The sequence below is a fragment of the Paraburkholderia sp. FW306-02-B genome (assembly GCF_058782725.1).
In genome coordinates this window covers 115,343-229,901 of record NZ_JBYSXZ010000001.1, presented here as the reverse complement: position 1 = coordinate 229,901, position 114,559 = coordinate 115,343, and the positions used below count along the sequence as shown (strand labels likewise).

The window sequence follows — 114,559 nt, the reverse complement described above, 5'->3', positions numbered from 1 at the left end:
CCGTTGGCAAGCGCGGTGAACATCGTGTCGACCGCAGCAGCGATCGGCATCGACAGGGTTTCGAGGGCTTCGAGTTTGACTGCCGCGCTGTCGCGGAAGTGTTGTTGAATGCGTTCGACTGACATCGAGTCTCTATCTTGTACCGCGAGTGGGCCGCAGTGCGCGGCCGTGTTGTGAAGTCGGGCTGTGAAGTCGGGTGGTGCTGATGAACCATGCAGGAAACGCACTGCATACGCGCAAATACTTCGGAAAACGCGCTGCTTCCTGTGTTGCCGGCGTCGTGCATGTGCCCCGCACGCGAGCGCAAGTTTATCGCACTCACGCATGATCTCCGCGCACCGCGTCAGACTTCGTCGGCGCGAAACGCATCGCGCAGCCAGACAAGCCGGCCCGCTTCGAACGCAATCACGTCGAAACGGCACGCGGGCTCATCGCGTGAATGCCGGCTGCGGGTCGCCAGATAGTGCCGCGCGGCGCGCACGAGGCGCTGCTTCTTATGCCACCCGATGCTCGCCGCCGCGCCGCCATAGTGCCGCTGCGCACGCGCGCGAACTTCGACGAACACCAGCGCGCCGTCACGCTCGCGCATCACGAGATCAATCTCGCCGCCCCGGCACAACACATTGCGCGCAACAAGACGCAAACGCTGCCGCTGCAGAAATTCCAGCGCACGCGCCTCAAAAGCGGCGCCGACGAGATTGGACCCAGCAGGTCTCAAAAAGTTGTGCGCATTGGCCGGCGTGCTTGCCGGCGTTGCTTCGGCGCGGTGCCGCGCCGGCCGTGACTCCGGCCGTGAGTCCTGCCGTGAGTCCGGCTGTGAGTCGCCCGGCTCGCGGGCCGCTGCGTGGCACAATGGCTGCCTCGTTCTGTCTGTCTGCGTCTTCTGCCTCATGACTCCTCTCTCCGAACTCGCGCAAGGGCAGCAGTACCCCGCTGCCGCGCTGTATGTGGTGGCTACGCCGATCGGCAACATCGCCGACGTCACGCTGCGCGCGCTGCATGTGCTCGGGCTGGTGGACCGCATCGCCGCCGAAGATACCCGCAACACGGGCCAGCTGCTCGCGCGCTACGGCATCTCGAAGCCGCTTGTGGCCGTTCATCAGCACAACGAGCGGGAAGCTGCACTGCGCCTGATCGAACATCTGCAGGCGGGCGAACGCGTGGCGTACGTTTCCGACGCGGGCACGCCAGGCATCTCGGACCCCGGCGCCAAACTCGTCGACGCGGTGCGCGAAGCGGGCTTCCCGGTGATTCCGCTGCCCGGCGCAAGCGCGCTCGCGACCGCATTGAGCGCAGCCGGCGACTGGGTCGCGACGTTCTCGTTCCTCGGCTTTTTGCCGCCGAAAGCAAAACAACGCGCGGCGACGCTGCAAGGGCTCGCGACGCATCCGCACGCGATGGTGTTCTACGAAGCGCCGCACCGGATCGTCGAAACGGTGCAGGCACTGGCCGACGCGCTCGGCGGCAAACGCAAGCTGTTGATCGCACGGGAATTGACGAAGTTACATGAAGCGCTGCATCGCGGCACCCTGGCCGAAGGGCCAGCGTGGCTCGCCGCCGATCCGAACCGGCAACGCGGTGAATTTGTGCTGGTAGTCGAAGGCGCGCAGCCGGAAGCCGCCGGCGAACACGATCACGACGCGCTGCTGGGCATCCTGCTGGAAGAGTTGACGGTGAGCAGCGCGGCGAAAGTCGCGGCGGCCATCACCGGAGCGTCGCGCAACGCGCTGTACGCGCGCGCGTTGGCGCTGAAGAAGGACGAATAAAAACAAAGGGCCGCGCAAGGCGGCCCTTTGACTTGAATCTTTGCAGGACAGGCACGCAGCGTCGCGCGCTCGTCCGCTCGCTGACATGGCGGACGCGCCTGAAGCGCGCCCGCCGCCGTCAACTTACTTTTCGGCAGTCGAAACCGAGTTCGACGCCAGCATTTCGTTACGTGCGGCCCTTGCTTCCTGCTGCGTCAGACCTTCGATCTTGACCCGCGCTGTACCGGCATGGCGCATGTTGAGCGCGTTCGCAGCGGCCATCGACAGGTCGATTACCCGGCCGCGCGCGTACGGCCCGCGGTCGTTGATGCGCACGACGACCGAGCGCGAGGTGGCCGGATTGGTGACACGCACATACGAGCCGAGCGGCAACGTACGATGCGCCGCGGTCAGCGCATGCATGTCGTAACGCTCACCGTTGGCGGTACGGCGGCCATGGAAGCCACGGCCGTACCACGAGGCGCGGCCGGTTTCACGATAGTTCGAAATGCTGGGACCATCGTCCGTCAGAGGTTCCGCATCGGCTAGCGATGTGCCTTTGGCGGCCGCATCGGATGCCTGAGCGCCGCCGAAGGCTTGCGGCCCAAACGAGCCCGCCTGCGCATTCTTGTTGCTGAGCGGCATGCCGCTTGCGGCGGTGTTGCCGGCGCCCGGAGGCGTCGCACAGCCGACCAGCACAAAAAAGGCAAAAAGACTCCCTAGACCACGGGTTAACCGAGTTTTCATAAGACGTGCAATCACATTGTCGAGCCGCATCACGCGAAAGTTGAGCGTGTTGCCTGCGACTCCGGCGGCGACGGACGACAACGCGCCGCGCAGACGAGCGCAGTACGTAGAAGCCCGGATGCGGCTCACACAGCCGCTACCGCACGGTTAATTTTCACGTCTGGCGCAACCTGTCCCCGGCAGCCTGACCAGACCCCACATGCCGCCATCGAACGTGGCAAACACGTTCTTGCGCGCGGAACTCAGCGTGCAGGAACGGCGGCGTAGGCCCCACCCAGCGTCACGGCAGTTAAGTCCGTTGCAGGCGCGCGGCGCCTGGCTGGGTAAGACGTGTGCATCGAACGCATCGATACTTGATTGCCGTCGACAAAGCGCGACGGCACATACTTGAACAGCAATCCGCGTGCCCATTTTTGATGAGGACGTATTGCCTTGTGGCGGCACGGTTTCCCGTGCACTGGGGGGCATTATACCCAAAAGATATTTTCAGGATGGCAAGCGACTGAAAACCTTGATGATTTTTCACTATCGCTGCAAAAATGGGCAAGCAACAGCCCGCCGCAACCAGGCCTCGGCGCCCCCGGCGGGGGTAGGCGAGACGCCGGTACAATCAACGTTTTTCCAGCGGCGCCGTCATCCATGAAAGTCACCTTGATCCCCGTCACGCCGTTCCAGCAGAACAGCTCGCTGCTTGTTTGCGAGGCGACCGGGCGCGCAGCCGTCGTCGATCCGGGCGGTGACCTCGACGTCATTCAGGGCGAGATCGCGCGCCAGAACGTGACGGTCGAAAAAGTTTTTCTGACGCACGGGCACATCGATCACTGCGCGGGCGCGAAGACACTCGCCATGCACTACGGCGTGCCGATCGAAGGTCCGCATCCCGACGAGCGCTTCTGGCTCGACAAGCTGCCGGATCAAAGCACGCGCTTCGGCTTCCCAGCCGCCGAGGCGTTCGAGCCGGACAGTTGGCTGCAAAACGGCGACACCGTGCAGTTCGGCGACGAAACCCTCGAGGTTTATCACTGCCCGGGCCATACGCCCGGACACGTGGTGTTCTTCAGCCGCAAGCATCGGCTCGCGCTAGTGGGCGACGTGCTGTTCGCCGGCTCGATCGGCCGCACTGATTTTCCGCGCGGCAATCACGCCGATCTGGTGCGCTCGATCCGCGAGAAACTCTGGCCGCTCGGCGACGATGTCACCTTCGTCCCCGGTCACGGACCGACTTCGACGTTCGGCGCCGAGCGCCGTACCAATCCGTACGTCGCGGACGGAGTAGAAGCATGAGCAGCGAAATCTATGTGAGCACCGATGTCGAAGCGGACGGCCCGATTCCCGGCCCGCATTCGATGCTCAGTTTCGCCTCCGCCGCCTACACGGAAGACAAGCAGCTGATCGCCACTTTCTCGGTAAATCTCGAGTTGCTCGAAGGCGCCGCGCCGCATCCGGTGCAGGCTGCGTGGTGGAAGACGCAGCCCGACGCATGGGAGGCTTGCCGCAAGGATTTGCAGCAGCCGGAAACCGCGTTGACGGCTTACGTCGAATGGGTCGAGGCATTGCCGGGCAAGCCGGTGTTCGTGGCAATGCCGGCCGGCTTCGACTTCACCTATATGTTCTGGTACATGATGCGGTTTGCGGGCCGCTGCCCGTTTTCCTGGTCGGCGCTCGACATCAAGACGCTGGCCTTCGCGATGACCGGCCTGCCGTACCGCAAGAACATCAAGCCGCGTTTTCCAAAGCACTGGTTCGACGATCATCCACACACCCACGTCGCGCTCGACGACGCGATCGAACAGGGCGCGCTCTTCTGCAACATGCTCAAGGAACTGCGAGCGACTCAGGCAGCAACTGCCGCAGCCGGTAAAGATGGGGACGGCTCAGGACAAAACACCACTGAGGAACCAGCAAATTAGGGAATCTCCCTCGCTGAAGCCGTTTTACATTGCGTTTCGTTTTCGAGCCCTCTACCATGCGTTGATACGGCGACGCAAACGGAGGCGCAGTTGACACTCGATACGTTCTCTCAAAAAATCCTGCGCCTGCTGCAGCTCGACGCACGCCGCTCCGTGCAAGAGATTTCCGACCAGGTCGGCCTGTCGAGCACACCGTGCTGGCGGCGCATCAAGGACATGGAGCAATCGGGGGTGATCCAGCGCTACACGGCGTTGCTCGATCGCGAAAAGCTCGGGCTGCACGTCTGCGCGCTCGCGCATATCCATCTGACGCGTCACACCGAAGGTGGGGTCGAACAGTTCGAGCGCGAAATCTCCACCTGCCCGGAAGTCACCGAGTGTTACAGCACGACCGGCGAATCCGATTACATCCTCAAGATCGTGGCGCCGGACATCAAGGCGTACGACAGTTTTCTACACGAACGCATCTTCAAGATTCCAGCCGTTGCACAGGTGCGCACGAGCGTCGTGCTGCGCGAAATCAAATTCGACACGCAATTACCGCTATGACACCGTGAAGCTGAGCCTGGCGCGGACTTTTCGGTTCAACGCCATGGCGGTGCGTTCAGGCGGCGTTGTGCGGCTCCGCGAGGTTGGGGTGCGCGATACCATCGCCAGTCGCGGCTTCCTTCGCGGAGACGGTTTCGGCCGGCGTCGCGTTCAATGCCTGCACCACGTCGAGCTTGCGCGCGCCCAGGCGGTGTTTGAGCGCAACCAGGTCGACGCGCACCAGCCTCTGCGCGTCGCTTTCGACAGCGCGCGAATCGTCGGGCGGTAAGGTCACTTCGACATCCAACCCGGTGCTCAGGTAGTGGATATTGACCCCCGCAGCCTTGATGCCGCCCTCGGCAAACGCTGCGGCGACTTCAGCGACGACCCGCTCGCGCGTCGGCAGGTTGACCGGCGGCCGCGCGACTGCATCGTTTTCCGGGTCGACATGGATCAGTGCGTCGAGCACGCGGTTGTCGGTCAGCACACGCAAGCGCGCAGACTCCGCGATGTAATGCCCTTCCGATACCGAGATCAGCGGATCGACCAGAATGTGCGCGTCGACGAGCGCGAAATCGCCCATCTTGCGCGTGCGCAGTTCGTGCACGTCGCACACGCCGGGCGTCGATAGCAACAGCGCGCGCACGTCGGCGGCCGCGGATTCGTCGAGCGCGCGGTCCGACAGATCCTGCAGCGCGTCCCAGCCGAACGTCCAACCCATGCGCGCCACCATGAAGCCGACAATCGCCGCCGCAATCGGATCGAGTAGCCGCACACCCGCGAGGCTGCCGATAATACCGATCGCCACCACCAGCGACGACGCCGCATCCGAACGCGCGTGCCATGCGTTCGCGATCAACATCGCCGAACGCACGCGCTGCGCTTCGCGCAGCATGTAGCGAAACAGGCTCTCTTTGGAAATCAACACCAGTACGGCGACCGCGAGCGCGCTCATATGCACGGCGGGGATGTTCTGCAAATCGGCGAGACGCGTACCGGCGCGCCACAACATGCCGACGCCTACCGCGATCAGCAGCCCGCCCAGAAATAATGAAGCGACGGTTTCATAGCGGCTGTGTCCGTAATTGTGATCCGCGTCGGGCTTCGCGCCGCTGTGCCGATTGGCGAACAGTACGACAAAATCGGAAATCAGATCGGCAAGCGAATGGACACCGTCGGCGACCAGCGCCTGAGAATGCGCAAAGACGCCGATGACGATTTGCAGCGTCATCAACACCGTATTCAGCGCAATACTGACAAAGGTACTTTTGCGCGCAACGCGATGTTTCTCGGCGGACTGGGCGATGGTAGCGGAAGGCATCTGAAGCTACGAGAAAAGTTCAATGCCAGCATTCTACCCGGCGCGGATCGAAAGCGCGTCGCCATGGAATAAAATTTCCTTTTAAATCAGATGCTTATCTAAACGAAAAGCATTCGCGTTCCAGTCGTATGGAGCACGTGTGACACAAATCCATGTCAATTCGCCGGCGCAATAATAAAAAAACCGCGCCCTGAACGGTACGCGGTTTTCTCTGTCAGCAGCGGCACGGTAAAGGCGCCACTGGTGTACGGCATTACTTCTGGATCAGAAACTTCTCACGATCGAGGCCTGCGATCCAGCGCGGCGGCTTGCCACGACCCGACCACGTGCTGCCGCTGTCCGGGTCGCGATATTTCGGCGCGACACCGGCACGCGGACGACCGGCTTTAGCGCCCTTGGCTGCACGGCCGCCGCCGAGTTCGCTCAGCGTAATGCCGTAATCGGCCATTTTCTGCTTGATCTCATTCAACACTTCTGCGTATTCACGCGACTTCGCTTCTTCGATCTGCTTTTCGAGCTTCTCGCGCTGGGCGAGTAGTTCCTTGTAGGAAGACATAGGTTCCCTTGTAGTATGGATAAATGACTGCCAGTCTTAAGCCGGCTTGCCCTTTGAAGGTGTTCATGCCTCGGAATTCGCAGGCGAGATTAACACAAATTAGAAAGACTGCAAAAGTCACTTCGTAAAATTAATCATATTTCGTTTCAAAAAATTTCCTTCGAACGCGGTGTTACGCACGGTCTTTCAAATGGCTGATTTCGTCTTTTGCTGAAAACTGGTAGCGGCGTTTCCGTAATCATGGGATTAATTATCAAAACATGAAAATTAAGATGCATATTTCGCACCAACATTTCATGCCATGAAAGCTTTAACATGAATTCACGAAGCATATTGCGATAGATGCCCGCGCTGTTATTGCGATATACGTGTTTTCCCCGAACGGCAATCAAAGCCTAATTGGCGTGGCGGTGGATGCAATCTTCGAGCGCGGCGTGCAAGGTTTCGGTGTCGTGTATGGCGTCGTCGAAAATGAAACGCGTGCGCGCACCGTCGTGTTTCAGATCGACGCCATATCGATCGACGCCAAGCAACTGGAGTTTGGCGGCGCGCGCCGGATGCTTTGTGAAGTGCTCGATCAACGCGTGCTCTTCATCGAAGCCGAGCGGCGCCAGCGGATCGAGCTCAGCGCCGTCGAGCCATCCCATCGCGCCGAAGCCGCCGATGTAGCGCAGCCGTTCAAGCCTCATCACCCAGAACGTGAAGTCGCCGAGAACCAGGTAGCGTTCGGCATCCGGGTGATAGCGCAGATAGCGATCCACGACCTCGGGCGTCGAGTCGACTGGTTCGAAGGTGCCGAGCAAGGTAACGCGCTGGCCGCTCTGCACGTCGCCATCCGGCGCGTCGACGGCCAGAAAGCCGGCGCGCGGGTCGGCATGCAGGTTGTGCGTATGCTCGGCGAGCCGGCTCACGAGAATTGTCGGACGGTGCCGCGGGTCCGGTGCGAACGGCAGCACCGACGGGTAGGGAAAACCTTGCGGCTGGCGTGCATGGGTCGCAAGCGTGCCGACCGCGGCCGTATGCAGCAGATGCAATGGGGCGTGGGCAGGAATGTTCAAGTGTGCGTTCCTCGATGGATGGCCGGCAAAATAACCAACGAACGAATTGTGGGCGGGTGCCGCTTTCCTCTCACGCCGCCCCGAATAATCGTAAATACTAGATCACCGCGCGCCGAGCAGAGGACGGCACGCTTCGATAGAATCGGAAATTCGCTTTCAACGCGCTTTCTTCCGGCGTTCTCTCCCTCGACGAGATTTCAGTGTCCGACCGCTCTCCCGGCTTCGCCGCCCTCCCCGCCGCTCACCGCGATCTTTCCGGCACCGCGCGCCAGCGCGCCCGTTTTGCCACTATGGCGGTGTTTTTCATCGCCGGGATGATGTACGCATCGTGGGGGGTGCATGTGCCGACCGTGCGCGACCGCTTCCATCTGAACGCGGCGCTGCTGTCGTTCGCGCTGCTGGCGGTGGCGGGCGGCTCGATCGGCGCGATGGCGGCGAACGCTTCGTGGATCGCGCGCGTCGGGACGCGCCGCGCCTGTCTCTCGGGCGGTCTCGCGATGACGGTGTGTGCGGCGCTGATTCTGGTCGTGCCGGCTTACTGGCTGTTGCTGATCGTGCTGGCCATCTTCGGCGCGGGCATGGCCACACTCGACGTCGCGATGAACGCGGAAGCCAGCGCCGTTGAGAAGGCGCTCGGCAAGCCGATCATGTCGTCGCTGCACGGCATGTTCAGCGTCGGCGGAATGTTCGGCGCGGCGGTAGGCGGCGCGTTGCTGTCGCGCGGCATGGTGCCGGCGGTTCACCTTGCACTGGCCGCGGCGGTCAGCGCGCTGGTGCTGATCGCGGCCTGTCCATCCGTGCTGCCGCATGTGCCGCACGCCGACCACCCGGACGCCGCCACGCCGCGCGCCAACCGCTGGCGCTCGCCGGCGTTGTGGGCACTCGGCGCGATGGCGCTGGTCGCGCTGATCGCCGAGGGCGCCATGTACGACTGGGCCACCGTCTACATGCGTGACGTCGTGCTGGCGACGCCGGCACTCGCCAGCGCGGCATACGCGGCGTTCTCGGGCGGCATGGCGGCGGCGCGTTTCGCCGGCGACGCGGTGCGCGCCCGCTTCGGCGCGCCGCAACTGGTGATGGCAAGCGCGTCGCTCGCCTGCGCGGGGATGGTCGGCGCGCTGCTGCTGCCGAATGCGATTGCCGCGCTGATCGGCTTCACGCTGATGGGCCTCGGGCTCGCCAACATGATGCCGGTGCTGTTCGCGGCGGCGGCGAGCGTCAAAGGAATTCACGCGGCCGAAGGACTCGCGCACGTCGCGGGGCTGGCGTACTTCGGCCTGTTGCTCGGGCCGGTGATTATCGGCGCAGTGACGCAGTTGACCAGTTTGCCGATCGGTTTGTCGGTGGTGGCGGTGTGTTCGGCGCTGATCGCGGTTGCCGGTCCGAAGGTGCTGCGGCGTTTGAAAATCTGAGGCAAAACCGCGCCTCCGGTGTGTCGGCGAACCTAACGACATGCGAAAACCCGGCGACTTACGTTACGTTACGCGCGGCCTGCGCACGGCGGTGTTCCGGGCCACATTGGCTTCTTCGGCGCTTTTTTGCGCCGGCGTCTGAACCGCCAACCCGTTGATCCATATGCATTTCTTCGTCTGGCCGATCATGCGGATATTGGTGGCATAGGCCTTGCAGTTAGCTCCCCAGCAGTTTCCAAGTTACGGGGGAGCAGACCATGAATCACAATTTCAAACTCTCGACGATCGCTATGTGCGTGACGTCGATGATTATTCTGACGGGGTGCGGGACCACGTTGCACACGCCGAACCTGGCCACCGGCGCGGGAAGCGGTTCGGGTTCAGGCAGCGGCACGCCTACGCCGACACCAACGCCGACGCCAACACCCACGCCAACGCCCACGCCCACGCCCACGCCAACGCCAACGCCAACGCCAGCGCCCACCAGCGCCAATCCGATCGGCGTCGTCGTTCAAAACACCAGCAACGTCGTCACCGCGACCGGACAAACCGTCTCCTCGATCGGCGGTCAGATCGGCCTGACACCGATCCCGGGAGCAAACCCGGCGACCACCAGCGCGCTCGGCAGCGTGGTATCGAATCTTGGCAACGGCGTTGCCGCGCTCGGCGCGGGGGCCGCAAACGGCCTCGGCCAGCTCGGCAATTCCACCGATCCACTCGGCACGACGCTCGCGAGCAGCGGCAACCTCGTTTATAACGCCGGCCAGGCCGTCAACAGCGCGGGCCAACTTGTGACGAGTCTCGGCAGCGGCCCCACCGCGCCGCTCGGTCCGCTGACCACGCCGCTCGGCAGCACCGTCTCGACAGTCGGCAATGCGGTCAGCAGCCTCGGCACCATACTCGGTTCGCAACCGACGACGGGGCCAACCCAGCAAGTCTCGCAAACCGTGAGTACGGCGATCACACCGATCACCGCCACACTCGCGCAGACGACCCAAACCGCCGGCGATACGACCGGCCTCGGTTCACCGCTGAACGGCCTGCTGTCGACTATCGGCCAGGGACTGAATAGCGCGGGCGGCCAGATCGGCAGCGCCACCGGCAATCCGATCGGCCAGAACCTCGGCAACGTTGTGAGCAAGGTCGGCGACACGGTCACATCCGCAGGCGGCCTGCTGACGGCTGGCGGTTCGAGCAGCGGCAACCCACTGGGCGGCATCACCGGCATCCTCAATCCGGGCGGCGGCGCTTCGGGTAGTCCGCTCGCGCCGTTGACCAGCATTCTCACTGCGTTGCCCGGCACCTTGAACGACGGCCTGAGCGGCGGCAGCGGCTCCGGCAGTCCGCTTGCGCCGTTGACCAACGTACTCACCACATTGACCGGCAGCCTGGGCAGCGGCGCCGGCGGCTCGGGCGGTCCGCTTGCACCGCTGAGCGGCGTGGTGAGTTCAGTCACCGGCGCATTGAGCGGCGCGACGGGCAGCGCCGGCAATCCGCTCGCACCGGTGACCTCGGCGGTGTCGTCATTAACCGGCACGCTCGGGTCAGCCGCGGGCTCGGGCGGCACCGGCGGGACCAGCAATCCGCTCGCACCGATCACAGGTCTCCTTGCCACCGTGACCGGCGCGCTGAGCGGCACGGCGGCACCGGCGGGCGGTACATCGGGCGGCGGTTTGCTCGGCGGTCTCGGCGGACTGGCGACGAAGAGGTGACGAACACGAATAACGACAGCAAATAACGACGGCAATACAAGCGTCGAAGGGGGGTGGCGAGCCGGGCAACCGGCTCGCCGTTTTTTGATCGCCACGACATAAGCCGATGCGGCGGTGCGGGAATCCCTCCGCTTCGCCGTTTCATAGTTCGTGATACGTGTCGTAATTGCTCGAGAAGTCGTTACGCTGCAGAAAATTGGTGAAGGTCATCGTCACCGACGCGTCGAGCCCTTCGACGTAATGCCACCAGCCGATCGGCAGAAACAGTAATTCGCCCGGCGCGAGCGTGCATTCGATCAACTGCGCGTTGCGCATCGACGGGAACCGCGCGTAATCGATCGCGCTGCCGTCCACGTGCGAAAAACAATGCAGGTAGTTCGCCATATGCGGCGTATCGGACAACGGAACCAGCTTGATATGTTTGCGGCCGATCACCTGCGCCATGAAGTTATTAGTCAGATCATGGTGAAACGGCGTCCTGGTGCCCGCCGGTCCGAACCAGAAGAATCCGGTATCGGGCGAACCGGCATCGAGATATTCGCGGATGATCGGCACATCTGACCATAACGCGGCCAGTGCCGCGCGATTGTGCGAAGTGTTATTGGCCGTCATATAGAAATCGTTGGTCGAGCCGCTGCGCTCGACGAGATCGACATAATCGGCAAAGCGCATCATCCGCTTGAGCTTGGGCTGATTGATTTCATAGTTCGCATCCGACTCGCGGCCGAACTGCACTTCGACTTCGCAATCGCCGCAACGCGAGCGAAAGTAATCGAAATTCCATTGAGTACGCGCCGGCCAGAAATCGAAAGCACCGGTGATGATGACCGGCCGGTTCTGAAAGTAGTACTGCTCAAAGAATTCATCGCGCGTTAGACGTTCGCGCCGTTCGACCGTATCGCCGTAGGCACGCAAACGATTCAACGTGCCGTGCACCGACAACATCCAGTCGCGCTTACGCAAACGATTGCGCAGGCGCCCAGCACCCTGCAGATAGGGACTCGCGAGCGCGGCTTCGATTTCGCGCGCAGCTTCGGCCGCGTCGAAACCATGCCCGACCAGCGCGCCGTGCACCGCGGGCGGCGGGGCATCGAGCAGCAGATTCTCGGCAATCCAGCGGCGCCAGCCGTCATCGATCGAACGGTTCACGGAGCTCACGTCGTTCTCCCAAGCGGTATTCGTCAGACCGTCAGCGTCGCATGCGTCCGACCAAAAGAAAAGGCACGCGGGCCATGCGGCGCGCGTGCCTTCTAACCACTTGAGCGGCGACAAACAAAGTTGTCGCCGGACACGCAGTTTTACATCTTCACTACGTCGAGCAGGGTCTTCTTGCCCGACTTGTAGTTGTACAGCGAGATCACGCCGTGTTGAAGGTCGCCCTTCGAATCGAACGTGGTTTCACCGATCACACCCTTGTAGTCCGTGCTCGGCATCGATGCCAGGATCTTCGCCGGATCGGTCGAGTTCGAACGCTTCATTGCGTCGACGACGATGTACACAGCGTCATACGTGAACGGAGCGTAGATCTGGATCGGCTGACCGAAACGCTTCTGATACTTGGCGAGGAACGCTGCGCCGCCAGCCATCTTTTCGAGCGCCATACCGGCTTCCGAGCAGACGATGTTGTCGGTTGCGTCGCCTGCCAGATCCGCCAGCTTGTCGGTACAGACGCCGTCGCCTGCCAGCACCTTCGCGCGCAGGCCGAGCTGCTTGGCTTGCTTGGCGAACGGGCCGCCGGTGGCGTCCATGCCGCCGTACATGATCGCGTCCGGGTTTTCGCCCTTGATCTTCGTCAGAATTGCGCGGAAGTCGACAGCCTTGTCGTTGGTCGCGTCATGCGACATCACGTTCAGGCCCAGCGACTTGGCGGTTTTTTCGAATTCGTTGGCGAGACCTTGACCGTAAGCGGTCGAGTCGTCGACGATCGCGACGCTCTTCACTTTCAGAGTCTTGGAAGCGTAGTTCGCGAGTGCCGGACCTTGTTGGGCGTCGGTCGCCACAACGCGGTACGTCGTCTTGAAGCCCTGTTGCGTGTAAGCCGGGTTCGTTGCCGACGGCGAGATCTGCACGATGCCTGCATCGCTATAGATCTTCGAAGCCGGAATCGACGTGCCCGAATTCAAGTGACCGACCACGGCGACGACCTTATCGTCGACCAGCTTCTGGGCGACTTGAGTTGCCGTACGCGGGTCAGCTGCGTCGTCTTGTGCGTCGAGTTGCAGCGTGACTTTCTGGCCGCCGATCGTCAGGCCCTTGGCGTTGATTTCCTCAACCGCCAGACGCGCGCCGTTTTCGTTGTCCTTACCCAGGTGAGCGATACCGCCAGTCAGCGGTGCCACGTGACCGATCTTGACAACCGTGTCGGCCGCGGCCGTTGTTGCCAACGTTGCGAACAGCACCGCCGCAGCGCTGATCGGCAACAGCTTTTGAATCTTGATGTTCATGTAAGTCTCCAGTTTCGGTCCCAAAAACAACGTAATCGCCCTGTGCCCCCGCTTCCCCTACACGTGTCGCTCAGTCCCGTGGACGACCACGCCGGTTGCATCGTTCATGCACTTGGCCAGCACGTCCGCCAACCTGTTTGTGGCAGGCGGCAAACCGTACTTGCGCGCAAGTGTAGGCTATCAAATTAAATTGTGGGACTTTTTTGAGGAAGTGGGATGAACACTAATAGCGTTTATCCAACAAGCGCCGGTTCCGCTTCGACAGACAGGCTGGAAAGCACCAGCCCATGCGGGTTTCCGCTATGTGCGGCGGTCCTCTGACTGGACGGCCTAAAGGTTTTAGCGGGTTAAACCGTTAATGGTCCGAATAGGCTTTGTGCGTAAAAAAACAGGCGCATCGCGGGCAGGCGCAAGCGGCGTACGAACCGCGTACGACCTGTGCGCGAACCACGCCTGAACCGCGCTGAATCAGCGTTTGAGCGCAGCGATCCGCGCCGCCGCCGCAAGCCATTCCCGATCGAGTTGCTCGACCAGTTCGGCGGCGCCCAGACCTTCGCGGCGCTTGCGGCCAAGGGGTGCACCCTGGCCCGACCAGAGCGACAGATAGTCCGCGTTTTCCGCACGGCTCGCAGTTTGACGCAGCTCCTGTGTTAAAGCGTTTTGCATCGGATACGGCGCGATCTTTTGCGCTGATTCGGTCAAGTGCTGCATCAGCGGATTGCGTATGCCGCGCGCATGACGGCCGGTGATGGCGCGCGTCACGCTAGTCGCGGTGTCGGGCATCGAGCGCACGCGGGTTTTCCATACCTGCGGTATCGCGCTCTCCTGACAGGTGAGGAACGCCGTGCCCATCATCGCGGCTTGCGCGCCGAGCGCCAGCGCCGCGACGATGCCACGTCCATCCATGATGCCTCCGGCTGCCAGCACTGGCAGACCCGTTGCATCGACGAGTTGCGGCACGAGCGCCATCGTGCCGACCAGTGCTTCTTCGAACGAACCGATGAAGGTGCCGCGATGCGCGCCCGCTTCGGCGCCTTGTGCGGCGATGGCGTCGGCACCCGCGTCGCGCCAGGCCAAACCTTCGGCGACATGCGTCGCTGTGCCTATTACATATAGACCGTTTGCGTGCAGACGGGTGACATCGTCTTCAGAGAGCAGTCCGAACGTGAAGCTCGCCACCGGCACGCGCAATTCGATCAGCGTTTCCAGTTGCGCGCGGAAGTCCGGCGCGTAACGTTCGAGCGGCTGGCCCGGCGGCAAACCGAGATCCGCGCGCAATGGATCGATCGCTTCGAGCGCGCGACGTACGGTCGCATCGTCCGGCGCGACCGGCTCCAGCACAAACAGATTGACGCCGAACGGACGATCGGTCAGCAAGCGAATCGCCGCGACTTCGCTCGCGATCTTCTCCGGCGCCAATGCTGCGCCGGCGAGAAAGCCAAGTCCGCCGGCATTCGACACGGCCGCGACCATCGCGGGCGTGGTCGCGCCGCCGGCCATCGGCGCCTGCACGACCGGAACCCGCAGCTCGAAACGTTCGGCAAACGGCGTCACAAAACTGACTTCACTCATGATCGATTCCTTTTGCAACAAGGCGCTCGCGCCATGCGCAAGCAGATACTCTGGACTGTACCCAGCCGCGCACCGCGCGGAACAATGAATAATCGAGAATGTTTCAATCGTCTTACGAGATTGTTGCTGTGCCTTGCTCGCTGTCAGCCCCCGCGCGGCCTCGCTGCACGCCCTTTCTTTTGATGGCAAACTGACCGCCCGCTTCAGGCACTCGGGCCTTTGGCATTCATTCAGACCGGCCTCGCGCATCGATGCGCAGGTAAATGGAGAGCGACATGAGCACGACTTCCCGATGGATCGATATCCCCGCCGGCAACGACAGCTTCGGCGGCTATCTGGCGCTGCCCAAAAGCGGCAAGGGACCAGCGGTCATCATCATTCAGGAAATCTTCGGCGTGAACAGCCACATCCGCTCGGTCGCGGATCAGTATGCGCAAGACGGCTACATCGCACTCGCGCCGGACATTTTCTGGCGCACGCAGCCGCGCGTCGAACTGACCTATGAGGGCGCCGACCGCAACAAGGGCATCGAGCTGATGCAAAAGACCAATGTCGATCTTGCGGTCGCCGATATTGGCGCGGCCGCCGCGGCGCTGCGCGCGATGCCGGAAGTGACCGGCAAGATTGCCGCGATCGGCTTCTGCTTCGGCGGCCAGCTCGCCTATCTGGCGGCAGCGCAAGGCTCGCTCGACGGCGCGGTCGCCTACTACGGCGGCGGCATCCAGAACAAGCTCGAGCAGGCCGCGAAGATCAAAGTACCGATGCAATTCCACTACGGCGAACTCGACGCACATATTCCACTGTCGGCAGTCGGCCAGATTCAGGAGCGCTTCGCGGGCCGCACGGATGCGGAATTCAACATCTATCCGAACGCCGATCACGGCTTCAACTGCTCGGACCGCGCGTCTTATAACCAGCGTGCGGCAGCGCTGGCGCACGGCCGCACGCTGACCTTCCTCGGTGAGCGCCTGTAACTCGCGCCTGTATCTCGCGCCTGTATCTCGGTTACTCTCTCCAAAAGACGGCGCGCATCCGCCGCGCCGTCTTCTCCAATGCGCGTGCATGAACTGGACGCGGCGGCACGTCCGGCGCTGCGGTTCATCACGCATCGATGCAACCGGCAGATTCCAACACCCGATAGCGAGGGCTCATCCGTCGTGCAATCAGACTATCTCGCCTATGACGCCATCGGCCTCGCCGAACTGGTTCGAACCCGCAAAGCAAGCGCGCGTGAATTGCTGGATATCGCGATCTCACGTACCGAGGCCGTCAATCCCGCGATCAATGCGATTGTCCTGAAGGACTACGATGCAGCGCGTCAACGCGCATCGCGTGACGACGCGAACAGAGCGAATGGCGTGGATCGTGCGGATGGCGCGATCACGCAGGGCGCGCTGGCGGGCGTGCCTTATCTGATCAAGGATCTGGGCGCAGCGGTCGCCGGGCTGCGCATGTCGATGGGCAGCCGTCACTATCGCCACTTCATTCCCGCCGAGGACGCACCGGTTGTAGCGCTCGCCAAAGCGGCCGGGCTCAACATCTTCGCCAAGACCAGCACGTCCGAACTCGGCCAGATGCCTTATACGGAGCCCGAACTGTTCGGCGCGTGCCGCAATCCGTGGAATCTCGACCACACGCCGGGCGGCTCCAGCGGCGGCGCGGCGGCGGCGGTCGCCGCGGGCATCGTGCCGCTCGCGCATGCGTCCGACGGCGGCGGTTCGATCCGCATTCCCGCCTCGTGCTGCGGACTGTTCGGCCTCAAGCCGTCACGCGGACGTGTGCCGCGCGCCACGCCGACAGCCGCCGTCGGTGAACTCGGCATCGATCACGCGGTATCGCGCAGCGTGCGCGACAGCGCGTTGCTGCTCGATCTGCTGAGCGGTAACGCGGACCGGCCGGCCGGCGCACCGGGCACTTTCCTGAGCGCTGCGCGTGAGCCATGCAAGCCGCTGAACATCGCGTACGTCACCGAACCGATGCTCGCGCCGTCGTTATCCGCCGACGCGCGCGCCGCACTCGATGACGCCGCGCAACTCGCGAGTTCGCTGGGTCATAACATCGAACCGGTCTCGCTGGGCGTCGATTTCGCGGCAGTCCGGCATGCATTCCTGACGATCTGGTCCGTGACCGCCGAGGACCTGGTGCTGAACGCCGATCGCACCACCGGCCGCAAACCTCAGCGCACAGACTTCGAAATTTCGACGTGGGCGATGGCGCACGTCGGCCGCAAGCTGGGCGAACGCGGATTGCCTGCCGCGCTCGAAGAACAGCGTCGCATCACCGAACGGCTCACCGGCTTGCTGAGCCGTTACGACGTGATTCTGTGCGCGACGCTCGCCGCCCCGCCGATCAAGATCGGCGAAATGCAGCCCACCTCCGCGGAGCGCATGCAGATGCGCGCCGTTACCGCGATGCCGCTCGAACCTCTGATGAAGAAGTTGCTCACCGAAGCGTCGAACAAAGCGTTCGCGTGGGCCGGCTGCACGGAGGTGTTCAATCTCAGCGGCCAGCCGGCGATGTCGATGCCGCTTTACTGGAATGCGCGCGGATTGCCGGTCGGCGTGCAGTTCGCCGCGCGTGACGGCGGCGAAGCAATACTGTTGCGCCTTGCCGCGCAACTCGAAGCCGCGCGGCCATGGTTCGACAAGCGACCGCCGTTGATGCAGGCGCGCAGCTAGCGAAGCCGGCCGTTCAGGCGTGCCCTCGGGAAGGTGCTCAGGCCGCAGGTGAAGCAGCCTCGGGAAACAACTTGAGAACGGCATGAGAAGCAGCCGCTGAAGGATCCGCTCAAGCAGGCTTGCTGCGCGCGTCGAGATCCGCGTGGCGCTTGCCGGGGATGCAGGCTACCGCGACGATCGACAGCGCCAGTCCGCCCATCACGTAGTAAGTCGGTGCGAGCGGTGACCCGGTCGTGTTGATGAGCCACGTCACGACGAATGGCCCGAAGCCGCCGAACAGCATCACCGCGAAGTTGTACGCAAGCGATAAGCCAATGGAGCGCACATTCGCCGGAAACAGTTCGGCGATCAACGCACCGAACGGACCATAGTAGCCGGACAGCGTGATCGACAGAAGCGCCTGCACGAGAATCAGTTTCGACACGGTCGGCTCCGCCGCCAGCCACGTGAACAGCGGATAGATGATCACGAGCGTCAGCACCAGCGACCACAGCGAAAGCCCCTTGCGTCCGATCCTGTCCGACCACGCGCCGGTCAGCGGCGAGAGTACGGTCAGCAGGAGGTTGCCGACGATCACCGCGTAAAAGGATTGCGCGTAGGGCAGCTTCAGTTGCTTGACCGCGAAGGTCGGCAGATAGCTGATCAGCACGTAGATCGTCACAGTGAGGGCGATCACCGCGCCGAGTCCGCAGAGGATCTCGCGGCTGTGGCTGCTGAGCACTTCGCCGAGCGTCGCGCGGCGCGCGGTTTTTTGCGCATGCAGAAAGGCTTCCGAATCGGCGAGATGCCGACGGATATAAAACCCGATCGGCCCGATGATCAAGCCGAGAATGAACGGTACGCGCCAGCCCCAGGATTTCAGCGCTTCTGGCGACAAGCCGTGTGTGATCAGAGCGCCTACCACTGCGCCGAGCAGCAGCGCCGCCGCCTGGCTCGCCATCTGCCAGCTGCCGTAAAAGCCGCGTTTCGAGAACGGCGCGGCTTCGATCAGCAACGCTGTCGAACTGCCGAATTCGCCGCCGGCGGAAAAGCCTTGCAGCAACCGCCCGAGCACGATCATCAACGGTGCGCCGATGCCGATGGCCGAGTACGGCGGCGCAATGGCCAGCAGCAGAATGCCGAGCGTCATCAGCGCGATGACGAGCGACAGCGCCGCTTTGCGTCCCGCGCGATCCGCATAGAGTCCGAGTACGATGCCGCCGACCGGCCGCATGAAGAACGCGACGCCGAAGGTCGCGGTGGTGAGCAGCAACGATGAATAATCGTTGCCCGCCGGGAAGAACAACTGGGCGATCACCACCGTCATGAAACCGAACACGGTGAAGTCGTACCACTCGAGCGCATTGCCGATCACGGCCGCCGCGACGGCCCGCGTATTGAGGCTCCTTGACGCTGGTGCCATTCGAATCTCCAGCCTGCGAAAAGTGTCCCGTGGTGCGTCGCGTGTGCACGATCTTGCGTGCCCTTGCGTGACCTTGCGAGAAAACAGCGCCCGCCTCAGCAATCGCATTGGAGTGTAAAGAGCGCGCAAGCTGTTTTCAAGCAGCAAAAAGGCGTCTGACGCGGGTTACGGCAGACGCCTCGTTGATCGAACTGCAATCCGGCGCCGTCATGTTGCGGCGCATTTGCCGCGCCGCTGAACGTGTGCGCGGCGTGGACGCTATCAGGCCTTCTTGTTATATGCGCTGCACCAACCCGTACGCGCGACCTGCTTGCCCGGGAACATCGGGCAGCCGGCATAGGCGTCGGTCGGCTTGCCCTGGTAGAAGCTGCAGTTGCCGCAGTCCTGGCCGGCCGCGTACTTCGCGAACTTGGCCTTGTCGACCTTGGTGGCGTCGGCCTTGTAACCGAGCGCCTGTGCGGTCGGATCGTTTTCGGCGACCTTCGGTGCGTCGGCGAAAGCCTGGCGCGACAGTGCGAAGCTGGATGCAACACCGATGCTGGTGATCAAAAACGTACGACGGGAAGATTTCATGGGGACTCACTCCATTTATATTGAACTGATCGCCGTTCTGATGACAGCGGTACTCAAGGATAGCAATGAAGCCGTCGCTCGTGACGGCCCAAATGATAGAGATAAGCGAATTGGTACTGCGCCGCGCCCGACTGTCGGGCGCGGCGCGCGGAATGCAGATGCCTGACGAGAACGCCGGGTGAAAACGCTGGGCGAAACCTGCTTTGCGAAACCCTATTAGGCGCGGCCGCTCAGTTCGCAGACGCGCTGCGCAATCGCAAGCGACGCCGTCAACCCCGGCGACTCGATGCCGAACAGATTGACGAGTCCGCGCACACCATGCGCGGCCGGACCTTGAATCACGAAGTCGGCGGCCGGTTCACCCGGGCCGGACAGCTTCGGACGGATCCCCGCATAGGCCGGCTGCAGCGCATCGTCAGGGAGCGCCGGCCAGTACGCGCGGATCGCCGCATAGAAGGATTCCGCGCGGTGCGGATCGACGTCGTAATTGATCGTATCGACCCATTCGACGTCGGGACCGAAACGCGCCTGCCCGCCAAGGTCGATCGTCAGATGCACGCCCAGGCCGGCTTCGTTAGGCATCGGATAGATCAGGCGGCTGAACGGTGCACGGCCTGAGATGCTGAAGTAATTCCCGCGCGCGAGATAGAGCGGCGGCACATGGCGCGCGTCGAGCCCGCGAATCTTGCGGGCCAGCGCATTCGCGTACAAACCGGCGCTGTTGATGACACAGGCGGCGCTGATGGTGGTCGGCGCACCGCCGCCCACTTTGAGAATGAAGCGGCCATTGCTCGCCTCGATCGCTTCGACCGGTGCATGGAATGCGCACACCGCGCCGTCGCGTTCGGCATCGCCCTGAATCGCCAGCATCAGTTGGTGACTATCGACGATGCCGGTCTGCGGCGAAAACACCGCCTCGACACATTCGAGCGCCGGTTCGAGCGCCTGCGCCTGGTCGCCGCTGATCCGCATCAGGTCGAGCACACCGTTCTCGCGGCCCTTCGCCATGATGCTTTCGAGCTGCGGAATCTGATTGCGCGAGGTCGCGACCAGCAGCTTGCCGCACCGGGAATGCGGCACATTGCGCTCGGCGCAGTAGTCGTACAGCAGCTCGCGGCCGCGCACGCATAACGCCGCCTTCAGTGAGCCGCGCGGATAATAGATCCCCGCGTGAATCACCTCGCTATTGCGCGAGCTGGTGCCCACGCCGATCGCTTCGGCCGCTTCCAGCACGATCACTTCACGCCCGCGCGCCGCCAGTGCACGCGCCACGGCGAGGCCGATCACGCCCGCGCCGATCACTACACATTCGATTTGATCCATGTCCCTTGACGCGGCTAACTCCACCGCGCGCTGCCTCGTTCACCCGATAAAGATGAAGACGGGATGCGGCTATCGAGTGCCGCACGCCGCTCGCTGTCGAACGCACCTGCCCACACCTCAAAATTGTACGACGCTGTACAGACACAAATGCCCGCAGTCGGAGACAACTGCGGGCATTCGGTCTTGAGCGGATCTTGAATGAGTGGGCCGGACAGAATCAGTGTACGCCGTCCACGGTTGCCGCGCTCGATTCTTCATGCGAGCGATGGGCTCGCCGCGCGGCTCGCGCTGAGTTCTGCATGCTGACGCCTTGACGCGACGCGTCCACCACGTCGGTTCTGGCTTGTGCGCGGACATCATCTCGTTATTAGCAACAATTGCCGCGACATTCACCCTATTTCAAGTATGGATTCCGTGAATTGAGATAGTAAAAAGCCGCCAGAAGGCGGCTTGGAGAGGTAAAACAGGCCCAAAAACGTCAAAAACCGATCGGTTTTCGACGATTTCCGTAGTCAAGCCGAATGTCGCCGGCGCCAATCCGATCGCGCCCGGCGATGCGCGCCGCGCCGAAGCCATTGAGAATCGCGCGCCGCATTTCGCGCGGCGATGCCTGCTTTAGTACGTCGAGCGCGCCGTCGCCCAGTTCGGCGGGAAAACGCAGGCCCCAAGCGTGCGCCGAGCGGATCTCGTCGTAAATCGACTGCGCGATGCGGCGTGCGCCTTCGTGATCGGGCGGCGGAATCTCATATACGTTCATGCGGTTCAGGATCGGTTCGGGAATCGAGCGCTCGTCATTCGCGGTCGCGATCCAGATCACATGGCCTGCATTGATCGGAATCTCGGCGAATTCGTCGATGAAAGTCTGCGCCGTGTCGTGCTCGAGCAGCGCATAGAGCGCGCCGAGCGGATCGTATTGCGAATCGCCCGTGGCCTTGTCGATTTCGTCGACGGCGATCACGGGGTTCGCATAGCTGCCGTTCACCAGCGCTTCGAACACCTTGCCCGGCTTCGCGTTCTTCCATTGCGACGAAGCGCCCGACAGAATCCACCCCGCCGTCAGCGAACTCATCGCCACGTATTGATAGGCGGTGCCGAGGAGGCGCGACAACTGCTTCGCAAAATGCGTCTTGCCGATGCCGGGATCGCCGAGCAGCAGGATCGGCATCAGTTCGAGCCGGTCTTCGGTCTCGAGACACAAGGCGACCTGCTTGCGGATATCGTCGAGCGGTTCGGAGAAGTTGGGCAGCGCGTCGATCAGATCGTCGATCGAGGGCATCCGGTTCGGTTTGACGCAAAAGCGCAGGTTGCCGGTTTTCAGCATCTTTTCGTATGTGGCACGCAGCGCCTCGTTCGCGCCTTCGCCGAGGTCGTTCAGCGCGGTTTCGACCTGATCGAGGTCGTACACCTGACTGAAAGACGCCACCGCGATTTCCTGTTTGACCATAGCTGTTGTCATCGCTCACCCCGCCTGGCTGGTCTTGCTGCAGCGGCCCCCTGTTGGGCGCCGTTTCAAGATCAGTGTAACGAGGCCATATTCGCGTGCAAGCCAGCAGTCGTGCGGCTCTGCTGCTAACAACGGCTCGTTATTCGCAATTCACGACCCCAGCTGAAATTCACTATTGCCGAACCCGGCCCCCTTTGAAGTGTCAGAAAAGTGTTGCGGCCATCAGGCGTAAGATGGCCGTCTGACCACTTGGGCGGACGCCGTCCCGGACGCAGTGCCCCGGAGAATTTTTCTATGTGGAAAACCAGTATCGCGGCCGTGCTGCTCGGCACTTCGTTGCTTGCATATGCGCAACAACGGCCGGCACAGCAGGTCGTGCAATGGCAGTTGCAGGTGATGCGCGACGGCCAGCAGATCGACGCATTCGACGGCACCACGACCGTCGGCCAGGCGCGCACCGACACGCATCACAAGATCGTGCAGCACAATGTCGGTTGCAAAGACCAGCCCGCCGGCAGCCTCGATCTGGCACGCACACTGACGGTCTCGCCGCTGCGAGCCGATACGAACGAGATCACGCTGTCGATCGAAGCGCAGGAAACCTTTGAGGAAAACACCCCGCAACAAACCGACACCGGTTGCAAACTGCCGCCGCAACCGCGTCAGGTGAGCGCGAGCCATCCAGGTCTGAAGGTGCCGGCCGGCCAGTGGACCAGTTGGACGATCGTCGACAAGAACCCGAACCTGGCCTACCGCGTGCGTGCGAGCCTCGCGACTAGCGCAAATTGAAGCTGAAGCGGATCACTGCAGCGAATAACTGAAGCCCCCAATCAGAACACGTGGACAACGCGGCATGCGAAACCCCGAAGAATTGATCCGCGAGAGCGTAGCGCCCAAGGATTTCATTGCGGTGAGCTGGAACCTGCATAAAGGCCGCACACCGCTCGGCTTTCAGGCCTGGCAGGCGATGCAGCGCTGGGTTCAGTCGACCCACGCCGACGCGTACTTTTTGCAGGAAGCGATGGCGCGACGGATGCCGTCGCCGGTGCTCTCGCCCGGCTTCGGCGCGCTTCACACCGCCGATCCGTTGAGCGACGTCTGGCACTGCCAGGCCACCGAGATTGCGCGCGCGCTGGAACTGGAAATCGCGCTTGGGCCGAATGTCTTCAAGCCGTCGTGGCGGCATGGCAATGCGATTCTGTCGCCGCATCCGCTCGATCTCGGCGGACGCTGGGATATTTCCGCGCATCGCTTCGAAAAGCGCGGCTTGCTGGTGGCGCGTGCGACCTTCGGCGGTCACTCGGTCACGCTGCTGTGCGCGCATCTGGCGCTCACGCGCTCGGCGCGTTTGCGGCAGATGAACTGGATCGCCCACTGGATCGCGAAGGAAGCGCCCGAAGGTCCGCTGGTTCTCGCCGGCGACTTCAACGACTGGCGCAACGATTCGGTACCGCTATTCCGCGAGCATGGCTTGCAGGAAGTGGCGACGCTGCTCGGCGAAGCGGGCCGCACATTTCCGGCCTTCTCACCGGCGCTCGCGCTCGACAAGATGTTTGTGCGCGGCATGCAGCCAATCGAATGGATCCAGCCGACCCAGGAAACGGCGTGGCTGTCGGATCACTTGCCGTATATGGCTCGCTTGCGGGTCGAATGAGTTGCGAGGGCGGCGCTGCCGCCTTTTTAAAAATCGCCGCGCTCGCGCCGCGCATCTCGCCTTTCCATCCAGATCTCCTCGCCTTTTTCGCCGATTTCACCCGGGTTTGCCAGTTTCGTCAGCAGGGTCAATGCTGCAACGCACGGCGGGTTTCGGTATGATCTTGAAAATGTTGCCCGCGCGGCGCGCCTATCCGGCGCATGCCGGACAGCCGATGGCAGCCGCCCTGCGCGGCTTTCGCCCATCGCCGTACTCTCGCCGAAGCGCGGCTGCACCCACGCCAATGTACTTCGCGGCGCCCGACTGTATCGACAGCCGGCGCTGACGCTTCGAGGTCCGGTAACCCGCTTTACCACGTTTATCGCGCTCAACTATCGCGCCGCAGCCCTTATGCAGCGGGCGCGGTAAAATAGCAGATTGCGCGTGATTCCCGACCACGGGTTAACGCAGCATCGCCCTTGCCGTGCCGGCCGGCTAAAACGACTGGCCGCCTTTGTTTTCGCACTATCCAAGAAGCCATGAGCAACCTGAATCCACAAACCGTCCTGAGCGTCCATCACTGGACCGATACGCTTTTCAGCTTCACCTGCACGCGCGATCCGTCGTTCCGTTTTGAAAACGGGCAGTTCACGATGGTGGGCCTCGAAGTCGAAGGCAAGCCGCTGATCCGCGCCTACAGCCTCGCGAGTGCGAACTATGAAGAGCACCTCGAATTCCTGAGCATCAAGGTGCAGGACGGCCCGCTCACGTCGCGTTTGCAGCATCTGAAGGTCGGCGACGAAGTGCTGATCGGCAAGAAGCCGGTCGGCACGCTGATGGCCGACAACCTGCTGCCGGGCAAGACGCTGTGGCTGCTGTCCACCGGCACGGGCCTGGCGCCGTTCATGTCGATCATCAAGGATCCGGACATTTACGACCGTTACGAGCGCGTGATCCTGACCCACACCTGCCGTTTCGTCGACGAACTGGCGTACAAGGAATACATCACGGATCACCTGCCGGCTCACGAACATCTGGGAGAACTGGTGCAGGAAAAGCTGCTGTACTACCCGACCGTCACGCGTGAAGCGTTCCAGAACCGTGGCCGCATCACTGAACTGATCGAAACCGAAAAGCTGTTCGCCGACCTCGGCGTGCCGGGCTTCTCGCTCGAAAGCGACCGCGTGATGCTGTGCGGCAGCCCGCACATGCTGCGCGACACGCGCGAACTGCTGGACAAGCTTGGCTTCCAGGAAGGCAGCAACAATTCGCCGGGTCACTACGTGGTCGAAAAGGCGTTTGTGGGCTAAGCGTCGCTTGACCGGCAGCTCGTGCTGCGCAAGTATCGGAAAGGAGCCTTCGGGCTCCTTTTTTATTGCGTCAGACGTCAAAACTGCCGAAAACCGGCCCGGGAAAAGCGTGGCGGACCGATGTGCCGGCGCTTCGCCACGCATGGCGGCAACGTTGCGCGGCGCCTGAATAGCGGCCCGAGCCACGTGTGTTGCGTGGTTACAAATGCCACCCTGCGTTTTGACATTTGACGTCAGTATTATTCCTACAAGTACGACGCCGCAGTACATCAACCATTGCGTGAAATATAAGCGCTAACCCTTGGTGTACCTGCACTTTATCTTTTTTTGAGATATCATCGCGGCGCACGATCGGTCGTTTTGACATGCCGTCGCAGTACGATCCGTTTGTTACCGAATGTAAATTTCGTTACGCCGCGCTGTCGCGATTTGTCCGTCGCGCCATGCGCGTCGCGGACATTTCTGGAGGCCAGAGACTCGCATGCGTTCTTTCGTCTTCGCGCCGCCGACGCGCACCCGCTTCGCCGTCCACACCGCTTCCTGAGCAGGAAAGTCATGGATACGTCGACTGTCGTCCCGTTCAGCGCGCACATTCCGCCCTCTCTGGTCCGTGATGGATTCGTTGTGCCCGCAGCGGGTGCCTCCGCGGCCGAGGTCACGGCCCGGCACACCGCTTCGGCATCCGGTTCGACGCCCGCGTCGCTGCGCCGCCGCGGTGCGCAGCAGTCCGCGCCGCAATCCGCCGCCGAGCGCGAACTTGCGCGGTTGCATGCCCGCGTGCGCGAACTGTCGGCTGAGCTCGTGCAGGCGCAGGAAGCGGCCTGCCGCCACGTGGCGCGCGAACTGCACGACGGCGTGGGCGCTGAACTGACCGCCACGCGCTTTGCGCTCGCCGGCGTCGAAACCTGGCTACCCGCCGACGCGCCGCCGCAATGCGCCGCCGCGCTCGAAGTCGCGAACCGTTCGCTCGACGCTGTCTGCATCGCGAGCCGTCAGGCCGTGGCGGAGCTGCATGTGCCGTCGCTGGATGTGGGCATCGTCGGTGCGCTGGCGCAATGGACCGGCGACTTCGCCACGCGCACTCAACTGCGCACGAGTTTCCTCTGCGCCTCAGACGTGCGGCTCACACGCCTGCCCGCCGACGCGGCGCTTGCCGTGTTCCGGGTCGCCCAGGAAGCGCTGAACAATATCGCCAAACACGCGCGCGCCGAAGCCGCCGACGTGCGGCTCGAAACCAGCCGCCGTCATCTGACGCTGATCGTCAGCGACGACGGCATCGGCCTGACGCGCAACGCCCGCAGCCGTCGCGGCCATTTCGGCCTGAGCAGCATGCGGGCACGCTGCGCCGCCTTCGACGGCACACTGCGCGTCGGCGCCCGGAGCACTGGTGCCCGCCGCGGCGAGAGCGGCAATGAAATGCGCGGTACGACTGTGTATGCACGCTTTGCGTGGGATGCGATCCTGGCGAGCGCGCCGGACACTGAACGCCGCGCGCTTCAATCGTGAGTACGCCATCATGAGCCTGCGCATCCTGCTCGCCGACGACCACGCGGTGGTCCGCCAAGGCGTCCGTCAGTTGCTGCTCGACCGCGGCGTGGCGCGCGAAGTCACCGAGGCGCAAAGCGGCGCCGAAGCGCTCGACGCAGTCGGCAAACACAGCTACGACGTGGTGCTGCTCGACATTTCGCTGCCCGACATCAACGGCGTCGAAGTGCTCAAGCGTCTGAAGCGCAAAGCGCCGCGCGTGGCCGTGCTGATGTTCTCGATGTACCGCGAGGACCAGTACGCCGTGCGCGCATTGAAGGCGGGCGCCGCCGGCTACCTGTCGAAAACCGTCGACGCCGCGCAGATGATAAGCGCGATCCAGCAGGTCGCGGCGGGCCGCAAATACGTCAGCCCGGCGATGGCCGAAGCGCTGGCCGACTACGTGTCATTCGACGGCGAGCAATTGCCGCACGAAAAGCTCTCCGATCGCGAATATCAGACGCTATGCATGCTGGCGTCGGGCAAGCGCCTGACCGACATCGCCACTACGCTATCGCTGTCGGTGAAGACCGTCAGCGTGTACCGGACCCGGCTGCTCGAAAAGATGAAGCTGCGCAACAACGCGGAGCTGACCTTCTATGTGATGAGCAACCGTCTCGTCGACCTGAATCCGGCGATGGCGGGCTGAGGCCGGCCGCCTTCCACCCACCTTCCATTTACCTTCCACCCACTGCGCGACGCCTGAAAGCACTGTCCCAAAATGGTGCAAAGGCGCGCATCCGTTAAAATCGCGGGTTTTCCGACATTCGGCGCGCAAGATGCGTGCACTACTGGAGACCCCCGCCAATGTCCCTGTTTCGCAAGAAGAGCGTCGAACATATGCTCGCGGCGAGCGCTCAAAGCGCCGGCCTTAAAAAGGCGCTCGGCGCGCTCGATCTGACCTTCCTCGGCGTCGGCGCCATTATCGGCACTGGCATTTTCGTGCTGACCGGCACGGGCGCGGTCCAGGCCGGTCCGGCGCTGATGATCGCGTTCCTGATCGCGGCGGTCGCGTGCGGCTTTGCAGCACTCGCGTACGCCGAGTTCGCGTCGACGATTCCGGTCGCGGGTTCTATCTACACGTACTCGTACGCGACGCTCGGCGAACTGGCCGCGTGGATCATCGGCTGGGACTTGATGCTCGAGTATGGGCTGGCAACTTCGGCGGTGTCGGTCGGCTGGTCGGGCTATCTGCAATCGTTGCTGTCGGGCTTTGGCATTGCGCTGCCGGTGGCGCTGTCGGCGGCGCCTGGCGCTTTGCCTGGGCATGAGACGTTCTTCAACCTGCCTGCTTTCCTCGTGATGATGGCGATCACCGCGTTGTTGTCGGTCGGCGTGCGCGAATCCGCGCGGATCAACAACATCATGGTGGCGATCAAGGTTGTCGTGGTTCTGCTGGTGATCGCGGTCGGCGTATTCCACGTGACGCCTGCCAACTGGCATCCGTTCATGCCGAACGGCTGGAACGGCGTGTTCGGCGCCGCGGCGGTGATGTTCTTCGCGTTCATCGGTTTCGATTCGGTTTCTTCCGCTGCGGAAGAAGTGAAGAATCCGAAGCGCGATCTGCCGATTGGGATCATCGCCTCGCTGGGCGTGTGTGCAGTGTTGTATGTGGCCGTGGCGGCCGTTGTCACGGGGATCGTGCCGTCGGCGCAGTTCGCCAATATTTCGCACCCTGTGTCTTATGCGTTGCAGGTTGCGGGTCAGAAATGGGTCGCGGGCTTTATCGACCTTGGCGCCGTGCTTGGCATGCTGACTGTGATTCTGGTGATGGCTTACGGTCAGACGCGGGTGATCTTCGCGATGTCGCGGGATGGGTTGTTGCCTGCGCGGCTTTCTCGTGTGCATCCCCGGTTTGCTACGCCCTTCTTTACCACGTGGATGGTCGGGATTTTCTTTGGGTTGATTGGCGCTTTGGTGCCGTTGAATGTACTTGCCGAGCTGATCAATATCGGCACGTTGGCCGCGTTTTCGATGGTGTCGATTGCTGTTCTTGTTTTGCGTAGAACGCATCCTGAGTTGCCTCGGGCGTTTCGCTGCCCTGGCGTGCCGGTTGTGCCGGTGCTGGCTGTTGCCTCTTGTCTGTTTTTGATGGTCAATCTGCAGGCGGTTACCTGGATTGCGTTTGTGGTTTGGCTTCTTATCGGAATGGTGATTTATTTTGGCTATTCGCGCCGGCATTCCAAGTTGGCGCATACGCGGTAAGGGTTTGGGTTTTTTGCCTGCTCGGCGCTTCTGGTTGTACACCTGCGGCGGTGGCCTTTCCTTGATTTCTTAGTGGTCTATTAGCGTCGCCCCTGTGCGGGGCAGGCACTTACTTTCTTTGCCGCCGCAAAGAAAGTAAGCAAAGAAAGCGGCTTTACACCGCTAACTTTGAAGCGGGTCCCCTGGCTTGGAGGAGGTAGTGGAGCATCTGGAATCGGTGTTCCCGCACATTCCGCCCTGGTGACAAGGCCGTCATACTTCCGGCGGCGCTGCGCGCGCCGTGGCGGTACTTCATCAAACCGCCTGACGGTTTGGCGCAGCGGTACCTCTTAAAACCACTAGGCGTTTTGGCGCAGCGGTACCTCATAAAACCGTCAGCCGCCTTTGGTGCCTGCGCCGGGTTTGGCGCGCTGGCTCGCTCTCGTCTCCCCCATGCCTCGCCGACGCGCTAGCGTCTCACGCGGGGTGCTGGCTTGCACTCATACAACTTGAACGTCTCGCCGAGGCGAAGCCGACGGCCACCACCACACACAAACGAAGCCACGGGTTTCCCTCGCAACCCCTTCCGCGACTCACGCAGTGCGGAGCGGGAAGAATGACGCCGCAAACGCATACCCGCTATCGGTTTTGAGAAGTGCCGCTCGATGCGCGAAGCGCTGCCGGAAGCGTCAAGCGAAACGCTGACGCGAAAACGGAGGGTGGTTTTGAGAAGTACCGCGTCGGCGCGCGCAGCGCCGCCGGAAGAATGACGGCCTTGTCATCAGCGCTGAATGTGCGAGAACACTGATTCCAGATGTTCCACTACCTCCTCCAAGCCAGGGGACCCGCTTAAGCGTTAGCGGTGTGAAGCCGCTTTCTTTGCTTACTTTCTTTGCGGCGGCAAAGAAAGTAAGTGCCTGCCCCGCACAGGGGCGACGCTAATAGACCACTAACAAATCAAGGAAAGGCCAACACCGCAGGCGTACAACCAGAAGCGCCGAGCAGGCAAACAGCACAGGGGGAAAGCTAATAAACCAATAAGAACACAAGGAAAGGCCAACACCATAGGCAAACACCCACCCACGCGCTACGCGCAAAAAAACAACAACTTCCCCTCATAGCGCCATCGCCCAATTTGTGCTTTACTTTTCGGCAGAACCATAAAAAGAAAGCAACAAACACATCGGACCAGCCGAAGGCAAGAAACAAAAAAGTCCGATCTCACCCCATAAGGAGACACTCCATGGCGATCAGCATCAGTCTGACGGTGAACGGCGCGCCCATCAGCGCCTCAATCGAACCTAACACCCTGCTTGTCCAGTTCCTTCGCGATCAACTCCGCCTCACCGGCACGCACATCGGTTGCGATACCGCCCAGTGCGGCGCATGCACAGTCCACCTGAACGGCCGCTCGATCAAATCCTGCAACATCCTCGCGGTCCAGGCCGAAGGCGCAGAAGTCACCACCATCGAAGGGCTCGCCAAAGACGGTGCCCTGCATCCGATGCAAGCGGCTTTCAAACACTGCCACGGCTTGCAGTGTGGCTTCTGTACGCCAGGCATGGTGATGAGCGCCATCTCGCTCGTCCAGCGTCAACCCGATCTCACCAGCGACGACGTGCGCGCCCAGCTCGACGGCAATCTGTGCCGCTGTACGGGCTATCACAACATCGTCAAAGCCGTGCTCGAAGGCGCGGCCGGTATGAAATCCTCCGGCACGGCCCACGCCGGCGCGTCGGCCACCGCCCAAGCGACCGCCTGAGGAGCCGACGATGAACGCCCCCGAAACACATGGCCTGATCGGCGCATCCGTAGAACGTAAGGAAGACTATCGGTTCCTGACCGGCAACGGCCAATACACCGACGACGTCGTCCTGCCCCAGCAAACCTACGCGGTGTTCCTGCGCTCGCCGCACGCACACGCGAAAATCAACAGCATCGATACCGCCGCGGCCAAACAGTCGCCCGGCGTGATCGCGATCTTCACCGGCGCGGACATGGCCGCTGAAAACGTCGGCGGCCTGCCGTGCGGCTGGCTGATTCACAGCACCGACGGCAAGCCGATGAACGAACCGCCCCATCCGGTGATCGCGCATACGAAAGCGCGTCACGTCGGCGATCAGGTCGCGCTCGTGATCGCCGATTCGATCAAGGCCGCGAAAGACGCCGCCGAACTGATCGAGGTCGACTACGACGTGCTGCCCGCCGTGGTCGACACCGCGCATGCAGCGGATCCCGGTCAACCGGCGGTCCACGACGAAGTACCCGGCAATGTCTGCTACAACTGGGGGCACGGCGATAAAGCCGCGACCGACGCCGCATTCGCCAAAGCCGCGCACGTCACCACGCTCGATATCGTCAACAACCGCCTGATCCCGAATGCGATCGAACCACGCGCGGTCAACGCGAGTTATTCATCGCAAGACGACAGCTACACGGTCTACGTCGCGAATCAGAATCCGCACGTGGAACGATTGCTGATGGCCGCGTTCGTACTATCGCTGCCGGAATCGAAACTGCGCATCATCGCGCCGGACGTCGGCGGCGGCTTCGGCTCGAAAATCTTCCTGTACGCCGAAGACGTCGCGCTGACGTGGGCGTCGAAGAAGATTCGCCGTCCGGTCAAATGGACCGCCGAGCGCTCGGAAGCGTTCCTGTCGGATGCGCACGGCCGCGATCACGTGACCAAAGCTGAACTGGCGATGGATGCCGACGGCAAGTTCCTGGCCATGCGCATCCATACGACCGCCAACATGGGCGCGTATCTGTCGACGTTCGCCTCGAGCGTGCCGACCATCCTGTACGCGACGCTGCTCGCCGGACAGTACGCGACGCCCGCCATCTATGCCGAGGTGAAAGCGGTCTTCACCAACACCGTGCCCGTCGACGCGTATCGCGGCGCGGGCCGTCCTGAAGCGACATACGTTGTCGAGCGTCTGGTCGAAACCGCCGCTCGCGAGATGAAACTCGATCCCGCGGAAATCCGCCGCCGCAATTTCATCCGCACGTTTCCGTATGCGACGCCAGTCGGCCTCACCTACGACACCGGTGACTACGACACCATCCTGGCACGCTCGCTCGAACTCGCGGACGTAAAAGGCTTCGAGGCACGCAGACAGGCATCCGAAAAGAACGGCAAGCGCCGCGGCCTCGGCTACTCGTGCTACATCGAGGCCTGCGGTTTGGCGCCGTCGAACATCGCGGGCGCATTGGGCGCACGAGCGGGGCTGTTCGAAGTCGGCCAGATTCGCGTGCATCCGACCGGCTCGGTTACTGTGTTCACCGGTTCGCATAGTCACGGTCAAGGGCACGAGACGACCTTCGCGCAAGTGGTGGCGGACCGGCTCGGCATTGCGCTGGAAAGCGTCGAGATCGTCCACGGCGACACCGGCCGCATTCCGTTCGGCATGGGCACGTATGGTTCGCGCTCGATCGCGGTCGGCGGCTCGGCGATCATGAAGGCGCTCGACAAGATCGAAGCCAAGGCGAAGAAAATCGCCGCGCATCTGCTCGAAGCCGCGGCGGAAGACATCGAGTTCAAAGACGGCATATTCCGCGTCGCGGGCACCGATCGCACCAAGGCGTTCGCCGACATCTCGCTCGCCGCTTATGTGCCGCACAACTACCCGCTCGACATACTCGAACCGGGCCTCGAGGAAAGCGCGTTCTACGATCCGAGCAACTTCACCTATCCGGCGGGCGCGTATATCTGCGAGATCGAGGTCGATCCGGATACAGGCGTGTCCCGAATCCAGCAATTCACCGCGGTCGACGATTTCGGCAACGTGATCAACCCGATGATCGTCGAAGGCCAGGTGCACGGCGGGCTCGCGCAGGGCATCGGCCAGGCGATGCTGGAGCGTTGCGTGTACGACAACGAGAGCGGCCAGCTGCTGTCCGGCTCGTACATGGACTACGCGATGCCGCATGCCTCCGATCTGCCGGACTTCACCGTCGAAACCGCGAAGGGCACACCGTGCACGCACAATCCGCTCGGCGTGAAAGGCTGCGGCGAGGCGGGCGCGATCGGCTCGCCGCCGGCGGTGATCAACGCGATCATCGACGCGCTCGCGCCGCTCGGCGTGACCGATCTGCAAATGCCGGCGACGCCGCATCGCGTGTGGTCCGCGATTCAAGCCGCCAAGCAACCCAACTGAGATCCTGAGCGGGAGCATTCGACATGTATGCATTCGAGTATCAACGCGCGACGGACCCCAAAGGGGCCGCCGCGGCCATCGCAGCCGATAGCAACGCGAAATTTATCGCCGGTGGACAAAGTCTGTTGCCGACCATGCGCCTGCGTCTCGCGCAACCGTCGCAACTGATCGACATCACGCGGATTCCGGCGCTCAAATCGATCACCGTCGATGCGAAAACGGTGACGATCGGCGCCGCCGTCTGTCACGCGGACGTGGCGGAGCACGCCGCGCTTCGGCGTGTGTTGCCCGCGCTCGCGGATCTCGCCTCGCACATCGGCGATCGCCAGGTGCGCGCGCTCGGCACGATCGGCGGCTCGCTCGCGAACAACGATCCGGCGGCATGCTATCCGGCTGCGGCGATGGGTCTGGACGCGACCATCGTCACGGACCGGCGGCGGATTTCGTCGAGCGATTTCTTTGTCGGCATGTACGAGACCGCATTGGCGCCCGACGAGCTGATCACCGCCGTCGAGTTTCCGGTGCCCGAACGCGCCGCATACGAGAAATTCGACAATCCGGCCTCGCACTTTGCGCTGGTCGGCGTGTTCGTCGCGAAATTCGCGAGCGGCGTGCGCGTCGCGGTGACGGGCGCGGCGGCTTCGGTATTTCGCGTGCCGGAACTGGAAAGCGCGCTAACGGCGAATTTCACGCCCGAGACCGCGCGCGCGGTCACCGTGTCGGCGGCCGATCTGAACACCGACATGCACGCGAGCGCCGACTATCGCGCGCATCTGATTCCGGTGCTGGCGGCGCGAGCGGTGGTGACGGCGAACGGTTAGCGGTACGCGCTGTCGGCGGCTGACGCGGCGTGCCTGGCATGGCGCGTCAGCCGCGTTCGCTCACTGTTCGCTCACTCAGCAACGCAGCCGCGCAGTTTTGCTCCTCACCGTGCGGATTCAGGAACGCCATGCAGCCTGCTTCAATCGACGACACCCTCGCGCAACTCGCCGCCCAGAACTATTTCGCCAGCCGCGAGCTGGCTACCGCGTTGTATCTCGCGCTGCGCATGGAGCGGCCGTTATTCGTCGAAGGCGAGCCGGGCGTCGGCAAGACCGAACTCGCGAAGGCGGCGGCCGGCATGCTCGGCACCTCGATGCTGCGGCTGCAATGCTACGAAGGACTCGACACCGCCAGCGCGCTCTACGAGTGGGACTATCCGCGGCAGATCATGGCGCTGCGTCTGGCCGAAGCCGCCGGCGAGCGGCCTGCCAACGACACGCTGTATCGCGGCGAATTCCTGCTGAAGCGTCCGCTGCTGCAAGCGCTGATGCCCGACGAAAATCATCCGGACGCGCGGCGCGTGCTGCTGATCGACGAGATCGACCGCGCCGACGAGCCATTCGAAGCGTTCCTGCTCGAACTGCTATCGGACTTCCAGGTGTCGATTCCCGAGTACGGCACGGTGCGCGCGGCGCAGCCGCCGCTCGTCGTGATGACGTCGAACCGGACGCGCGAAGTGCACGATGCGTTGAAGCGCCGTTGTCTGTATCAATGGATCGGCTATCCCGAGCGCGATCGTGAGCTGGAGATCGTCGCCGCGCGAGCGCCGCACACGTCCGCGGAACTGCAACGGCGCGCCGTCGATTTCGTGCATCGGCTGCGCGGCATGGATCTGTTCAAGGCGCCCGGCATCGCGGAGACGATCGACTGGTGCCGCGCGCTGGAGGCGTTGTCGGTGACCGAACTCGATCCGCAATCGGTGCAGAACACCCTCGGTGTGCTGCTCAAGTATCAGGACGATCTGGCGCGCGTCGATGCCGCGCAGATCGCACAATGTCTCGCGCTGCCGGGGTAACGGCAATGACCCAGGCAACGGATGCCGCCAACGGCGCTTCGGCAAACGGCACCAATCAAACCGGCGACGCCGGCGCTCCCATCCTGGCCCGCAACGTCGTGCATTTTGTGCGCGTGCTGCGCGGCGCGGGCTTGCCGATGTCGCCCGCGCAAGCCGCCGATGCGCTCGCCGCGCTGCACTGGATCGACCTCGGCCGGCGCGACGATGTGCGCGCCGCCCTCGCCGCCCTATTGGTCTCCGCACCGGACGAACGCGATCTGTTCAACGCCGCGTTCGATCTGTTCTGGCGCGACCCGGACTGGGAAGGCAAGCTGCGTGCGCTCCTGTTGCCGAAAGTGCGCGACGGCTTGCCGCCGCCCAAGCGCAACAACCGTCTCGCCGACGCGCTGGCGGTGCGCGCGCCGCCAGCGCCGCACGGCAAGCCACCGCGGGAAACCGAGCAGCATGAACTGCACGCGCACGTCACCTTCAGCGCGGAGGAGCGGCTACGTCATCGCGATTTCGACACCCTTTCCGCCGATGAATGGCGCACGCTGCGTCATCTGATCCGCGGCCAGCGCCTGCCGCTCGCCACCGAGCCGACGCGCCGCCTGAAGGCTGCCTCGCGCGGCACGCATGCGGACTTGCGCGCGAGCGCCCGGCACGCCGTGCGTGCGGGCGGCGACTGGACGGTGTGGAAGTATCGGGCGGTGGTTGAACGCAAACCGCCGCTGGTGTTGCTGCTCGATATTTCCGGCTCGATGAGCAGCTATTCGCGCGCGGTGCTGTACTTCTGCCATGCGCTTTTGCAATCGCGCGAGCGCTTGCAGGTGTTTCTGTTCGGCACGCGCCTGACCAATGCGACGCGCGCGCTGCGCGAGCGCGATCCCGACGTGGCGATCGCCGCGCTCACCGAGCAGGTGGTCGACTGGTCGGGCGGCACACGCATTGGCGCGGCGCTCGCCGAATTCAATCGACGTTGGGCACGCCGCGTGCTGACCGGTAGAGCGACGGTACTCCTCGTGACCGACGGCCTCGATCATGAGGCAATCGACGTGCTCGACACCGAAATGGCCCGCCTGCACCGCTTCGCCCACCGCATTGTCTGGCTCAATCCACTGCTGCGTTTTAGCGGCTTTTCACCGAAGGCGCGCGGCATACAGGCGATCCTGCCGCATGTCGACGCGCATCGTCCGGTTCATAATCTAGACAGTCTGGCAGCGTTCGGCCGCGACCTCGCGCAACTCACGCGTGCGCCTCGTCTACCCGTATCCGCCACGACAACAGCGGGAGCAATGCCATGGAATTGACCGAAACCTATACGCTGCCGATTTCACAGCAGCGCGCGTGGGAAGCGCTGAACGACACCGAAATCCTGCGCGCATCGATTCCCGGCTGCGAGAGCATCGATGCGGATGGCGAGAACGCTTACGCGGTCGTGATGAGCGCCTCGGTGGGTCCGGTGAAGGCGCGCTTCAAAGGGCGTATGCTGCTGACCGATATCGATGCGCCGAACGCTTACACCATCGTCTTCGAAGGCCAGGGTGGCGCGGCAGGCTTCGGTAAGGGTAATGCGCGCGTCACGCTCGAACCTGAAGGCGACGCCGCGACAAAGCTGATGTACTCGGCGAGTGCGCAGGTCGGCGGCAAGCTGGCGCAGATCGGCTCCCGGCTCGTCGACGGCGCCGCGCGTAAAATCGCTGGCGAATTTTTCAAGCGCTTCGGCGCGCAGGTCGGCGGCGACGGCGGCAGCGCGACAGCCCCGGATGACGAGCAAAGTGCGGCCGTGGAAGCGGCGCCGCAGAATACAGATTCGACTGAGGCCGCGGACCCTGCGTCTGACGGCAAGGAACCGAAAAGGAAGAAATCATGGAGAGCGTGGATCTCGAGGTTCTGAAGTCCAGCGCCCGCTGGCTGGAAGAGGGACATCGCGCGCTACTGGTGACAGTGGTGAAAACGTGGGGCTCGTCGCCGCGTCCCGAGGGCGCGATGCTTGCGGTGCGCGACGACGGTCTGGTGGTCGGCTCGGTATCGGGCGGTTGCATCGAAGACGACCTGATCGACCGCGTGCGGCAAAAGGGTATCGAGCAGACGCGCCCGGAGGCGGTCAAGTACGGCATCACTGCCGAAGAAGCCCATCGCTTCGGCTTGCCTTGTGGCGGGACGATCCAACTGGTGCTGGAGCCGTTAACGCCGCAAAGCGGCATTGCCGAACTGTGCCGCGCGGTGGAAGACGGCCGGCTGGTGGCACGCGAAGTCGATATGACGAACGGCGAGGTGCGGCTCGATGCTGCACAGGCGACTGACGGCGTGCATTTCGACGGCGAGCGTTTGTTGACGATTCACGGCCCGCGTTACCGGATGCTGGTGATTGGCGCGGGACAGTTGTCGCGCTATCTGTGCCATATCGCGGTTGGGCTGGATTATCAGGTGACCGTGTGCGATCCGCGTGAGGAGTACACCGAGGAGTGGGATATTCCCGGCACGAAGATTGTCCGCACGATGCCGGACGATACCGTGATTGAGATGAAGCTCGACGAGCGGTGTGCGGTGATTGCTTTAACGCATGATCCGAAGCTCGATGATCTCGCTTTGATGGAGGCTTTGAAGACACCGGCTTTTTATGTCGGTGCTTTGGGGTCCAGACGGAATAATCAGGCGCGGCGCGAGCGGTTGAAGGAGTTCGATCTCAACGAGGCGGAGTTGGCCCGGCTGCATGGGCCAGTTGGGATTTATATCGGCAGCCGGACGCCGCCGGAGATCGCCGTTTCTATTCTGGCCGAGGTGACGGCGGCTAAGAATGGGGTTTCTTTGCCTACTTTACTTCAGGTTGAAGGCGCTAAGGCAGCGCGGGAGGTTGCCGCTTCTGGTAGTGCGGCTTGTGGTGTTTAAAGGTTTATTTGCCTTCGCGGCGCTATGGTTGTTGTGCCTACGGCGGTGGCCTTTCCTTGATTTGTTATTGGTTTATTAGCGTTCCCCCTGTGCGGGGGAGCACCTACTTTTCTTTGCCGCCGCAAAGAAAAGTAGGCAAAAGAAAGCGGCTTTACACCGCCAGCTCTTAAGCGGGTCCCCTGGCTTGGAGGAGGCAGTGGAGCATCTGGAATCGGTGTTCTCGCACATTCCGCCCTGGTGACAAGGCAGTCATACTTCCCGCGGCGCTGCGCGCGCCGAACGGTACTTCAAGAACCGCCGGCGCAGTTTCGCCTCTGCGGCATTTCTGTACACCGTTTCAATGGTGAATGCTCCTTCGGAATCCAAAGAATCATCGCATTCGCGCGGCGACGATAGTTCGCCCACCCAGCGCGAGGCGAAGCCGACGGCCCCCCCGAGCACAAACGAAGCCACCGGTTTCCCTGGTAGACCGTTCCGGCGAGCACGTAGTGCGAGGCGGGAAGTATGACTGCCTTGTCACCGGCGCGAAGTGTGCGAGAACACCGATTCCAGATGCTCCACTGTCTCCTCCAAGCCAGGGGACCCGCTTAAGAGCTGGCGGTGTAAAGCCGCTTTCTTTTGCCTACTTTTCTTTGCGGCAGGCAAAGAAAAGTAGGTGCTCCCCCGCACAGGGGGAACGCTAATAAACCAATAACAAATCAAGGAAAGGCCACCGCCGTAGGCACAACAACCATAGCGCCACGAAGGCAAAAAACCGAAAGCAAAGACCAACGCCGTAGGCAAACACCCAATGCCGCCGCCCAAGGCAAAAAAACCAATTACATCAATCCACAAACAATAGCGGCCACCACCGACCCACCAACCAAAACCACCCCAACCAAGCGTCGCTTATTAAGCTCAGTCCACAGCAAGACGCCAGTCAAAGAAAGCAACACCATCCCACCAGCGATCGTATCGATCAACAAAACCCACCCAACACTCAACCCGACACCCCGATGCAAATTATTCATCGTGGTAAGAAAAGAGTTTTGCGTGCGCTTCACCGCAACAAACCCATTCCCAACCCAATACTCGGCCTGCACACCCCCAGCAGGCCCCACAATCCCGACTTGCCAGAACTCTGGCTGCATCGCACTGCGATCCCCCCAGGCAACCGGATGCGCGGGCTCGCGCTTCACCCTCCCTGGTTTGCCGTCAATCTTCAACTCGCCCTTGAGCCACTTCGCCATCTCCATCGGCGAACTCAATTTCTTCTGCGGCAATGGAATCTGCATCTCCTCAACCTGCGGCTCCCCCGACGACACCTTCAACGGCCCACCCCGGTGGTTCAGCAAAAACCCAGTCGCGCCGAACATCAAGCCAAGCACCGCGCCCCACAACCCAACCCAGCCATGCACCTTGCGCAGCCACTTGATGAAATTCGCCCGCCGCGAACGCTGGCGCCGCGCGGCCTGCTCAGCATCGTCCATCAAATGACGGCCGCGCTCCGGCGCATGAGCAGCGTAATGCGTGCCGCCAGCGGCCGCGGCAGGTTTCAGATCAGTCGATTCAGGTGCGTTCAAATCAGGGCTCCAGGCGCAGCGGTTCAAACCATCGCCGGCGCACAACGGCCAAGCGCACGCTCACACCAGCGGTAAGTAAAGTATCGAAAAGAAGGGCCGGGCAACCCAGCTTGCGGACCAGGCCGCCCGGCTGAGAGGCTGGCTGGCAGTCACAGAGGAGGAGAAATGTGACAAAAGCTGGCGACGGCTTTCAATTGAGAATGGATATCATTACACAATCAAGGTGTTTTCTCAATCGCGACGCGCGGCATCCCCTTGACATCCGGGCGGCGCAAACCGACTCTAGGCAGCTATCCCGTCAACGTTGCCGTTTCGGATACCTGCCCGCCATGCGCCTCTCACCGCTTGTCTGTCTTGGCACGTTCAGCTGGCTCGTCGGCATCCACGCGGCGAGCGCCAGCGTCTCGGGCAAACCAGACGACCCCTATACGAACGAAGGCGAGACGCAGACCTTCACCGTCAATGTCGACGGCTCGTACTCGAAGCTCGATTCGATGACGCTGCACGTGAACAACGAAGCAGGCGTCGCACGCGTGGCGCAGCAATACATCTGGTTCAATCGCAACATGGCGGATGTGCAGGTCATCGAGGCCTACACGACGAGCGCCGACGGCGTGCGTCACGATGTGCAGCCGGAGCAGATTCGCGATGTGCAGGAAGTCCGCTCGTTCGACGCGCCGATGTTCCAGGACATCCAGGAAAGGGTGATCGTATTCCCCGCGGTCGAACCGGGCGCGCGTGTGCATCTCACCTATCGGAAGACGCAAAAGCTCCCGATCGTGCCGGGCGAGTTCAGCGACTTCACGCCGCCCGATCTCGCGCCGACCCACAACTTCCGCCTGATCTACGATCTGCCCGCCGACAAACCGCTCTATGCCGATGCGCGCGGCTTTACCGTTGTGCAACCGGTGACGCGCGACGGCCGCACACGCTATGAATATCGCTACGACAAGACGCATTTCAGCCGGCTTGAACGCGGCTCGATTGCGTACGTGTCGTACGGCGACCGGCTGATGGTCTCGACCTTCCCGGACTACGCCGCGTTCGCCGCAACCTACAGAGCGTCCGCTGCCGATCCGACCGCGCGCGATGCCACCGTCACCCGTCTCGCGCAAAACCTCACCGCGCATGACCGCACACCGCGCGCCAAAGCCAAGACGCTGTACGACTGGGTGCGCCGCAACGTCCGCTATGTGGCGATCAACGTCGGGCGCGGCGCAGTGGTGCCGCATGACGCGAGCGCTATCCTCGCGAACCGCTACGGCGACTGCAAGGATCACGTCGCGCTGTACGGCGCGTTGCTCGACGCAGTCGGCATCCGCAATGAGCCGGCGCTGATCAGCAGCGGCACGATCTACACGCTGCCCAGCGTGCCCGGCTACGGCGTCATCAATCACGTCATTACGTGGCTGCCCGACTTGCAGCAATACGCCGACTCGACCGCGTCGAATGTCGAATTCGATTTTCTGCCGTCGTCCGACCTGAACCGGCCGACCGTGCTGGTCGATCAAGGTGTGCTCGCGCACACACCGGCGACCGCGCTGACGACACGCATCACGGACCTGTCGATCAAGGTCGAACCGGATGGCTCAGCGAGCTTCACGTACCGGCTGGATGCGTCCGGCGCGTCCGCCGAACAGGCGCGCGCGATGTTGCGCATGCAGACGCCCGCGCAACGCGAGGAGTCGATCCAGGCGGAGTTGCGCAGCGTGAACCTGCGCGGCACGGCCACGCTCACTACCAGCGACCTCACGGCCGCCGACGGTCCGTTGACGATTACGATGAAAGGCACGATGGAAAGTCTTGTGGTGCCGGGCGCGTCGGCATCGATTCCTGCACTGACGAGTCTGGCCGGCGGCTTTGAAGCCGATACGCGCTACTGGCTCGGTGAACGCCAGCGCACGCAGCCATTCGTCTGTCACAACCTGGCGTTGCACGAACGCGCGCGCATCGCGTTGCCGGCTAATTTCCACGTGCTCGACATGCCGGAAGCGAAACGAGCGCAAGATCGCTTCGTCGATTACCAGTCGCAGTACACGTTCGATCCGCTAAGCAACGTCGTGACGATGGCGCGTGACGGTGCCACCCATTTCGACAGCGATGTCTGCACGCCCGACGACTTCGTGCAGATGCGTCCCGCGATAGAAGCGATCGGGCGCGACGTGCGCGCCGAAGTGATCGTCAAATCGACGCTGGTGGAATCGTCGAGCGTGGCGTCGCAGGCACCGTGAAGCACAGTAGAGCGGCCTTAGAACAGCCAACGTTCAAACCGGCCAGAGCGGCCCTTCCTGCATCGCGCCGAGCTGCTCGCGCAGTTCGAGGATGCGGTCTTCCCAATAGCGTTGCGTGTTGAACCACGGAAACGCCGCCGGAAACGCTGGGTCGTCCCAGCGGCGCGCGAGCCACGCCTGATAGTGAATCAGCCGCAGCGTGCGCAACGCCTCGACCAGATACAGTTCGCGCGGCTCGAAGTCGCAGAAGTCTTCGTAGCCGGCGAGCAGGTCCGTCAACGCACGCGACGCTTCCGCACGCTCGCCCGGCAGCAGCAGCCACAGATCCTGTATCGCCGGCCCCATCCGGCTATCGTCGAAATCGACGAAATGCGGGCCCGCGTCGGTCCACAACACATTACTAGGATGGCAATCGCCGTGCATTCGCAGCATGCGAATCTCGCCGGCCCGCTCGAATGCGCGCTCGACACCTTCGAGCGCGAGGTTCACCACGGTTTCCCAGGCGGTACGCACGTCGTCCGGAACGAAACGATGTGACAGCAGGAAGTCGCGCGGCTCGTAGCCGAACGTATGGATGTCGAGCGTCGGGCGCTCGGCGTAGTTTTGCGTCTGCCCAACCGCATGGATGCGGCCGATAAAACGCCCCAGCCATTCGAGCGTGTCGCGCCGGTCCAGATCCGGCGCGCGGCCGCCGCGGCGCTCGAAGATCGAGAAGCGGAAACCGTCGAAGGCGTGCAACGTGCGGCCCTCGAAGACGCGCGCCGGCACCGCCGGAATCTCGCGCACCGCGAGATCGGCGACAAAGGCGTGTTCTTCGAGAATGGCTTCGTCGGTCCAGCGCTCGGGGCGATAGAACTTCGCGACCACAGGCGGACCGTCTTCGACGCCCACCTGGTATACGCGGTTCTCGTAACTATTGAGCGGCAGCATGCGCCCGTCGGTGCGCACACCGACCGTGCTGAGCACGCTATCGAGCGCGTCGAGCACAAGTTCCGGTTTGAGCCGGGCGAAAGGGACGGCGCTGTCGGCACCGTCCAGTGGATCGAGAATGTCGTCGTTCATGCCCGCATTGTGCGCCGCGCCGCCGTCAAAGACGAGGGCGACGGCTCACCTTGCGGGTTACAGCCACCACGAATCGTGCTCAAACCGCCTTCAATGCATCTGCGCGCTCGACGGGCGCACAAGTTCGCCCGTATCGATCAGGTCTTCAAGGAAAAAGGGTTCAGTGTTCAGTTGCTGCGAAGCGCCGGGCTCACCGGCATACCACGCCACCATGGCCATGTCGCCGAGAATGCGCATGACGATCCCGCGCGCGCCTTGCGGCACGGCGATATGCACCGATCGGACAATGGAACCGATTTGCATGATGTTTCCCCGTTTCTCCCATAGCCGGCTTTATGGATTCCCTGCCGGTCAAGGTGATGATAAAAGCGCCGCTTCGCCGATAACGTTGCGTACGCACCCAATCTGCTTCGCGTGATGCAGGTGAGAGGTTCGTGTCATTGTTCCCGTTTTGCGGGGCGATGGAAAGCGCGAACAAACGACTGCTTACCCGTCGTTTCGCCTTATTCCATTACGGCACGCCGAGCCGATGATCTGAGCGCAACGCGTCGTAACGAGATCATCATAAACCCTGAAGCGGCGGGGTACCAAAATCACGCGCCCGCCTCGCCAACGAGCGATACGTCAGCACGTGATTCGCTGGCGCCTGTTTCAGCGCACGGTTCGACGTCGTGTTCGCCGTTCAGTGCAGGGCAGTTTCGTCACACTGCGCAACTACATTGGCTACCCGCTGCTCGCACCGCCTGACCCGTTGAGTCAGATGGAAATCGGCGCGATCGTCGTCGTGTATCTGACGGGAAGACATCGCGTCGCCGTGGCCGGACCACAAGTAAGGCCCGTGTAAGCAAACACTTCACACGTCGCGGCGTGTTTGCTGCGGCGCGACAATCGCTGTGTGCCTTGCCGGGCCGGCTTCAGCGGTCTGCGAATAGGCGTTGCAGCGCGACAAAGCGCCGTTATGCTGCACTAACGGTCGCCTATACTCGAATCGAGCGTTGGCAGCGCATGACTCCAGAAATAGAGCCGCTGCCCTCGCTGATACTACATAAGGAGACGGGTATGACGACCTACTTCACGATCGGCGATTTCATCCTGGTCATTCCGATGGCGCTGGCTGGCGCTTTGTTTGTCGGTGCGCTCCCCTGCAAGACGGAATTGCGGCACAACGCGCTGCGGGTGCTTGGCGCGATTATCGGCGTGGTGTTCGCGGTCGTGCTGGTCGAAGGGTTGCCGGCGCTGGTGTAGCGGGGTCTGGCGAAGACGCCCTGGCTGCTTCGCAGATGGTTCGGTGGACTGAATGCTGTGGCTGCGGTCGCGGCGTTGGAGTCGCGCGCCTCGACCGCGCCCACAAAAAAGCCGCCTCACGGCGGCTTTTCTATTTCTACGACACGAAAATCTCCGAGTTCAGATCGCCTGATCGGTCGACGGCTTTTCCCACAGGTTGATACCGCCTTCGGTCGCGTAGCGGTCGATTTCCGCCAGTTCGTCTTTCGAGAACGCGAGGTTTTTCAACGCACCGACGTTTTCGCGCACCTGCTCGGCACGGCTTGCGCCAATCAGCACGGAGGTGACGCGCTTATCGCGCAACGCCCAGGCCAGCGCCATTTGCGCGAGGCTTTGTCCGCGACGCTGCGCGATGTCATTGAGCTTGCGCACGTGTTCGATGTTTTGCGGGCTCAGATGCTCCTGCTTCAGCGAACCGCCGCCCGGCTTGTTGACACGTGCGTCTTCCGGCACGCCGTTGAGATATTTGCTCGTGAGCAGGCCTTGAGCGAGCGGCGTAAACGCGATGCTGCCCGCGCCGACCTGGTCGAGCGTGTCGAGCAGTTCGTGCTCGATCCAGCGGTTGAGCATGTTGTACGCCGGCTGATGGATCAGGAGCGGCACCTTGTATTCGGCGAGCAGCTTCGCCATTTCGAGCGTCTTGGTAGCCGAGTATGACGAAATACCGATGTACAGCGCCTTGCCCTGCTGTACGGCACTCGCCAATGCGCCGGCGGTTTCTTCGAGCGGCGTGTCAGCGTCGAAGCGATGCGAATAGAAGATGTCGACGTAGTCGAGACCCATACGTTGCAGGCTTTGATCGAGACTCGCGAGTATGTACTTACGCGAGCCGCCGCCCTGACCGTACGGACCCGGCCACATATCCCAGCCTGCCTTCGACGAGATCAGCAGTTCGTCGCGATACAGCTTGAAGTCGTCTTTGAAGAGACGGCCAAAATTGGTTTCGGCGCTGCCGTACGGGGGGCCGTAGTTGTTGGCGAGATCGAAGTGTGTGATACCCAGATCGAAGGCGGTGCGCAGGATATCGCGCTGTGTGGAGATCGGCGTCGTATCGCCGAAGTTGTGCCACAGGCCCAGCGACAGCGCCGGCAGTTTGAGACCCGACTTGCCGCAGACGCGGTATTGCATGTCCGAGTAGCGTGCTGAATCTGCTTCGTAAGCCATTGCTAAAGTCCTTGTATCGCGCGCCGCGAGGCGGCGCTTTGGTTCGATGATTCGGCGTTTGAGTCAAGCTGGTTTGCTATGGTAGCCAATCGGCGCGTTGCGTGCAGATGCCCAGTATGCGGGATGGACGGTTGCGTGTCGGTCCCCTACACTTTGGCCGATCAGATTTATCGGAGGGATTCATGACGAAGGCGATTTCAATCGCATTGATTGTTGGCGGGATTGTGATGTTGTACTTCGGTGGGCAGGCGTTCAATTCTGTTAGCAGCGATGTGTCTCGGATGTTTACCGGGTCTCCGACCAATAAGGCGATCATGCTGATTGTTGGTGGCGTTGTTGCTACTGTTGCCGGATTGACCGGCGTGGCTTTGTCTGGACGGAAGAAATAAGGGTTTATTTGCGCGTAGCGCCTGGTTGGGTTGTTTGCCTGCGGTGTTGGTTTTTTCTTGTTCTGTTTGCCTTTAGCGGCGGCATTCTTCTGTGTGCCTGCGGCGTTGGCCTTTCCTTGATTTGTTAGTGGTCTATTAGCGTCGCCCCTGTGCGGGGCAGGCACTTACTTTCTTTGCCGCCGCAAAGAAAGTAAGCAAAGAAAGCGGCTTCACACCGCTGATATGACTCCCGGTGTCAATCGGGATCGGTTTTTCGGTTTCTCAAATTCATATTTACCTGAATTTCCTGAGGGCGACGTAGCAGTACATCTCGACGGTGGATCACGCTGATATCCGCGGGTTGGGTACCGCATTACAGAGGTCCGCCCAATGAGCCTGCCGCAATCTAAAGCCGCAAGTCGGATGCAATCCGTTGCGTAGCGGTGTCGCGGGTTACTCGTGTGCCGGGCTACGCCGCCTTCAGGAAACTCCTCCAGTGCTCAGGGTGAGCGCAAGGGGTGAGGGGTGTGCTGCATCATGCCAGGCGCACCTCGCGCGGCACGGCCAGCGACATCGCCAGCTGACTGATGTCCCAGATAAAACCTGCCAGTTCGCGGGCAACCGCGACCACCGCGATGTTCTTCTGCTTGCCGCGCGCGATGAGCTTGCGATAGCGTCGGCACAGGCGCACCTGTGCGTCCCAGGCGCGATCCACGATCGGCTTGGGGATACCTTCGTGGCGGCGCTGGATGTCGGGACTGACACGGGCCGTATGCCGGTAGCTCCAGGCCGCTTCGACGAGCAGCTTTCTCGCGTAGCTGTTGCCGTTCTTCGTGATACTGCCCTGCCGGCGCTTCTCGCCTGACGAGTGTTCCGAGGGCGTCACGCCCAGCCAGGCCATCAGCTGGCGCGGATGGGCAAAACGCGACAGGTCACCCAGCTCCGCGAGCATGCCCACCGCCGTGGTGAACTGCACGCCGCGCATGGTCTGCAGGCCCAGCACGGCCGGATAGAAGCGCCAGTTGGGGACCGCTTCGCGCAACGCGGCCTCCAGTCGCGCGCATTGAGCGAGGCGGTCCTCGATGGTGCGCCGATGTTCCTCGAACGCCAGCTGCTGCCATGCACTGTCGAATGCATGCGCGCCCAGCCAGCGCCGGTGCGCCGCACCCCAGTCGGCGCGGCCTGTATAGCGCACCCCATGCGAGAGCAGAAAGGCTTTCAGCCGTTGCCGCGCACGCTTCAGATCGTCTTTGGCACTGACCCACGCACGTGAGAGATCGCGGAACGCTTCATCCTCCACGGTGGGCACGTACACGGCTGACAGGTCGCCTGCGCGCAGTGAGCGCACGAGCTTCACGGCATCACGTCGATCGGTCTTCACACGTTCACCGGGCTTTCTGGGAATCAGCGATGGCGCGCACACCATGCAGTCGAAACCCTTGTTCACGAGTTGACGGTAAAGCCCGTAGCCGCACGGGCCCGCCTCGTAGACGACGCGGATGCGGCGCGCCTTGGACTGCAGGCGCTTGCACAGGCGATCGATATCGGTCCGCGTCGTACCGGTCTTGCCGAGCAGCTGGACCTCGCCCGAGCCGAGGGCATAGGCAACCGTGATCGAGTCCTTGTGTACGTCCAGACCGACGTACAGCGTGCTATCGTCTTCCATGCTGGCCTCCGAGTGGAAATCGCCGGGTGTGGCCCTGTCCACACCGTGCGGCTCTGGCAGCAATGCTAACCCGCGTTTGATTCCTCACGGCAGGCCAGCCTTCGCCTCACGGGAGTCATACTGTCTAACGCTTAAGCGGGTCCCCTGGCTTGGAGGAGGTAGTGGAGCATCTGGAATCGGTGTCCTCGCACATTCGGCGTAAGTGACAAGGCAGTCATACTTTCCGCCTCGCACTGCGTGCTCACCGGAACGGTCTGCTGGGGAAACCAATGGCTTCGGTTTGGTTTAGTGAGAGCCATCGGCTTCGCCCCGGCGAGGCGCCGAAGTGTGGGAATGCGAGCCACTATGCCAGGCGAAACATCGGCACCAAAACCGACGGGCGGTTTTGCAAAGTAACGCCGAGCGCCAAAACCGGCGGGTGGTTTGATGAAGTACCGCCAAGCCCCAAAACCGCCAGACGGTTTTATGAAGTACCGCTGCGGCGCGCGCAGCGCCGCCGGAAGTATGACGGCTTTGTCACCAGCGCGGAGTGCGCGGGAACACCGATTCCAGATGCTCCACTACCTCCTCCAAGCCAGGGATGCCGCTTAAGAATTAGCGGTTTGAGCCGCTTTCTTTGCTTACTTTCTTTGCGGCGGCAAAGAAAGTAAGTGCCTGCCCCGCACAGGGGCGACGCTAATAGACCACTAAGAAATCAAGGAAAGGCCACCGCCCCAGGCGTACAACCCAAAGCGCCACGCAGGCAAACAGCACAGGGGCGACGCTAATAAACCACTAACAAATCAAGGAAAGGCCAACGCCGCAGGCGCACAACCAATAGCACCGCGCAGGCAAAAAAACCTAAAAAGCAATTTCAGGCTTAGCAGCCGACCGAGTCCCCGGCAACGGGACATTACTCGCCCCATGATAGGTAAACACCAAAGAAAACTTAACCTGATCGCTCAGATTCTTGCCAGCCGAATGCAACGTATTGCAATGAAAAAACACCACATCGCCGGCGCGAAGCTCAGGTGAAACGGCGGTCCGAATCAACGCTTGATTTTCTTCCAGATCGGAGCGAAAAAACTTCGCCTCATCAAACCGATCGGAAGTAAAAGAAGCACTATGCGACTTCGGCACCAACCACAACGCACCGTTATCGACAGTCTCCGCCCCGACAGCAAGCCACACAGACACCAGGTCGTCACGCTCGAACGACCAATACCTCACATCGCGATGCCAGCCCGTCAAACTGCCATAAGCAGGATGCTTGGTCATCATGCAGTTGTGATGCGCCCGCGATAACCGCGGCTCCTCACCGAAATACAACTCCATCCAGCCGCGAATTTCCGGTGCAGTCGCCCATTGGGCAAAACTCGGATGACGCGCATACGCGTCGAGCAACCGCCGAACCGTATGCCCACCCGGCGCATATTTAGACTCCGGCGCCCCCGGATAACGCAGATCCGCTTCGAACTCGATCGGCGCCGCCGCCTCCTGCAATTGCCGCTCGGCAATCTGCTTCAGTTCGCCGCAACGCTCGGGTGACACCAATCCCGGCACAACGACAAAGCCCTGCTCCCGCAACGTTTGAATCTGTTCTTTCTTCGAGTGAACTGACATGGATATTCCGTTACTTTCGACTGGCTGATGCTGGATTGTAAAACGGGCGCGATCGGGCTGTGCGCAGTTTCACCCACCAACTCGCCCACCAGCCAGCCGTCGTCTTACGCACGACTTTCATGCGCAATGAAATTGCATCGCACGTTGTAAGGGCAATCGCGCACGATAGACGGGCGCAAAGGGCACGATCCGACAGGCATGCAGGACCTTCCAACCCCGTAAAAACCCGGATTCGCAGGGTAAAAACGGACTTTCTGACGTCACGAATCACGTGTAGCCTGCACGCATGTTGATCGCCACTCCCGCACTTCGGCGACGCGCACAGGCCGCCATGGCCGATTCCGCCGTCCTCCGTGCCCTTTCCAGTCGATTCCCAGGCTTTCGCGCCGTCCATCGCGACACCGCTGTTGGCACATTTGGTGCTCCTTTCGGTACACATTCCGTCGCGCGACACGTTGCCTACTTGTGAAGCCATGCATACTCTTCTGAGCACCCGTCTTACCCGCGCCGCGTTGAAAGCGGCGCGTCCGGCGCGCCGCCATGTCGTGCGCGCACTGCGTCACCACGCCACCCGCACTCGCGCGCTAGGCGAACAATGGCGCGACGCCAAAGCGGTCGACGGTATTCGCACGTGGTTCCAAACGTTCTTTTCAGCGCTGCGCATACAAGGCGGCTCGCGCCGCTTTTCGCTGCGTACGCTGCTGCGCAAACCGACGCCGCTGCGTGCGTTGCCTGCCACACGCCGCGCACCGGTCGCCGCGCCGCAGAGCACGAGCCGCCGCCCGCGTCGGATGTCGACGAGCGGTAGCACCGGCTGGTTCGCGTTCGCGTTTGCGAGCCGTTAATCACCCGGCGAGCCGTCTGCGCGCAGTGAGGCGCGAAATTCGGCGCGCTGTTCAGCGTTAATGCCATCGCCCAACCCTGCGGCAACGCATGCAAAGGCTATAAAAAAACCCCGCCCGGCTCACGCCGGCGGGGTTTTTCGTTAAAGCGAGCGAACTGCGCGCGCTTAATCTGCGAGCGCGGCGACCGGCGCCGTGCCGGCTGCTTCAGCGAGCGCCAAAGCCTTGTCCGTGGCTTCCCACGTGAATTCCGGCTCTTCGCGGCCAAAGTGACCGTAGGCCGCACTCTTCTCGTAGATCGGACGCAGCAGATCGAGCATCTGGATGATGCCCTTCGGACGCAGATCGAAATGCTCCTGCACGAGCTTCGTGATCGTCGCATCCGACACGCGACCCGTGCCGAACGTGTTGACCATCACCGAAGTCGGCTGCGCCACGCCGATCGCATACGACACCTGAATCAGGCAGCGCGAAGCCAAACCAGCGGCAACGATGTTCTTCGCCACATAACGGCCGGCATATGCCGCCGAACGATCGACCTTCGACGGATCCTTGCCCGAGAACGCGCCGCCGCCGTGAGGCGCCGCGCCGCCGTACGTGTCGACGATGATCTTGCGGCCGGTCAAACCGCAATCGCCTTGCGGACCGCCGATCACGAACCGGCCGGTCGGGTTCACCAGGAACTTGATGTCGCCCTTGATGAGCTCGGCCGGCAGCGTCGGCTTGATCACTTCCTCGATCACGGCTTCGCGCAGCGTGTTCAGGTCGATGTCCGGCGAATGCTGCGTGGACAACACGACGGTGTCGATCGAATGCGGCTTGCCGTCGACGTAACGCACGGTGACCTGCGACTTCGCATCCGGACGCAGCCACGGCAAACGGCCGTCGCGGCGCAGATTCGCCTGACGCTCGACCAGACGGTGCGACAGGTGGATCGGCAACGGCATCAGTTCCGGCGTTTCTTCGCACGCGTAGCCGAACATCAGGCCCTGGTCGCCGGCGCCCTGGTCGAGGTTGTTGTCGTGCGCGCGATCCACGCCTTGCGCGATGTCCGGCGATTGCTTGTCGTACGCGACGAGCACCGCGCAGCCGCGGTAGTCGATGCCGTAATCGGTATTGTCGTAGCCGATGCGCTTGATCGTGTTGCGCGCGATCTGGATGTAATCGACGTTCGCGGTGGTGGTGATTTCACCAGCCAGCACGACCAGGCCTGTGTTGCACAGTGTTTCAGCAGCAACACGCGAATATTTGTCTTGCGCCAGAATGGCGTCGAGGATGGCGTCCGAAATCTGATCCGCGACTTTGTCGGGATGGCCTTCGGACACGGATTCGGAAGTGAAGAGATAATCGTTTGCCACGTTGCAGACTCCTGTTTTGTGGTTACGGTTGAGTTTCACGTAGCCAGCTTCGGGAGCCTTGAAGCGGCGACGCTTTAGCGGATTACATGACTGCCGGGCGCCCCCCATATGGGTTGCGCGCCTGGCAGCTTCGCCCCGCAAGTTGTCTATTAACTCGGCGAAGCCCTTATTATAGCGACTTCCTTTGAATGTCACAGAGTGTTCACCCGTGCCGTATTTCAACCCATTTCCAGGTTTCTTGAGCAAAGCGTCGCTCGACGCCCCACACGGAGGGGCGGCATGCTGAGTCGTATTGGTGCCTACCTGGCCATTGGGCTGCTGAAATTTTTAGCGCTGCTGCCGTACGGCCTCGTTGCAAGAATGGGCGATGGGCTTGGCTGGCTGCTCTATCAGATCCCCAGCAACCGTAAGCGCATCGTTCACATCAATCTGAGTTTGTGTTTCCCGGAATGGAGCGAGGAGCACCGCGCAGAGATCGCGCAGAAACACTTCCGCCATGCGATTCGCAGTTATTTGGAGCGCAGCGTGCAGTGGTTCGGCTCTGCGAAGAAGCTCGAAAAGCTCGTGCAGGTGGATAGCGAGATCGACCTGCTCGATCCCGACATGCCACCCACCCTTTTGCTTGGCGCGCATTTCGTCGGTATCGAAGCAGGCTCCGTGTTCATTAATCACGCACTGCGCCGGCAGTGCGGCGCGCTCTATCAGCCGATGTCCAACAAGGTGCTCGACGACGTGGCGATAGCCGCGCGCGGCCGCTTCGGCGCGGATATGGCAAGCCGCGCCGACAGCGCGCGCGTCGTGCTGCGCTGGCTGCGCGACCGCAAGCCCGTCATGCTCGGCGCCGACATGGACTACGGCATGCGCAACTCGACGTTCGTGCCGTTCTTTGGTGTGCAGACATGCACGCTGACGGCCGTCGGACGGCTCGCCAAGGTCGGGCAAGCGCAAGTGGTGCCGTTCATCGGCGAAGTGCTGCCGAACTACAAAGGCTACCGGTTGAAGGTATTCAAACCGTGGGACAACTACCCCTCCGGCGACGACGACATCGATGCACGTCGCATGAATGCCTTCCTCGAAGAGCAGATTCCGCTGATTCCCGAGCAGTATTACTGGGTGCACAAGCGCTTCAAGACGCGCCCGCCGGGCCAACCGGGCGTGTACTGAGCACCTTGCGTCGAAAAAGCGCCGGAACGCGGAAATAACGCGGTGTCCGGCTCACCTGCCGGCGCGTCACTTACAATAGCGTGATGAAACTGAAATTCACCAAAATGCACGGCGCGGGCAATGACTTCGTCGTGCTCGACGGCTACACCCAACCGGTCAACCTAACGCCGGAACGGGTGCGCGCGCTTGCGGACCGGCATTTCGGCGTCGGCGCCGACCAGTTGCTGCTGGTCGAAAAGCCCACGCTCGCCGGTGTCGACTTCCGCTATCGCATCTTCAATTGCGACGGCGGCGAGGTCGAGCATTGCGGCAACGGCGCGCGCTGCTTCGTCAAGTTCGTGCGCGATACCGCCCTGACCGACAAGCGCAGCGTGCGCGTGCAGGTCCAGAACGGCACCATCACGCTGACCATGCAGGACAATGGCGAAGTGCTGGTCGACATGGGCACACCTGTGTTCGAACCGGCGCGTGTGCCGTTCGATGCCAAGGGCCTCGAAGGCCGCAGCGAAGGCGCCGACACGCTCTGGCCGCTCGACGTGAACGGCGTGACGCGCTGGATCTCGGTGGTGTCGATGGGCAATCCACACGCGGTACAGGTGGTCGACGACGTCGAAGATTTCCCGGTGCTGACCGATGGCCCGGTGATCGAGCGGCATGCGCGTTTCCCGCAGCGAGTGAACGCGGGCTTCATGCAGATCGTCGGTCGTAGCGAAATCAAACTGCGCGTCTACGAACGCGGCGCCGGTGAAACGCTGGCGTGCGGCACGGGCGCTTGCGCGGCGGTCGCCGCCGGCATTCGCCGCGGGCTGCTGGATGCGCCGGTCCTCGTGCACACGCACGGCGGCAAGCTGACGATTTCGTGGGACAGTACGCGCGAGGACGCGCCGCTCCTGATGGCAGGTCCCGCCGCAACTGTTTTCGAAGGCGAAATCGAGCTGGCCGATTAACCGATTGAGCGGCCACACCACTCATTGACCGATGCGCCACCCGAAGGCGTCGTCCCGTAGTCCTTTAGCCGAAACCATGAACGATCGCGAAGTCTCCGAATATCTGCTCGCCAACCCCGAATTCTTCGCCGAACACGCGGAAATGCTCGCGACGATCCGGCTTGCGAACCCGCACGGCAAAGCCGCGGTGTCGTTGCAGGAGCGGCAGATGGAAATGCTGCGTGACAAGAACAAACATCTCGAACGGCGCCTCGCCGAATTGCTGCGTTACGGCCACGAGAACGACAGCATCGCGTCGAAATTCAATCGCTGGACTATCCGCGTGATGGCCGAGCGCGATCCGTATGCGCTGCCGCGCACGATCGCGACCGGCTTGCGCGACATTTTCGACGTGCCGCAAGCCGCGCTGCGCGTGTGGGATATCGCCGAACCGTACGCACACGCCGACTTCGCGCGCCATGTCGGCGAGGAAGTGCGGATCTTCGCGAACAGTCTCGCCACGCCGTATTGCGGCGCGAACACCGGCTTCGAAGCGGCGCAGTGGTTGGCGCCCGCAGTGTCGTCGGTAGCCGACGACGCGTCGTCTTCGTCGGCGGAAAACGCGAGCGAATCCGCCCACACCACCGAGTCGATCGCGCTACTCGCGCTGCGCGACCCTGAAGGCAAGGAAGAAGCGCCCACCTTCGGCCTGCTGGTGATGGGTTCAGCCGATCCGCGCCGATTTCACGACGGCATGGCCACCGATTTCCTGACGCAGATCGGCGCGTTGGCGAGCGCGGCGCTGAGCCGCCTGCTGCCGCGCTGATCCCACGTCGATCCGCCTAAACGCCCCCCCATCGTGACCGAAGCCGACCCGATCGCCGCCTATCTGTCGAATCTCGAACACGAGCGGCGGCTGTCGGCTCATACGCTGCGCGGCTATACCCACGAACTTGAAGAACTCAAGCGGCTGGCCAAAGGCCGGCCGCTCGAAAGCCTCACCGTCATCGACATCCGCGGCGCCGTCTCACGCGCACATGCGGGTGGACTGACCGCGCGCTCGATCAGCCATCGGCTTTCGGTGTGGCGAGCGTTTTATCGCTGGTTCGCGGGCCGCGTCGACTTGCCGGCCAATCCGGTCGCCACGGTGCGCGCGCCGAAACAGGCCAGGACGCTGCCCAAAGCGCTTTCGGTCGACGACGCCACGCGCCTGATGGAAAGCCCGCCAGCCGCCACGCTCGAAGGTTTGCGCGATCACGCAATGCTCGAGCTGTTCTACTCGTCGGGCCTGCGCCTGTCTGAACTGGTCGGTCTCGACGCCCGTTTCGCCGATGCCGACGGCTACCGTTCCGCAGGCTGGCTCACGCTCGATTCCGCCGAAGTCGAAGTGCTCGGCAAGGGCAATCGGCGCCGCATCGTGCCGGTCGGCAGCAAGGCGCTCGACGCCTTGCGCGCGTGGCTGGCGGTGCGCGACCAGATGGTGAGGCACGATCCGCATCCACTGTTTCTGTCGGCGCGCGGCAATCGTCTGTCGCCGAACGTGGTACGCGAACGCGTGAAACGCGCGGCGCTGGTCGCAGGCATTCCCGCCAACGTGCATCCGCACGTGTTGCGGCATTCGTTCGCCACGCACGTGCTGCAATCGAGCGGCGACCTGCGCGCGGTGCAGGAACTGCTCGGCCACGCCAGCATCACCGCCACTCAGGTCTACACCGCGCTCGATTTCCAGCATCTCGCGCACGTCTACGATCAGGCGCATCCACGCGCCAAAAAACGCGACTGACTCCGCTTGTTGCGATTTGCAGTCTCCACCTTCGCTTCACCTGCCGTGTGCGTCTCTCCATGCGGCCTATCGCTCTGCTGACACCCTGATGAATACCGTTACGCTCAAACCGTCGAAAGAAAAGTCGCTGCTGCGCCGCCATCCGTGGGTCTATGCCAACGCAATCGATCGCGTCGACGGCAATCCCGCCACCGGCGCCACGGTACTGGTGCGCGCGCACGACGGCCGCTTCCTCGCGCGCGCCGCCTACAGCCCGCATTCGCAGATCCGCGCCCGCGTATGGAGCTTCGACGAAACCGAGCCGATCGACCACGCGTTCTTCAAGCGCCGCGTGCAGCGCGCACTGGCGCATCGTCAAACGATGGTGCACGACACCGGCGCCGTGCGGCTGATTTTCGGCGAAGCGGACGGACTGCCAGGCCTGATCGTCGATCATTACGTCGCCGAGGACGAAGGCCAGCGCAGCCAGCTCGTCTGTCAGTTCATGGCGGCGGGCGTCGAAGCATGGAAGGAAGCGATCGTCGCCGCGCTGACCGACGCGACCGGTTGCCCGAACGTCTACGAACGCTCGGACGTGTCGATCCGCCAGAAGGAAGGTCTCGAGCAGATCACCGGCGTGCTGGCGGGCGAATCGCCGTCCGAAACGCTGATCGCGAGCGAAAACGGCGTGCGTTATCACGTCGACGTGCGCAACGGCCACAAGACCGGCTTCTACGTCGACCAGCGCGACAACCGCGCGCTGGTACAGCAACTCGCGCACGACCGCGACGTGTTGAACTGCTTCTGCTACACCGGCGGTTTCTCGCTGGCAGCGCTCAAAGGCGGCGCCAAACGCGTGGTGTCGATCGATTCGTCGGGCGAGGCACTGGCGCTCGCGCAGCAGAACGTCGCGGCCAACGGCTTCGACGCGGAGCGCGCCACGTGGCTCGACGCCGACGCGTTCAAAACCCTGCGCCGCCTTTACGACGACGGCGAACGCTTCGACCTGATCGTGCTCGATCCGCCAAAATTCGCGCCGTCGCGCGAACATGTGGACCGGGCGTCGCGCGCCTACAAGGACATCAACCTGACCGGGCTGAAGCTGCTGCGCCCGGGCGGCCTGCTGTTCACCTATTCGTGCTCCGGCGCGATCGACGCCGAACTGTTCCAGAAGATCGTCGCCAGCGCGGCCGCCGACGCGCGCGTCGATGCGCGGATTCTCAAGCGCCTCGGCGCGGGGGTGGACCATCCGCTGCTCACCGCATTCCCGGAAGGCGAGTACCTGAAAGGCCTATTGTTGCAAATCGCCTGATCGCCCATAGTTTCAGGGCTATTTCCCGCGTTGGCAGCGTAGGCAAACCAGGGTTCGAACCCCGCCGCCAGCGCCGGCTCGACAGATATGTTTCAATAACCGGCTAGATTGGGCTGCGCACCATCAGGCTGCCGCGCCCGGTCCGATGCATTCGATTATGCAGATTTACGCAGATTCACGTACATACAGGCGATCAATATGATTCCAGTCACCATCCTGACCGGCTTTCTCGGCAGCGGCAAAACCACCCTGCTCAAGCGCATCCTGAACGAAAAGCACGGCATGAAGATCGCCGTGATCGAAAACGAGTTCGGCGAAGAGAACATCGATAACGAAATCCTCGTGCAGGACACGAGCGAACAGATCATCCAGATGAGCAACGGCTGCATCTGCTGCACGATCCGCGGCGACCTTTCGCGCGTACTGGGCGATCTGGCGGCAAAGAAGCAGTCCGGCGAACTGGATTTCGACCGCGTCGTGATCGAAACTACCGGCCTCGCCAATCCGGGCCCGGTCGCTCAAACGTTCTTCATGGACGACCAGATCGCCAATGAATTCCTGCTCGACGCGATCATCACGCTGGTCGACGCGAAGCACGCGAACCACCAGCTCGACGAGCACGAAGTGGTGCAGCGCCAGGTCGGCTTCGCCGATCGCCTGTTCATCACGAAGGCCGATCTGGTCGACGAAAAGCACATGGAAGATCTGCGCCACCGTGTGCTGCACATGAATCCGAGGGCGGCGATCAGAGTCGTCAATTTCGGCGCAGCGGACATCAAGGAAATTTTCGACCTGCGTGGCTTCAACCTGAATTCGAAGCTCGAGATCGATCCGGACTTCCTCGCCGAAGAAGAACACGCGCACAGCCATGCTCACGCGCACGACGAGCACGGCCATACCCACGACGATCACGAAAACTGCGATCACGACCATGGCCATTGCGATCACGACGGCCACGATCACGCGAATCATCACCACGCGCACCACGACGACAAGATCAAATCGTTCGTCTACCGCAGCGACCGGCCGTTCGATCCGAACAAGCTGGAAGACTTCCTCGGCGGCATCCTGCAGATCTACGGCGAGCGTCTGTTGCGTTACAAGGGCGTGCTGTACATGAAGGGCGTCGACCGCAAGGTGGTTTTCCAGGGCGTGCATCAGATGATGGGCAGCGATCTGGCCGCGAAATGGCAGCCGATCGAGAAGAAGACCAACAAGATGGTGTTCATCGGCATCGAACTGCCGCAAGACCTGATCACCGACGGTCTGAACGCCTGTCTGGCGTAAGGCGCGAGCGACGGCTGCACGGGCCGTGTGTGCGCCCTCAAATACATGAGCGCCGCGTCAATCGTCTGCTGAATGCGCCGAAAGTGGCCGAAAGGCCGTTGACAAGTCGTGTGTATGAAAAGCGCGTGAAAACCCTGCTGCATTAAAGCGTGCACGACCATCGCTTTTTGGTCGTGCGCGCGTTATATTTTCGGGATATCGACGCGCTGCAGCGGGATTTCCACCAGTTGCGGTGCAGGATCGTGATTCAGTTACAATACGTGCCCACTGGAGAATGACAACGAATTGCCCGGTCAGCGCGTATCCCGCGCCGGGCCTGAAATGGCGCCGGAAAACCTTGTCCGGAAGCACGCCGACAATGCCGGCTGGCACAGCCTGAACGGGCGCGCTGCCGGTAAGCACTGCCTCAGGAGCATTTGAGAATCGGTTTCCAGAGGAGTTCGGCCCCGCATAGGCGTAGCGACGCCCAGCGCGTAGGCGCTCGGCGCTTCGGCGTCACGACAGTCCACCGTCCGTGTTCGCCCTGCGCTCATTGAGCGTCTTCGAGGCGCCTTTGCGGGCAACACGAAAGTGCGGGCACTAAGTTTTGCCTCACATTGAAGAAGCAAGCCAGATGACGACGAAACGACTCTTGACTGAAGCCGAAATCCTGAAGATGAGCGACAAGGATTACATGAATGAGGATCAGCTCGCTTTCTTCAAGAACAAGCTCGAACAGCTGCAGGCGGAGATTCTCCGCAATGCCGGCCAGACGACCGAAAACCTGCGCGAAACGGTAATCGTGCCGGACCCGGCCGATCGCGCAACGATCGAGGAAGAGCATGCGCTCGAACTGCGCACGCGCGACCGCGAGCGCAAGCTGCTGAAGAAGGTGCAGCAATCGCTCGCGCGCATCGATTCGGGCGATTACGGCTGGTGCGAAGAAACCGGTGAGCCGATCGGCATCCCGCGCCTGCTCGCACGGCCCACGGCCACCCTGTCGCTCGAAGCGCAGGAACGCCGCGAACTGCGCCAGAAGCTGTTCGGCGACTGAACGCCTGCGGCGCGGCTTCGGCTCCGCGCCCTTACACGCTGCTTCGTCGAGAGGCGCACGGTGATCTGTGCGCCTTTTTTCTTTTGCAAGGCACTTTTTAGCGTTCGCTGGGAACACGGCCCCGATCGTCGGCTGGCGGCGGTCCTACGCCGCGCCGGTGCTCCCACCTGTCTCTTCGCCCTCTCCCGTGCGCCGTCCTCGTCACATGTTTTTTGTCTTATGCCATTTGCCGGCTCTTGATATGACCGCGCACGCCCTAAAATAAATCGAACATGCGCTGCACGAGCGCGCGCCGGCCAGTTGATCGCAGAGTTAATCGTCTCTGCGTCGCGCGCCGTCCGCTTCCCGGATTCATGCGGTAGCGCTGCGCTGCCGCGTCCTACCCGTTTTGCAAAGAGGAACGCATATGGAGCAATTTCACGGCACGACGATCGTCTCCGTGCGCCGCGGCGACAAGGTCGCGCTCGGCGGCGACGGCCAGGTAACACTGGGCAACATCGTCATGAAGGGGGGCGCAAAGAAAGTCCGGCGCATCTATAACGGCAAAGTGCTGGTCGGCTTCGCCGGCGGCACGGCTGACGCCTTCTCGCTGCTCGACCGCTTCGAAGCGAAGCTGGAAAAACATCAGGGCAATCTGACGCGCGCGGCCGTCGAACTCGCGAAAGACTGGCGCACCGACCGCATGCTGCGCCGCCTCGAAGCGATGCTGATCGCCGCCGACGCGACCACTACCCTCGTCATCACCGGTAACGGCGACGTGCTCGACCCGGAAGGCGGTATCTGCGCAATCGGTTCGGGCGGCGCCTACGCGCAAGCCGCTGCGAAAGCGCTCGCCGACAACACCGAGTTGTCGCCGCGCGAAATCGTGGAGAAGTCGCTGGAGATTGCCGGCGACATGTGCATCTATACGAACCATAACCGCGTCATCGAGACGATCGAGTAAGGACCCACGATGAGCACCATGACCCCTGCCGAGATCGTCTCGGAACTCGACAAGCACATCATCGGCCAAGGCCGCGCGAAGAAAGCAGTGGCGGTAGCATTGCGCAACCGCTGGCGCCGTCAGCAGGTCGAGGAACCGCTGCGCCAGGAAATCACGCCGAAGAACATTCTGATGATCGGACCGACCGGCGTCGGCAAAACCGAAATCGCGCGGCGTCTGGCGAAACTGGCCGACGCGCCGTTCATCAAGATCGAAGCCACCAAGTTCACCGAAGTCGGCTATGTAGGCCGCGACGTCGACAGCATCGTGCGCGATCTGATGGAGATCTCGATCAAGCAGACGCGCGAAACGGAAATGCGCAAAGTGCGGACCAAGGCCGAAGATCAAGCCGAAGACCGCATCCTCGACATCCTGCTGCCCACCGCGCGCCCGGTCGGTTTCGGCGCGAGTTCGAGCGCCGCGGACACCGTGGATGAAAGCAGCCCCACGCGCCAAACCTTCCGCAAGCGTCTGCGTGAAGGCCTGCTCGACGACAAGGAAATCGAACTCGACGTCGAGCAGCCGCAAGTCGGCATGGACATCATGGGGCCGCCGGGCATGGAAGACATGACCGAGCAGATCCGCTCGATGTTCGCGAACATCGGCGGCGGCAAGAAAACGCGCCGCAAGATGAAGGTGAAGGAAGCACTGAAAGTCCTCACCGACGAAGAAGCCGGCAAGATGCTCAACGACGAAGAGGTGAAAACAAAGGCGGTGCAGAACGTCGAGCAGAACGGCATCGTGTTCCTCGACGAAATCGACAAGATCGCCTCGCGTAACGAGGCGGGCGGCGGCGAGGTGTCGCGCCAGGGCGTGCAGCGCGATCTATTGCCGCTCGTCGAAGGCACCACGATCAACACCAAGTACGGCATGGTGAAGACCGATCACATCCTGTTCATCGCGAGCGGCGCGTTTCATCTGGCGAAGCCGAGCGATCTGATTCCGGAACTGCAAGGTCGTTTCCCGATTCGGGTCGAACTGGATTCGCTGTCGGTAGGCGATTTCGAGTCGATCCTGGTCGCCACCGACGCGAGCCTCGTCAAGCAATACCAGGCGCTGCTCGAAACCGAGGACGTGCACCTCGAATTCGCCGACGACAGCATTCGCCGCCTCGCCGAGATCGCTTTCGCGGTGAACGAGAAAACCGAGAATATCGGCGCGCGCCGCCTGTACACGGTGATCGAAAAGCTGCTCGAAGAAGTCTCGTTCTCGGCCGGCAATCATTCGGGCACGACGGTGAAAATCGATGCGTCGTATGTCGACCGCGCGCTGAATGAAGTGGCTGAAGACGAAGACCTCTCGCGCTACGTGCTGTGATGTTGCGTATGCCGCCGCGTATGCCACATTAAAGCCGTACGCCTCGCCGGATCCACATCATGTGTGAGGCGTAAAAAACGGGCTGCCTTGTAAAAGGCAGCCCGTTTTGCTTTCTGGCCTGCGAACGAAAGACCCAGCGCTTACTGCTTGACCGGCCGCTTGGCCAACTTGCGCTGCAGCGTTCGACGATGCATGTTCAACGCGCGCGCGGTGGCCGAAATATTACCGCCGTGCTCAGCGAGCACGCGTTGGATATGCTCCCATTCGAGACGCGCGACCGACAGCGGCGTGGGATGCTCGATCGCCTCTTCGGCTTGCAACGCGCTCGCTTCGCTTTGCAGCGCCGACAAAATCGTTTCGACGTTGGCCGGCTTCGCCAGATAGTTATCGGCGCCGTCTTTCACCGCTTGCACCGCAGTCGCAATGCTCGCGTACCCGGTCAGCACCAGCATCCGCGCGTCCGGCTGCAAGTCGCGCAGCGGCGCGACGAGCGTGAGGCCCGAGTCGTTGCCGAGATGCAGGTCCACCGTGATCTGGCTGAACTTCTGCTGGTTCGCGAGCTTGATCGCCTCGTCCGCGTTGTGCGCTTCGGCCACCGTGTAGCCGCGCCGCGTCAGACCGCGGGCGAGGATGCCGGAGAACACCTCATCGTCGTCGATCACCAGAAAATTCATATCGCTCATGCCTGTTTCTCCGTGTTGGATGGCGCGGCGCCGCGACGGCCCGTGCCGGATAATTTGCGCGCCGCGAGCGGTAGCCGCAGCACTGCGCGTGTGCCACGTGGCTTGATCTCACTCACGTCGGTCAATTCGATCGAACCGCCCAGGCGCGCCGCCGCTGAAAACGCCAGATAAAGACCCACGCCGTGCCCGCCCTGCGTACTGTCGACCGGCATCGCGCCGAGTGAACCGCGCAACGCCGGTGGAATACCTGGGCCCGCGTCGCATACTTCGAATTCGATCTGGTCGCCTTGCTTCGCGAGCGTGCATGCCAGCGTCACATGATCGCGGCTCGCACGCGCCGCGTTGTCCAGCAGAATCGTGAGAATCTGACTGACGGCAACCGTGTCGTCAAGACTGACCTCCGCGGGCGGCACGCCGAGCCGCTCGAATTTCACATGCGGATGGCGCAAGCGCCATTGCTCACCGAACGACTCGAGCCACTCGGCGACCGGTTGCCGGTTGCTCGACGTCGATGCGCGGCTGCGCAGCCGCGCAAGCGCCGAGGTGCACAACGTCATTTGCTGTTCGAGCAGTTCGAGATCGGCGTTATAGGGCGCGAGGCCCTGATCCGTGCGCGCGGCGTCGCGCAATTCTTCGGACAGCATCGCAATAGTAGACAGCGGCGTGCCGATTTCGTGCGCGACGGTGGCGGCCTGCACGCCGAGTGCGACGGCGCGCTCGTCTTGCAGCAAGCGCTGCTGGGCTTCGCCAAGCGCTGCGTCACGTAGCCGCAGAGCCCGCGACATACGCGCCACGAACCATGCAATCAAACCGACGCTGACCATGAAGTTCACCCACATGCCTGCGCGATAGTAATCGAACAGGTTGGCGGGGTTATCGAGATTAAGCGGCACCGAATCGAAACCAAGCACGGCGTAGCAGGCCACCGCGAAGGCGGCAAGCCACGCCATCAAACGCCACGGCAACACCGCCGCGGCAATCGCGAGAGACGGCAGATACAGCGAGACAAAGGGATTGGTCGTGCCACCGGACAGAAACAGCAACGCCGACAACGCGCCCAGATCGACCCAGATCTGGCCGAACAATTCGAGATTGGACTCGGGCCGCTGCTGCGAGACGCGCCACCAGGTGAGACCGTTGAAGATCACTTCGAGCGAGATCACGAGCAACATCGCGGGCAACGGCAGGTGCACGCCGATGAAGGTCTGCACGAACGCGATCGTCACCAGTTGGCCGATGATGGCGAGACTGCGCAGCCAGAACAGATGACCGAGATTGACCCGGCCGGTGTTGGTAATACGATGCATGACGTCAGTTTACCTGTTCGGAATTGTCGGACGAGTCTGACTGACCTCGCGACGTCGCGCCGGTAAGATGGATTTTTTGCGATTGCGCCGCACGGGACATCGCCCACCATCGGCTTTCCAGCCGTCCGGACATACTCATGCCGTCCCCATCCTCAGATTCCGAGCAGCACGTCTCGTCAGCTTTCCTGAATTTTCTGCGGCATGCTGCCGCAGCTCAACAAAACGGCACCGCACAAGCACAGGCCAGCTGGCTCGATGCCGCCGCGCAACTGCATCCACTCGACGACGACTCGCTCGATTCGCTGACCACAGCTTCGCTTGCGCAACACCGTCACGACGACGCCATCGCGCTCGCCGCCATTATTGCCCAACTCGACCCGAACCGCGCTGTTGCGCACTTTCGCCTTGGCTACACGCTGCAAATGGCGAACCGGCATGGCGAAGCGATCGCACCATATCGTCGTGCACTCGCGCTCGATCCGCGGCTGCCGCAGTTGCGCAACAATCTCGCTGGCGCGTTGATGCTCACGGGCGGCGACCTGAGCGAACAGCTCGCGCTATTGGAAAGCGCAGTGCAAGACGAACTTGGCGAAGGCGACGCCTGGACCAAACTCACGCAGGCAAGCCGCGCCGGTTTTAATCTGCCGCGCGCGCTCGAGGCCGGCGCACGAGCCGTGCAATGCGCGCCGCATAGCCCGCTGGCGCATAACAACTATGCGCTGGCACTGCGTGAAGCGCAACGCTGGGACGACGCGGAGCAAGCCGAAAGGACCGCCTGCGCACTTGCACCCAACGACGCGACCGTGCGCCCCAATCTCAGCATGTTGCTGCTGATGCGCGGTAATTACGCGCACGGCTGGCCGGCCCACGAAGCGCGCTGGGACGGTTCTTTAGAACTGGGCGGCAACCGCCCGCAGATGCCGGCTCCGACCTGGCAAGGCGAACCGCTCGCCGGCAAAACGTTGTTGGTGTGGGGCGAGCAGGGCATGGGCGACGTGCTGCAGTTCAGCCGCTATATTCCGTTGCTGGCCGAGCGCGTTCAACGCGAAGGCGGCCGCCTGCTCTGGAATTCGCTTCCGCAGATGGGCGCGCTGCTGGTGCGCAACCTGGGCGAACATGTGGATGACTACACCGCAGGCGGCGGCGTCGAATCTCTGCCGCCGTTCGACTATGAGATTCCGCTACTCAGTCTGCCATTCATATTCGACACGCGGGAAGAGACGATCCCCGCTGCGATTCCGTATTTGCACGCCGACCTGCCGCCAGCGAGTCATGGCGCACGCGCCTTGCCGGCGAACCCAGACTCAAGGTGGGACTGACATCGACCGGCAGCGCCGGCCATCAGCGCAATCCGTTTCGGCGGGTTGGCTGGGAACGCTATGCGGCGTATTTCGGCGGCATGAAAGACGTTGCCTTCTATTCGCTGCAACCGGGCGCGGCCGCGGACGTCGCGGCGGCGCAAGCAGCCGGCTTGCCGATCACCGACTTCACCGGCGGGTTCGCCGACTTCGACGACACCGCCGCGTTTGTCAGCGCGCTCGACCTCGTGATCACGGTTTGTACGTCCGTGGCACATCTGAGCGGCGCGCTCGGCCAGCGCACGTGGGTGCTGCTCGACGTCAATCCGCACTGGGTTTGGCTGCTCGACCGGCGTCACAGCCCGTGGTATCCAGGCGCGACGCTATACCGGCAGCAACAGTTCGGCCAATGGAATCCGGCACTCGAAGCCGTTGCACACGATCTGGGCGCGCTGGCGGCGCGGCACTGCGCGGCGTAGTTCGCCACAGCGTCGCCGCAGCGCGCCGGTTTCAAGCCGGACCGGCGCCAGGCCCGGCTTGCGCGGCTCGTGCGATCTCCGCGGCGAGACATTCGGGGCACAGGCAGCGGCCACTCGGATCCAGCCTGTCGGCCGGCAATGCAGGCATGGCGCGGCACCAGCAGTCGAACGGCTCCCCATGCATGGCGCAGTCGAACGCGTTGCCGCAACGCGGACAACGCGCGCTGCTTTGGGAGCGGGAAGCAGACGGTTTCATGACGGGCCGGATGGTCTCGGTGAAGCATCGGTCAGGAAATGATGCCACGAGTGGCGCGGCTCCGTTAGTCGGCCGCTCGGCCTATTCACGGCCTGCCGTGACCGGCTGTACGCTTGTTCGTCGGCCGCCTGTTTGAGCCGTCGATTGCGCAGTGCGCCAGGCGTGTGCCGCCCGCCGCCAGCGCCGGTGTCGAAAACCCTGTTGCAGCGCGCCAGTCCTGTACAATTCGCCGTGTTTCAACTGTCCCGTGCCTGAGCCTGCCGCCATGTCCGAGCTTCCCGACCTTTCGCAGATCGCGCCCACCCTTAAGGCTGAAATCCTGGCCGAGGCGCTGCCCTATATTCGCCAATATCACGGTAAGACCGTGGTGATCAAATACGGCGGCAACGCCATGACCGAAGAGCGCCTGAAGCAAGGCTTCGCGCGCGACGTGATTCTGCTGAAACTGGTCGGTATCAATCCGGTGATCGTGCACGGCGGCGGTCCGCAAATCGACCAGGCACTGAAGAAAATCGGCAAGCAGGGCACGTTTATCCAGGGCATGCGCGTCACCGACGAAGAGACGATGGAAGTCGTCGAATGGGTGCTCGGCGGCGAAGTGCAGCAGGATATCGTCACGCTGATCAACCATTTCGGCGGCCACGCCGTCGGTTTGACCGGCAAGGACGGCGGCCTGATCCACGCGCGCAAGATGTTGATGCCGGATCGCGACAATCCCGGCCAGTATGTCGATATCGGCCAGGTCGGCGAAGTCGAGGCGATCAATCCGGCGGTCGTGAAGGCGCTGCAGGACGACGCGTTCATTCCGGTGATCTCGCCGATCGGTTTCGGCGAAGACGGCCTGTCGTACAACATCAACGCGGATCTGGTCGCGGGCAAGCTGGCGGTCGTGCTGAACGCCGAAAAGCTCGTGATGATGACCAACATCCCCGGCGTGATGGACAAGGAAGGCAATCTGCTGACCGATCTGTCGGCGCGCGAAATCGACGGCCTGTTCGACGATGGCACGATCTCCGGCGGCATGCTGCCGAAAATCTCGTCGGCGCTCGACGCAGCGAAGAGCGGCGTGCGTTCGGTGCACATCATCGACGGCCGGATCGAACACTCGGTTCTGCTGGAAATTCTCACCGAACAGCCGTTCGGCACGATGATCCGCTCGCATTGATCTTCACCTCGAGCACGGCATGCGCGGCGCGCCCAACATGTGCGCCATGCATGCCTGTGGTACTGCCCGGTTCGCAGCCTGGTTTGCTGCTCGCCTCACACCGCGCCGCCCAATCGCGCGAAAATAAACACCTCTTTCCTCCCCCGCTCGCATCGCGAGCCGCCCGCGTTCGTTGCACGGCGCGGCAGCACGCCGCTAGCCGGCTCTACTCATCATGCGCACTCCCACTTCCCGGCGCCGTCGTCCGCACATCGCAGGTGGCAGTCCGGTCTGGCTGTTCGACCTCGACAACACGCTGCACCACGCTTCGCACGCGATCTTTCCGGCGATCAATCAGGCGATGACGCAGTACATCATCGACGCGCTGCAGGTCGAAACCGACGAAGCCAACCGCCTGCGCACCGGTTACACGCAGCGCTACGGCGCGACCCTGCTCGGGCTCACGCGGCATCATCCGCTCGATCCGCACGATTTCCTGAAGGTCGTGCACACGTTTCCCGATCTGGGTTCGATGATCCGCCACGAACGCGGCATCGCGCGCCTCGTCGCTGCGCTGCCGGGCCGCAAGATCGTGCTGACCAACGCCCCGGAAGCCTATGCGCGCGCCGTGCTGGCTGAACTGGGCATCGAGCGGCTGTTCGAGCAAGTCATCGCGATCGAGCATATGCGCGACCGTCGCGGCTGGCGCGCCAAACCCGACCACGCGATGCTGCGCAAAGCGATGCGCGACGCGCAGGTGTCGATGAGCGATGTGATCCTCGTCGAAGACACGTGCTCGCATCTGAAGAACTATCGGCGGCTCGGCATCCGCACCGTGTGGATCACCGGTCACCTGCCGCGCAAACCGCATGCGGACGGCGTGCCGACGCGTCTGCCGGGCACCGGCCGGCCACACTATGTCGATCGGTGCATTCGTTCGTTAAAATCGTTACGACTGGGCACCCGCTCGGTGCGACTGAAGGGACGACAGACATGCAGCCGATCGACAAGCCTGACGAAGCCGTAGCCGAACACGAGCCCGAACCCGCGGCGAGCCCGCGTGCGCCGCGCCTGAAGCCGGGCGAGCGCCGGGTGCACATCCTCCAGACGCTTGCCGCGATGCTGGAGGCGCCGAAGAACGAAAAGATCACCACCGCGGCGCTCGCCGCCCGCCTCGGCGTCTCGGAGGCCGCGCTGTACCGGCATTTCGCCAGCAAGGCGCAAATGTTCGAAGGGTTGATCGAGTTCATCGAGCAAACCATCTTCGGCCTGATCAACCAGATCGCCGACAAGGAAAGCAACGGCGTGCTGCAAGCGCGTTCGATCGCATTGATGCTGCTCAATTTCCCCGCGAAGAACCCCGGCATGACGCGCGTTTTGACCTGCGAGGCGCTGGTCGGCGAGCATGAACGACTGACCGAACGCGTCAATCAGATGCTGGAGCGGGTCGAGGCTTCGTTGAAGCAATGTCTGCGGCTCGCTCAAATGGATGCAAACGCGAGCGAAACCGCAAGCGTGGACGGCACGCACGCCGCCGTGCCGCTGCCCGCCGGCTACGATCCCGCGATCCGCGCGAGCCTGCTGCTCAGCTACATCATCGGCCGCTGGCACCGGTACGTGCGCAGCGGCTTTGCGCGGCCGCCAGCCGAACACGCCGACGCCCAGTTGCTGCTGATTCTTCAGTAGTCCGCGCGGCATACGCGGCCTCGTGCGAGCGCCCACGACGCTGCCGCATGAGAATTTCCGCTATACTTTGCGCCTGATTGCCGCACCCGAAAGCACCCGGCGCGGCAATCCAGAACACCCTGAACATCTCACGCGCCGATTTGCTGACTCGATTGCGGGCGCGCGAACCACCGGGAACGTTTCCCGGGGTTCACTACAAATGCGGCTAAAGAGGTCGTCAGCCGCGCACACAGTCTTTCCCCGTGCCTCGCCGACGCCATCTAGCCGCCCTGTTTTGTTAAATGGCGGAATGAATGGAATCGATCGGTATCGTCGCTCCCCAAAAAATGCATTTCACCGAGCCGCTGCGCTTGCAGAACGGCAGCTCGCTGGCCGGTTACGACCTGATGGTCGAAACCTACGGCACGCTCAATGCCGCGCGCAGCAATGCGGTGCTGGTGTGCCACGCGCTCAATGCCTCGCACCATGTCGCGGGCGTGTACGCCGACAATCCGAAGGACATCGGCTGGTGGGACAACATGGTCGGCCCGGGCAAGCCGCTCGACACCAACCGGTTCTTCGTGATCGGCGTGAACAACCTGGGCTCGTGCTTCGGCTCGACCGGCCCGATGAGCATCGATCCGGCCACCGGAAACCCATACGGCGCGACGTTTCCCGTCGTGACGGTGGAAGACTGGGTCAACGCCCAGGCACGCGTCGCCGATGAATTCGGTATCACGTGCTTTGCCGCGGTCATGGGCGGCAGCCTCGGCGGCATGCAGGCGCTGGCGTGGAGCATGATGTATCCGGAACGGGTCGGCCATTGCATCGTGGTCGCGTCCACGCCGAAACTGTCCGCGCAGAACATCGCCTTCAACGAGGTGGCGCGCTCGGCGATCCTGTCCGACCCGGACTTCCACGGCGGCAACTACTACGCGCACAACGTGAAGCCGAAGCGCGGCTTGCGTGTCGCGCGGATGATCGGCCACATCACCTATCTGTCCGACGACGACATGGCCGAGAAATTCGGCCGGTCGCTGCGCCGCGCGGAAGGCGCGGTGGATGCGTACAACTTCAACTTCGACGTCGAGTTCGAGGTGGAGTCGTATCTGCGCTACCAGGGCGACAAGTTCGCCGACTACTTCGACGCGAACACCTATCTGCTGATCACCCGCGCGCTCGACTATTTTGATCCGGCCAAAGCCTTCGACGGCGATCTGACCGCCGCCGTCGCCCACACCACGGCGAAATACCTGATCGCCAGCTTCTCGACCGACTGGCGTTTCGCGCCGGCTCGTTCGCGCGAACTGGTGAAGGCGCTGCTCGACCACAAACGCACGGTGACTTACGCTGAAATCGACGCGCCGCACGGCCACGACGCCTTCCTGCTCGACGACGCGCGCTATCACAACCTGATGCGCGCCTATTACGAACGTATTGCGAACGAGGTGAACGCATGAATCAGCGAGCACTCGATTATCTGGCGCTGCGCCCGGATTTCCGCGCGATCGCCCGCTGGGTCGAACCGCGCGCAACGGTGCTCGACCTCGGCTGCGGCGACGGTTCGCTGCTGTCGCTGCTGACCGAAGAACTGGACGTGCAGGGCTACGGCATCGAAATCAACGACGCCGGCGTGCTGGCGTCGACGCAAAACGGCGTCAACGTGATCCAGCAGAACCTGGAAGACGGCCTGCGTCTGTTCGAAGACGGCAGCTTCGACTTCGCGATTCTGTCGCAGACGCTGCAAACCATCCATCAGACCGCCGCGATCTTGCGCGAGACGGTGCGGGTCGGCAAGGAATGCATCGTCTCGTTTCCGAATTTCGGCTACTGGGCGCACCGGCTTTCTGTGCTGCAGGGCCGCATGCCTGTGTCGAAGTCGCTGCCTTACCAGTGGCACAACACGCCGAACGTGCGGGTGCTGACCATCAAGGATTTCGAGGCGCTGGCGCCCGAGGTGGGCATCGAAATTCTCGACCGCGTGGTACTGCACGACGGCCAGGTGGTGCGGTGGGGCGTGAACTGGCGTGGTAGTCTTGCGGTCTATCGCGTCAAGAAAAGCTAACGCAAGTTATCCACATGTCGAACCCGCCGCACGAGGCGCCTGCACTTACCGCTCACGTAGAACATCCCGGCTGGCGCGCGTTCCTGAATGCGCGCATGCTGATCTGCGTCTTTCTCGGCTTTACGTCCGGACTGCCGCTGTTCACGCTCGTCTATCTGGTGCAGGCGTGGCTACGCTCCGAAGGCGTCAATCTGAAGGAAATCGGCCTGTTTGCGCTGATCCAGTTCCCGTACACCTGGAAATTCATCTGGGCGCCGCTGATGGACCGCTACGTGCCGCGTTTTCCGGGCTGGCGTCCGGGAAGACGGCGCGGCTGGATGCTGGTCACGCAGATTCTGGTCGCGGGCGCGATCGCGGCGCTCGGTTTCGTCTCGCCGCGCGACTCGATCTGGACGGTCGCGGCGCTCACGGCGCTGGTCGCGTTCTTCGGCGCGAGTCAGGACATCTCGATCGATGCGTACCGGCGGGAACTGCTGAGCGACACGCAGCAAGGTCTCGGCAATGCGGTGCACGTAAACGCGTACAAGATCGCCGCGCTGGTGCCGGGTTCGTTGGCGCTGATTCTGTCCGATCATTTGCCCTGGACCACCGTTTTCATCGTCACCGGCGCGTTCATGCTGCCCGGCATGATCATGACGCTGGTGGTGCGCGAACCCGAGGTACACGGCACGCCACCCAAGAATCTGCGCGAAGCGATCGTGCAGCCGTTCAGCGAATTCATTCAACGTGACGGCTGGCGCGGCGCGCTGTTCGTGCTCGGCTTCATCTTCCTGTACAAGCTCGGCGACACGATGGCGACCACGCTGTCGACCTCATTCTTTCTCGACATCGGCTTTTCGCGCACGCAGATCGGCGTGATCGCGAAGACCACCGCATTCGGCGCGAGTCTCGCGGGCGGGATTGTCGGCGGAATCTGGCTGATGAAGATCGGCATCGGCCGCGGGCTATGGATTTTCGGCATCCTGCAGATGGTGTCCACGCTCGGTTTCGCGTGGCTCGCGCATCTCGGGCCGGCTTCGCCCGGTCTTACCGCGATCTATGACATCGCCGTCTGGCTGAGCCAGGGCACGACGAAGCTGCTCGCGCTGGTCGGCGTCGACTGGGCCGTGCAGCTCGATCCGCGCTCGGTCGCACTCGCCCTCGTCTACGGCTTCGAAACCTTCACAACCGGCCTGACAATGGCGGCCTTCACCGCCTACATCGCCAGCACCACCGATCCGCGCTACACGGCCACGCAGTTCGCGCTGTTCACCAGCCTGGCCTCCGTGCCTCGCACGCTGGCATCGGCGGCAAGCGGCTATGTGGTCGCCAAGATCGGCTGGTTCGACTACTTCATCGTGTGTACCGCGCTGGCGCTGCCCGGCATGCTGCTTCTGCTGCGGATCGCCCCTTGGAGAAGCCAGTCGTGACGGTGTTCCTGCCAAAGCGCGTGACGCGCGCGGACGCCTTTTCGGCTCAGCCCTTCAAGGCCAGCCGCGCCGCATTGCATGCGGCATTGGCGCTCGGCTATGCGGGCGTCACGCTAGCTGCGCCGTTAAGCGCACATGCGGCAGCCATGCCTGTGGTCGCCACCAGCGCACCGGTGCCGGCTACGGCACCAGCGGCGCTGGCGGCAAAATCGGCGCAGAGCGCAACGAGCCCCGAGAATGCTACACCGGCGGCACCCAGCGCGAATAGCGCGGCAACCGCCGGCAGCGCGGCTGGCGCCGCCACGCCGCCCGCGCCATCGCCCGCGCCGCAACCGGCAACGGCCAAGACGCCCGCGCCCACCGCGACGCCGCCCGCAGCTGCAAAGGCGCCTGCTGCCACCTCGACGCCAGCAGCGGCTGCAAGCCCGGCCGCGTCCGCGTCGTACAGTCCGAACTCGCAACTGCGCTACGGCGGCTACGTGGTATTCCGTAACCTGATTCCATCGTCGATGCTCGAGGCGCAAGCCACCGAAGAGTTCGACCAGATCGCGCGCGGCGCGGATCACGCGAACCGTCTGTACGGCGAGACCGACGCGCACGTCACGCGCGTGCGTTCTATCGCGGACAAACTGATCCCCTATTCGCTGAAATGGAACGAGCGGGCGAAGGGCTGGAAGTGGGATGTGGCGGTGGTCCGCTCGCCCGATATCCGCATGTACTGTCTGCCGGGCGGCAAGATCGTCCTGTATAGCGGCCTGCTCGACCGCGTGCGTCTGAACGACAACGAACTCGGCATGCTGATCGGCCATGAGATCGCGCACGCGTTGCGCGAGCATGCGCGCGAGCGGCTCGGCGAGCAACAGGCGGGACAACTGGGTTCGTCGGGCGCGATTCCGCAGCTATTCGGGCTCGCCGATCTGGGCGCGGCGCCGCTCGGCATCGGTTCGCAGTTGCTGGAAATGAAGTACGAAAACACCGACGAAACCGAAGCCGACGTGATCGGCAGCGATATCGCGTCGCGCGCCGGCTTCGACCCGCGCGCGGCGGTCACGCTGTGGGACAAGCTGGCGACGGCAACGCGCAGCAATCGCGAGCAAGGGTTCATCTACGTGCATCCGTATACGCAGGCGCGCCGCCAGGACATCATCAAGCGCTTGCCGGATATGCTGCCGCTCTATGCAAAAGCGGTCGGCAAAAGCGTGGATGCGCTACCGGACTATGCCGGCATGGGCCGTCCGCGCCGCAAGCTGGCCCGCGATTGAGTTTCGCGAGCCGCGCGCTTGTGGTTCGCCTGCGGCCCTTGTGGTTCGCCTGCGGCCCTTGTGGTTCGCCTGCGGCTCAGGCGGCGCTCATGTTGTGATTACTTCTTGAGCTTGTGGTCGTAGTCGACGGTCAGCGGCGCGTGGTCGCTGAACTTGATGTCGCGGAACACGTCGGTGCGCTTCGCCTTGCCTGCGATGCCCTGCGTCGCGATCTGATAATCGATTCGCCACCCGACGTTGTTCGCGTATGCCTGACCGCGATTGCTCCACCACGTGTACTGTTCCGGCCGCTGATCGAGCGTGCGGAACACGTCGACATAACCGACTTCGTCGAACAGTCTGGTCAGCCACGCGCGCTCTTCCGGCAAGCAACCTGAGTTCTTCTGGTTGCTCTTCCAGTTCTTGATGTCGATCTCTTTGTGGACGATGTTGACGTCGCCGCACACGATCACTTCACGCTCTTTAGCCAGCTCCGCGAGATGCGGCATGAACACGTCCATGAAGCGGTACTTGGCCTGCTGACGTTCTTCGCCGCTCGAACCCGACGGCACATACACCGACACGATCGACAGCTTGCCGAACCGCAGTTCGACATAGCGCCCTTCGGCGTCGAATTCCTCGCTGCCGAAACCGATCACGACTTCGTCCGGCTCATGACGCGTGTACACGCCCGCACCGCTATAGCCCTTCTTCACCGCATGCTGAAAATAGCCGGTGAAATCGTGCGGCGCCATGAATTCGGGCGTCATATCGTCTTGCGAGCATTTGATTTCCTGCACGCACAGCACGTCGGCTTTCTGTTCGCCGAACCAGTCGAAAAACCCCTTCTTCGCCGCTGAGCGGATGCCGTTCAGGTTCGCGGTAATCACACGCAACATGTCGTTCCTCTTATGTTCAATTCGTTGTTAAAGCAAAAGGGAAAAGTCACTCGACCTTGACGCCCTTCAGCGATTCTTTAGAGGGCGGATATTCGAGCTTCAACCCTTCGAACGTGCGCAACAGCAACTCGGCGATCATCACGTTGCGATGCGTCTTCGAATCGGCCGGAATCACATACCACGGCGCGTAATCCGTCGAAGTGGCGGCTAATGCATCGCAATACACCGCCTGATATTTGTCCCACTGCTTGCGCGCGTCGAGATCGGACACATCGAATTTCCAGTGCTTGCTCGGATCGTCGATCCGCGCTTGCAGACGCGCACGCTGCTCGTCTTTCGAAATGTGCAGCATGCACTTGACGATGGTCGTACCGTTGTATGCCAGCATCTCTTCGAACTGGCGAATGTGGCAACTGCGTTGCTCGAATGCTTCGGCGCTCAGGTTGCCGAGCACGGTGGGCACCAGCAGATCTTCGTAGTGACTACGATTGAAGATCGTCAGCTCGCCGGCAGCCGGGGCTTGTGCATGCACACGCCACAAGAAGTCATGCGCCAACTCGACAGGCGTCGGCGCCTTGAACGGGACGATATGCAAACCGAGCGGATCGACTTCATGAAACACCGCGCGAATCGTGCCATCCTTGCCGCTCGTGTCCATGCCTTGCAGAACCAGCAACACGCGACGCTTCTGCTGGGCGTGCAGGCACTCCTGCAACATGTCGAGCTTCGCGCCGATCTCCGACAACCGTGCGCGGTCGCTTTCTTTCGAACCGGTCGAAAACGGCTTTGCGGCCGGGTCGAAATCGTCGAGCGAGAATTTGCTCTTCTTTTTGCCGTCGTCGAAATACGGTACGCGGAAATCGTCAAGTTCGGGTTGCTTCGCCATTCACACACTCCGTGATCTGCGTTTAAACGGGCCCGCAAAATGAAACGGGCCGTTGCCCCACTTTCGTTTCCGGCAACAGCCCGCGATGGCCAAAGCTCGCGCCTCAGCCGTGCTTCTTCAACTGAGCTTCAACTCAGGACAGCTTCTTCTTCAGCAGTTCGTTGACCTGCGCCGGGTTGGCCTTGCCCTTGGTCGCCTTCATCGCCTGGCCGATCAGCGCGTTGAACGCCTTTTCCTTGCCGGCGCGGAATTCCTCGACCGACTTCTGGTTCGCCGCGAGGACTTCGTCGATGATCGCTTCCAGCGCGCCGGCGTCCGAAATCTGCTTCAAACCCTTCGCTTCGATGATGCGATCGGCGGCGGCTTCGTCCGTGGCCTTCTCTTCCCAGATGGCGAGGAAAATTTCCTTGGCGATCTTGTTCGAGATCGTGCCGTCGGCGATACGTTGCAGCAACAGCGCGAGTTGCGCCGACGAAACCGGACTCCCGGCGATATCGAGGCCTTCGCGATTCAGTTGCGACGACACTTCGCCCATCAGCCAGTTTGCCGCGACCTTCGCCTGGGCGGGGCCGGCTTTGACGACAACCGCTTCGTAGTAAGCAGCCATCGCCTTGCTCGACGTCAGCACGTTGGCGTCGTACGGCGTCAGGCCGTATTGCGATACGAAGCGTTGCTGAATCGCTACCGGCAGTTCCGGCATCTCGCTCTTCACGCGCTCGACCCACGCCGCGTCGATCACGAGCGGCATCAGATCGGGATCGGGGAAATAGCGGTAATCGTGCGCGTCTTCCTTGCTGCGCATCGAACGCGTTTCGCGCTTGTCCGGATCGTACAGACGCGTTTCCTGCACCACTGTGCCGCCGTCTTCGATCAATTCGATCTGACGGCGCACCTCGTACTGGATCGCTTCTTCGAGGAAGCGGAACGAGTTCAGGTTCTTGATCTCGGCGCGCGTGCCGAATTCCGCCTGACCGACTGGGCGCACCGACACGTTCGCGTCGCAACGGAAGGAGCCTTCCTGCATGTTGCCGTCGCAGATGCCGAGCCACGTGACCAGCGTGTGCAGCGTCTTGGCATACGCAACCGCTTCAGCCGCACTGCGCATTTCCGGCTCGGTGACGATTTCGAGCAACGGCGTGCCGGCGCGATTCAGGTCGATGCCGGTCATGTCCGCGAAGTCTTCGTGCAGCGACTTGCCCGCATCTTCTTCGAGGTGAGCGCGCGTCAGGTTGACAACCTTCTCATACGCGTCCTTACCCGTCTTTTCATTGGCAGGCACTTGAATCGTCACCTGGCCGCCCTGCACGACGGGAATTTCGTACTGGCTGATCTGATAGCCCTTCGGCAGATCGGGGTAGAAATAATTCTTGCGCGCAAAGATGCTGCGCGGCGCGATGGTGGAGCCGATCGCGAGGCCGAACTGGATGGCTCGCTCGACAGCGCCGCGGTTCATCACCGGCAACGTGCCCGGCAATGCCAGATCGACGGGGCAGGCTTGCGTGTTGGGCGCAGCGCCGAACTGCGTGGCGGCGCCGGAGAAAATCTTCGATTTGGTCGACAGTTGCGCGTGGGTCTCCAGACCGATCACGACTTCCCATTGCTTGGTCATGGTGTTCACACTCCTGCCGGTGCTTTGCGGTGCCAGTCGGTGGCGCGCTGGAACGCGTCGGCCACTTGCAGCATCCGGGCTTCATTGAAATAGTTGCCGATGATCTGCAGACCCACCGGACGCTGCGCATTCGCGCCCGCGCCAAAGCCGCACGGCACGCTCATGCCCGGCAAACCGGCGAGGCTCACCGACAGCGTGTAAATGTCGGCCAGGTACATCTGCACCGGATCGTCGCCCTTCGCGCCGAGGTCCCACGCCACTGACGGCGAGACCGGTCCCATGATCACGTCGCACTGCTTGAACGCTTCCTGGAAATCCTGCGCGATAATGCGGCGGATCTTTTGTGCCTGCAGGTAGTACGCGTCGTAGTAGCCATGCGACAGCACGTACGCGCCCACCAGAATGCGGCGCTTCACTTCCGGGCCGAAGCCTTCGGCACGCGACTTCTTATACATGTCCAGCAGATCGCGGTATTCCGCGGCGCGATGGCCGAAGCGCACGCCGTCGAAACGCGACAGGTTCGACGAGGCTTCCGCCGGCGCGATCACGTAGTACACCGGAATCGACAGTTCGGTTTTCGGCAGCGAGACTTCCACCAGCGTGGCGCCGAGCGCTTCGTATTGTTTCAGCGCGGCGTCGATCGAAGCGCGCACGTCATCGGCCAAACCTTCGCCAAAGTATTCCTTCGGCAGACCGATGCGCAGACCGGCGAGCGGTTTGTCCGCGCCGTCGTCTTTCCACGTCTTGCCGATGTAGCGCGTGAAGTCCTCATCCTCGCGCGTGAGGCTCGTCGAATCGCGTTCGTCGAAACCGGCCATGGTGTTGAGCAGCGTCGCGCAATCCGCGGCGGTTTGCGCAAACGGACCGCCCTGATCCAGCGACGACGCAAACGCGATCATCCCGTAACGCGATACGCGGCCATACGTCGGCTTGATGCCGGTGATGCCGGAGAACGACGCCGGCTGACGAATCGAGCCGCCGGTATCGGTGCCGGTCGCGGCGGGCGCCAGACGCGCCGCCACAGCCGCCGCCGAGCCGCCCGACGAACCACCCGGCACGGCCTTACGATCCCACGGATTCTGCACGGGACCAAAGTACGAATTCTCGTTGGACGAGCCCATCGCGAACTCGTCCATATTGGTCTTGCCCACACACACCATGCCGGCGTTCTGCAAGCGGGCGACCACCGTCGCGTCGAACGGACTTTCGTAGTTCGCGAGCATCTTCGAGCCGGCGGTGGAGCGCCAGCCCTTCGTGACGAACACGTCCTTGTGCGCGATCGGCAGGCCGACCAGGGGGCCGGCGTGGCCGGTGTGGAGCAGCGCGTCGGCCGCTTTCGCCTGCGCGAGCGTCAGATCGGCGTCGACCTGAATGAACGCGTTCAGGCTGTTGGCCGCGTCGATCCGCTTCAGATACAACTGCGCCAGTTCGACTGCCGAGCATTCCTTGGCAGCGAGTGCGGCACGCAGTTCGGTCAAGCTTTTTTCATGCATTGCGTTTCATCCTGAAGAGCGCGGCAGCGTGGACAACGCTGCCGTGGAGGCGTTCGGCTGCCCGCCGGCAAGCCGGGCCGAGGAGGCCGGATACATTGGACCTGCGAGCGGCGATCCGCCGGGCGGCAATCCGCTGGGCGGCAATCCGCTCGCACACCTTGCCGGGCTTTATTCGATCACCTTCGGCACGAGGTACAGGCCGTCCTGGACAGCCGGCGCCGGGCGCTGGAAAGCTTCGCGTTGAACGGTTTCGGTTACTGCGTCGTCACGCAGACGCAGCGCGACGTCTTCGATCTGCTCGATCGGATGAGCAAGCGGCGCGATGCCGGTGGTATCGACTGCCTGCATCTGCTCGACGAGGCCGAAGAAATCATTGAGCTGGGCAAGCGTGTGCTCAGCGTCGGCGTCGGCCAGTTCGAGCCGCGCAAGATGCGCGATGCGTTTAACATCGGTCAGGGTCAGAGCCATGCAGTCACCGGAAAATGTGGTGGACCGCCGCAGCGCGGAAAAACAATGCTGCGACAGCGGGTTACGACACTGGAGGAACGCCTCGAAAAAGGGGCCAGCGGCGGCAAAAAGTGCCGTCCGTTTCCTTCAAATCATCCAAAATTATAAGGTATCATTACGCGTTCGACCCAAACCCGGACCGACTTGCGAAGGCCTTTCTGAACAATTCCCAAAGATAGTTCGGATTTTTCTGACATGGCTTTGCTCCGGCCTCCGGTAGACTCCCTCGCAGCTTCAAGTTCCTGTGGCGCCGCTTCCGCCCGGTTGAAGCTGTTATTTTTTCCGCTGCCGCCCTGCGCATACGTTGCGAGGCCCGGCGCCAAGCGAGACAGGATTTTGAATGTTCGGTTTTCTGCGCAGTTACTTCTCCAACGATCTGGCGATTGACCTTGGCACTGCCAACACGCTCATTTACATGCGTGGCAAGGGTATCGTTCTTGATGAACCGTCGGTGGTCTCGATCCGCCAGGAAGGCGGTCCCAACGGTAAAAAAACCATCCAGGCAGTCGGCAAGGAAGCCAAGCAGATGCTCGGCAAGGTGCCGGGCAACATCGAGGCGATCCGCCCGATGAAAGACGGCGTGATCGCCGACTTCACCGTCACCGAACAGATGATCAAGCAGTTCATCAAAACTGCTCACGAATCGCGCATGTTCTCGCCGTCGCCGCGCATCATCATTTGCGTGCCGTGCGGTTCGACCCAGGTCGAGCGCCGCGCGATTAAAGAAGCGGCTCACGGCGCAGGCGCTTCGCAGGTTTATCTGATTGAAGAACCGATGGCAGCCGCAATCGGCGCCGGCTTGCCGGTGTCGGAAGCCACCGGCTCGATGGTCGTCGATATCGGCGGCGGCACGACCGAAGTCGGCGTGATCTCGCTGGGCGGCATCGTGTACAAAGGCTCGGTGCGTGTCGGCGGCGACAAGTTCGACGAAGCCATCGTCAACTACATCCGCCGCAATTACGGCATGCTGATCGGCGAGCAAACCGCCGAAGCCATCAAGAAGGAAATCGGCTCCGCGTTCCCGGGTTCCGAAGTCAAGGAAATGGAAGTGAAGGGCCGCAATCTGTCGGAAGGCATTCCACGCAGCTTCACGATCTCCAGCAACGAAATCCTCGAAGCCCTCACCGATCCGCTGAACCAGATCGTGTCGTCGGTCAAGATCGCGCTCGAACAAACGCCGCCGGAACTCGGTGCCGACATCGCCGAGCGCGGCATGATGCTCACGGGCGGTGGCGCACTGCTGCGCGATCTGGATCGCCTGCTCGCAGAAGAAACCGGCCTTCCGGTACTCGTCGCCGAAGACCCGCTGACGTGCGTCGTGCGCGGCTCGGGCATGGCGCTCGAACGCATGGACAAGCTGGGCAGCATCTTCTCGTACGAGTAAGCGAGCCCGTCTCCATGCCAGTAGCGCGGATCAGGCAAACGGCCCCTTGTGGGCCGGTTTGCCGTTGGCTGGGCTTACCAGCCGCCGCGTACTGAACGCGCGTCCCTCGCGCGCCGCCGTCTCACCCAACCGCTCACGCCCCCGGCGCCGACCATGGAATACAGTCCGCCGCCCCTGTTCAAGCAAGGCCCGTCCGCGCTCGCACGGCTGGTGTTTTTCGTCGTGCTGGCGCTGGCCCTGCTGATCTCCGATGCACGCTTCAAAACGCTCGAAATCGTTCGCGGCGTGCTCGGCGCGGGTCTTTATCCGTTGCAACGCGCGGCTCTCGTGCCGCGCGACTTCTTCATGGGCGCGGCCGACCTGGCCGTGACCAGCGCCACATTGCGCCACGAAAACGACAAACTGCGCACCAAAGATCTCCAACTGTCGCAGCAAGCCAATACGGCCGCCGAACTGGCCGCCGAAAACACCCACTTGCGCGCGCTGTTGCAACTGTCGCAGCGCTCGACCACGCAATCGCTGCCCGCCGAAATCCAGTACGACACGCGCGACCCGTTCACGCAGAAGGTGGTGATCGGCCGCGGCGCGCAGCAAGGCATCCAGAACGGCTCGCCGGTCGTCAACGAAGACGGCGTGATCGGTCAGGTGACGCGTGTGTTCCCGCTGCAAGCCGAAGTAACGCTGCTGACCGACAAGGATCAGGCGGTGCCCGTGCAGATCGTGCGCACCGGCTTGCGCAGCGTGATTTACGGCACGCCGAAGGGCGATACGCTCGACCTGCGCTTCGTGCCGATCAGCGCCGACGTGCAAACCGGCGACGAACTCGTCACCAGCGGGCTCGACGGCGTTTATCCGCCGGGTCTGCCCGTCGCCAAGGTAGTTCGGGTCGATAAACAGGCGGATACGGCGTTTGCCCGCGTGATCTGCCTGCCGGTCGCACCGGTGCGTGGCGCGCGTCAGTTGCTGGTGCTGCACTATCTGAACAATGTGCCGCCGCGTCCGGCGGAAGAGCCCGATGCGGCGACCACCGCAAAGGACGCGAAGAAGAAGGGCGCGAAGCCCGCGGACAGCAAGGCCGCCGCGGACAAATCCGCCACTAGGCCCGCCGAGAAATCGCCGCCGGCCAAACCCGCTGCAGCGGAGAAGAAACCGGCCGCCGACAAGAACGCGAAGCCGCCAGCCAAGCCGGGGGCCCAGCCATGAACCGTCCGCAATACATCCTGCAGCCGGTCAACCCGTACTTCATCGCGTTTAGCCTCGCTGCGGCGTTTTTGCTGAACCTGATGCCGTGGGGGCGCCTCGTCGGCGTGCCTGATTTCGTGGCGCTCGTGCTGCTGTTCTGGAATGTGCACCAGCCACGCAAGGTCGGCATGGGCATCGCGTTTTTCCTCGGTTTGCTGATGGACGTGCATAACGCCAGTCTGCTCGGCGAACACGCGCTGGCTTATACGCTGCTGTCGTACGGCGCGATTACGATCCATCGCCGTGTGCTGTGGATGTCGCTCGGCGTGCAGGCCTTTGCGGTGATGCCGCTCCTGGTCGTCGCGCAACTGGTGCCGTTCGTGATCCGTCTGCTGACGGGCGCGGCGTTTCCGGGCTGGGGTTACCTGATCGACGGCTTCGTTGAAGCCGCGCTGTGGCCGATCGCCAGCGTGCTGCTGTTGATGCCGCAGCGCCGCCCGGCCGATCCGGACGATACACGGCCGATTTAACCATGCAACGCGCGCGCCGGCCGTTCTGATGGAACCCGCGTTCCCGGCCCGCTCGACGCGCGTCGCTGTTCATGCCTCCCGGTTCCGGCCGGGTTGGGCGCACACTCATGATGGCCGTCACACGGTCTTTTGCAGAATCGCATGACCGAATTCAAGGACACTCAGCAACAGCTCTCGAAGTTCCGCCTGCGCGTCGCGGCGGCGGGCCTGTTCGTGTTCGTGTGCTTCGGGCTGATCGGGTTCCGTTTCCTGTTCCTGCAGGTCTGGCACTACAGCAAGTACTCGCTGCAAGCCGATGAAAACCGCATCTCGGTCGCGCCGATCGTGCCGAACCGCGGCATCATCACCGACCGCAACGGCGTGGTGCTGGCCAAGAACTACTCCGCATACACGCTCGAAATCACCGCGTCGAAGCTGAACGACACGCTCGAAAACGTGATCGACAGCCTGGCCACCGTGGTTTCGATCGACGCCCGCGACCGGCGCCGCTTCAAGAAGCTGCAGGAAGACTCGAAGAACTTCGAGAGCCTGCCGATCCGCACCCGCCTCACCGACGACGAAGTCGCGCGCTTCACCGCGCAGCGCTTCCGCTTTCCGGGCGTGGAAGTGCGCGCGCGCCTGTTCCGCCAATATCCGCTCGGGCCGACCGCTGCGCACGTGATCGGCTACATCGGGCGGATTTCGCAGCGCGACCAGGAGCGTATCGACGACGCCAGCGATCAGAACGACAGAGATCCGGATCACTACGATCCGCGTCTGGACGCGAACAACTACAAGGGCACCGATTACATCGGCAAGATCGGCGTCGAGCAGAGCTACGAAACCGAACTGCACGGCCAGACCGGTTTCGAGGAAGTCGAAGTGACAGCGGGCGGGCGGCCGGTGCGCACGCTGTCGCGCACCCAGGCGACGCCCGGCAACAACCTCGAGCTGTCGCTCGATATCGGCTTGCAGCAGGTCGCCGAGCAAGCCTTCGCGGGCCGCCGCGGCGCGCTGGTCGCGATCGAACCGTCGTCGGGTGACGTTCTCGCGTTCGTCTCGGCGCCGAGCTTCGATCCGAATTCTTTCGTCGACGGCATCGATCAGCAGACCTGGGACGAACTGAACAATTCGCCGGACCATCCGCTCCTGAACCGGCCGCTGCACGGCACCTACCCGCCGGGCTCGACCTACAAGCCGTTCATGGCGCTCGCCGCGCTGACGCTGCACAAGCGCACGCCGGGCTGGGGCTTCCAGGATCCGGGCTCGTACACGTTCGGCGGCCACACGTTCCGCAACGACGTGCGCTCGGGCCAGGGCTGGGTCGATATGAACCGCGCGATCGTCGTGTCGAACGACACGTATTTCTACATGCTCGCGCACGATCTCGGCGTCAACGCGATCGCCGGCTTCATGAAGCCGTGGGGTTTCGGTCAGATCACCGGCATCGATATTTCGGGCGAAGCGCGCGGCATCCTGCCGTCGACGGAATGGAAGCGCAAGGCGTACCGCAAGCCCGAGCAGCAGCGCTGGTACGAGGGCGAAACGATCAGTCTGGGCATCGGTCAGGGCTACAACTCGTTCACCATTCTGCAACTCGCCCACGCAACGGCAACGCTCGCGAACAACGGTGTCGTGATGAAGCCGCACCTCGTGCGCGGCATCGAAAATCCGATCACGAAGGACACGCGTGCGGTCGTGCGCGATCCCAAAGACAGGATCGCCGTGAAGCAATCGGACATCGACATCATCAAGCGCGCGATGGAAGGCGTCGTGACGAACGGCACCGCGTCGAAGCTGTTCATCGGCGCGCCGTATCTGGCGGCCGGCAAGACCGGCACCGCGCAGGTGTATTCGCTGCAAGGCGCGAACTACAAGGGCCACGCGATCGCCGAGCATCTGCGCGACCACGCGCTGTTCATCGCATTCGCGCCTGCCGAACAACCGAAGATCGCGCTTGCGCTGATCGTCGAAAACGGCGGCTGGGGTGCTGAATCGGCCGGCCCGATTGCGCGGCGTGTCCTCGACTACTACCTGATCGGCAAGCTGAAGCCGGGCGCTGAAGCGGCAGCCGTAGCGGCAGCAGCCTCGGCGACGCAGGATGCATCCGCGCCGGAAGTGGGCGACGCACCGACGCCGCAGGAAGCGGCGCAACCGGTCAAAGTCGCGGCGGGCTTCACGCCGCTGCCGATACCGGGTGCGGCTTCGGCGGCAGCCTCGGCTGCGGCTGCCGCATCGGTACCAGCCGCGACCTCGGCGCCTGCTGCTACGGCTGCGGCATCCGGCGCTTCGGCGGCCGTTGCCGCCTCTGCGTCCACCGCCGCAAAGAATCCGCCGCCGCGCAAATCCGGCGGCCCGCGTAAGCCCCACCCGAGCAGCGAGGCGGTTCCGACCGCCGCCGCACCGTCGCGGGATGACGGCATTCAGTCCACGTCGCCACGCCAGCCGGTTTCCGGCGGCATCGACGAGTAAGGAGAAAGGCATGCAATTCGACAAGCGCGCCTGGCTCGACCGCATCAAGCGCATGTTCGCGGGCTTCGATCGCCCGCTCGCGCTGGTCGTGTTTCTGCTGCTGTGCGTCGGCATCGTCACGCTGTACAGCGCAAGTCTGGACGTTCCCGGCCGCGTGGAAGACCAGCTGCGCAACATCATGCTGACGTTCGTGCTGATGTGGGCGCTCGCCAATGTGCCACCCACGACGCTGATGCGCTTCGCGGTACCGCTCTATACGTTCGGTATCGCGTTACTGGTTGCGGTGGCCCTGTTCGGTTTGACGCGCAAGGGCGCAAAACGTTGGATCAACGTCGGCGTGGTGATCCAGCCGTCCGAGATTCTGAAGATCGCCACGCCGTTGATGCTCGCGTGGTACTACCAGCGCCGCGAAGGAGTGATGCGCTGGTACGACTACCTGGTCGGTTTCGCGATCCTGATCGTGCCGGTCGGCCTGATCGCGAAGCAGCCCGACCTGGGCACCGCCGTGCTGGTGTTTGCGGCCGGGTTCTTCGTGATCTACTTCGCGGGCCTGAGTTTCAAGCTGATCGTGCCGGTGCTGATTGCCGGCGTGATCGCGGTCGGTTCGATCGCCGCGTTCCAGGACAAGATTTGCCAGCCCGAAGTGCAGTGGCCGCTGATGCACGACTATCAGAAGCACCGCATCTGCACGCTGCTCGATCCAACCTCCGATCCGCTCGGCAAGGGCTTTCACACGATCCAGGCAGTGATTGCAATCGGCTCGGGCGGGCCGCTCGGCAAAGGCTGGCTGAAGGGCACGCAGGCGCATCTGGAGTTCATCCCCGAGAAGCACACCGACTTTATCTTCGCAGTATTTTCCGAGGAGTTCGGGCTGGCCGGCGGCCTCGTACTGCTGACGCTTTACATGTTGCTGATCGCGCGCGGTCTGTATATAGCGGCCAATGGCGCGACGCTGTTTGGACGCCTGCTGGCCGGTTCGCTAACGATGGCGTTCTTCACCTACGCGTTCGTCAACATCGGGATGGTCAGCGGGATCTTGCCGGTGGTCGGCGTGCCGCTGCCGTTCATGAGTTACGGCGGCACGGCGCTCACCACGCTGGGGGTCGCGATCGGCCTGATCATGAACGTCGCGCGGCAGAAACGGTTGATGCAGAGTTGAAGCGGCAGAGTTGAAGCAGCGGAGTTGAAGCAGGCCACGAATGGCCCAGGAAGCAAAAGGGGCGCACCGCAAGGAGCGCCCCTTTTTTATCTACTGCGGTTTCACTTCCTTCTGATCCCGCAATTGCGCGCTCAGTTGCTGATATTTCAGACGCGCCGCCGGATCGCCCTGTGCCGCCGCCGCCGCGTAATACGCGCGCGCCACGTTCAGGTTTTTGTCCACACCATCGCCACCGCGCTCGTAGAACGAGCCGGTCACGTATTGCGCGGTCATGTCGCCGCCTTGCGCCGCCTTCTTGTACCAGACGAAGGCCTGCTTGTTGTCGCGCTCGGTGCCGCGGCCGTCGAGAAACTGATTGGCGAGCGCCAGTTCCGCCTGCACGTGCCCTTGCTGCGCGGCCTTCAAAAACCACCGATGCGCCTCGACCGGATCGCGCCCGACGAACTCACCATCGTCGTACATCTTGCCGTACACGTACTGCGCGTGCGACATGTTGGCGTCCGCTGCCTTGCGCAGCCACTTCTTGCCTTCATCGACATTCGCGGTGGTGCCTTCGCCGTTGAGCAGCATCATGGCGTAGTTGAACTCGGCGAGCCGGCTGCCGTGCTCGGCTGCCCGGCGAAACTCGGAAAGCGCCGCCGTCAGGTTGCCGGCGTTGTAATCGGCAACCGCGGTTTGCGTCTCGGGATCGCTCGACTTCGCGAGCTTGTCCTGCGCGTACGCTGTCACATCCGCCATCAACGCCGCTGTCACTGCCAGACGCACGACGACGCATTGCACCATCCCCTTCATGACCTCACCTCCTGCAACGCCTGGCGAGTCGCACGCAACATCCACATGACGTCCGCGGCCAGAGCGATAAAACGGAAACCAGCATTGCGATACTGCTTCGCACTCGCGACGTCGACGGCAAACATGCCGGTTGCAATGCCAGCCTTGTTGGCGGCGTCGACGATGCGCGCCATCGCCGCCTGCACGTCGGCATGCTTCGAATCGCCGAGATGACCGAGACTCGCGGCCAGATCGGCCGGCCCGACGAACAGGCAATCGATACCCGGCGTCGCGGCGATCTTCTCGACTTCCTGCAAGCCGCGCGCCGATTCGATCTGCACGATGGTCGCGATCTGCGCGTTGGCCGTCTGCACGTAATCGCGCCGCATGCCGTACGAAGCCGCCCGTACCGCGCCGGCGACGCCGCGCAAACCGTCGAGCGCGTCGGCGGTCGGATATTGCGTCAGGCGCACCGCGTGGGCCGCCTCCTCGGCGGATTCGATATTCGGGAACATCAGCGTGCGCGCGCCGGCGTCCAGCACGCGCTTGACAAGCCACGCCTCGCTGGCGGGCACCCGCACGACCGGTTCGCTCGGCAGATGCGCGGCGGCAATCGCGCGCAATTGCGCGGTGACGTCGCCGCTATCGTTCGGCGCGTGTTCCATATCGATCAGCAGCCAGTCGAAACCGGCATGCGCGAGCGCCTCGGCCGCCGATTCGCTACCGAGCGACAGCCACAGGCCGAACAGCGGCTCGGTTTCCTTCAGACGTTGCTTGAGGGGATTGGTAAAGGTGCTCATCGCCACGCTCCCCGGCGATGGGACATATCGCCTGAAACGCGGGAAAGGACGCTGGTGTGGCAAACCTGGTGGCCGCCAAGGCCGTGGTGGCCAACATACCTGCTGCGACGCAATGCGGGGACCGGCATGTCTCGCTCCGTGTGGTTATCGGAGCGATCATACCGTGACAATAACGCGGGGGTTGGGTCGTACTGCTGAGCGCAGCTTCAGTCGCGGACCACGTCGGCCCAGCAGTTCGGCGTCTCGAACAAGCGCACCTTGTGCAGGCGCAGATTTACGCCGTAGTGTGCGTCGTAGACGTTCGCGAGGATGTCGAACGCGACGGCGGCGAGATTCTCGACGGTCGGAATGCGATCGAGCACGACCGTCTTATGCCCCGCCATGGTTTCCAGAAAACCACGCACCTGCGTATCGCCTTCGTAGACGAGGAATGCATGGTCCCATTTATCCACCAGATGCTCGACGGCGAGCGCCTTCACGTCGGCGAAGTCCATCACCATGCCGCGATCGGGCGCGCCTTCCGTATCGACCAGGTCGCCTTGCAGCGTGATTTCGAGCACATAGCGATGCCCGTGCAGATTACGGCACTGGCTGCGGTGGTCAGGGATGCGGTGACCCGCGTCGAATTCGAGTTTTCGTGTAATCGTCAGCACGGCAAATCAGGGAATGTTCAGATATTTGTGGGTCTGCATCGACAGGCGCCATTGCGGATGGCGTTTGCACCAGTCGATCGCGAGCTTGGTGTTGATGTCGCGCGACGGGCCGTCCATCGGCTGGACGAGGAAATACTCGAAGTCGAGCTTCGCATAGTCGGACAGCCGCTGGTTGTCCTGCGGAATCACGACCTTCAGTTCGTTGCCTTTGGTAACGACGAGCGGCGCGTCGGCCTTCGGGCTCACGCAGATCCAGTCGATCGTCTCGAGCACCGGCAGTGAGCCGTTGGTTTCGATGGCGATTTCGAAAGCGGCGGCATGCAGCGCATCGACGAACGGCTGATCGATCTGCAGCATCGGTTCGCCGCCCGTGCACACCACGAAGCGTTCACCCTCGCCTTCCGGCCACAGGGACGCAATCATCTGCACCAGCTCTTCGGCGGTGCGGTACTTGCCGCCGTTCTCGCCGTCGGTGCCGACGAAATCGGTATCGCAGAAGCGGCACACAGCCTCCTCGCGATCTTCTTCGCGGCCCGACCACAGATTGCAGCCGGCGAACCGGCAGAACACGGCCGGACGCCCGGCATTCGCGCCCTCGCCCTGCAATGTGTAGAAGATTTCCTTGACCGCGTACGTCATGCTGCTTTCTGCCTTGTGTTCCTGAAAATGATGGTCTGCGTGGCGTTCGCTGGGACGGCGCCGCGCAGAGCCGTCAAACCGGCTCGGTAACCTTCTCGCCGGCCAGATACGCTTCGTAGCCACGCTTGCGCAAGCGGCACGCGGGGCATTCGCCGCAGCCGAAGCCCCACGCATGCAATTCTGCGCGCTCGCCGACGTAGCAGGTATGCGTTTCGACGCGCACCAGTTCAACCAGTTCGTCGCCGCCCAGCTCGTGCGCGAGACGCCACGTGTCGGCCTTGTCGAGCCACATCAGCGGCGTTTCGAGCAGGAAGCGCTTGTCCATGCCGAGGTTCAGCGCGACCTGCAATGCCTTCATCGTATCGTCGCGGCAATCGGGGTAGCCCGAGAAATCCGTCTCGCACATCCCGCCGACCAGCACCTGCAAGCCACGCCGATACGCGATGGCCGCGGCGATCGTCATGAACATCAGATTGCGGCCCGGCACGAACGTATTCGGCAAACCGTTCGCGGTGGCTTCGATCTCGATCTCACGCGTCATCGCGGTGTCGCTGATCGAACCGAGCACCGACAGATCGATCATGTGATCGTCGCCGAGGCGCTCGGCCCATGCTGGAAAAACGCGCACCACAGCGTGACGAAAACCTTCGCGGCATTCGAGTTCGACCCGGTGCCGTTGACCGTAATCGAAGCCGAGCGTTTCGACCGTTTCATAACGTTCGAGCGCCCAGGCGAGGCACGTGGCGGAATCCTGGCCGCCGGAAAACAGCACCAGAGCGCTACGTTTAGCGTCTTTGCGGATCACCGTGAAACTCCGTGAATGATGAGTGCCGCGTCGCGCTGCGCGAGGTGCGCCATGCAAGCAACGCGGCGCGACGCGTGCCGGCACTGCTGCCGGCCCAAACCAGTATAGGCCGCGCCTTCCGCATGCAGAGTCGCTGGGCGCTTATACCGTTAATCGTCGGACGCAGGGTTCGGCGTCTGTTGGAGACTGGCCGTTTGCAACCAGGATGCCTCACAAGGCCAGCGCCAGAAACACGAAAGGACTTGTCTGGCGCGGTGGCACTCAGGCACCACCCTCGGCACCGCACTCGCGTGCAAGTCCTTGAACTGGCGCGATTTTATCACGCGGCGCCGAACGCCGCCGAGCGCGCTGCACTCGCATCGTGCGCACAGGCCGGAACCGGCGAATGCCCGTCAGAAAAGGAAAAGCCCCAGGAATCTTGCGATTTCCTGGGGCTGAATCCTGGTGGCCTGGGACGGAATCGAACCATCGACACGCGGATTTTCAATCCGCTGCTCTACCAACTGAGCTACCGGGCCAACGAAGAACGAGATGATATCAAAGGGTCAGCAGCACGGCAAGCCCCTTCTCGAAAAAATCAGCCGGGGCAATATCTGCGCGCATGGCGCCGCCGTTCACTCCCCTTTGTTCTTGCCGAGGTCGACGCCGAGCTGCTTGAGCTTGCGATACAGGTGCGTGCGCTCCAATCCGGTCTTCTCCGCCACGCGCGTCATGCTGCCGTTCTCGCGTGCGAGGTGATATTCGAAGTACGCGCGCTCGAACGCATCACGTGCATCGCGCAACGGGATATCGAACGAGATCGACGCCGTTTGCGCAGCCAATGCGCCGCTGCCCATGCCGTCCGACGACAGCATCGGCAACGCCGCCGCTGAAGCCACTACCGACGCGTTGGTCGGCAAGACCGGCTTGGTTACCGTGCCGCCGGGCGCACTTGCAGCATTGCCACGCGCCAGCCCTTGCTCGACCGCCTTCAACAGCTTCTGCAACGCGATCGGTTTCTCGAGAAAATTGAGCGCGCCGATCTTGGTCGCTTCGACCGCCGTATCGATGGTTGCGTGGCCGGACATCATGATCACCGGCATGGTCAGTTGCCCTTGCGCGGCCCATTCCTTGAGCAAGGTCACACCGTCGGTATCGGGCATCCAGATGTCGAGCAATACCAGATCGGGCGCCTGGCGCAAACGGAAATCGCGCGCCTCCTGCGCGTTTTCCGCGGCCTCCACGACATGTCCCTCGTCGCTCAGGATCTCCGAGAGCAATTCCCGGATGCCCATTTCATCATCTACCACCAGGATGGTTGCCATTTACGCTGCCCTTGTCTGCACTGTTGCTTTTGTCGTTCCCTGCGACGCACTGCTGTGCGCCGCCCGCGGCCCCGCTTCAGGTGCCGCAGCATCGTCTGCCAGTTGAAGGAAGAGGATCGAGATCTGCGCGCCTTCGATCACATCGCCCGCTTTCATGCGGTTGCGAATGTCGATCCGCGCGCCGTGTTCGTCGACGATCTTCTTGACCATCGCAAGACCGAGACCCGTACCTTTGGCCTTGGTCGTCACGTAAGGTTCGAATGCACGTGTCAGGATACGCGCAGGGAAGCCCGGTCCGTTATCCGACACCGTCAGACGCACCGCGACGCGTACTTTGCCTTCCGCGTCGGGGTCTCCGTATTCTACTGTCCTCGTCTCGAGCAACACACGTGGTTGCTCGAGGTCGGCCACTGCATCCTGCGCGTTCTGCAGCAGGTTGTGAATCACCTGACGCAATTGCGTCGCGTCGCCACGAATCACCGGCAGTTCCGCGAGTTCCACTTGAATCGCGCTCTTGCCTTCCTCGATACCGTACAACGTGAGCACTTCGCTGACCAGATCGTTCAGCTGCAGATGCGCGAGCACCGCCGGCGGCGTACGCGCATAGTCGCGGAAATTGTCGACCATCTGCTTCATCGCCGCGACCTGGTTCACGATCGTGGTCGCGCCACGCTTGAGCACATCGGCATCCGACGCCGACAGCTTGTCGGCGAGCTTCATCTGCAAACGCTCGGCCGAGAGCTGGATCGGCGTGAGCGGATTCTTGATCTCATGCGCGAGCCGCCGCGCGACTTCGCCCCACGCGATCGAACGCTGCGCCGAGATCACGTCGGAGATGTCGTCGAACACGACGACGTAGCCCGAGGTCTGCATGTCTTCGGCATCGCGGTCGGTGGCGGACACAAGGCGCGCGCCGCGCACGAGCAAGGTGAGCGGCTCGGTTTCGTCGGGCACCTGCACCGAGAATTGCTGCTGCCAATGGCCGCGGTCGTCGTGACCGTCACCACTTGCCGCTTCACGATCGGCAAAGGCCTTGCGCACCATGCCGCCGAACTCGCTCAGCACGCCGATCTGATCGAGCGCCGAACCCAGCACCGCCTGGAACGGCTGACGGAAAATCCGCTCGGCGCCGCGGTTCGCGGTGGTGAGGCGGAACTGCCGGTCGAACACGAACACGCCCGCGGTCAGGTTCGCAAGAATGCTTTCCAGATAGGCCTTCGAATGCTCGAGCGCGATGCGGTTGTTCTCGACCGCCGCGCGCGCTTCGGAAAGCTGCCGCGTCATCGCGTTGAACGACTGCGTGAGGAAGCCCAGTTCGTCGCGCGACTTGATTTCGCGCTTCGGCGTGTAGTCGCCCTCGGTCACTTCCTTGGTACCCTGCGCGAGCAGGAACAACGGCCGCGCAAGCTGATTGCCGAGCGCGAGCGCCAGCATCATCGCGATGAAGGTCGCGAGGAACAGCGCAAGCGTCAGTGTGCCGATGTACATCTTGCGCAAGCCGGTGCGGCCCAGCGCCTTCTCCTGATACTCGCGATACGCGCGCTGCACCGCGTCGGCATTACGTGCGAGCGACGGCGAGACCGGCTGCGTCAGTTGCAGGAAGCGTTCGGTGGGCTGTAACAGCGACGCGTTCGAATCCGGAATGCGCTGCACGACGCGCAGCCGCAATGCGCCCTTGCTGCCATGCGCGTGCGGATCGCCGTCCACTTCGCCTTCGATCGCCGCATAGCCGCGCCCGCGCGCCTGATCGATCATCAGCGGCGTGGGCAAATCGTTCGGCACCAGCGTCGCGAAATTGCCGGACGCCTGCGCGACCACGTGCATATCCGGCGTCGCGCCCGACATGCTGCGCGTGGGCTCGATGATCGTCGCGTCCTGCACGCCGAACTGATCGCGCAAGCGCAAGAGCGTGAGCGTCGTGCCGGCCGCATCCGCGCTCGCCAGCTGCTCGGACATCAAACGGCCCTTGGTCTGCAGATCCGACAGCGACGCGTCGAGCATGCCGCGGCCGAGGTTCAGCCCCGAGGTCAACGCGGTTTCGACGTTCACGTCGAACCACGATTCGATACTGCGCGACACGAACTGATACGACACGACGTAAATGATCCCGCCCGGCACCACGCCGACCAGCGCCATGAAGAACGCGAGTTTCGCGAGCAGCCGCGTGCCGAATTTGCCCTTGCGAAGCCGGGCAATGATGATGATGACGAGCGTCGCCACCACCAGCAAAAAGATCATCGCAACCGCGAGATTGGCTGCATACAGCCACTGGTAATAACGGTCGAAGAATTCGGTGTTCGCGCTCGCGGCCGCGAGCAGCACCAGCAGCAGCACGGCCGTCACGGCGACCGTAGTCACCAGCACGCGCACGACGATGCTGCTGACACTGGTGGCGCGGCGCACTCTATTTAGCACGTTCGGTCACCGTGAAGGTAAAGCGCTTCCATTCCGACGAGAGATTCCAGTCGCGGTTGTTCACGGCGTCGATCTGGAACGGCTTGGGCATCAGCGCGATGTCGAGCTGCATGCGCACGGAGGCGTTGTAAGTCTCGCCGGTATGCACCTGATTGCGGTCGATCACATGCCATGAGGTGACGTGCTTGATCACCGCGAGCGCGTCTTTGAGCGTACTGAAACCGAGCTGCAAACCGCCCGACGACACGCTCGAGACGCGGTACTCACGCGTGAGCGGCTGGAACGACAGACGGATGCTCTGCGACACGCTCACCGGCTGCTCGTCGAACCAGTACCAGCGCGGCCGGTTCAGTTCGAAATCCGTCGTGAAGTAAAGCGGAATGCCTTTATTGACGGCGTCTTCGAGGTTGCTGTTCAGATCGAAGTCAAAGCGCGTGTCGAGGCTCCAGCCGGTACCGTCGGATTGCAGCGACGCCCGCTGCACCGCGATCGAGTCAGCGTGCGCCACGCCCGGTGCGGCAAGCCATACGGCCAGCGCGATCCAGAGCACGGCTACGAGCCGAAGCGGGAAAAAGCGTTTGATGGTCACCGTTTCTGAAAGCGCGCGTAGAAAAATCCGTCGTGGTCTGAGTTCGAGCCGGCGCCATCTTCAGCGGCGTGTCCGGCATGGGAATCGGCCGATGTGTCGGCGGGCGCGCGGGAAACTGTGGGTAAAAGTTGCCCCGGCGCGTCCAATCGTACCGCATCCTGGTACTTGTCTCCAAACCACTGTGCCTGCAACTCGCCTTCTTCGGGGAAGATCGAACACGTAACGTAGAGCAACTCGCCGCCCGGCTTCACGAGCGGCCACAGCGCGTCGAGAATGCGGCGCTGTTCGGCGACCAGCGCGGGAATATCGGACGCGCGGCGCAGCCAGCGAATATCCGGATGACGCCGCACGATGCCCGATGCGGAACACGGCACGTCGGCGAGAATACGGTCGAAGGGCTGGTCGATGTCGTCATGCCATTTTGACGGCTGGCCCGCATCGCCGATGCGCACTTCTGCTTCGAGCTTCAGCCGCTGCAAATTTTCGCCGATGCGACGTGCGCGCGACGCGTCGCTTTCGAGCGCTACGAGCTGAAGGTTGGCGAGTTCGAGCAAATGACCTGTCTTGCCGCCCGGCGCCGCGCACGCATCGAGCACGCGCATGCCGTCGCGCACGCCGAGCAGTTGCGCAGCGAGTTGCGCGCCGGCGTCCTGCACGGACACGACGCCGTCGCTGAAGCCGGGAATCCGGTCGACCGGCATCGGCGTGGCCAACTTGACCGCATAGTCGCCGGCTTTGCTCGCGGCGATGTGACGGTCTTGCAGCACTTGAAGATACGCGTCGACTGTCGAGTGGCGCGCGTTCACGCGCAGCGTCAACGGGCCTTGCGTGTTGCCGGAGGCGAGCACCGCTTGCCACGCGTCGGGCCAGGCGCGCCTGACTGCGTCGATCCACCACGCCGGGTAATTCCAGCGTGCCACTTCGTCGGCCTGCAATGCGCGCAGCAGCGTCTCACGTTCGCGCAGGAAATTACGCAGCACGGCGTTGACGAGCCCCTTCGCGAACGCGAATTCACGACGTGCGGCGATTGCGCTGACGGCCTGATCGACGACGGTGAACGGCGCGTAAGCGGCGCTCGCTTCATCGTCGACGAGCAAGGCCAGCGCGCACGCGAGCACGTGACCGACGTGCGGCGGCGGCGCCTTCTTCACCAGCTTCGCGATCAGCCATTCGGCGGTCGCCAGACGCCGCATCGTGCGGTACGCGATGTCCTGCACGGCGCCGCGCGCAGCGGCGGCGTTGCCCTCAGGCGCGGACACGAACACGGATTGCAGGGCGGCCGGCAAGGCCGCGCCGAGACGCACGGCGCCGACGGCCTGGCCCGCGCAATCGAGCGCAAAGCCGAGCGATTCGGGCGCGAGATGCAGCATCGACAGACGTGATTCGCGCGGGCGCGCCGATTGGGAAGCAGAACGCGAAGAAGGCTTTGGGATCATGAAAGAGGCAAAGGCAGGCCGCGCGGTGCGCGCGACACAAACAACACATTGTAGCGTGGCGCGGCTTGGGGCTTCTGCGGCAGGGCTGCGGCCGCCACCCGCAATCCTCGTGTGTCGAATAAAAAAGGCGAGCCCGCGGACTCGCCTTTCATCTCACCAGGTTAGCGCCGCGCGCCGTTATTCGAAGCGCCCGGTGCGCGCCATTTCCATCAACCGGGCGATCCGTTCCTCGGTGGCCGGATGCGTCGAAAACAGATTCGCGATGCCGCCGCCCGACAGCGGATTCATGATCATCATCTGCGCGGTGGCCGGATGCTGCTCGGCTGTCGGAAACGGAATGCCGCTCGCATAGCGATGAATCTTGTCGAGCGCCGACGCGAGCGCCTGCGGGTCGCCGGAAATCTGCGCGCCGCCGCGGTCCGCTTCGAATTCACGCGCGCGCGAAATCGCCATCTGGATCAGGGCGCCGGCGATCGGCGCGAGCAACGCGACGGCAATGCTCGCGATCGGATTCGACGGACGGCCGTTTTCATCGCGACCGCCGAAGAACATCGCGAAGTTCGCCAGCGCGGAAATGGCGCCGGCCATGGTTGCCGAGACGGTCGAGATCAGGATGTCGCGATGCTTCACGTGCGCCAGTTCGTGCGCCATCACGCCGCGCATTTCGCGCTCGGACAGCACCCGCAGGATGCCGGTGGTCGCGGCAACCGCCGCGTGCTCCGGATTGCGGCCAGTGGCGAACGCGTTCGGCGCGTCTTCGTTGATCAGGTAGACGCGCGGCATCGGCAGGCCGGCACGCGTGGAAAGCTCGCGCACCATCCGGTAGAACTGCGGCGCGCTGGCTTCGTCGACTTCCTGCGCGTTGTACATGCGCAGGACCATCTTGTCCGAGAACCAGTACGAGAAGAAATTCATTCCAAGGGCGATCACGAGCGCGATCGTCATGCCGCGCGACCCGCCGATCATCCCGCCGATCACGATGAAAAGGGCCGTGATCGCGGCCATCAACATCGCGGTTTTGACCCAATTAAACATGTCTGCTACTCCTTGCCCGAGCGCGGGTTCATATCTGTGCCGCGTCATCGCGGCGACTGATTGTAAGCGAAACGTTAGATATGGACGCGCAGGGAAAATTCAATCATCTCGATGCGGTGGCGAGCTTGATGCCCAAGCCGACGAATGCGCTGCCGACGCCGCGATCCAGCCACTTCTTCACCGAAGGCTTGCCGGAAAAGCGCCGCGTCACACTGCCCGCGATCCACGCGACAAAACTGTTCCAGATCATGCTCATCACGACGAACACCACGCCGAGCGTGAGGAACGCGAGCGCTTTGCGGTCGCTGCCGGTCGTCACGAACTGCGGGAAGAACGACACGAAAAACAGCACCACTTTCGGGTTCAGCACATTGGTCCAGAAGCCTTGCAGGAACAGCTGACGTAGCGATTTCGGCGCACCCGCAGCACGTGCTTCGCCGACCGCTTCGTCTGCCGCTGGTTTCGCGAAAATCAACCGCACGCCCAGATAGATCAGATAAATAGCGCCGACGAACTTGATGACGGTGAACGCGGTGGCCGACGCGGCCAGCAGCGCCGTCAAACCGAACGCGCAGGCCAGCGAATGGACGCAGCAACCCGCGGAGATACCAAGCGCGGACATCAGGCCCGCGCCACGGCCCTGCGCAACGCTGCGCCCGACGATATAGGCCGTATCCGGCCCGGGCGTCACATTCAGCAGAAAAACGGCGACGACGAAAAACTCGAAATGGGTGATGCCGAACATGGGAATCCTCGAAAACTGGGCCGTTGCATGGAGGATTCTAACGCGCCGCAGGGCTGCGGCGAGGGTGTTGAACATCGGCCGAACGGACAATGTTCAGGACATGTTAACGGCTGCTGTTATTGTGCTTCGGGAAGCTGGAAACGCTGCCCTGCGGCCAGCGTCGCGCCGGCCAGGAATTCGCGCACCGGCAAGCGCTTGCCGCCGGGTTTCTGCAATTGCGTGAGACGCAACGCGCCGTCTCCGCAGGCCACCACCACGCCTTCGGGCGAAACATCGGCGATCGTGCCGGGCGCGCTGTTGCCTTGCGCCTCTACGGGAACCGCCGCCCAGATCTTGACTGACGTGCCGTCGTCCAGCGTGGCCACGCCGCCGGGAAACGGGTCGAACGCGCGCACCTGGCGCGCGAGCACGTCGGCCGACTTGCGCCAGTCGAGCGCGGCTTCATGTTTGCCGATCTTTTCCGCGTACGTCGCGCCTTCGGCCGGCTGCGGGGTCGCCGGCAGCCGGCCGTTGCGCTCGATTTCGATCAGCGCGTCGACGATCAGCTTCGCGCCGTCTTGCGCAAGCCGGTCGTGCAAGGTGGCCGTGGTGTCGTCTTCGGAGATCGACGCGCGCACTTCGGAGATTATCGCGCCGGTGTCGAGGCCGACATCCATTTGCATCAGCGTGATGCCGGTTTCCGCGTCGCCCGCTTCGATCGCCCGATGGATCGGCGCGGCGCCGCGCCAGCGCGGCAACAGCGACGCGTGAATGTTGATGCAGCCATACGGAGGAATATCCAGCACTTCCTGCGGCAGGATCAGGCCATAAGCGGCCACCACCATCACGTCGTGCGGCGTAGCGCGCAGCAGGTCGATGGCGGCGGCGGCTTCGACCGGATATTTGCCGGCGCGGCGCAGCGAAGGCGGCTGCGCGACGGCGAGCCCATGCTCCTGCGCATAGCGCTTGACCGGGCTCGCCTGCAATTTCATCCCGCGTCCGGCGGGCCGGTCGGGCTGGGTCAGCACGAGCGGCACCGGAAAACCGGCGCTGTGGATCGCGGCCAGCGCGGCCGCGGCGAACTCCGGCGTACCGGCAAAGATGACGCGCAACGAATGACTCATGAACGAGGGAAGTAGGCGAGGTGGACGCGCATTACATCGCGTGGGCGAGCTTCTTCATCTTGCTCCTGATACGCGTCTGCTTCAGCGACGACAGGTACTCGACGAACACGCGGCCCATCAGGTGATCCATTTCGTGCTGGATGCAGACCGCGAGCAGCCCCTCGCAGTCCATCTCGAAGGTTTCGCCCTTCTCGTTCAGCGCCCGCACGCGCACCTTCTCGGCGCGCTCGACGTTGTCGTAAATGCCCGGCACCGAAAGACAGCCTTCTTCCGAAAACTTCCTCTCGTCGCTCGACCAGATGATTTCCGGGTTGATGAAGGCCAGCAGTTCGTCGTGCGCGTCCGACACGTCGATCACGACCACGCGCTCGTGCACGTCCACCTGGGTCGCGGCGAGCCCGACGCCGGGCGCGGCGTACATCGTTTCGGCCATGTCGGCGACGAGGCGGCGGATGCGGTCGTTGACCGCTTCGACCGGCTTCGCGATCTTGTGCAGCCGTTTGTCCGGGTAATTGATGATGTTCAGTAAAGCCATGATCTTGAAGATGATTTTAGGCGCCGCTGACCGGTGGAAGGTTCGCGTTGGCCATTCGGCCAGGTTGTGAGCCCGTCGCGTTACGCAGAGGATAGATGGTGTCGAACCGTTTCGATTCAACGCGCTACTTGCGCTAGACAACGAGCCCGCGCGGGTGGGCGCGGCGCTGCAGTTATTTCGGATGATGAAAATTCTAGCATGGCGCCCGCCTGCCCGCTGGCCCTGTACGAGGATCGACCGCAATGCACACCTTGCCCGCAACGGATATTGAACTCGCCGCCTGGCTGCGGCTGTCGCTCGCGCCGGGGCTGAGACCCGCCGCGCTGCGCTTACTTCTGAGCGCGTTTGGACTGCCGGAGGCGATCTTTGACCAATCGCCCGAGGTGCTCGCCGGCGTCGCCGGCGAGGCTGCGGCGCGCGCCGTGCGGGCTCCGGCCAGTCCCGAATTTGAAGCGCAGCTCGCTGCGGTGATTGCGTGGCGCGAGCAGCCCGGCAACCATCTGGTCGCGCTCGACGATCCCGCCTACCCGCCAACGCTGCTGACCATGCCCGATCCGCCACCGCTGCTATATATAAAGGGCCGGCTGGATCTGCTGCATACGAGGGCGATCGCCGTGGTGGGCAGCCGCAGCGCCACGCCGCAAGGCGCCGAGGACGCGGTGCGTTTTGCGCGTGAGCTTTCAGCGGCGGGCGTGACGATCGTGTCGGGGCTGGCGCTCGGCATCGACGGCGCCGCGCATCGCGGCGGTCTGGAAGGCCCCGGCGGCACGGTAGCGGTCATCGGCACCGGCGCGGACCTCGTGTACCCATCGGCGCATCACGCCCTGGCTCGGCAGATCGCGATGCAAGGGGCGATTGTCTCGGAATGGCCGCTCGGCACGCCTGCGCGTGCCGCCAATTTTCCGCAGCGTAACCGGCTGATCGCCGGCCTCGTTAGCGGCGTTCTGATCGTCGAGGCAGCAATGCGCTCAGGCTCGCTGATCACCGCGCGGCTCGCCAATGAAATGGGGCGCGATATCTTTGCGTTGCCGGGGTCGGTCCATGCGCCGCTATCGCGTGGCTGTCATCGGATGATCAAGCAAGGTGCCAAGCTGGTCGAAACGCCCGATGAGGTGCTTGAGGAACTCGGCTTCGCCAAGCCGTCGGCGGGTCCGTCCGCTTGCGCATCGCCAGTGCTGCGGGATGGTGAGGCTCGGACGGATTCGGCACCGGCGGCGGCATCAGCAGCAGCCTCGTCAGCGATCACCGCAGAAGGTCAGCGACTGCTCGCCGCGCTCGGCCACGCGCCAACCACACTTGAAATTCTTGCCATCCGCACCGAGATGGAGGGCGCAGTATTACAAAACACGCTGCTGCAACTCGAACTCGCTGGCCAACTGACCGTCCTGCCGGGCGGCCGCTTCATGCGGACAAGCCACGGCTAACCCTGCATTGACCAAGGTTGACCACGACTCGCGATCGTCCATGCTACATTCGCGCCAAAGCACCTGACAAAAGTACGCAAGGAACCACCATGCCCGCGCTGAATCTCGACACCGACCAAGACCGGATCGCCGAGCGCGTCAACGAACCCGAGACGCTGTTCGTTGCCTGCCTGTGCGCGGAGTGGTGCGGAACCTGCCGTGACTATCGGGAAGCTTTCGACCGGCTGGCGGACAAGCACCCGGACATCTGTTTCGCATGGATCGACATCGAAACCCACGCTGACCGCTTCGACGATCTGGACGTCGAGAATTTCCCGACCATCCTGATCGAGGACTCGGTAACGACACGTTTTTTTGGCACGGTTTTACCGCAGGCTGCGATTGTCGAGCGGATGCTGGCCGACCTGACGGCCGTGCCCGGCATCAGCGGGGCGCCCAAACTGCGGCCCGCGCTGGCGGTCGCCTGAAGCATAGCTGCCAGCCGCGCAGCCTTGCGGCACAGGCGTTGCGGGCCGTGCGCAGCGCACTTGCCAGCGCTTCCTCAAGCGCTGGGCACACCATTATGACGGTCCGCTTTTTTATGGCACTTGACGCGCCGCTCTCGCGCCGTGTGCTATAAAGCGGTCGTTATTGGGTCGCAAAGGTCACAAACGAGGGTCGCGCTAAAGAAAGCGCACTCAAGGCCACCAACCCGGATCTACCAACCTCACATCGAGTCATGTCCAAAGCACTGATCATCGCCGAAAAGCCTTCCGTCGCGAACGACATCGCGCGCGCTTTGGGCGGCTTTACCAAGCATGACGAATACTACGAAAGCGACGACTACGTCCTTTCCTCGGCAGTCGGCCATCTGCTGGAAATCGCCGCGCCCGAAGATTATGAAGTCAAGCGCGGCAAGTGGAGTTTCGCCAATCTGCCCGTCATTCCGCCGCATTTTGACCTCAACCCTATCGCAAAAAGCGAGTCGCGCCTGAAGGTGCTGACCAAGCTGCTCAAGCGCAAAGACGTCGACCGGCTCATCAACGCATGTGACGCGGGGCGCGAGGGCGAGCTGATTTTCCGCCTGATCGCGCAGCACGCAAAAGCCAGGCAACCGGTTCAACGCCTGTGGCTGCAATCCATGACGGCGGGCGCCATTCGCGACGGCTTTGCCCGTCTGCGCAGCGACGAAGAAATGCAGCCGCTCGCCGATGCGGCGCGCTGCCGCTCGGAAGCGGACTGGCTGGTCGGCATCAACGGCACGCGCGCGATGACCGCGTTCAACAGCAAGGGCGGCGGTTTCTTCCTGACCACGGTCGGGCGGGTGCAGACGCCGACGCTGTCGATCGTCGTCGAGCGTGAAGAGAAAATTCGCCGCTTCGTGCCGCGCGATTACTGGGAAGTGAAGGCGGAGTTCGTCTGCGCAGCCGGCTTCTATGAAGGCCGCTGGTTCGATCCGAAATTCAAGCGCGACGAGTTCGATCCGGAAAAACGCGACTCGCGTCTGTGGGCGCTGCCCGCCGCCGAAACGATCGTCGCCGCCTGCCGCGGGCAGATCGGCACAGTAACCGAAGAATCGAAGCCGTCCACACAACTGTCGCCGGCGCTGTTCGACCTGACCAGCCTGCAGCGCGAGGCCAACGGCCGCTTCGGCTTCTCGGCCAAAAACACGCTCGGTCTCGCTCAGGCGCTGTACGAAAAGCACAAGGTGCTGACCTATCCCCGGACCGACGCACGCGCGTTGCCGGAAGACTATATGGATACGGTCAAGCAAACGCTCGGCATGCTCAAGGAGAGCAACAACTATCTGCCGTTTGCCAAGCAAGTGCTCGACAAGGGCTGGGTGAAGCCGAACAAGCGCATCTTCGATAATTCGAAGATCAGCGATCACTTTGCAATCATCCCGACGCTGCAGGCGCCGAAGAATCTGTCCGAACCGGAACAGAAGCTCTACGACCTGGTCGTGAAGCGCTTCCTGTCTGTGTTCTTCCCGGCCGCTGAATATCGGGTGACGACGCGGATCACGGAAGTGGTCGGCCATCATTTCAAGACTGAAGGCAAGGTGCTGGTCGAACCGGGCTGGTTGCAGATCTACGGCCGTGAAATCAGCGGCGAAGACGCGAACCTTGTGCCGGTACAAAAGGGTGAGAAGGTCAAGACCGACAAGATCGCCGCGCAGCAACTGGTGACGAAACCACCCGCACGCTACAACGAAGCGACCTTGCTGTCGGCAATGGAAGGCGCGGGCAAGCTCGTCGAGGACGACGAGCTGCGCGAAGCCATGGCGGCCAAGGGTCTGGGCACGCCGGCCACGCGCGCCGCCATCATCGAAGGGCTGCTCGGTGAAAAGTATCTGATTCGCGAGGGCCGCGATCTGATTCCGACCGCCAAGGCGTTTCAGCTGATGACGCTGTTGCGCGGCCTCGGCGTGAAGGAATTGACCGCGCCGGAGCTGACCGGCGAGTGGGAATACAAGCTCTCGCAAATGGAGCGCGGCAACCTGCCGCGCGACGCATTCATGCAGGAAATCGCGCGCATGACGCAGACCATCGTCAAGCGCGCGAAGGAATACGATTCCGACACGATCCCCGGCGATTACGCGACGTTGCAGACGCCGTGTCCGAATTGCGGCGGTCAGGTGAAGGAAAACTACCGGCGCTTTGCGTGCTCGAAGTGCGAGTTTTCGATTTCGAAAATTCCGGGCGGACGTCAGTTCGAAATTCCGGAAGTCGAAGAGTTGTTGCAGAACAAGACGATCGGACCGCTTTCCGGTTTCCGCAGCAAGATGGGCCGGCCGTTCTCGGCAATCCTGAAGCTCTCGCTCGACGACGAGATCAAGAACTACAAGCTCGAGTTCGACTTCGGCCAGGATTCGGGCGGCGAAGACGGCGAACCGCCTGATTTCTCCGACCAGCAGCCGGTCGGCGCATGCCCGAAATGCAAAGGGCGCGTGTTCGAGCACGGCATGAGCTATGTCTGCGAGAACTCGGTCGCGAGTCCGAAGACGTGCGACTTCCGCTCGGGCAAGGTGATCTTGCAGCAGGAAATCGCCCGCGAGCAGATGGCGAAACTATTGGAAGAAGGACGTACCGACCTGCTGACGAATTTCAAATCGTCGCGCACCGGCCGTAACTTCAAGGCGTTCCTCGTCAAGCAGAACGACGGCAAGATTGGCTTCGAATTCGAGAAGAAGGAGCCGTCGGCGAAAACCGCCGCGAAGACTGCGGCGGCGAAGTCGGCAACCAAGGCGGCGCCGGAGCCGGATGACGAAGAAGCGGCAGTCGCTGTGAAGGCGGCGCCAGCGGCCAAAAAGGCGGCAGCGAAGAAAGCACCCGCCACCAAGACCGCGGCAGCCAAGAAGGCGCCCGCTAAAAAAGCAGTAGCGCGCAAGACCGGCTCGTAATTGGAGCCGGCGGCCAGGAGGTAACTCGCGTCCGGCCAGCTTCGCGCTTGCGATAAAAAAGGCGCAGTCACATGAAGTGACTGCGCCTTTTTATTTGCCTACCAGACTGCACTTACCACCGTGCTCCCCGGCTAGTACGTGAGCTCACCTCAGCTCAGTTCACAGCCGCGACAAAGCCGTCGGCCGCGAGCGATTCGATGTCTTCGCCAAGGTCTTCGGCACGGGCGACAACTCGCTGTCGAGGAGATGTGACAGCGGCTCAGCGCCGTCGAACGCTTCCGGCGGGGTGATCTCGGCGGAATCCAAAGCGGCCGCCGTGGCAGGCCGCACAAGGCCGTCCTTGATCCACTGCTCGCCGAGCAGACTGTTCGGCGTCTGGCTGAAATGCTCGACCAGGTGATCGATGAACGTGCGCACCTTCGCCGGCAAGTGGCGGCGGCTCGGATACGCAATGTTGATCTCCACCTGCGGCAAACGGTAATCGCCGAGCAGACGCACGAGCCTGCCGCGCGTCATGTCGCGCCCGATCAGATAGCTCGGCAGAATCGCGATGCCCATGCCGAGCAGCGCAAACTGCCGCAGCATTTCCGTGTTGTTCGCCACGATCACGTTCGACGGACGCACCCGCACCTCGCCTTCCGGCCCCGTGAACACGCGCTCGTCGCCCCAATACTCGGACGGCAAGCTCAGGCACGGGTGCTCGAGCAGGTGCTCAGGACGCGTGGGCGTGCCGTGCTTTTCCAGATACGCCGGCGTCGCGCACACCGTCATGCAACCAGTGGTCAAACGCCGCGTGACAATGCTCGCGCTGCGCATCTGCCGCGCGATAACGACGCCGACGTCGAAACCTTCTTCGACCAGATCGACCTGCCGATCCACCAGCGTGACGTCGGGAATGACTTTCGGATAACGCTCCGCATAGGTCTGGAGCACCGGCGCCAAGTTATGCAACCCGAACACGACCGGCGCGACGATTCGCAACGTGCCGACGGGTTCGTGATTTCGCGCGACCACCATCTGCTCGACGTCTTCCAATTCGTCGAGAATCTGGCGCGCACGCTCAAGATAAACTTGGCCTGATTCGGTCAGCGACAAGCTGCGGGTTGTGCGATTGAGCAGCCGCGTACCAAGGCGGCCTTCGAGATCGGCAACGTGGCGGGTCGCGACTGCGTTGGAAATATCCATCGCGCTTGCAGCGCGGGCAAAACTGCCGAGATCCGCCACTTTGACGAATACTCGCATCGACTGCAAATGATCCATAGGACTACTCCTGCCGTGTTACAGCTTCCTGAAAAGCAGTGAAGCGAACTTGGAATTCTCCTACGACTCGCGAAATCGTGCAGAAGTTGCCCATCAAAGCGGAAATTTTGTCGATATTTGTGCCACTGTGTTCCCCAGCGTGGAGCATGAACGCTCATTGTTCCCGAAAAAGAAACAATCTGCTGCACTGCAGCTTGCACTGTCTTTTTTGTTCGAACAGATGCAACGGTCGCGCGGGCGTTGCTGAATCAGCAAAAGTGTTCGGGGGTCGAATCAGAAAACAAAAAACCGCCCGAAGGCGGCTTTCTGTTCGAAGTGAATACTCACCTGATCAGACGGCGAGTTTTCCTTCCAGGGCTGCTTTAGCCTGAGTCAGAGCCGGTGGCAACCCTTGCTGCAGTGTGTCAAACAACTCGGCATGCAGAGCAAGTTCGTCGCGCCAGGCAGCGGCGTCCACCGAGATCACCTGCTGGAATTGTTCGCGGCTGAAATCGAGCCCGCTCCAATCGATGTCTTCATAGCGCGGCGACACGCCAAATGCGTGTTCCTCGCCTTGCGCCGAGCCTTCAATGCGGCCAACCATCCAGCTCAACACACGCATATTCTCGCCGAAACCCGGCCAGACGAACTTGCCGTCCGCGCCCTTGCGGAACCAGTTCACGCAGAAGATTTTCGGCAGCTTCGCGTTCGATTTCTCGAGGCGCTCACCGGTTTTGAGCCAGTGACCGAAGTAGTCGCTCATGTTGTAGCCGCAGAACGGCAGCATGGCGAACGGGTCGCGGCGCACCACGCCCTGCTGGCCAGCGGCAGCGGCGGTCGTTTCCGAGCCCATGGTCGCGGCCATGTAGACGCCTTCGATCCAGTTACGCGCCTCGGTGACGAGCGGCACCGTGGTTGAACGGCGGCCACCGAAGATGAACGCGTCGATCGCGACGCCCGCCGGGTTCTCCCACTCAGCATCGATCGACGGACATTGCGATGCCGGCGCCGTGAAGCGCGCGTTCGGGTGCGCCGCCTTGCGGCCGCTTTCCCTGGCGATCGCCGGCGTCCAGTCCTTGCGCTGCCAGTCGATCAGGTGTGCGGGCGGCTCGTCGGTCATGCCTTCCCACCAGACATCGCCGTCGTCGGTCAGCGCAACGTTCGTGAAGATGACGTTTTCCTTCAGCGTGGCCATTGCATTGAAGTTGGTCTTCTCGCTGGTGCCCGGCGCGACGCCGAAATAGCCCGCTTCCGGATTCATTGCGTACAGACGGCCGTCTTTGCCCGGCTTGATCCACGCAATATCGTCACCGATTGTCGAGATTTTCCAGCCGTTCAGGCCTTCCGGCGGAATCAGCATCGCGAAGTTGGTCTTGCCGCAGGCCGACGGAAACGCGGCGGCGACGTGGTGCTTGCGCCCTTCCGGCGACGTCACGCCGAGAATCAGCATGTGTTCGGCGAGCCAGCCTTCGTCGCGGCCCATGGTCGACGCAATGCGCAGCGCAAAGCACTTCTTGCCGAGCAGCGCATTGCCGCCGTAGCCTGAACCGTAGCTCCAGATTTCGCGCGATTCGGGGAAGTGAACAATGTATTTGGTGTCGTTGCACGGCCACGGCACGTCTTTAGCACCCGTAGCGAGCGGCGCGCCGACCGAATGCACGCACGGCACAAACTCGCCGTCCGCACCCAGCACGTCGCACACGTTGCGGCCCATGCGCGTCATGACGCGCATGTTGGCCACCACGTACGGGCTGTCGCTCAACTCGACGCCGATGTGCGCGATCGGCGAACCGAGCGGCCCCATCGAGAACGGCACCACGTACATCGTGCGGCCGCGCATCGCGCCGTCGAACAGGCCGTCGAGCGTCGAGCGCATTTCGGCCGGGGCAATCCAGTTGTTGGTTGGCCCGGCGTCTTCACGACGCTGCGAGCAGATGAAGGTGCGGTCTTCAACACGAGCCACGTCCGACGGATCGGACCACGCCAGATACGAATTCGGACGTTTGACGGGATCGAGTTTCCTGAGGGTGCCGGCTTCGACCATCCGCGCGCACAGGCGGTCGTACTCCTCCTGCGAACCGTCGCACCAGACAACCTGATCGGGCTTGGTCAACGCCGCGACGCGCTCGACCCACTCGATCAGTTTTCGGTGTTTAACCCATGCGGGCACTGCGAAGGTGGGCTGTCCTTCGAATGAGGGATGATTCATCGACCTGTCTCCGTTTTGATAGCAATAGAAAAACGGTGCAAGCCCAGCGACGCTGCATGCGAGAGGCGTTCAATCCATTACGTCGGCATTCCTACGACTCGACGCGCAATTCGATTGTGCAGGTCATCGTGGGCTACACACAGCCCGTTGCGCGGAGGCATCCGCCGACAGCCTTCTGAAACCGTCTGTAAAGCGGCTTGCCTCAACACACAACAAACTGTTAAAAACGATGTCAATCGGCTTTGCCGTGGTGCTGCCGTTCTTCGCGGCAGCTTCTACGGTAAAGCATCCATCCAGACCAACGTGTGACCTAGGTCACATGGTGGGACAGCCAGCATAACACTCCGTTCCGCACCGCCATGGTGCGCCGCAAGACACATACCATGAAGATTGCCATCCTCGACGATTACCAGGACGCCGTTCGCAAGCTCGACTGCTTTCAATTGCTGGCCGACCATGAGGTCAAGGTTTTCAACAACACTGTCCGTGGTTTGGGCCAGCTGGCGAGCCGTCTTTCCGAAGTCGACGCGCTGGTCCTGATTCGCGAACGTACCCGCATCAACTCGCAACTGCTCGACAAGTTGCCGCGTTTGCGCATGATCAGCCAAACCGGCAAGGTGTCGAGCCACATCGACCTGCCGGCGTGTACCGAGCGCGGCATTGCGGTGCTGGAAGGCAGCGGCTCGCCGTTCGCGCCGGCCGAATTGACGTGGGCACTCATCATGGCTGCCCAACGGCGGATTCCGCAATACGTAGCAAACCTTAAGCAAGGGGCCTGGCAACAGTCGGGGTTGAAGACGTCGGCACTGCCGCCGAACTTCGGTTTGGGCCAGGTGTTGCGCGGCCAGACGCTGGGGATTTGGGGTTACGGCAAGATCGGGCGGCTGGTTGCCGGATACGGCAAGGCGTTCGGCATGAACGTGCTGATCTGGGGCCGCGAACATTCGCGCGAAGCGGCGCGCATCGACGGCTTCGGCGTCGCCGAAAGCCGCGAAGCGCTGTTCGAGCAGAGCGATGTGCTGTCGCTGCACCTGCGTTTGCATGACGACACGCGCGGCATCGTCAAGCAGGAAGATCTGATGCGGATGAAGCCGACCGCGTTGCTCGTGAACACGAGCCGGGCCGAACTGCTCGACGAAAACGCGCTGGTGAGCGCGCTGTCGCACAACCGTCCGGGGATGGTCGCGATCGATGTCTACGAAAGCGAGCCGATTCTGCAGGGCTACAGCCTGCTGCGGATGGAAAACGTGATCTGCACGCCGCACATCGGCTACGTCGAGCGCGAGAGCTACGAGTTGTATTTCACCGCGGCGTTCAAGAACATTCTGGCTTTCGACGCCGGCGATACGGCCAGCGTGGCGAATCCGGAAGCGTTGCAGGGCGGCCGGCGGCGTTAAGCGTGGCCCACGCCTCGCGCGCGCGGCGTTGCAACGAAACGGAAGCGAAGCGAAACCGCGCCGCCGCTGCTCAGCGCGCTTCGTGCGCGGCGGCTTCCCACAGATCGGGCACGCGTTCCAGAAAGGTCTCGCCGTCGGCGCGGCCGAGGTTATACGCGTGCACCATCTGCGAAGGGCTCGTGTAATCCCAGCTTGAAATCGGTACCTTGCGCGACGGCTGCACATAGAGCCGTTGCTGCACGCCATGCGGCACGACGAACATCTGCGGACGCGGATAGAGACGCGTGACCATCACCAGCACGTTGCCTGGCGCGTCGGCATCGAGCGCGCCGACCGGCACGTTATCGACCATCCCGCCATCCAGCACCGGCCGGCCGTTGCGCCGCAGAACCGGCGTGAACGGCGGCGTACTCGACGATTGCAGGATCAGATCCGCGAGGTCCTCGACAGTCGCGCAATCCTGCGCGCGCACGAATTCCGGATGGAAGCCGAGCGTCTGACCGAGCGTCGGATGCAGTGTCTTGCGCACGTACTTTTCGATGTTGTACGCGATCAGCCCCGCGGCGACCGCGCTGCGCGCGCCGAGCCAGCGCGGCAGATGCGACACGCCGATGCGGATTTCCGGCGCCTGTGCGAGCGTCGAGAACTTGTCGCCATAGATATCGAGCAGCGCCTGCCGGTAGATGCGGTAATGCGGAAACACCGATTCGCCGCGCAGCAGGTTGCCCCAGTACGCGTTGCGGGTGTTGTGGCGCAGCGCGTCCTGGTAATAGCGCATCACCCAGTCGGAATCGCGCGTGTAGAGCATGCACGCGGTGGCGGCGCCGGCCGAAATGCCGGTGATGACGCGCGGACGGATATGCAATTCCGGCCGCACGACGTCCCAGAATCCTGCCTGCCACCAGCAGCGATTGCCGCCACCAGCGAATACGACCTGATCGAACATCTTGGCTGTTTCCTCTAATGCGGCTCTTGCGGGTTCGACTCAGTCGAGCAGCGCGTAGGTCGTGGTGGCGTGGACGGCCATGTTGCCGGTTTCATCGAACAACTCGACTTCGCCGAACACCAGATTACGGCCCATGCGCAACACGCGCGCGGTAATCAGCACATCGCCTTTACGGACCGCGCGCATGAAACTGATATTGAGAGAGACCGTGCTCATCGGCTTGAAGCCGCCGAGCGCGGCTGAAATCGCGACGATCATCGCCGTGTCGGCGGCCGCCATGAACACCTGACCGCAGATCACGCCACCCGAATGACGCAGTTCGCCGGAAAACGGCAGGCGCAGCGTCGCGCTCTCTTCGTCGACCTTGACCGGAGTGAGCGTAAGCGTGCGCACCCATGGCGCCAAGATGCGGTCGAGCAGCTCGATAATCGCTTTGTCATCCATGTCTGTCCCCGGTCGATCGCCGCGCGACGCTTCGCGCGGCATGGTGTCGCGACATGATACCGGGGCGATGAGCTCAACGTCTTTCTGGCGAGGACCGGTCTGCTGGGCGTACCCGCGGCGACCATCACAAATATTTTTAAGAAAGTTGCTAAGGGGACTTGGCAATCTCGGAAAGTTACTGCATAATTTCGCTTCTCTTTGGGGCGTTAGCTCAGTTGGTAGAGCAGCGGACTCTTAATCCGTAGGTCGAGTGTTCGAGTCACTCACGCCCCACCAAAGTATTTAAAAGTAAAAGGCTCCCGAGCAATCGGGAGCTTTTTTTTCGCCCCGCAAAACCGCGCATGCTCCGCAAACGGTTTAACGCGACCACCGCTTCACTCGAAAGAATTTACGGCAGCAAATCCACCAGCCCCGGCAGCCCTGCGCGAATCGCGTAGCCGTTATCAACCGGCTTCAGGTCCGACCGCAGCCCGGCCTCGCGCACGATCACCACGCCGGCCATCACATCCCAGGCGTTGATATGCGCCTCGACGTAGCCATCGAACCGGCCTGCCGCGACATACGCAAGACCGAGCGCAGCCGACCCGAGACGACGATGCTCGATGCCCTTCAGGTAAAGCTGTTCGATGGTACTCAGGTACGTCGACAACGCCGTACGCGCCGAATAGCCGATATTCACAAGCCCTGCTCCGGCCTGCAGCTTGCGGCCTTGCAGACGAGCCCCGTTCAGGTAAGCGCCTTCGCCCTTGCAGGCATGAAACAGCTCGTCGTTGACCGGATCGAAAATCACACCGAGCACCGGCTCGCCGGCGACAACGTAGGCAATCGACACGCACCAGTGCCGGTGCTGGCGCAGATAGTTGCTGGTCCCATCGATCGGATCAACGATCCACATGCCGGCCTGGCCCTCGGTAAGTCCGGTTTCCTCGCCAAGAAACCCGTCTTCTGGAAACTGCGTGGTCAGCACGTCACGGATCAGCCGCTCGGTTGCCCGGTCAGCCTCGCTGACGAAGTCCTGCGGCCCCTTCTCGACGATTACGAGATCGTCGCGCTTCAGTCGTTCCTGAAACGACAGCGCGAGCGCACCGGCGTCCCGCGCAAGCTGCCTGGCCACCGCCAGGCGCTGATGTAATGAATCCATGGATAACGTTCGGAGAGTGGGTCACTGGCGCACGATCAGTTGCACGTCGATCGTCTCGGTCTGCGCGTCGCGCTCCGGGTGATCGATGCGCCGTTTTAGCAGACCGACGGCGGCATCCGCCAACTCGCGCGTCGATTGCCGGACCGTGGTGAGCTGGTAGCCGAGCCAGCTGGCCTGGGGAATGTCGTCGAAGCCCGCGATGTGCAGTTTCCGGAACCGCGCGGCGCTCAGCTTCTGCCGGAGATGGTCGATCAGTCCGAGCGCAAGGTAATCGTTGGCACAGAACACGCCATCCGGCAGGGCCTCGGCCTCGAGCAGTTCGCGTGCCGCCATGCCGCCGCCCTGGTAGTGATGCCGAGGCACGTGGACCCGCGAGGTCCGCATGCCCAGCGCCGCGGCCTGCTTCACGAACAGCCGCTCACGCGTCTGGATGCTGTAGGAACCATCTTCCGCAGCAACAACCGCAACATGCCGGCAGTCGGCTTGACGGAAGAAATCCGCGAGCAGTGAGATGCCCTTCGCGTTGTCGCATAACACACGGTCGACCATGGGAGGCTGATCCGCCTTGTTGATCAGAACCACCGGCACCTCGTGGCGAATGCACCTCCGGTAGATCTCGGCGGGCGGTGTATCGGACGTGATGATGACGCCCGATACCGCATAGCGCATCAGCATGTCGATCACCTGCGCACTGTCGCGGCCTTCCGCGGTCGGGATCAGCAACGGGCGGAACTGCTGCTCGAGCAGTGCCTCGCTGAGGTCCTTCAGTTGCTGGGCGCGAAACGGGTTGTCGATATCGGCCACCACCAGGCCAACCAGATCGGAACGCTGCATGTTCAGGCCACGCGCGAGATGGTTCACGCGATAGCCGAGCGTATCCGCCGCCTTGAGCACCTTCCGCCGCGTTTCCTCCGATACGTAGCCGCTATTGGAAAAGGTCCGCGACACCGCGGAACGGGAAACCCCCGCCGCTTCCGCCACTTCCTGGGCTGTTACCTGTTTAAGCATCCGTATTCGTACCCGTATTCGTGTCTGCGGTCCGGCCCGCTTCGCTCTGCAGCCAGGCTGCATAGGCGCGGCTGAACACGAACGGATCGTCAATATTCACCATATCGGGCTTCAGCGCAATCAGCGTCCGGGCATCGTCGGGGACTTCCGAGAAGAAGCGCACCATAATCCGTGCGCCCGCCGCGCGCGCGCGTGCGAATTCCGACAGATCGTCGATACGGTAATCGTATTCGATGACATACGGCTTTCCGGCTGCCAGCAGCGCGTCGAGGCTCGGGAAATCCTGGCGGCGGCGCATCGTGCGCGCCTGCGGATAGCCCGCCTGGATCCGGTCGATCACGGCGCTGTCTTCGCACCAGAAAAAGCAGTACGTCCATGCATCGTGCGCCGCCACTTCTTCCATGACCCGGCGCACTTCCGCCGCCTTGATTTCGACGAAGAGTCCGCCACGGTGCTTCGCAAGGGAGAGGTAATCGCCGAGCGTGCTCACGACCTCGCCCGCATAACGTGCATGGAACCACGAACCCGCGTCGCAGTGCGTCAGTTCTTCCTGGGTGCGGTTGGCCACCGGGCCGTCAAGGTTCGTCGTGCGTGCGAGCGTGTCGTCATGGATCACGACCAGCTTCCCGTCCGAACTCGTGCGCACATCGAGCTCAACCCGCTGCGCGCCCATCCGATACGCGAGTGCCGCACCGGCCAGCGTGTTCTCGGGCGCAACGGTATTTGCGCCGCGATGGCAGACGATCTCGATCGGATTGTCCTCGCGCGGGCGGTACCCACTGATCATTTCCGGCAGATCGCTGCAGATCGCCAGGATCGGCAATTTGCGGAGCGCGGCAATCTCGCGCTCACGCTCTTCGTGCCAGGCGACGATCGGCAGGTCGCGCCTGCCCGCCTCGGCCATCAGTTCGTCCGTCAGCAGTTCGTGCGGCGTATCCGACGCGCGCTCCCAGCACAGGTGGATCAAATCGGCCCCTGCGGCTTCCGCCAGCGCAAACGGATTCGCCCCGACCGGCACCAGCACCGACAGCGGATACGGGCATGCCGCCTCGGCCAGTTCGGCCACCTGCGCGATATCGAATGAGCCGAGCACGGCACGGTCGAACCGCATGGCCTCGAGCAGTGCGACGACCTTGGGCCCGCTGCCCTTCGCCTTCAGTTCGACATACAGGCCGCAACCGGTACGCTGCGCAAGCTCGATCACTTCGCGCACGCTCGGCACGGGCTCGCCGTTATTCAGCTTGTATTTGCGCAGTTGGTCGAATGTGAATTGCGCGATTTCGACATCGACGCCCGCATGCTTGAGCAGATTGGCATCATGACTCACCACGCAGATGCCATCGGCAGTGAGATGGACATCGATCTCCCACATGTCGGCGTTCAGGTGCGCGGCGAGCGCGAAGGCTTCGAGCGTATTCTCGAGTCGGTGGCCGCTTGCGCCACGATGGGCGACACAGAGCGGCTCTGGGCGAGCCAACGCGGCGATGGCCTGGCGGACGTGTTCACGCGACATGCAGACGGTCTCCGAGTGCATCGAAAAACAGGATGTCGTTCGCTTCGATATGCCACTGCACCGCTTCACCCGCCTTCAGCACCGGCCCGCCGGATTGCAGCGTGCGAATGATGTCGCCATTGGCCAGTTGCAGGTCGTACAGGATCTCGCGCCCCTGATGCTCGACAAAACTCACGGTCGCGGGATTCCCGCCCCCGGATACGAGCGTCACGTGCTCGGGACGCAACCCGGCACGCGCGGGACCCTGCGCCACCGCGCGCGTCCCGCCAAGCGCGATCCGCGCGCCGCCGCTCACGAACTGCTGCGCATCCACACTGCCGCCGATAAACGAGATGGGCGGATTGCCGAGAAAGCCGGCCACGAATTCGGTGCGCGGATTGCGATACATTTGTACCGGCGTATCGACCTGCACGATCCGGCCATGCTGCATGATTGCGATGCGATCGCACATGCTCATCGCCTCGACCTGGTCGTGCGTAACGAGAATCGCAGTGATGCCCGATTCCCGCTGGATGCGGCGGATCTCCGCGCGCATGGCCATGCGCAGGCTCGCGTCGAGGTTGGCGAGTGGTTCGTCCATCAGCAGCACATCCGGACGGCGGATAATCGCCCGCGCGAGCGACGCGCGCTGCTGCTGGCCGCCCGACAGTTCGGCGGGTTTGCGGTGCAGCAGCGAGTCGATCCGCACGAGTGCAGCGATCTCGGCCACCTTGCGTTTGATCTCGCGGGGCGGTTCGCCGCGCACCTTTAGCGGAAAGCCGACGTTCTGCTCGACAGTCATGTGCGGATACAGCGCATAGGACTGGAAGGTCACGCCCACATTGCGTGTCTGCGGTGGTTCCTGCGTCACATCGCGTCCGCCGATCAGGATCTGCCCCTCGTCGGCGCGATGGATGCCGCTGACCGCGAACAGCGTGGTGGACTTGCCGCAACCCGACGGGCCGAGCAGCGCGATCATCTCGCCCTGCGCGATATCGACGTTGAGATTGTCGATGACGAGGGTTTCGCCAAAGCGCTTGGTGAGATTGAGAATCCGGATGCCGCTCATCCCTTGTTCCCCCCGCTATACATGTTCATGAGCTGCTTCTGGAATACGATGAAAAGAATCATGACCGGCGCGGCATAGAACAGTCCCACTGCCTTGAAGGTGGCCATGTCGTAGTTGTTGTCGTCAGCGATCAGGCCGGCGAGATAGACGGACAGCACCTGGGCATGATTGCCCGGCGCCAGCACCTGCGGCAGCAGATACTCGCTCCAACCTGCCAGGAACGAGAATATCGCGAGCGGCAGCAGCGCCGGCCGCACCAGCGGCAGTACGATCTCACGCCAGACGCGGAAACGGCTTGCCCCATCCTGGATGGCGGCCATTTCGATTTCCCAGGGTACGTTGTCGTAGAAACCCTTGAGGATCCAGATGCCGAACGGCAGTTCGAGCGAAGCCTTGCAGAGAATCACGCCCGGCAGCGTGTCATAGAGCCCGATGTACTGCAGGATCAGAAACGTCGCGATCAGCAGCGTGACGGTCGGAAACGCATGCAGCACCATCACGCCGCCAAGGAAGAAGCCACGCAACGGGATATCCATGCGCGACAGCGTGTAGGCTGCCGCCGACGAGATAACGACTACCAGCAAGGTGGTCGTGCTCGCAAACAGCAACGTGTTCAGCGTGACCGTCCAGATGTTTGGACGGCCCGGCAGGTCCTGCCACAGGAAATGCCAGTGCGCGAGCGTGAACGCGTGCGGCAGCCACTCGCCCGCACGCGTGTCGGTGAACGTATCGACCAGCAGGTACACATACATCAGCACGAGCGGCACACTCGCCAAACCAAGCAGAATGGTGACCACAGGCAGCAGCACGTTCGATGGTTTATTGCTCATCGTCCGCTCCTAGATTTCAATGCGTGGCCGAACCACGAGCTTCGTGAAGCCAAACAACTTCAGATAGAGGCAGGACAGCACCAGGCCGATGCCGACCAGCACCATCGCGAGTGCCGCGCCATAGCCGTACTGCAGGTTGCCCGCATAGTTGTGCAGCGCGACGTGGAAGGCGCTCAGCGCCCAGACTTCGGTCGAGCCGCCGGGACCACCGTCGGTCGCGAGCAGAATATATTCAAACGAGGTCAGCAGCGACAACGTCTGGTAGCACGTGACAAACAGCAGCGGCCAGCGCAGTTGCGGCAACACGATATAGCGGATCTGCTGCCAGCGGCTCGCACCGTCCACGTCGCTCGCCCAGAAATGGCTCTTGGGAATGGCGGCCAGTGCTGATGAAAAGATCAGCATGCCCATCGAGGCACCCACCACACCATTGATCAGGAACACGAATATCCAGGCATTCGTGGCGGAATCGAGCATCCAGTTGCGCGCCGGTACGCCGAAAGCCGACATCACCATCGAGATGAAACCGGTGTCCCAGGCCAGCCACTTCCACAGCAGCACATACAGCACAGAAGGCGTGATGCGCGGCAACAGCCAGATCGCGCGCAGACCGCCCGACAGCCGGGCCGGCAAGTAGT

103 protein-coding genes, 2 tRNA genes and 2 pseudogenes (2 of these 107 cut by a window edge) are annotated in these 114,559 nt (G+C 62.6%); 54 read left to right on the top strand and 53 right to left on the bottom strand.

Going from position 1 to position 114,559, the window contains the following annotated elements; translation table 11 throughout:
- Window positions 1-125, bottom strand: partial view of a phosphoheptose isomerase gene (locus AC3WOG_RS00995; protein ID WP_492576225.1) — the start only. The gene continues 463 nt to the left of window position 1, outside the view; the window shows 125 of its 588 coding nt (coding positions 1-125); the start codon lies at window positions 123-125; the stop codon falls past the left edge of the window.
- Window positions 126-343: 218 nt separating this feature from the next.
- Window positions 344-892 carry a YraN family protein gene (locus AC3WOG_RS00990; protein WP_492576224.1) on the bottom strand — a complete coding sequence of 183 codons (549 nt, stop codon included), beginning with the start codon at window positions 890-892 and terminating at the stop codon, window positions 344-346.
- On the opposite strand from AC3WOG_RS00990, the gene rsmI reads away from it, so the two are divergent.
- Window positions 891-1,766 (top strand): 16S rRNA (cytidine(1402)-2'-O)-methyltransferase, encoded by an 876-nt coding sequence (gene rsmI, locus AC3WOG_RS00985; RefSeq protein WP_492576223.1) that lies wholly within the window; start codon window positions 891-893, stop codon window positions 1,764-1,766. The genes AC3WOG_RS00990 and rsmI overlap by 2 nt on opposite strands.
- 123 nt (window positions 1,767-1,889) lie before the next feature.
- Here rsmI and AC3WOG_RS00980 read toward each other — a convergent pair whose 3' ends face one another.
- The gene (locus tag AC3WOG_RS00980; protein WP_492576222.1) at window positions 1,890-2,492 is read right to left on the bottom strand and encodes a septal ring lytic transglycosylase RlpA family protein; all 603 of its coding nucleotides are present in this window, start codon (window positions 2,490-2,492) and stop codon (window positions 1,890-1,892) included.
- Between the two features lie 639 nt (window positions 2,493-3,131).
- On the opposite strand from AC3WOG_RS00980, the gene AC3WOG_RS00975 reads away from it, so the two are divergent.
- The 3 genes from AC3WOG_RS00975 to AC3WOG_RS00965 all read left to right on the top strand — a co-directional run bounded on the left by AC3WOG_RS00975 (window position 3,132) and on the right by AC3WOG_RS00965 (window position 4,951).
- Window positions 3,132-3,776 (top strand): MBL fold metallo-hydrolase, encoded by a 645-nt coding sequence (locus AC3WOG_RS00975; RefSeq protein WP_492576221.1) that lies wholly within the window; start codon window positions 3,132-3,134, stop codon window positions 3,774-3,776.
- A complete protein-coding gene (locus tag AC3WOG_RS00970) occupies window positions 3,773-4,402 on the top strand; it encodes a 3'-5' exonuclease family protein (RefSeq protein WP_492576220.1) in 630 nt (209 codons plus the stop codon). Before AC3WOG_RS00975 ends, AC3WOG_RS00970 begins: the two co-directional genes overlap by 4 nt.
- A 90-nt stretch (window positions 4,403-4,492) precedes the next feature.
- Window positions 4,493-4,951, top strand: coding sequence for an Lrp/AsnC family transcriptional regulator (locus tag AC3WOG_RS00965; RefSeq protein WP_134457328.1), 459 nt, complete (start codon window positions 4,493-4,495; stop codon window positions 4,949-4,951).
- 55 nt (window positions 4,952-5,006) lie between these two features.
- Here the strand turns inward: AC3WOG_RS00965 and AC3WOG_RS00960 are convergent, their stop codons facing one another.
- The 3 genes from AC3WOG_RS00960 to AC3WOG_RS00950 form a co-directional block, all read right to left on the bottom strand.
- Window positions 5,007-6,251 (bottom strand): cation diffusion facilitator family transporter, encoded by a 1,245-nt coding sequence (locus tag AC3WOG_RS00960; RefSeq protein WP_492576219.1) that lies wholly within the window; start codon window positions 6,249-6,251, stop codon window positions 5,007-5,009.
- Window positions 6,252-6,504: 253 nt separating this feature from the next.
- Window positions 6,505-6,807 carry an H-NS histone family protein gene (locus AC3WOG_RS00955; RefSeq protein ID WP_115099403.1) on the bottom strand — a complete coding sequence of 101 codons (303 nt, stop codon included), beginning with the start codon at window positions 6,805-6,807 and terminating at the stop codon, window positions 6,505-6,507.
- 395 nt (window positions 6,808-7,202) lie between these two features.
- A complete protein-coding gene (locus AC3WOG_RS00950; protein ID WP_492576218.1) occupies window positions 7,203-7,865 on the bottom strand; it encodes a HugZ family pyridoxamine 5'-phosphate oxidase in 663 nt (220 codons plus the stop codon).
- A 200-nt stretch (window positions 7,866-8,065) separates the two neighbouring features.
- On the opposite strand from AC3WOG_RS00950, the gene AC3WOG_RS00945 reads away from it, so the two are divergent.
- Window positions 8,066-9,277: an MFS transporter gene (locus tag AC3WOG_RS00945; protein ID WP_492576217.1), complete on the top strand. Its 1,212-nt coding sequence runs from the start codon at window positions 8,066-8,068 to the stop codon at window positions 9,275-9,277.
- A gap of 257 nt (window positions 9,278-9,534) precedes the next feature.
- Window positions 9,535-10,989, top strand: a complete 1,455-nt coding sequence (locus tag AC3WOG_RS00940) for a collagen-like triple helix repeat-containing protein (RefSeq protein WP_492576216.1) — start codon at window positions 9,535-9,537, stop codon at window positions 10,987-10,989.
- 141 nt (window positions 10,990-11,130) lie between these two features.
- On the opposite strand, the gene AC3WOG_RS00935 is transcribed toward AC3WOG_RS00940, so the two are convergent.
- The 3 genes from AC3WOG_RS00935 to AC3WOG_RS00925 form a co-directional block, all read right to left on the bottom strand.
- A complete protein-coding gene (locus AC3WOG_RS00935) occupies window positions 11,131-12,147 on the bottom strand; it encodes a cupin-like domain-containing protein (protein WP_492576215.1) in 1,017 nt (338 codons plus the stop codon).
- A gap of 140 nt (window positions 12,148-12,287) precedes the next feature.
- Window positions 12,288-13,433, bottom strand: coding sequence for a branched-chain amino acid ABC transporter substrate-binding protein (locus AC3WOG_RS00930; protein WP_492576214.1), 1,146 nt, complete (start codon window positions 13,431-13,433; stop codon window positions 12,288-12,290).
- Between the two features lie 468 nt (window positions 13,434-13,901).
- The gene (locus AC3WOG_RS00925) at window positions 13,902-15,005 is read right to left on the bottom strand and encodes an NAD(P)H-dependent flavin oxidoreductase (protein WP_492576213.1); all 1,104 of its coding nucleotides are present in this window, start codon (window positions 15,003-15,005) and stop codon (window positions 13,902-13,904) included.
- 275 nt (window positions 15,006-15,280) lie between these two features.
- Here AC3WOG_RS00925 and AC3WOG_RS00920 point away from each other — a divergent pair, with 275 nt between their 5' ends.
- Window positions 15,281-15,979, top strand: a complete 699-nt coding sequence (locus AC3WOG_RS00920) for a dienelactone hydrolase family protein (RefSeq protein WP_492576212.1) — start codon at window positions 15,281-15,283, stop codon at window positions 15,977-15,979.
- 183 nt (window positions 15,980-16,162) lie between these two features.
- On the top strand, window positions 16,163-17,683 hold the full coding sequence (locus AC3WOG_RS00915; RefSeq protein ID WP_492579682.1) for an amidase: 1,521 nt from the start codon (window positions 16,163-16,165) through the stop codon (window positions 17,681-17,683).
- Window positions 17,684-17,792: 109 nt separating this feature from the next.
- On the opposite strand, the gene AC3WOG_RS00910 is transcribed toward AC3WOG_RS00915, so the two are convergent.
- From AC3WOG_RS00910 to AC3WOG_RS00895, 4 genes are all read right to left on the bottom strand, one after another.
- Window positions 17,793-19,085, bottom strand: a complete 1,293-nt coding sequence (locus AC3WOG_RS00910; protein ID WP_492576210.1) for an MFS transporter — start codon at window positions 19,083-19,085, stop codon at window positions 17,793-17,795.
- Window positions 19,086-19,346: 261 nt separating this feature from the next.
- Window positions 19,347-19,658: a high-potential iron-sulfur protein gene (locus tag AC3WOG_RS00905; protein WP_492576208.1), complete on the bottom strand. Its 312-nt coding sequence runs from the start codon at window positions 19,656-19,658 to the stop codon at window positions 19,347-19,349.
- A 216-nt stretch (window positions 19,659-19,874) separates the two neighbouring features.
- The gene (locus tag AC3WOG_RS00900) at window positions 19,875-20,981 is read right to left on the bottom strand and encodes an NAD(P)/FAD-dependent oxidoreductase (RefSeq protein WP_492576207.1); all 1,107 of its coding nucleotides are present in this window, start codon (window positions 20,979-20,981) and stop codon (window positions 19,875-19,877) included.
- Window positions 20,982-21,459: 478 nt separating this feature from the next.
- Window positions 21,460-22,437: an AAA family ATPase gene (locus AC3WOG_RS00895; protein ID WP_492576206.1), complete on the bottom strand. Its 978-nt coding sequence runs from the start codon at window positions 22,435-22,437 to the stop codon at window positions 21,460-21,462.
- A gap of 282 nt (window positions 22,438-22,719) precedes the next feature.
- Between AC3WOG_RS00895 and AC3WOG_RS00890 the strand changes: the two genes are divergently transcribed.
- Both AC3WOG_RS00890 and AC3WOG_RS00885 read left to right on the top strand, forming a co-directional pair.
- Entirely contained in the window at window positions 22,720-23,214 is a 495-nt protein-coding gene (locus AC3WOG_RS00890; RefSeq protein ID WP_492576205.1) for a hypothetical protein, read from the top strand.
- A gap of 64 nt (window positions 23,215-23,278) precedes the next feature.
- Window positions 23,279-24,079: an endonuclease/exonuclease/phosphatase family protein gene (locus tag AC3WOG_RS00885; protein WP_492576204.1), complete on the top strand. Its 801-nt coding sequence runs from the start codon at window positions 23,279-23,281 to the stop codon at window positions 24,077-24,079.
- A 26-nt stretch (window positions 24,080-24,105) separates the two neighbouring features.
- On the opposite strand, the gene AC3WOG_RS00880 is transcribed toward AC3WOG_RS00885, so the two are convergent.
- Complete coding sequence (locus AC3WOG_RS00880) at window positions 24,106-24,324, bottom strand: hypothetical protein (protein WP_492576203.1); 219 nt, start codon at window positions 24,322-24,324, stop codon at window positions 24,106-24,108.
- 273 nt (window positions 24,325-24,597) lie between these two features.
- On the opposite strand from AC3WOG_RS00880, the gene AC3WOG_RS00875 reads away from it, so the two are divergent.
- The 11 genes from AC3WOG_RS00875 (at window position 24,598) to AC3WOG_RS00825 (ending at window position 37,941) form a co-directional block, all read left to right on the top strand.
- A complete protein-coding gene (locus AC3WOG_RS00875) occupies window positions 24,598-25,368 on the top strand; it encodes a ferredoxin--NADP reductase (RefSeq protein WP_492576202.1) in 771 nt (256 codons plus the stop codon).
- A gap of 555 nt (window positions 25,369-25,923) precedes the next feature.
- A complete protein-coding gene (locus AC3WOG_RS00870) occupies window positions 25,924-26,874 on the top strand; it encodes a sensor histidine kinase (protein ID WP_492576201.1) in 951 nt (316 codons plus the stop codon).
- A gap of 10 nt (window positions 26,875-26,884) precedes the next feature.
- Window positions 26,885-27,541, top strand: coding sequence for a response regulator transcription factor RqpR (gene rqpR, locus AC3WOG_RS00865; RefSeq protein ID WP_341313634.1), 657 nt, complete (start codon window positions 26,885-26,887; stop codon window positions 27,539-27,541).
- Window positions 27,542-27,699: 158 nt separating this feature from the next.
- Window positions 27,700-29,097, top strand: coding sequence for a branched-chain amino acid transporter BcaP (gene bcaP, locus AC3WOG_RS00860; RefSeq protein WP_492576200.1), 1,398 nt, complete (start codon window positions 27,700-27,702; stop codon window positions 29,095-29,097).
- A gap of 1,222 nt (window positions 29,098-30,319) precedes the next feature.
- Window positions 30,320-30,838 (top strand): (2Fe-2S)-binding protein, encoded by a 519-nt coding sequence (locus tag AC3WOG_RS00855; RefSeq protein ID WP_341313636.1) that lies wholly within the window; start codon window positions 30,320-30,322, stop codon window positions 30,836-30,838.
- 10 nt (window positions 30,839-30,848) lie between these two features.
- A complete protein-coding gene (locus AC3WOG_RS00850) occupies window positions 30,849-33,233 on the top strand; it encodes a xanthine dehydrogenase family protein molybdopterin-binding subunit (protein WP_492576199.1) in 2,385 nt (794 codons plus the stop codon).
- 23 nt (window positions 33,234-33,256) lie between these two features.
- Window positions 33,257-34,054 carry an FAD binding domain-containing protein gene (locus AC3WOG_RS00845; RefSeq protein WP_492576198.1) on the top strand — a complete coding sequence of 266 codons (798 nt, stop codon included), beginning with the start codon at window positions 33,257-33,259 and terminating at the stop codon, window positions 34,052-34,054.
- A 128-nt stretch (window positions 34,055-34,182) separates the two neighbouring features.
- Entirely contained in the window at window positions 34,183-35,070 is an 888-nt protein-coding gene (locus AC3WOG_RS00840) for an AAA family ATPase (protein WP_492576197.1), read from the top strand.
- Between the two features lie 5 nt (window positions 35,071-35,075).
- Window positions 35,076-36,359, top strand: a complete 1,284-nt coding sequence (locus AC3WOG_RS00835; RefSeq protein ID WP_492576196.1) for a vWA domain-containing protein — start codon at window positions 35,076-35,078, stop codon at window positions 36,357-36,359.
- On the top strand, window positions 36,350-36,946 hold the full coding sequence (locus AC3WOG_RS00830; protein WP_492576195.1) for an SRPBCC family protein: 597 nt from the start codon (window positions 36,350-36,352) through the stop codon (window positions 36,944-36,946). Before AC3WOG_RS00835 ends, AC3WOG_RS00830 begins: the two co-directional genes overlap by 10 nt.
- Window positions 36,919-37,941 carry an XdhC family protein gene (locus tag AC3WOG_RS00825; RefSeq protein ID WP_492576194.1) on the top strand — a complete coding sequence of 341 codons (1,023 nt, stop codon included), beginning with the start codon at window positions 36,919-36,921 and terminating at the stop codon, window positions 37,939-37,941. Before AC3WOG_RS00830 ends, AC3WOG_RS00825 begins: the two co-directional genes overlap by 28 nt.
- An 818-nt stretch (window positions 37,942-38,759) precedes the next feature.
- Here AC3WOG_RS00825 and AC3WOG_RS00820 read toward each other — a convergent pair.
- On the bottom strand, window positions 38,760-39,503 hold the full coding sequence (locus AC3WOG_RS00820; RefSeq protein ID WP_492576193.1) for a PepSY-associated TM helix domain-containing protein: 744 nt from the start codon (window positions 39,501-39,503) through the stop codon (window positions 38,760-38,762).
- Between the two features lie 329 nt (window positions 39,504-39,832).
- Between AC3WOG_RS00820 and AC3WOG_RS00815 the strand changes: the two genes are divergently transcribed.
- Window positions 39,833-41,734, top strand: coding sequence for a DUF3857 domain-containing transglutaminase family protein (locus AC3WOG_RS00815; protein WP_492576192.1), 1,902 nt, complete (start codon window positions 39,833-39,835; stop codon window positions 41,732-41,734).
- 33 nt (window positions 41,735-41,767) lie between these two features.
- Here AC3WOG_RS00815 and AC3WOG_RS00810 read toward each other — a convergent pair whose 3' ends face one another.
- Together AC3WOG_RS00810 and AC3WOG_RS00805 are read right to left on the bottom strand one after the other, a co-directional pair.
- Window positions 41,768-42,796, bottom strand: coding sequence for a serine/threonine protein kinase (locus AC3WOG_RS00810; RefSeq protein ID WP_492576191.1), 1,029 nt, complete (start codon window positions 42,794-42,796; stop codon window positions 41,768-41,770).
- A gap of 90 nt (window positions 42,797-42,886) precedes the next feature.
- Entirely contained in the window at window positions 42,887-43,099 is a 213-nt protein-coding gene (locus tag AC3WOG_RS00805; RefSeq protein ID WP_492576190.1) for a hypothetical protein, read from the bottom strand.
- Between the two features lie 382 nt (window positions 43,100-43,481).
- Between AC3WOG_RS00805 and AC3WOG_RS00800 the strand changes: the two are divergent.
- Window positions 43,482-43,614: pseudogene (locus tag AC3WOG_RS00800) on the top strand (MFS transporter); the annotation flags it as partial.
- A gap of 241 nt (window positions 43,615-43,855) precedes the next feature.
- Window positions 43,856-44,041: a hypothetical protein gene (locus tag AC3WOG_RS00795; protein ID WP_341313647.1), complete on the top strand. Its 186-nt coding sequence runs from the start codon at window positions 43,856-43,858 to the stop codon at window positions 44,039-44,041.
- A 159-nt stretch (window positions 44,042-44,200) separates the two neighbouring features.
- Here AC3WOG_RS00795 and mgrA read toward each other — a convergent pair whose 3' ends face one another.
- Window positions 44,201-45,244, bottom strand: coding sequence for an L-glyceraldehyde 3-phosphate reductase (gene mgrA / locus AC3WOG_RS00790; protein WP_492576189.1), 1,044 nt, complete (start codon window positions 45,242-45,244; stop codon window positions 44,201-44,203).
- A 182-nt stretch (window positions 45,245-45,426) separates the two neighbouring features.
- On the opposite strand from mgrA, the gene AC3WOG_RS00785 reads away from it, so the two are divergent.
- Window positions 45,427-45,633, top strand: a complete 207-nt coding sequence (locus AC3WOG_RS00785; RefSeq protein WP_492576187.1) for a DUF3185 family protein — start codon at window positions 45,427-45,429, stop codon at window positions 45,631-45,633.
- A 514-nt stretch (window positions 45,634-46,147) separates the two neighbouring features.
- Here the strand turns inward: AC3WOG_RS00785 and AC3WOG_RS00780 are convergent.
- Window positions 46,148-47,278, bottom strand: a complete 1,131-nt coding sequence (locus AC3WOG_RS00780; protein ID WP_492576186.1) for an IS110 family RNA-guided transposase — start codon at window positions 47,276-47,278, stop codon at window positions 46,148-46,150.
- 840 nt (window positions 47,279-48,118) lie between these two features.
- A complete protein-coding gene (locus AC3WOG_RS00775) occupies window positions 48,119-48,880 on the bottom strand; it encodes a phytanoyl-CoA dioxygenase family protein (protein ID WP_492576185.1) in 762 nt (253 codons plus the stop codon).
- Window positions 48,881-49,353: 473 nt separating this feature from the next.
- Between AC3WOG_RS00775 and AC3WOG_RS00770 the strand changes: the two genes are divergently transcribed.
- Window positions 49,354-49,725, top strand: a complete 372-nt coding sequence (locus tag AC3WOG_RS00770; RefSeq protein ID WP_492576184.1) for a hypothetical protein — start codon at window positions 49,354-49,356, stop codon at window positions 49,723-49,725.
- A 164-nt stretch (window positions 49,726-49,889) separates the two neighbouring features.
- Here AC3WOG_RS00770 and metK read toward each other — a convergent pair whose 3' ends face one another.
- The gene (gene metK / locus AC3WOG_RS00765) at window positions 49,890-51,080 is read right to left on the bottom strand and encodes a methionine adenosyltransferase (RefSeq protein ID WP_492576183.1); all 1,191 of its coding nucleotides are present in this window, start codon (window positions 51,078-51,080) and stop codon (window positions 49,890-49,892) included.
- Window positions 51,081-51,359: 279 nt separating this feature from the next.
- On the opposite strand from metK, the gene AC3WOG_RS00760 reads away from it, so the two are divergent.
- From AC3WOG_RS00760 to hslU, 9 genes are all read left to right on the top strand, one after another.
- Entirely contained in the window at window positions 51,360-52,244 is an 885-nt protein-coding gene (locus tag AC3WOG_RS00760; RefSeq protein ID WP_492576182.1) for a lipid A biosynthesis lauroyl acyltransferase, read from the top strand.
- Window positions 52,245-52,327: 83 nt separating this feature from the next.
- Window positions 52,328-53,191: a diaminopimelate epimerase gene (gene dapF, locus AC3WOG_RS00755; RefSeq protein ID WP_492576181.1), complete on the top strand. Its 864-nt coding sequence runs from the start codon at window positions 52,328-52,330 to the stop codon at window positions 53,189-53,191.
- Between the two features lie 76 nt (window positions 53,192-53,267).
- Window positions 53,268-53,996: a DUF484 family protein gene (locus AC3WOG_RS00750; protein WP_492576180.1), complete on the top strand. Its 729-nt coding sequence runs from the start codon at window positions 53,268-53,270 to the stop codon at window positions 53,994-53,996.
- A 33-nt stretch (window positions 53,997-54,029) separates the two neighbouring features.
- A complete protein-coding gene (gene xerC / locus AC3WOG_RS00745; protein WP_492576179.1) occupies window positions 54,030-54,953 on the top strand; it encodes a tyrosine recombinase XerC in 924 nt (307 codons plus the stop codon).
- An 88-nt stretch (window positions 54,954-55,041) separates the two neighbouring features.
- Window positions 55,042-56,244 (top strand): class I SAM-dependent rRNA methyltransferase, encoded by a 1,203-nt coding sequence (locus AC3WOG_RS00740; RefSeq protein WP_492576178.1) that lies wholly within the window; start codon window positions 55,042-55,044, stop codon window positions 56,242-56,244.
- Between the two features lie 198 nt (window positions 56,245-56,442).
- Window positions 56,443-57,531 (top strand): CobW family GTP-binding protein, encoded by a 1,089-nt coding sequence (locus AC3WOG_RS00735; protein ID WP_492576177.1) that lies wholly within the window; start codon window positions 56,443-56,445, stop codon window positions 57,529-57,531.
- Between the two features lie 613 nt (window positions 57,532-58,144).
- Window positions 58,145-58,564 carry an RNA polymerase-binding protein DksA gene (dksA, locus tag AC3WOG_RS00730; RefSeq protein ID WP_006050516.1) on the top strand — a complete coding sequence of 140 codons (420 nt, stop codon included), beginning with the start codon at window positions 58,145-58,147 and terminating at the stop codon, window positions 58,562-58,564.
- 406 nt (window positions 58,565-58,970) lie between these two features.
- Window positions 58,971-59,507 carry an ATP-dependent protease subunit HslV gene (gene hslV, locus AC3WOG_RS00725; RefSeq protein WP_006050517.1) on the top strand — a complete coding sequence of 179 codons (537 nt, stop codon included), beginning with the start codon at window positions 58,971-58,973 and terminating at the stop codon, window positions 59,505-59,507.
- A 9-nt stretch (window positions 59,508-59,516) separates the two neighbouring features.
- The gene (hslU, locus tag AC3WOG_RS00720) at window positions 59,517-60,863 is read left to right on the top strand and encodes an ATP-dependent protease ATPase subunit HslU (RefSeq protein ID WP_492576176.1); all 1,347 of its coding nucleotides are present in this window, start codon (window positions 59,517-59,519) and stop codon (window positions 60,861-60,863) included.
- Window positions 60,864-61,003: 140 nt separating this feature from the next.
- On the opposite strand, the gene AC3WOG_RS00715 is transcribed toward hslU, so the two are convergent.
- The gene (locus AC3WOG_RS00715) at window positions 61,004-61,546 is read right to left on the bottom strand and encodes a response regulator transcription factor (RefSeq protein WP_028197735.1); all 543 of its coding nucleotides are present in this window, start codon (window positions 61,544-61,546) and stop codon (window positions 61,004-61,006) included.
- Complete coding sequence (locus AC3WOG_RS00710; RefSeq protein WP_492576175.1) at window positions 61,543-62,853, bottom strand: ATP-binding protein; 1,311 nt, start codon at window positions 62,851-62,853, stop codon at window positions 61,543-61,545. The genes AC3WOG_RS00715 and AC3WOG_RS00710 overlap by 4 nt, the downstream gene beginning before the upstream one ends.
- A gap of 137 nt (window positions 62,854-62,990) precedes the next feature.
- On the opposite strand from AC3WOG_RS00710, the pseudogene AC3WOG_RS00705 reads away from it, so the two are divergent.
- Window positions 62,991-64,630: pseudogene (locus AC3WOG_RS00705) on the top strand (hypothetical protein).
- 31 nt (window positions 64,631-64,661) lie between these two features.
- Here AC3WOG_RS00705 and AC3WOG_RS00700 read toward each other — a convergent pair.
- Entirely contained in the window at window positions 64,662-64,886 is a 225-nt protein-coding gene (locus tag AC3WOG_RS00700; protein WP_492576174.1) for a cysteine-rich CWC family protein, read from the bottom strand.
- A 265-nt stretch (window positions 64,887-65,151) separates the two neighbouring features.
- Between AC3WOG_RS00700 and argB the strand changes: the two genes are divergently transcribed.
- From argB to AC3WOG_RS00665, 7 genes are all read left to right on the top strand, one after another.
- Window positions 65,152-66,051, top strand: coding sequence for an acetylglutamate kinase (gene argB, locus AC3WOG_RS00695; RefSeq protein ID WP_341313662.1), 900 nt, complete (start codon window positions 65,152-65,154; stop codon window positions 66,049-66,051).
- A 214-nt stretch (window positions 66,052-66,265) separates the two neighbouring features.
- Window positions 66,266-67,057 carry a pyrimidine 5'-nucleotidase gene (locus AC3WOG_RS00690; RefSeq protein ID WP_492576173.1) on the top strand — a complete coding sequence of 264 codons (792 nt, stop codon included), beginning with the start codon at window positions 66,266-66,268 and terminating at the stop codon, window positions 67,055-67,057.
- A complete protein-coding gene (slmA, locus tag AC3WOG_RS00685; RefSeq protein WP_492576172.1) occupies window positions 67,024-67,716 on the top strand; it encodes a nucleoid occlusion factor SlmA in 693 nt (230 codons plus the stop codon). Before AC3WOG_RS00690 ends, slmA begins: the two co-directional genes overlap by 34 nt.
- A gap of 293 nt (window positions 67,717-68,009) precedes the next feature.
- Window positions 68,010-69,155, top strand: coding sequence for a homoserine O-succinyltransferase MetX (gene metX, locus AC3WOG_RS00680; protein ID WP_492576171.1), 1,146 nt, complete (start codon window positions 68,010-68,012; stop codon window positions 69,153-69,155).
- On the top strand, window positions 69,152-69,760 hold the full coding sequence (gene metW, locus AC3WOG_RS00675) for a methionine biosynthesis protein MetW (protein ID WP_149668718.1): 609 nt from the start codon (window positions 69,152-69,154) through the stop codon (window positions 69,758-69,760). The genes metX and metW overlap by 4 nt, the downstream gene beginning before the upstream one ends.
- 14 nt (window positions 69,761-69,774) lie before the next feature.
- Window positions 69,775-71,169 (top strand): AmpG family muropeptide MFS transporter, encoded by a 1,395-nt coding sequence (locus tag AC3WOG_RS00670; protein WP_492576170.1) that lies wholly within the window; start codon window positions 69,775-69,777, stop codon window positions 71,167-71,169.
- On the top strand, window positions 71,151-72,431 hold the full coding sequence (locus AC3WOG_RS00665; protein WP_492576169.1) for a M48 family metallopeptidase: 1,281 nt from the start codon (window positions 71,151-71,153) through the stop codon (window positions 72,429-72,431). Before AC3WOG_RS00670 ends, AC3WOG_RS00665 begins: the two co-directional genes overlap by 19 nt.
- A 98-nt stretch (window positions 72,432-72,529) precedes the next feature.
- Here AC3WOG_RS00665 and AC3WOG_RS00660 read toward each other — a convergent pair whose 3' ends face one another.
- The 5 genes from AC3WOG_RS00660 to gatC all read right to left on the bottom strand — a co-directional run bounded on the left by AC3WOG_RS00660 (window position 72,530) and on the right by gatC (window position 77,765).
- Window positions 72,530-73,309 carry an exodeoxyribonuclease III gene (locus AC3WOG_RS00660; protein WP_492576168.1) on the bottom strand — a complete coding sequence of 260 codons (780 nt, stop codon included), beginning with the start codon at window positions 73,307-73,309 and terminating at the stop codon, window positions 72,530-72,532.
- 46 nt (window positions 73,310-73,355) lie between these two features.
- Entirely contained in the window at window positions 73,356-74,195 is an 840-nt protein-coding gene (locus tag AC3WOG_RS00655) for a PPK2 family polyphosphate kinase (RefSeq protein ID WP_492576166.1), read from the bottom strand.
- Between the two features lie 133 nt (window positions 74,196-74,328).
- Entirely contained in the window at window positions 74,329-75,804 is a 1,476-nt protein-coding gene (gene gatB / locus AC3WOG_RS00650; protein ID WP_492576165.1) for an Asp-tRNA(Asn)/Glu-tRNA(Gln) amidotransferase subunit GatB, read from the bottom strand.
- 5 nt (window positions 75,805-75,809) lie between these two features.
- Window positions 75,810-77,297 (bottom strand): Asp-tRNA(Asn)/Glu-tRNA(Gln) amidotransferase subunit GatA, encoded by a 1,488-nt coding sequence (gatA, locus tag AC3WOG_RS00645; protein WP_492576164.1) that lies wholly within the window; start codon window positions 77,295-77,297, stop codon window positions 75,810-75,812.
- Between the two features lie 168 nt (window positions 77,298-77,465).
- Window positions 77,466-77,765: an Asp-tRNA(Asn)/Glu-tRNA(Gln) amidotransferase subunit GatC gene (gene gatC / locus AC3WOG_RS00640; RefSeq protein ID WP_492576163.1), complete on the bottom strand. Its 300-nt coding sequence runs from the start codon at window positions 77,763-77,765 to the stop codon at window positions 77,466-77,468.
- A gap of 379 nt (window positions 77,766-78,144) precedes the next feature.
- On the opposite strand from gatC, the gene AC3WOG_RS00635 reads away from it, so the two are divergent.
- The 5 genes from AC3WOG_RS00635 (at window position 78,145) to rodA (ending at window position 84,510) form a co-directional block, all read left to right on the top strand.
- Complete coding sequence (locus tag AC3WOG_RS00635; RefSeq protein WP_004189550.1) at window positions 78,145-79,188, top strand: rod shape-determining protein; 1,044 nt, start codon at window positions 78,145-78,147, stop codon at window positions 79,186-79,188.
- A gap of 153 nt (window positions 79,189-79,341) precedes the next feature.
- On the top strand, window positions 79,342-80,391 hold the full coding sequence (mreC, locus tag AC3WOG_RS00630) for a rod shape-determining protein MreC (RefSeq protein ID WP_492576155.1): 1,050 nt from the start codon (window positions 79,342-79,344) through the stop codon (window positions 80,389-80,391).
- Window positions 80,388-80,900: a rod shape-determining protein MreD gene (mreD, locus tag AC3WOG_RS00625; protein WP_492576154.1), complete on the top strand. Its 513-nt coding sequence runs from the start codon at window positions 80,388-80,390 to the stop codon at window positions 80,898-80,900. The genes mreC and mreD overlap by 4 nt, the downstream gene beginning before the upstream one ends.
- 141 nt (window positions 80,901-81,041) lie before the next feature.
- A complete protein-coding gene (gene mrdA, locus AC3WOG_RS00620; protein ID WP_492576153.1) occupies window positions 81,042-83,351 on the top strand; it encodes a penicillin-binding protein 2 in 2,310 nt (769 codons plus the stop codon).
- Window positions 83,352-83,361: 10 nt separating this feature from the next.
- The gene (gene rodA, locus AC3WOG_RS00615) at window positions 83,362-84,510 is read left to right on the top strand and encodes a rod shape-determining protein RodA (protein WP_492576152.1); all 1,149 of its coding nucleotides are present in this window, start codon (window positions 83,362-83,364) and stop codon (window positions 84,508-84,510) included.
- A gap of 90 nt (window positions 84,511-84,600) precedes the next feature.
- On the opposite strand, the gene AC3WOG_RS00610 is transcribed toward rodA, so the two are convergent.
- From AC3WOG_RS00610 to def, 14 genes are all read right to left on the bottom strand, one after another.
- On the bottom strand, window positions 84,601-85,302 hold the full coding sequence (locus AC3WOG_RS00610) for a tetratricopeptide repeat protein (protein ID WP_492576151.1): 702 nt from the start codon (window positions 85,300-85,302) through the stop codon (window positions 84,601-84,603).
- A complete protein-coding gene (locus AC3WOG_RS00605; protein WP_492576150.1) occupies window positions 85,299-86,081 on the bottom strand; it encodes an HpcH/HpaI aldolase family protein in 783 nt (260 codons plus the stop codon). Before AC3WOG_RS00605 ends, AC3WOG_RS00610 begins: the two co-directional genes overlap by 4 nt.
- A 206-nt stretch (window positions 86,082-86,287) precedes the next feature.
- The gene (gene queD, locus AC3WOG_RS00600; RefSeq protein ID WP_410832634.1) at window positions 86,288-86,731 is read right to left on the bottom strand and encodes a 6-carboxytetrahydropterin synthase QueD; all 444 of its coding nucleotides are present in this window, start codon (window positions 86,729-86,731) and stop codon (window positions 86,288-86,290) included.
- 9 nt (window positions 86,732-86,740) lie between these two features.
- Entirely contained in the window at window positions 86,741-87,373 is a 633-nt protein-coding gene (gene queE / locus AC3WOG_RS00595; protein WP_492576149.1) for a 7-carboxy-7-deazaguanine synthase, read from the bottom strand.
- 73 nt (window positions 87,374-87,446) lie between these two features.
- Window positions 87,447-88,178: a 7-cyano-7-deazaguanine synthase QueC gene (gene queC / locus AC3WOG_RS00590; RefSeq protein WP_492576148.1), complete on the bottom strand. Its 732-nt coding sequence runs from the start codon at window positions 88,176-88,178 to the stop codon at window positions 87,447-87,449.
- A 442-nt stretch (window positions 88,179-88,620) separates the two neighbouring features.
- A tRNA-Phe gene (locus tag AC3WOG_RS00585) sits at window positions 88,621-88,696 on the bottom strand.
- Between the two features lie 96 nt (window positions 88,697-88,792).
- On the bottom strand, window positions 88,793-89,482 hold the full coding sequence (gene esaR / locus AC3WOG_RS00580) for a response regulator transcription factor EsaR (protein WP_492576147.1): 690 nt from the start codon (window positions 89,480-89,482) through the stop codon (window positions 88,793-88,795).
- Window positions 89,483-91,897: a sensor histidine kinase gene (locus AC3WOG_RS00575; protein ID WP_492576146.1), complete on the bottom strand. Its 2,415-nt coding sequence runs from the start codon at window positions 91,895-91,897 to the stop codon at window positions 89,483-89,485.
- Window positions 91,887-92,486 (bottom strand): DUF4390 domain-containing protein, encoded by a 600-nt coding sequence (locus AC3WOG_RS00570; protein ID WP_492576145.1) that lies wholly within the window; start codon window positions 92,484-92,486, stop codon window positions 91,887-91,889. The genes AC3WOG_RS00575 and AC3WOG_RS00570 overlap by 11 nt, the downstream gene beginning before the upstream one ends.
- Window positions 92,483-93,922 (bottom strand): 16S rRNA (cytosine(967)-C(5))-methyltransferase RsmB, encoded by a 1,440-nt coding sequence (gene rsmB, locus AC3WOG_RS00565; protein ID WP_492576144.1) that lies wholly within the window; start codon window positions 93,920-93,922, stop codon window positions 92,483-92,485. The genes AC3WOG_RS00570 and rsmB overlap by 4 nt, the downstream gene beginning before the upstream one ends.
- Before the next feature lie 177 nt (window positions 93,923-94,099).
- Window positions 94,100-94,957 (bottom strand): zinc metalloprotease HtpX, encoded by an 858-nt coding sequence (gene htpX / locus AC3WOG_RS00560; RefSeq protein ID WP_341313684.1) that lies wholly within the window; start codon window positions 94,955-94,957, stop codon window positions 94,100-94,102.
- Between the two features lie 103 nt (window positions 94,958-95,060).
- The gene (locus AC3WOG_RS00555; RefSeq protein ID WP_492576142.1) at window positions 95,061-95,702 is read right to left on the bottom strand and encodes a LysE family translocator; all 642 of its coding nucleotides are present in this window, start codon (window positions 95,700-95,702) and stop codon (window positions 95,061-95,063) included.
- 116 nt (window positions 95,703-95,818) lie between these two features.
- Complete coding sequence (gene fmt, locus AC3WOG_RS00550) at window positions 95,819-96,805, bottom strand: methionyl-tRNA formyltransferase (protein WP_492576141.1); 987 nt, start codon at window positions 96,803-96,805, stop codon at window positions 95,819-95,821.
- Window positions 96,806-96,836: 31 nt separating this feature from the next.
- On the bottom strand, window positions 96,837-97,340 hold the full coding sequence (def, locus tag AC3WOG_RS00545; RefSeq protein WP_492576140.1) for a peptide deformylase: 504 nt from the start codon (window positions 97,338-97,340) through the stop codon (window positions 96,837-96,839).
- Window positions 97,341-97,582: 242 nt separating this feature from the next.
- Here def and dprA point away from each other — a divergent pair, with 242 nt between their 5' ends.
- The 3 genes from dprA to AC3WOG_RS00530 all read left to right on the top strand — a co-directional run bounded on the left by dprA (window position 97,583) and on the right by AC3WOG_RS00530 (window position 102,146).
- Entirely contained in the window at window positions 97,583-98,764 is a 1,182-nt protein-coding gene (dprA, locus tag AC3WOG_RS00540) for a DNA-processing protein DprA (protein ID WP_492576139.1), read from the top strand.
- A gap of 89 nt (window positions 98,765-98,853) precedes the next feature.
- Window positions 98,854-99,231, top strand: a complete 378-nt coding sequence (locus AC3WOG_RS00535; protein WP_341313689.1) for a thioredoxin family protein — start codon at window positions 98,854-98,856, stop codon at window positions 99,229-99,231.
- 251 nt (window positions 99,232-99,482) lie between these two features.
- A complete protein-coding gene (locus tag AC3WOG_RS00530) occupies window positions 99,483-102,146 on the top strand; it encodes a DNA topoisomerase III (protein ID WP_492576138.1) in 2,664 nt (887 codons plus the stop codon).
- 159 nt (window positions 102,147-102,305) lie between these two features.
- On the opposite strand, the gene AC3WOG_RS00525 is transcribed toward AC3WOG_RS00530, so the two are convergent.
- Window positions 102,306-103,406, bottom strand: coding sequence for a LysR family transcriptional regulator (locus AC3WOG_RS00525; RefSeq protein WP_492576137.1), 1,101 nt, complete (start codon window positions 103,404-103,406; stop codon window positions 102,306-102,308).
- Window positions 103,407-103,455: 49 nt separating this feature from the next.
- On the opposite strand from AC3WOG_RS00525, the gene AC3WOG_RS00520 reads away from it, so the two are divergent.
- Window positions 103,456-103,653 (top strand): hypothetical protein, encoded by a 198-nt coding sequence (locus AC3WOG_RS00520; protein ID WP_492576136.1) that lies wholly within the window; start codon window positions 103,456-103,458, stop codon window positions 103,651-103,653.
- 84 nt (window positions 103,654-103,737) lie between these two features.
- Here AC3WOG_RS00520 and AC3WOG_RS00515 read toward each other — a convergent pair whose 3' ends face one another.
- On the bottom strand, window positions 103,738-105,594 hold the full coding sequence (locus AC3WOG_RS00515) for a phosphoenolpyruvate carboxykinase (GTP) (protein ID WP_492576135.1): 1,857 nt from the start codon (window positions 105,592-105,594) through the stop codon (window positions 103,738-103,740).
- A 383-nt stretch (window positions 105,595-105,977) separates the two neighbouring features.
- On the opposite strand from AC3WOG_RS00515, the gene AC3WOG_RS00510 reads away from it, so the two are divergent.
- On the top strand, window positions 105,978-106,991 hold the full coding sequence (locus AC3WOG_RS00510; RefSeq protein ID WP_492576134.1) for a D-2-hydroxyacid dehydrogenase family protein: 1,014 nt from the start codon (window positions 105,978-105,980) through the stop codon (window positions 106,989-106,991).
- Window positions 106,992-107,061: 70 nt separating this feature from the next.
- Here AC3WOG_RS00510 and AC3WOG_RS00505 read toward each other — a convergent pair whose 3' ends face one another.
- Entirely contained in the window at window positions 107,062-107,937 is an 876-nt protein-coding gene (locus tag AC3WOG_RS00505) for a patatin-like phospholipase family protein (RefSeq protein WP_492576133.1), read from the bottom strand.
- A 39-nt stretch (window positions 107,938-107,976) separates the two neighbouring features.
- On the bottom strand, window positions 107,977-108,381 hold the full coding sequence (locus AC3WOG_RS00500) for a PaaI family thioesterase (RefSeq protein WP_492576132.1): 405 nt from the start codon (window positions 108,379-108,381) through the stop codon (window positions 107,977-107,979).
- A 200-nt stretch (window positions 108,382-108,581) separates the two neighbouring features.
- Here AC3WOG_RS00500 and AC3WOG_RS00495 point away from each other — a divergent pair.
- Window positions 108,582-108,657, top strand: a tRNA-Lys gene (locus AC3WOG_RS00495).
- Between the two features lie 112 nt (window positions 108,658-108,769).
- On the opposite strand, the gene AC3WOG_RS00490 is transcribed toward AC3WOG_RS00495, so the two are convergent.
- The 6 genes in view from AC3WOG_RS00490 to AC3WOG_RS00465 are tightly spaced (at most 21 nt apart) and all read right to left on the bottom strand, a layout consistent with a single transcriptional unit that may run on beyond the window.
- Complete coding sequence (locus AC3WOG_RS00490; RefSeq protein WP_492576131.1) at window positions 108,770-109,522, bottom strand: inositol monophosphatase family protein; 753 nt, start codon at window positions 109,520-109,522, stop codon at window positions 108,770-108,772.
- 21 nt (window positions 109,523-109,543) lie between these two features.
- Window positions 109,544-110,503 (bottom strand): LacI family DNA-binding transcriptional regulator, encoded by a 960-nt coding sequence (locus tag AC3WOG_RS00485; RefSeq protein ID WP_492576130.1) that lies wholly within the window; start codon window positions 110,501-110,503, stop codon window positions 109,544-109,546.
- A gap of 19 nt (window positions 110,504-110,522) precedes the next feature.
- On the bottom strand, window positions 110,523-112,043 hold the full coding sequence (locus AC3WOG_RS00480; RefSeq protein WP_492576129.1) for a glycerophosphodiester phosphodiesterase: 1,521 nt from the start codon (window positions 112,041-112,043) through the stop codon (window positions 110,523-110,525).
- On the bottom strand, window positions 112,033-113,091 hold the full coding sequence (locus AC3WOG_RS00475) for an ABC transporter ATP-binding protein (protein WP_492576128.1): 1,059 nt from the start codon (window positions 113,089-113,091) through the stop codon (window positions 112,033-112,035). The genes AC3WOG_RS00480 and AC3WOG_RS00475 overlap by 11 nt, the downstream gene beginning before the upstream one ends.
- Complete coding sequence (locus tag AC3WOG_RS00470; RefSeq protein WP_492576127.1) at window positions 113,088-113,921, bottom strand: carbohydrate ABC transporter permease; 834 nt, start codon at window positions 113,919-113,921, stop codon at window positions 113,088-113,090. The genes AC3WOG_RS00475 and AC3WOG_RS00470 overlap by 4 nt, the downstream gene beginning before the upstream one ends.
- 9 nt (window positions 113,922-113,930) lie before the next feature.
- Window positions 113,931-114,559 carry the 3' end of a carbohydrate ABC transporter permease gene (locus tag AC3WOG_RS00465; RefSeq protein WP_492576126.1) on the bottom strand. 784 nt of this gene lie beyond the right edge of the window, so only the last 629 of its 1,413 coding nucleotides appear in the window; its start codon lies off the right edge, out of view — the gene reads right to left on this strand; it ends in the stop codon at window positions 113,931-113,933.

Excerpts from the sequence above, each read along its gene's own strand:
- AC3WOG_RS00690 (WP_492576173.1), top strand. The coding sequence starts at position 66,266 with ATGCGCACTCCCACTTCCCGGCGCCGTCGTCCGCACATCGCAGGTGGC.
- hslV (WP_006050517.1), top strand. The coding sequence starts at position 58,971 with ATGGAGCAATTTCACGGCACGACGATCGTCTCCGTGCGCCGCGGCGAC.
- dksA (WP_006050516.1), top strand. The coding sequence starts at position 58,145 with ATGACGACGAAACGACTCTTGACTGAAGCCGAAATCCTGAAGATGAGC.
- AC3WOG_RS00780 (WP_492576186.1), bottom strand. The coding sequence starts at position 47,278 with ATGGAAGACGATAGCACGCTGTACGTCGGTCTGGACGTACACAAGGAC.
- queE (WP_492576149.1), bottom strand. The coding sequence starts at position 87,373 with ATGACGTACGCGGTCAAGGAAATCTTCTACACATTGCAGGGCGAGGGC.
- gatA (WP_492576164.1), bottom strand. The coding sequence starts at position 77,297 with ATGCATGAAAAAAGCTTGACCGAACTGCGTGCCGCACTCGCTGCCAAG.
- AC3WOG_RS00845 (WP_492576198.1), top strand. The coding sequence starts at position 33,257 with ATGTATGCATTCGAGTATCAACGCGCGACGGACCCCAAAGGGGCCGCC.
- AC3WOG_RS00990 (WP_492576224.1), bottom strand. The coding sequence starts at position 892 with ATGAGGCAGAAGACGCAGACAGACAGAACGAGGCAGCCATTGTGCCAC.
- AC3WOG_RS00880 (WP_492576203.1), bottom strand. The coding sequence starts at position 24,324 with ATGGGCGAAAGCCGCGCAGGGCGGCTGCCATCGGCTGTCCGGCATGCG.
- rsmI (WP_492576223.1), top strand. The coding sequence starts at position 891 with ATGACTCCTCTCTCCGAACTCGCGCAAGGGCAGCAGTACCCCGCTGCC.
- mreD (WP_492576154.1), top strand. The coding sequence starts at position 80,388 with ATGAACCGTCCGCAATACATCCTGCAGCCGGTCAACCCGTACTTCATC.
- AC3WOG_RS00940 (WP_492576216.1), top strand. The coding sequence starts at position 9,535 with ATGAATCACAATTTCAAACTCTCGACGATCGCTATGTGCGTGACGTCG.
- AC3WOG_RS00605 (WP_492576150.1), bottom strand. The coding sequence starts at position 86,081 with ATGAGCACCTTTACCAATCCCCTCAAGCAACGTCTGAAGGAAACCGAG.
- AC3WOG_RS00810 (WP_492576191.1), bottom strand. The coding sequence starts at position 42,796 with ATGAACGACGACATTCTCGATCCACTGGACGGTGCCGACAGCGCCGTC.
- AC3WOG_RS00770 (WP_492576184.1), top strand. The coding sequence starts at position 49,354 with ATGCATACTCTTCTGAGCACCCGTCTTACCCGCGCCGCGTTGAAAGCG.
- htpX (WP_341313684.1), bottom strand. The coding sequence starts at position 94,957 with ATGTTTAATTGGGTCAAAACCGCGATGTTGATGGCCGCGATCACGGCC.
- AC3WOG_RS00635 (WP_004189550.1), top strand. The coding sequence starts at position 78,145 with ATGTTCGGTTTTCTGCGCAGTTACTTCTCCAACGATCTGGCGATTGAC.
- rsmB (WP_492576144.1), bottom strand. The coding sequence starts at position 93,922 with ATGATCCCAAAGCCTTCTTCGCGTTCTGCTTCCCAATCGGCGCGCCCG.
- rqpR (WP_341313634.1), top strand. The coding sequence starts at position 26,885 with ATGAGCCTGCGCATCCTGCTCGCCGACGACCACGCGGTGGTCCGCCAA.
- AC3WOG_RS00795 (WP_341313647.1), top strand. The coding sequence starts at position 43,856 with ATGACGACCTACTTCACGATCGGCGATTTCATCCTGGTCATTCCGATG.
- def (WP_492576140.1), bottom strand. The coding sequence starts at position 97,340 with ATGGCTTTACTGAACATCATCAATTACCCGGACAAACGGCTGCACAAG.
- AC3WOG_RS00490 (WP_492576131.1), bottom strand. The coding sequence starts at position 109,522 with ATGGATTCATTACATCAGCGCCTGGCGGTGGCCAGGCAGCTTGCGCGG.
- AC3WOG_RS00870 (WP_492576201.1), top strand. The coding sequence starts at position 25,924 with ATGGATACGTCGACTGTCGTCCCGTTCAGCGCGCACATTCCGCCCTCT.
- mgrA (WP_492576189.1), bottom strand. The coding sequence starts at position 45,244 with ATGGCTTACGAAGCAGATTCAGCACGCTACTCGGACATGCAATACCGC.
- AC3WOG_RS00750 (WP_492576180.1), top strand. The coding sequence starts at position 53,268 with ATGAACGATCGCGAAGTCTCCGAATATCTGCTCGCCAACCCCGAATTC.
- esaR (WP_492576147.1), bottom strand. The coding sequence starts at position 89,482 with ATGGCAACCATCCTGGTGGTAGATGATGAAATGGGCATCCGGGAATTG.
- AC3WOG_RS00500 (WP_492576132.1), bottom strand. The coding sequence starts at position 108,381 with ATGGATGACAAAGCGATTATCGAGCTGCTCGACCGCATCTTGGCGCCA.
- metW (WP_149668718.1), top strand. The coding sequence starts at position 69,152 with ATGAATCAGCGAGCACTCGATTATCTGGCGCTGCGCCCGGATTTCCGC.
- AC3WOG_RS00835 (WP_492576196.1), top strand. The coding sequence starts at position 35,076 with ATGACCCAGGCAACGGATGCCGCCAACGGCGCTTCGGCAAACGGCACC.
- AC3WOG_RS00970 (WP_492576220.1), top strand. The coding sequence starts at position 3,773 with ATGAGCAGCGAAATCTATGTGAGCACCGATGTCGAAGCGGACGGCCCG.
- AC3WOG_RS00960 (WP_492576219.1), bottom strand. The coding sequence starts at position 6,251 with ATGCCTTCCGCTACCATCGCCCAGTCCGCCGAGAAACATCGCGTTGCG.
- AC3WOG_RS00955 (WP_115099403.1), bottom strand. The coding sequence starts at position 6,807 with ATGTCTTCCTACAAGGAACTACTCGCCCAGCGCGAGAAGCTCGAAAAG.
- dprA (WP_492576139.1), top strand. The coding sequence starts at position 97,583 with ATGCACACCTTGCCCGCAACGGATATTGAACTCGCCGCCTGGCTGCGG.
- AC3WOG_RS00515 (WP_492576135.1), bottom strand. The coding sequence starts at position 105,594 with ATGAATCATCCCTCATTCGAAGGACAGCCCACCTTCGCAGTGCCCGCA.
- mrdA (WP_492576153.1), top strand. The coding sequence starts at position 81,042 with ATGACCGAATTCAAGGACACTCAGCAACAGCTCTCGAAGTTCCGCCTG.
- AC3WOG_RS00510 (WP_492576134.1), top strand. The coding sequence starts at position 105,978 with ATGAAGATTGCCATCCTCGACGATTACCAGGACGCCGTTCGCAAGCTC.
- AC3WOG_RS00850 (WP_492576199.1), top strand. The coding sequence starts at position 30,849 with ATGAACGCCCCCGAAACACATGGCCTGATCGGCGCATCCGTAGAACGT.
- AC3WOG_RS00655 (WP_492576166.1), bottom strand. The coding sequence starts at position 74,195 with ATGGCGAAGCAACCCGAACTTGACGATTTCCGCGTACCGTATTTCGAC.
- AC3WOG_RS00890 (WP_492576205.1), top strand. The coding sequence starts at position 22,720 with ATGTGGAAAACCAGTATCGCGGCCGTGCTGCTCGGCACTTCGTTGCTT.
- AC3WOG_RS00930 (WP_492576214.1), bottom strand. The coding sequence starts at position 13,433 with ATGAACATCAAGATTCAAAAGCTGTTGCCGATCAGCGCTGCGGCGGTG.
- gatB (WP_492576165.1), bottom strand. The coding sequence starts at position 75,804 with ATGACCAAGCAATGGGAAGTCGTGATCGGTCTGGAGACCCACGCGCAA.
- AC3WOG_RS00885 (WP_492576204.1), top strand. The coding sequence starts at position 23,279 with ATGCGAAACCCCGAAGAATTGATCCGCGAGAGCGTAGCGCCCAAGGAT.
- AC3WOG_RS00700 (WP_492576174.1), bottom strand. The coding sequence starts at position 64,886 with ATGAAACCGTCTGCTTCCCGCTCCCAAAGCAGCGCGCGTTGTCCGCGT.
- AC3WOG_RS00530 (WP_492576138.1), top strand. The coding sequence starts at position 99,483 with ATGTCCAAAGCACTGATCATCGCCGAAAAGCCTTCCGTCGCGAACGAC.
- AC3WOG_RS00735 (WP_492576177.1), top strand. The coding sequence starts at position 56,443 with ATGATTCCAGTCACCATCCTGACCGGCTTTCTCGGCAGCGGCAAAACC.
- AC3WOG_RS00470 (WP_492576127.1), bottom strand. The coding sequence starts at position 113,921 with ATGAGCAATAAACCATCGAACGTGCTGCTGCCTGTGGTCACCATTCTG.
- AC3WOG_RS00710 (WP_492576175.1), bottom strand. The coding sequence starts at position 62,853 with ATGCATCGTATTACCAACACCGGCCGGGTCAATCTCGGTCATCTGTTC.
- AC3WOG_RS00670 (WP_492576170.1), top strand. The coding sequence starts at position 69,775 with ATGTCGAACCCGCCGCACGAGGCGCCTGCACTTACCGCTCACGTAGAA.
- AC3WOG_RS00830 (WP_492576195.1), top strand. The coding sequence starts at position 36,350 with ATGGAATTGACCGAAACCTATACGCTGCCGATTTCACAGCAGCGCGCG.
- AC3WOG_RS00910 (WP_492576210.1), bottom strand. The coding sequence starts at position 19,085 with ATGGCACCAGCGTCAAGGAGCCTCAATACGCGGGCCGTCGCGGCGGCC.
- fmt (WP_492576141.1), bottom strand. The coding sequence starts at position 96,805 with ATGAGTCATTCGTTGCGCGTCATCTTTGCCGGTACGCCGGAGTTCGCC.
- AC3WOG_RS00980 (WP_492576222.1), bottom strand. The coding sequence starts at position 2,492 with ATGAAAACTCGGTTAACCCGTGGTCTAGGGAGTCTTTTTGCCTTTTTT.
- AC3WOG_RS00855 (WP_341313636.1), top strand. The coding sequence starts at position 30,320 with ATGGCGATCAGCATCAGTCTGACGGTGAACGGCGCGCCCATCAGCGCC.
- AC3WOG_RS00975 (WP_492576221.1), top strand. The coding sequence starts at position 3,132 with ATGAAAGTCACCTTGATCCCCGTCACGCCGTTCCAGCAGAACAGCTCG.
- AC3WOG_RS00535 (WP_341313689.1), top strand. The coding sequence starts at position 98,854 with ATGCCCGCGCTGAATCTCGACACCGACCAAGACCGGATCGCCGAGCGC.
- AC3WOG_RS00555 (WP_492576142.1), bottom strand. The coding sequence starts at position 95,702 with ATGTTCGGCATCACCCATTTCGAGTTTTTCGTCGTCGCCGTTTTTCTG.
- metX (WP_492576171.1), top strand. The coding sequence starts at position 68,010 with ATGGAATCGATCGGTATCGTCGCTCCCCAAAAAATGCATTTCACCGAG.
- rodA (WP_492576152.1), top strand. The coding sequence starts at position 83,362 with ATGCAATTCGACAAGCGCGCCTGGCTCGACCGCATCAAGCGCATGTTC.
- AC3WOG_RS00840 (WP_492576197.1), top strand. The coding sequence starts at position 34,183 with ATGCAGCCTGCTTCAATCGACGACACCCTCGCGCAACTCGCCGCCCAG.
- AC3WOG_RS00920 (WP_492576212.1), top strand. The coding sequence starts at position 15,281 with ATGAGCACGACTTCCCGATGGATCGATATCCCCGCCGGCAACGACAGC.
- AC3WOG_RS00875 (WP_492576202.1), top strand. The coding sequence starts at position 24,598 with ATGAGCAACCTGAATCCACAAACCGTCCTGAGCGTCCATCACTGGACC.
- AC3WOG_RS00610 (WP_492576151.1), bottom strand. The coding sequence starts at position 85,302 with ATGAAGGGGATGGTGCAATGCGTCGTCGTGCGTCTGGCAGTGACAGCG.
- AC3WOG_RS00715 (WP_028197735.1), bottom strand. The coding sequence starts at position 61,546 with ATGAGCGATATGAATTTTCTGGTGATCGACGACGATGAGGTGTTCTCC.
- AC3WOG_RS00785 (WP_492576187.1), top strand. The coding sequence starts at position 45,427 with ATGACGAAGGCGATTTCAATCGCATTGATTGTTGGCGGGATTGTGATG.
- slmA (WP_492576172.1), top strand. The coding sequence starts at position 67,024 with ATGCAGCCGATCGACAAGCCTGACGAAGCCGTAGCCGAACACGAGCCC.
- AC3WOG_RS00475 (WP_492576128.1), bottom strand. The coding sequence starts at position 113,091 with ATGAGCGGCATCCGGATTCTCAATCTCACCAAGCGCTTTGGCGAAACC.
- argB (WP_341313662.1), top strand. The coding sequence starts at position 65,152 with ATGTCCGAGCTTCCCGACCTTTCGCAGATCGCGCCCACCCTTAAGGCT.
- hslU (WP_492576176.1), top strand. The coding sequence starts at position 59,517 with ATGAGCACCATGACCCCTGCCGAGATCGTCTCGGAACTCGACAAGCAC.
- dapF (WP_492576181.1), top strand. The coding sequence starts at position 52,328 with ATGAAACTGAAATTCACCAAAATGCACGGCGCGGGCAATGACTTCGTC.
- mreC (WP_492576155.1), top strand. The coding sequence starts at position 79,342 with ATGGAATACAGTCCGCCGCCCCTGTTCAAGCAAGGCCCGTCCGCGCTC.
- AC3WOG_RS00805 (WP_492576190.1), bottom strand. The coding sequence starts at position 43,099 with ATGCAAATCGGTTCCATTGTCCGATCGGTGCATATCGCCGTGCCGCAA.
- AC3WOG_RS00815 (WP_492576192.1), top strand. The coding sequence starts at position 39,833 with ATGCGCCTCTCACCGCTTGTCTGTCTTGGCACGTTCAGCTGGCTCGTC.
- AC3WOG_RS00825 (WP_492576194.1), top strand. The coding sequence starts at position 36,919 with ATGGAGAGCGTGGATCTCGAGGTTCTGAAGTCCAGCGCCCGCTGGCTG.
- AC3WOG_RS00480 (WP_492576129.1), bottom strand. The coding sequence starts at position 112,043 with ATGTCGCGTGAACACGTCCGCCAGGCCATCGCCGCGTTGGCTCGCCCA.
- AC3WOG_RS00525 (WP_492576137.1), bottom strand. The coding sequence starts at position 103,406 with ATGGATCATTTGCAGTCGATGCGAGTATTCGTCAAAGTGGCGGATCTC.
- AC3WOG_RS00925 (WP_492576213.1), bottom strand. The coding sequence starts at position 15,005 with ATGAGTGAAGTCAGTTTTGTGACGCCGTTTGCCGAACGTTTCGAGCTG.
- AC3WOG_RS00660 (WP_492576168.1), bottom strand. The coding sequence starts at position 73,309 with ATGTTGCGTGTGATTACCGCGAACCTGAACGGCATCCGCTCAGCGGCG.
- gatC (WP_492576163.1), bottom strand. The coding sequence starts at position 77,765 with ATGGCTCTGACCCTGACCGATGTTAAACGCATCGCGCATCTTGCGCGG.
- AC3WOG_RS00775 (WP_492576185.1), bottom strand. The coding sequence starts at position 48,880 with ATGTCAGTTCACTCGAAGAAAGAACAGATTCAAACGTTGCGGGAGCAG.
- AC3WOG_RS00505 (WP_492576133.1), bottom strand. The coding sequence starts at position 107,937 with ATGTTCGATCAGGTCGTATTCGCTGGTGGCGGCAATCGCTGCTGGTGG.
- AC3WOG_RS00905 (WP_492576208.1), bottom strand. The coding sequence starts at position 19,658 with ATGAAATCTTCCCGTCGTACGTTTTTGATCACCAGCATCGGTGTTGCA.
- bcaP (WP_492576200.1), top strand. The coding sequence starts at position 27,700 with ATGTCCCTGTTTCGCAAGAAGAGCGTCGAACATATGCTCGCGGCGAGC.
- AC3WOG_RS00895 (WP_492576206.1), bottom strand. The coding sequence starts at position 22,437 with ATGACAACAGCTATGGTCAAACAGGAAATCGCGGTGGCGTCTTTCAGT.
- AC3WOG_RS00760 (WP_492576182.1), top strand. The coding sequence starts at position 51,360 with ATGCTGAGTCGTATTGGTGCCTACCTGGCCATTGGGCTGCTGAAATTT.
- AC3WOG_RS00740 (WP_492576178.1), top strand. The coding sequence starts at position 55,042 with ATGAATACCGTTACGCTCAAACCGTCGAAAGAAAAGTCGCTGCTGCGC.
- AC3WOG_RS00900 (WP_492576207.1), bottom strand. The coding sequence starts at position 20,981 with ATGGATCAAATCGAATGTGTAGTGATCGGCGCGGGCGTGATCGGCCTC.